Annotated in this window: 113 protein-coding genes, 2 tRNA genes and 2 pseudogenes (1 of these 117 only partly in view); 67 read left to right on the top strand and 50 right to left on the bottom strand. The window is 35.6% G+C overall.

What is annotated here, in order from left to right; genetic code table 11:
- A protein-coding gene (locus HMPREF9073_RS14200) for a DUF4199 domain-containing protein (RefSeq protein ID WP_009751181.1) crosses the window boundary here: on the bottom strand, positions 1-402 show its 5' portion. The gene continues 141 nt to the left of window position 1, outside the view; 402 of the gene's 543 nt are visible here — the first part of the coding sequence; it begins with the start codon at positions 400-402; its stop codon lies beyond the left edge, outside the window.
- 27 nt (positions 403-429) lie between these two features.
- Positions 430-1,699: pseudogene (locus tag HMPREF9073_RS14195) on the bottom strand (acetyl-CoA hydrolase/transferase family protein).
- Between the two features lie 115 nt (positions 1,700-1,814).
- Between HMPREF9073_RS14195 and HMPREF9073_RS14190 the strand changes: the two are divergent.
- The gene (locus HMPREF9073_RS14190) at positions 1,815-2,225 is read left to right on the top strand and encodes a BrxA/BrxB family bacilliredoxin (RefSeq protein ID WP_009751177.1); all 411 of its coding nucleotides are present in this window, start codon (positions 1,815-1,817) and stop codon (positions 2,223-2,225) included.
- A 76-nt stretch (positions 2,226-2,301) separates the two neighbouring features.
- On the opposite strand, the gene HMPREF9073_RS14185 is transcribed toward HMPREF9073_RS14190, so the two are convergent.
- Positions 2,302-5,478: an efflux RND transporter permease subunit gene (locus HMPREF9073_RS14185; protein WP_009751176.1), complete on the bottom strand. Its 3,177-nt coding sequence runs from the start codon at positions 5,476-5,478 to the stop codon at positions 2,302-2,304.
- Positions 5,479-5,762: 284 nt separating this feature from the next.
- Between HMPREF9073_RS14185 and lon the strand changes: the two genes are divergently transcribed.
- Together lon and folE are read left to right on the top strand one after the other, a co-directional pair.
- Positions 5,763-8,219 (top strand): endopeptidase La, encoded by a 2,457-nt coding sequence (gene lon / locus HMPREF9073_RS14180; RefSeq protein WP_051046615.1) that lies wholly within the window; start codon positions 5,763-5,765, stop codon positions 8,217-8,219.
- A gap of 36 nt (positions 8,220-8,255) precedes the next feature.
- Positions 8,256-8,927: a GTP cyclohydrolase I FolE gene (folE, locus tag HMPREF9073_RS14175; protein WP_009751174.1), complete on the top strand. Its 672-nt coding sequence runs from the start codon at positions 8,256-8,258 to the stop codon at positions 8,925-8,927.
- A 58-nt stretch (positions 8,928-8,985) separates the two neighbouring features.
- Here folE and HMPREF9073_RS14170 read toward each other — a convergent pair.
- Positions 8,986-9,059, bottom strand: a tRNA-Ala gene (locus tag HMPREF9073_RS14170).
- A gap of 91 nt (positions 9,060-9,150) precedes the next feature.
- On the opposite strand from HMPREF9073_RS14170, the gene HMPREF9073_RS14165 reads away from it, so the two are divergent.
- The 3 genes from HMPREF9073_RS14165 (at position 9,151) to HMPREF9073_RS14155 (ending at position 11,166) form a co-directional block, all read left to right on the top strand.
- Positions 9,151-9,918: an enoyl-CoA hydratase/isomerase family protein gene (locus tag HMPREF9073_RS14165; protein WP_009751173.1), complete on the top strand. Its 768-nt coding sequence runs from the start codon at positions 9,151-9,153 to the stop codon at positions 9,916-9,918.
- A complete protein-coding gene (gene alr, locus HMPREF9073_RS14160) occupies positions 9,915-11,024 on the top strand; it encodes an alanine racemase (protein WP_009751172.1) in 1,110 nt (369 codons plus the stop codon). Before HMPREF9073_RS14165 ends, alr begins: the two co-directional genes overlap by 4 nt.
- A 69-nt stretch (positions 11,025-11,093) precedes the next feature.
- Positions 11,094-11,166, top strand: a tRNA-Met gene (locus HMPREF9073_RS14155).
- A gap of 87 nt (positions 11,167-11,253) precedes the next feature.
- Here HMPREF9073_RS14155 and HMPREF9073_RS14150 read toward each other — a convergent pair.
- Complete coding sequence (locus HMPREF9073_RS14150; RefSeq protein ID WP_009751171.1) at positions 11,254-11,724, bottom strand: helix-turn-helix transcriptional regulator; 471 nt, start codon at positions 11,722-11,724, stop codon at positions 11,254-11,256.
- Positions 11,725-12,094: 370 nt separating this feature from the next.
- On the opposite strand from HMPREF9073_RS14150, the gene HMPREF9073_RS14145 reads away from it, so the two are divergent.
- The 20 genes from HMPREF9073_RS14145 to HMPREF9073_RS14045 all read left to right on the top strand — a co-directional run bounded on the left by HMPREF9073_RS14145 (position 12,095) and on the right by HMPREF9073_RS14045 (position 31,014).
- The gene (locus HMPREF9073_RS14145) at positions 12,095-13,141 is read left to right on the top strand and encodes a M14 metallopeptidase family protein (protein WP_009751170.1); all 1,047 of its coding nucleotides are present in this window, start codon (positions 12,095-12,097) and stop codon (positions 13,139-13,141) included.
- Positions 13,142-13,243: 102 nt separating this feature from the next.
- Complete coding sequence (locus HMPREF9073_RS14140) at positions 13,244-13,726, top strand: Lrp/AsnC family transcriptional regulator (protein WP_009751169.1); 483 nt, start codon at positions 13,244-13,246, stop codon at positions 13,724-13,726.
- Positions 13,727-13,809: 83 nt separating this feature from the next.
- Positions 13,810-14,505, top strand: coding sequence for a bifunctional 2-polyprenyl-6-hydroxyphenol methylase/3-demethylubiquinol 3-O-methyltransferase UbiG (locus HMPREF9073_RS14135; RefSeq protein ID WP_009751168.1), 696 nt, complete (start codon positions 13,810-13,812; stop codon positions 14,503-14,505).
- Positions 14,506-14,995: 490 nt separating this feature from the next.
- Entirely contained in the window at positions 14,996-15,487 is a 492-nt protein-coding gene (locus tag HMPREF9073_RS14125) for a YfbM family protein (RefSeq protein WP_009751166.1), read from the top strand.
- A 27-nt stretch (positions 15,488-15,514) separates the two neighbouring features.
- Positions 15,515-17,134, top strand: a complete 1,620-nt coding sequence (locus tag HMPREF9073_RS14120) for an ABC-F family ATP-binding cassette domain-containing protein (RefSeq protein ID WP_009751165.1) — start codon at positions 15,515-15,517, stop codon at positions 17,132-17,134.
- Positions 17,135-17,253: 119 nt separating this feature from the next.
- Positions 17,254-18,744, top strand: coding sequence for a hypothetical protein (locus tag HMPREF9073_RS14115; RefSeq protein WP_009751164.1), 1,491 nt, complete (start codon positions 17,254-17,256; stop codon positions 18,742-18,744).
- A gap of 79 nt (positions 18,745-18,823) precedes the next feature.
- Positions 18,824-19,264, top strand: a complete 441-nt coding sequence (locus tag HMPREF9073_RS14110) for a GyrI-like domain-containing protein (RefSeq protein WP_009751163.1) — start codon at positions 18,824-18,826, stop codon at positions 19,262-19,264.
- A 22-nt stretch (positions 19,265-19,286) separates the two neighbouring features.
- Positions 19,287-20,348 carry a Fic family protein gene (locus HMPREF9073_RS14105; RefSeq protein WP_009751162.1) on the top strand — a complete coding sequence of 354 codons (1,062 nt, stop codon included), beginning with the start codon at positions 19,287-19,289 and terminating at the stop codon, positions 20,346-20,348.
- Between the two features lie 19 nt (positions 20,349-20,367).
- Positions 20,368-21,069, top strand: a complete 702-nt coding sequence (locus HMPREF9073_RS14100) for an SMI1/KNR4 family protein (protein ID WP_009751161.1) — start codon at positions 20,368-20,370, stop codon at positions 21,067-21,069.
- Positions 21,070-21,106: 37 nt separating this feature from the next.
- Entirely contained in the window at positions 21,107-22,453 is a 1,347-nt protein-coding gene (locus HMPREF9073_RS14095; RefSeq protein WP_009751160.1) for a tetratricopeptide repeat protein, read from the top strand.
- A gap of 3 nt (positions 22,454-22,456) precedes the next feature.
- On the top strand, positions 22,457-23,899 hold the full coding sequence (locus tag HMPREF9073_RS14090) for a lipopolysaccharide biosynthesis protein (RefSeq protein ID WP_009751159.1): 1,443 nt from the start codon (positions 22,457-22,459) through the stop codon (positions 23,897-23,899).
- A 2-nt stretch (positions 23,900-23,901) separates the two neighbouring features.
- Positions 23,902-24,345, top strand: a complete 444-nt coding sequence (locus HMPREF9073_RS14085; protein ID WP_009751158.1) for a hypothetical protein — start codon at positions 23,902-23,904, stop codon at positions 24,343-24,345.
- Positions 24,342-24,863, top strand: a complete 522-nt coding sequence (locus HMPREF9073_RS14080) for a hypothetical protein (RefSeq protein ID WP_009751157.1) — start codon at positions 24,342-24,344, stop codon at positions 24,861-24,863. Before HMPREF9073_RS14085 ends, HMPREF9073_RS14080 begins: the two co-directional genes overlap by 4 nt.
- Positions 24,864-24,934: 71 nt before the next feature.
- The gene (locus HMPREF9073_RS14075; RefSeq protein ID WP_034555997.1) at positions 24,935-25,213 is read left to right on the top strand and encodes a SemiSWEET family transporter; all 279 of its coding nucleotides are present in this window, start codon (positions 24,935-24,937) and stop codon (positions 25,211-25,213) included.
- Positions 25,214-25,378: 165 nt separating this feature from the next.
- Positions 25,379-26,854, top strand: a complete 1,476-nt coding sequence (locus tag HMPREF9073_RS14070; protein ID WP_009751155.1) for a DASS family sodium-coupled anion symporter — start codon at positions 25,379-25,381, stop codon at positions 26,852-26,854.
- A 1-nt stretch (position 26,855) separates the two neighbouring features.
- Positions 26,856-27,533: an SDR family oxidoreductase gene (locus tag HMPREF9073_RS14065; RefSeq protein ID WP_009751154.1), complete on the top strand. Its 678-nt coding sequence runs from the start codon at positions 26,856-26,858 to the stop codon at positions 27,531-27,533.
- A 40-nt stretch (positions 27,534-27,573) separates the two neighbouring features.
- A complete protein-coding gene (locus HMPREF9073_RS14060; protein WP_009751153.1) occupies positions 27,574-27,861 on the top strand; it encodes a YciI family protein in 288 nt (95 codons plus the stop codon).
- Between the two features lie 15 nt (positions 27,862-27,876).
- A complete protein-coding gene (locus HMPREF9073_RS14055; RefSeq protein WP_009751152.1) occupies positions 27,877-28,506 on the top strand; it encodes a class I SAM-dependent methyltransferase in 630 nt (209 codons plus the stop codon).
- A gap of 236 nt (positions 28,507-28,742) precedes the next feature.
- A complete protein-coding gene (gene corA, locus HMPREF9073_RS14050; protein WP_009751151.1) occupies positions 28,743-29,831 on the top strand; it encodes a magnesium/cobalt transporter CorA in 1,089 nt (362 codons plus the stop codon).
- Between the two features lie 31 nt (positions 29,832-29,862).
- On the top strand, positions 29,863-31,014 hold the full coding sequence (locus HMPREF9073_RS14045) for a class I SAM-dependent methyltransferase (RefSeq protein WP_009751150.1): 1,152 nt from the start codon (positions 29,863-29,865) through the stop codon (positions 31,012-31,014).
- Here the strand turns inward: HMPREF9073_RS14045 and HMPREF9073_RS14040 are convergent.
- On the bottom strand, positions 30,962-31,927 hold the full coding sequence (locus HMPREF9073_RS14040; RefSeq protein ID WP_232212993.1) for a DUF4421 family protein: 966 nt from the start codon (positions 31,925-31,927) through the stop codon (positions 30,962-30,964). The genes HMPREF9073_RS14045 and HMPREF9073_RS14040 overlap by 53 nt on opposite strands.
- A gap of 46 nt (positions 31,928-31,973) precedes the next feature.
- On the opposite strand from HMPREF9073_RS14040, the gene rsmG reads away from it, so the two are divergent.
- The gene (rsmG, locus tag HMPREF9073_RS14035) at positions 31,974-32,591 is read left to right on the top strand and encodes a 16S rRNA (guanine(527)-N(7))-methyltransferase RsmG (protein ID WP_009751148.1); all 618 of its coding nucleotides are present in this window, start codon (positions 31,974-31,976) and stop codon (positions 32,589-32,591) included.
- Here rsmG and HMPREF9073_RS14030 read toward each other — a convergent pair.
- From HMPREF9073_RS14030 to HMPREF9073_RS13990, 9 genes are all read right to left on the bottom strand, one after another.
- Entirely contained in the window at positions 32,588-33,295 is a 708-nt protein-coding gene (locus HMPREF9073_RS14030) for an SAM-dependent methyltransferase (RefSeq protein WP_009751147.1), read from the bottom strand. The two genes, rsmG and HMPREF9073_RS14030, sit on opposite strands and share 4 nt — an antisense overlap.
- Positions 33,296-34,150 carry a glycosyltransferase family 2 protein gene (locus HMPREF9073_RS14025; RefSeq protein ID WP_034555995.1) on the bottom strand — a complete coding sequence of 285 codons (855 nt, stop codon included), beginning with the start codon at positions 34,148-34,150 and terminating at the stop codon, positions 33,296-33,298.
- A 1-nt stretch (position 34,151) separates the two neighbouring features.
- Entirely contained in the window at positions 34,152-34,832 is a 681-nt protein-coding gene (locus tag HMPREF9073_RS14020) for an ABC transporter ATP-binding protein (protein WP_009751145.1), read from the bottom strand.
- A gap of 7 nt (positions 34,833-34,839) precedes the next feature.
- The gene (locus HMPREF9073_RS14015; RefSeq protein ID WP_009751144.1) at positions 34,840-35,421 is read right to left on the bottom strand and encodes a non-canonical purine NTP diphosphatase; all 582 of its coding nucleotides are present in this window, start codon (positions 35,419-35,421) and stop codon (positions 34,840-34,842) included.
- A gap of 8 nt (positions 35,422-35,429) precedes the next feature.
- Positions 35,430-37,250 carry a DUF349 domain-containing protein gene (locus HMPREF9073_RS14010; RefSeq protein WP_009751143.1) on the bottom strand — a complete coding sequence of 607 codons (1,821 nt, stop codon included), beginning with the start codon at positions 37,248-37,250 and terminating at the stop codon, positions 35,430-35,432.
- A 126-nt stretch (positions 37,251-37,376) separates the two neighbouring features.
- Positions 37,377-38,531 (bottom strand): cysteine desulfurase family protein, encoded by a 1,155-nt coding sequence (locus HMPREF9073_RS14005; protein ID WP_009751142.1) that lies wholly within the window; start codon positions 38,529-38,531, stop codon positions 37,377-37,379.
- A gap of 20 nt (positions 38,532-38,551) precedes the next feature.
- Positions 38,552-38,818 carry a DUF6722 family protein gene (locus HMPREF9073_RS14000; RefSeq protein ID WP_009751141.1) on the bottom strand — a complete coding sequence of 89 codons (267 nt, stop codon included), beginning with the start codon at positions 38,816-38,818 and terminating at the stop codon, positions 38,552-38,554.
- Between the two features lie 40 nt (positions 38,819-38,858).
- A complete protein-coding gene (locus HMPREF9073_RS13995; RefSeq protein ID WP_034555992.1) occupies positions 38,859-40,715 on the bottom strand; it encodes an SLC13 family permease in 1,857 nt (618 codons plus the stop codon).
- Positions 40,716-40,729: 14 nt separating this feature from the next.
- Positions 40,730-41,224 carry a phosphoribosyltransferase family protein gene (locus HMPREF9073_RS13990; RefSeq protein ID WP_034555991.1) on the bottom strand — a complete coding sequence of 165 codons (495 nt, stop codon included), beginning with the start codon at positions 41,222-41,224 and terminating at the stop codon, positions 40,730-40,732.
- A 125-nt stretch (positions 41,225-41,349) separates the two neighbouring features.
- On the opposite strand from HMPREF9073_RS13990, the gene HMPREF9073_RS13985 reads away from it, so the two are divergent.
- Complete coding sequence (locus HMPREF9073_RS13985) at positions 41,350-42,036, top strand: DNA alkylation repair protein (protein ID WP_009751138.1); 687 nt, start codon at positions 41,350-41,352, stop codon at positions 42,034-42,036.
- Between the two features lie 2 nt (positions 42,037-42,038).
- Here HMPREF9073_RS13985 and HMPREF9073_RS13980 read toward each other — a convergent pair whose 3' ends face one another.
- The gene (locus tag HMPREF9073_RS13980; protein ID WP_009751137.1) at positions 42,039-42,572 is read right to left on the bottom strand and encodes an RsmD family RNA methyltransferase; all 534 of its coding nucleotides are present in this window, start codon (positions 42,570-42,572) and stop codon (positions 42,039-42,041) included.
- A 110-nt stretch (positions 42,573-42,682) separates the two neighbouring features.
- Between HMPREF9073_RS13980 and lgt the strand changes: the two genes are divergently transcribed.
- Genes lgt through idi form a run of 3 tightly spaced genes read left to right on the top strand, consistent with a single transcriptional unit; the run spans position 42,683 to position 44,689 of the window.
- Positions 42,683-43,633, top strand: a complete 951-nt coding sequence (gene lgt, locus HMPREF9073_RS13975; protein ID WP_009751136.1) for a prolipoprotein diacylglyceryl transferase — start codon at positions 42,683-42,685, stop codon at positions 43,631-43,633.
- A gap of 18 nt (positions 43,634-43,651) precedes the next feature.
- Positions 43,652-44,164: a DUF192 domain-containing protein gene (locus tag HMPREF9073_RS13970; RefSeq protein ID WP_009751135.1), complete on the top strand. Its 513-nt coding sequence runs from the start codon at positions 43,652-43,654 to the stop codon at positions 44,162-44,164.
- A 9-nt stretch (positions 44,165-44,173) separates the two neighbouring features.
- On the top strand, positions 44,174-44,689 hold the full coding sequence (gene idi / locus HMPREF9073_RS13965; RefSeq protein ID WP_009751134.1) for an isopentenyl-diphosphate Delta-isomerase: 516 nt from the start codon (positions 44,174-44,176) through the stop codon (positions 44,687-44,689).
- Positions 44,690-44,705: 16 nt separating this feature from the next.
- On the opposite strand, the gene recN is transcribed toward idi, so the two are convergent.
- From recN to HMPREF9073_RS13935, 6 genes are all read right to left on the bottom strand, one after another.
- The gene (gene recN / locus HMPREF9073_RS13960) at positions 44,706-46,364 is read right to left on the bottom strand and encodes a DNA repair protein RecN (RefSeq protein ID WP_009751133.1); all 1,659 of its coding nucleotides are present in this window, start codon (positions 46,362-46,364) and stop codon (positions 44,706-44,708) included.
- Positions 46,365-46,369: 5 nt separating this feature from the next.
- Positions 46,370-47,251 carry a DUF4835 family protein gene (locus HMPREF9073_RS13955; RefSeq protein WP_034556004.1) on the bottom strand — a complete coding sequence of 294 codons (882 nt, stop codon included), beginning with the start codon at positions 47,249-47,251 and terminating at the stop codon, positions 46,370-46,372.
- Between the two features lie 10 nt (positions 47,252-47,261).
- On the bottom strand, positions 47,262-48,386 hold the full coding sequence (ribB, locus tag HMPREF9073_RS13950) for a 3,4-dihydroxy-2-butanone-4-phosphate synthase (protein WP_009751131.1): 1,125 nt from the start codon (positions 48,384-48,386) through the stop codon (positions 47,262-47,264).
- Between the two features lie 25 nt (positions 48,387-48,411).
- Complete coding sequence (locus tag HMPREF9073_RS13945) at positions 48,412-48,957, bottom strand: hypothetical protein (protein WP_009751130.1); 546 nt, start codon at positions 48,955-48,957, stop codon at positions 48,412-48,414.
- Positions 48,957-50,507: a helicase HerA-like domain-containing protein gene (locus tag HMPREF9073_RS13940; protein ID WP_009751129.1), complete on the bottom strand. Its 1,551-nt coding sequence runs from the start codon at positions 50,505-50,507 to the stop codon at positions 48,957-48,959. The genes HMPREF9073_RS13945 and HMPREF9073_RS13940 overlap by 1 nt, the downstream gene beginning before the upstream one ends.
- A gap of 69 nt (positions 50,508-50,576) precedes the next feature.
- Positions 50,577-51,218, bottom strand: coding sequence for an O-methyltransferase (locus tag HMPREF9073_RS13935; RefSeq protein ID WP_034555989.1), 642 nt, complete (start codon positions 51,216-51,218; stop codon positions 50,577-50,579).
- 77 nt (positions 51,219-51,295) lie between these two features.
- Between HMPREF9073_RS13935 and pncA the strand changes: the two genes are divergently transcribed.
- From pncA to speB, 9 genes are all read left to right on the top strand, one after another.
- Positions 51,296-51,832 (top strand): bifunctional nicotinamidase/pyrazinamidase, encoded by a 537-nt coding sequence (gene pncA, locus HMPREF9073_RS13930; protein ID WP_009751127.1) that lies wholly within the window; start codon positions 51,296-51,298, stop codon positions 51,830-51,832.
- A gap of 3 nt (positions 51,833-51,835) precedes the next feature.
- Positions 51,836-52,210: a hypothetical protein gene (locus HMPREF9073_RS13925; RefSeq protein ID WP_009751126.1), complete on the top strand. Its 375-nt coding sequence runs from the start codon at positions 51,836-51,838 to the stop codon at positions 52,208-52,210.
- A 17-nt stretch (positions 52,211-52,227) separates the two neighbouring features.
- Positions 52,228-53,580, top strand: coding sequence for a M14 family zinc carboxypeptidase (locus HMPREF9073_RS13920; protein ID WP_009751125.1), 1,353 nt, complete (start codon positions 52,228-52,230; stop codon positions 53,578-53,580).
- Between the two features lie 7 nt (positions 53,581-53,587).
- Positions 53,588-54,370 (top strand): hypothetical protein, encoded by a 783-nt coding sequence (locus HMPREF9073_RS13915; protein WP_232212991.1) that lies wholly within the window; start codon positions 53,588-53,590, stop codon positions 54,368-54,370.
- Between the two features lie 30 nt (positions 54,371-54,400).
- Positions 54,401-55,225, top strand: a complete 825-nt coding sequence (locus HMPREF9073_RS13910) for an endonuclease/exonuclease/phosphatase family protein (RefSeq protein ID WP_009751123.1) — start codon at positions 54,401-54,403, stop codon at positions 55,223-55,225.
- A gap of 14 nt (positions 55,226-55,239) precedes the next feature.
- The gene (locus tag HMPREF9073_RS13905; RefSeq protein ID WP_009751122.1) at positions 55,240-56,430 is read left to right on the top strand and encodes a pyridoxal phosphate-dependent aminotransferase; all 1,191 of its coding nucleotides are present in this window, start codon (positions 55,240-55,242) and stop codon (positions 56,428-56,430) included.
- 85 nt (positions 56,431-56,515) lie between these two features.
- Positions 56,516-57,421 carry a YitT family protein gene (locus tag HMPREF9073_RS13900; protein ID WP_009751121.1) on the top strand — a complete coding sequence of 302 codons (906 nt, stop codon included), beginning with the start codon at positions 56,516-56,518 and terminating at the stop codon, positions 57,419-57,421.
- 57 nt (positions 57,422-57,478) lie between these two features.
- The gene (locus tag HMPREF9073_RS13895; protein WP_009751120.1) at positions 57,479-57,847 is read left to right on the top strand and encodes a DUF4293 domain-containing protein; all 369 of its coding nucleotides are present in this window, start codon (positions 57,479-57,481) and stop codon (positions 57,845-57,847) included.
- A gap of 100 nt (positions 57,848-57,947) precedes the next feature.
- Positions 57,948-58,817, top strand: coding sequence for an agmatinase (speB, locus tag HMPREF9073_RS13890; RefSeq protein WP_009751119.1), 870 nt, complete (start codon positions 57,948-57,950; stop codon positions 58,815-58,817).
- Between the two features lie 16 nt (positions 58,818-58,833).
- On the opposite strand, the gene HMPREF9073_RS13885 is transcribed toward speB, so the two are convergent.
- Entirely contained in the window at positions 58,834-61,185 is a 2,352-nt protein-coding gene (locus HMPREF9073_RS13885; protein ID WP_009751118.1) for an ATP-dependent helicase, read from the bottom strand.
- A 125-nt stretch (positions 61,186-61,310) separates the two neighbouring features.
- Between HMPREF9073_RS13885 and pepE the strand changes: the two genes are divergently transcribed.
- The 18 genes and pseudogenes from pepE to HMPREF9073_RS15600 all read left to right on the top strand — a co-directional run bounded on the left by pepE (position 61,311) and on the right by HMPREF9073_RS15600 (position 82,345).
- Entirely contained in the window at positions 61,311-62,009 is a 699-nt protein-coding gene (gene pepE, locus HMPREF9073_RS13880) for a dipeptidase PepE (protein ID WP_009751117.1), read from the top strand.
- Positions 62,006-64,129, top strand: coding sequence for a Tex family protein (locus HMPREF9073_RS13875; RefSeq protein WP_009751116.1), 2,124 nt, complete (start codon positions 62,006-62,008; stop codon positions 64,127-64,129). The genes pepE and HMPREF9073_RS13875 overlap by 4 nt, the downstream gene beginning before the upstream one ends.
- Positions 64,130-64,368: 239 nt before the next feature.
- A pseudogene (locus tag HMPREF9073_RS16605) lies at positions 64,369-65,377 on the top strand (galactose mutarotase).
- An 11-nt stretch (positions 65,378-65,388) separates the two neighbouring features.
- On the top strand, positions 65,389-66,240 hold the full coding sequence (locus HMPREF9073_RS13865; RefSeq protein ID WP_009751113.1) for a hypothetical protein: 852 nt from the start codon (positions 65,389-65,391) through the stop codon (positions 66,238-66,240).
- 416 nt (positions 66,241-66,656) lie between these two features.
- A complete protein-coding gene (locus HMPREF9073_RS13860) occupies positions 66,657-67,856 on the top strand; it encodes an SPFH domain-containing protein (protein WP_009751111.1) in 1,200 nt (399 codons plus the stop codon).
- Between the two features lie 29 nt (positions 67,857-67,885).
- Positions 67,886-68,596, top strand: coding sequence for a hypothetical protein (locus HMPREF9073_RS13855; protein WP_009751110.1), 711 nt, complete (start codon positions 67,886-67,888; stop codon positions 68,594-68,596).
- 12 nt (positions 68,597-68,608) lie between these two features.
- On the top strand, positions 68,609-70,456 hold the full coding sequence (locus HMPREF9073_RS13850; RefSeq protein ID WP_009751109.1) for a hypothetical protein: 1,848 nt from the start codon (positions 68,609-68,611) through the stop codon (positions 70,454-70,456).
- Positions 70,457-70,468: 12 nt separating this feature from the next.
- Positions 70,469-71,395, top strand: coding sequence for a hypothetical protein (locus HMPREF9073_RS13845; RefSeq protein WP_009751108.1), 927 nt, complete (start codon positions 70,469-70,471; stop codon positions 71,393-71,395).
- A complete protein-coding gene (locus HMPREF9073_RS13840; RefSeq protein ID WP_009751107.1) occupies positions 71,392-72,414 on the top strand; it encodes a hypothetical protein in 1,023 nt (340 codons plus the stop codon). Before HMPREF9073_RS13845 ends, HMPREF9073_RS13840 begins: the two co-directional genes overlap by 4 nt.
- A gap of 18 nt (positions 72,415-72,432) precedes the next feature.
- Positions 72,433-73,398, top strand: a complete 966-nt coding sequence (locus HMPREF9073_RS13835) for a hypothetical protein (RefSeq protein ID WP_009751106.1) — start codon at positions 72,433-72,435, stop codon at positions 73,396-73,398.
- Positions 73,399-73,524: 126 nt separating this feature from the next.
- Entirely contained in the window at positions 73,525-74,244 is a 720-nt protein-coding gene (gene gldF / locus HMPREF9073_RS13830; RefSeq protein ID WP_009751105.1) for a gliding motility-associated ABC transporter permease subunit GldF, read from the top strand.
- The gene (gene gldG / locus HMPREF9073_RS13825) at positions 74,241-75,929 is read left to right on the top strand and encodes a gliding motility-associated ABC transporter substrate-binding protein GldG (protein ID WP_009751104.1); all 1,689 of its coding nucleotides are present in this window, start codon (positions 74,241-74,243) and stop codon (positions 75,927-75,929) included. Before gldF ends, gldG begins: the two co-directional genes overlap by 4 nt.
- Positions 75,929-77,143 (top strand): PD-(D/E)XK nuclease family protein, encoded by a 1,215-nt coding sequence (locus tag HMPREF9073_RS13820; RefSeq protein WP_009751103.1) that lies wholly within the window; start codon positions 75,929-75,931, stop codon positions 77,141-77,143. Before gldG ends, HMPREF9073_RS13820 begins: the two co-directional genes overlap by 1 nt.
- Positions 77,144-78,337: a tRNA 2-thiouridine(34) synthase MnmA gene (gene mnmA / locus HMPREF9073_RS13815; protein ID WP_009751102.1), complete on the top strand. Its 1,194-nt coding sequence runs from the start codon at positions 77,144-77,146 to the stop codon at positions 78,335-78,337. It begins immediately after the preceding gene.
- A 67-nt stretch (positions 78,338-78,404) separates the two neighbouring features.
- Positions 78,405-79,697: a glycosyltransferase gene (locus tag HMPREF9073_RS13810; RefSeq protein WP_009751101.1), complete on the top strand. Its 1,293-nt coding sequence runs from the start codon at positions 78,405-78,407 to the stop codon at positions 79,695-79,697.
- 72 nt (positions 79,698-79,769) lie between these two features.
- Complete coding sequence (locus HMPREF9073_RS13805) at positions 79,770-81,311, top strand: YifB family Mg chelatase-like AAA ATPase (protein ID WP_009751100.1); 1,542 nt, start codon at positions 79,770-79,772, stop codon at positions 81,309-81,311.
- A gap of 32 nt (positions 81,312-81,343) precedes the next feature.
- Positions 81,344-81,904, top strand: coding sequence for a hypothetical protein (locus tag HMPREF9073_RS13800; RefSeq protein ID WP_009751099.1), 561 nt, complete (start codon positions 81,344-81,346; stop codon positions 81,902-81,904).
- Between the two features lie 3 nt (positions 81,905-81,907).
- A complete protein-coding gene (locus tag HMPREF9073_RS15600; RefSeq protein WP_009751098.1) occupies positions 81,908-82,345 on the top strand; it encodes a hypothetical protein in 438 nt (145 codons plus the stop codon).
- On the opposite strand, the gene HMPREF9073_RS13795 is transcribed toward HMPREF9073_RS15600, so the two are convergent.
- Both HMPREF9073_RS13795 and panD read right to left on the bottom strand, forming a co-directional pair.
- Complete coding sequence (locus tag HMPREF9073_RS13795; protein ID WP_009751097.1) at positions 82,275-83,231, bottom strand: lysylphosphatidylglycerol synthase transmembrane domain-containing protein; 957 nt, start codon at positions 83,229-83,231, stop codon at positions 82,275-82,277. The genes HMPREF9073_RS15600 and HMPREF9073_RS13795 overlap by 71 nt on opposite strands.
- Entirely contained in the window at positions 83,228-83,578 is a 351-nt protein-coding gene (gene panD, locus HMPREF9073_RS13790) for an aspartate 1-decarboxylase (RefSeq protein ID WP_009751096.1), read from the bottom strand. The genes HMPREF9073_RS13795 and panD overlap by 4 nt, the downstream gene beginning before the upstream one ends.
- Before the next feature lie 225 nt (positions 83,579-83,803).
- On the opposite strand from panD, the gene sucD reads away from it, so the two are divergent.
- Entirely contained in the window at positions 83,804-84,679 is an 876-nt protein-coding gene (sucD, locus tag HMPREF9073_RS13785) for a succinate--CoA ligase subunit alpha (protein WP_009751095.1), read from the top strand.
- 132 nt (positions 84,680-84,811) lie between these two features.
- Entirely contained in the window at positions 84,812-85,963 is a 1,152-nt protein-coding gene (locus HMPREF9073_RS13780; RefSeq protein ID WP_009751094.1) for a serine hydrolase, read from the top strand.
- Positions 85,964-86,060: 97 nt separating this feature from the next.
- Here HMPREF9073_RS13780 and HMPREF9073_RS13775 read toward each other — a convergent pair whose 3' ends face one another.
- The 3 genes from HMPREF9073_RS13775 to HMPREF9073_RS13765 form a co-directional block, all read right to left on the bottom strand.
- Positions 86,061-87,515 carry an aminoacyl-histidine dipeptidase gene (locus HMPREF9073_RS13775; protein WP_009751093.1) on the bottom strand — a complete coding sequence of 485 codons (1,455 nt, stop codon included), beginning with the start codon at positions 87,513-87,515 and terminating at the stop codon, positions 86,061-86,063.
- 80 nt (positions 87,516-87,595) lie between these two features.
- Complete coding sequence (locus HMPREF9073_RS13770) at positions 87,596-89,824, bottom strand: patatin-like phospholipase family protein (RefSeq protein ID WP_009751092.1); 2,229 nt, start codon at positions 89,822-89,824, stop codon at positions 87,596-87,598.
- Positions 89,825-89,889: 65 nt separating this feature from the next.
- Positions 89,890-90,549 (bottom strand): class I SAM-dependent methyltransferase, encoded by a 660-nt coding sequence (locus tag HMPREF9073_RS13765; protein ID WP_009751091.1) that lies wholly within the window; start codon positions 90,547-90,549, stop codon positions 89,890-89,892.
- A gap of 144 nt (positions 90,550-90,693) precedes the next feature.
- Between HMPREF9073_RS13765 and HMPREF9073_RS13760 the strand changes: the two genes are divergently transcribed.
- Positions 90,694-91,440 carry an electron transfer flavoprotein subunit beta/FixA family protein gene (locus HMPREF9073_RS13760; protein WP_009751090.1) on the top strand — a complete coding sequence of 249 codons (747 nt, stop codon included), beginning with the start codon at positions 90,694-90,696 and terminating at the stop codon, positions 91,438-91,440.
- Between the two features lie 6 nt (positions 91,441-91,446).
- Positions 91,447-92,397, top strand: a complete 951-nt coding sequence (locus HMPREF9073_RS13755) for an electron transfer flavoprotein subunit alpha/FixB family protein (RefSeq protein WP_009751089.1) — start codon at positions 91,447-91,449, stop codon at positions 92,395-92,397.
- A 66-nt stretch (positions 92,398-92,463) separates the two neighbouring features.
- Here the strand turns inward: HMPREF9073_RS13755 and mnmE are convergent, their stop codons facing one another.
- The gene (gene mnmE / locus HMPREF9073_RS13750) at positions 92,464-93,879 is read right to left on the bottom strand and encodes a tRNA uridine-5-carboxymethylaminomethyl(34) synthesis GTPase MnmE (protein ID WP_009751088.1); all 1,416 of its coding nucleotides are present in this window, start codon (positions 93,877-93,879) and stop codon (positions 92,464-92,466) included.
- Positions 93,880-94,106: 227 nt separating this feature from the next.
- On the opposite strand from mnmE, the gene rplS reads away from it, so the two are divergent.
- The 3 genes from rplS to HMPREF9073_RS13735 all read left to right on the top strand — a co-directional run bounded on the left by rplS (position 94,107) and on the right by HMPREF9073_RS13735 (position 96,345).
- Complete coding sequence (gene rplS, locus HMPREF9073_RS13745) at positions 94,107-94,454, top strand: 50S ribosomal protein L19 (protein ID WP_002678925.1); 348 nt, start codon at positions 94,107-94,109, stop codon at positions 94,452-94,454.
- Positions 94,455-94,559: 105 nt separating this feature from the next.
- A complete protein-coding gene (locus HMPREF9073_RS13740; RefSeq protein ID WP_009751087.1) occupies positions 94,560-95,888 on the top strand; it encodes an exonuclease domain-containing protein in 1,329 nt (442 codons plus the stop codon).
- The gene (locus tag HMPREF9073_RS13735) at positions 95,881-96,345 is read left to right on the top strand and encodes a hypothetical protein (RefSeq protein ID WP_009751086.1); all 465 of its coding nucleotides are present in this window, start codon (positions 95,881-95,883) and stop codon (positions 96,343-96,345) included. The genes HMPREF9073_RS13740 and HMPREF9073_RS13735 overlap by 8 nt, the downstream gene beginning before the upstream one ends.
- Here the strand turns inward: HMPREF9073_RS13735 and hemW are convergent.
- From hemW to HMPREF9073_RS13705, 6 genes are all read right to left on the bottom strand, one after another.
- A complete protein-coding gene (hemW, locus tag HMPREF9073_RS13730) occupies positions 96,319-97,470 on the bottom strand; it encodes a radical SAM family heme chaperone HemW (protein WP_083866098.1) in 1,152 nt (383 codons plus the stop codon). The two genes, HMPREF9073_RS13735 and hemW, sit on opposite strands and share 27 nt — an antisense overlap.
- Positions 97,471-97,483: 13 nt before the next feature.
- A complete protein-coding gene (gene ruvC / locus HMPREF9073_RS13725) occupies positions 97,484-98,029 on the bottom strand; it encodes a crossover junction endodeoxyribonuclease RuvC (protein ID WP_034555986.1) in 546 nt (181 codons plus the stop codon).
- A gap of 13 nt (positions 98,030-98,042) precedes the next feature.
- The gene (locus HMPREF9073_RS13720; protein WP_009751083.1) at positions 98,043-98,576 is read right to left on the bottom strand and encodes a hypothetical protein; all 534 of its coding nucleotides are present in this window, start codon (positions 98,574-98,576) and stop codon (positions 98,043-98,045) included.
- Positions 98,577-98,733: 157 nt separating this feature from the next.
- Positions 98,734-99,633 (bottom strand): Ppx/GppA phosphatase family protein, encoded by a 900-nt coding sequence (locus tag HMPREF9073_RS13715; RefSeq protein WP_009751082.1) that lies wholly within the window; start codon positions 99,631-99,633, stop codon positions 98,734-98,736.
- A 7-nt stretch (positions 99,634-99,640) separates the two neighbouring features.
- Complete coding sequence (gene pdxA, locus HMPREF9073_RS13710; RefSeq protein WP_009751081.1) at positions 99,641-100,699, bottom strand: 4-hydroxythreonine-4-phosphate dehydrogenase PdxA; 1,059 nt, start codon at positions 100,697-100,699, stop codon at positions 99,641-99,643.
- Positions 100,700-100,724: 25 nt separating this feature from the next.
- Entirely contained in the window at positions 100,725-101,636 is a 912-nt protein-coding gene (locus tag HMPREF9073_RS13705) for a leucine-rich repeat domain-containing protein (RefSeq protein WP_009751080.1), read from the bottom strand.
- A 66-nt stretch (positions 101,637-101,702) separates the two neighbouring features.
- On the opposite strand from HMPREF9073_RS13705, the gene HMPREF9073_RS13700 reads away from it, so the two are divergent.
- Complete coding sequence (locus tag HMPREF9073_RS13700) at positions 101,703-102,602, top strand: GYDIA family GHMP kinase (RefSeq protein WP_009751079.1); 900 nt, start codon at positions 101,703-101,705, stop codon at positions 102,600-102,602.
- 106 nt (positions 102,603-102,708) lie between these two features.
- On the opposite strand, the gene HMPREF9073_RS13695 is transcribed toward HMPREF9073_RS13700, so the two are convergent.
- The 15 genes from HMPREF9073_RS13695 to HMPREF9073_RS13630 all read right to left on the bottom strand — a co-directional run bounded on the left by HMPREF9073_RS13695 (position 102,709) and on the right by HMPREF9073_RS13630 (position 114,415).
- Positions 102,709-103,578 (bottom strand): mechanosensitive ion channel family protein, encoded by an 870-nt coding sequence (locus tag HMPREF9073_RS13695; RefSeq protein WP_009751078.1) that lies wholly within the window; start codon positions 103,576-103,578, stop codon positions 102,709-102,711.
- Positions 103,579-103,716: 138 nt separating this feature from the next.
- Positions 103,717-105,186 carry an IMP dehydrogenase gene (guaB, locus tag HMPREF9073_RS13690; protein WP_009751077.1) on the bottom strand — a complete coding sequence of 490 codons (1,470 nt, stop codon included), beginning with the start codon at positions 105,184-105,186 and terminating at the stop codon, positions 103,717-103,719.
- 173 nt (positions 105,187-105,359) lie between these two features.
- Positions 105,360-106,232: an outer membrane beta-barrel protein gene (locus HMPREF9073_RS13685; RefSeq protein ID WP_009751076.1), complete on the bottom strand. Its 873-nt coding sequence runs from the start codon at positions 106,230-106,232 to the stop codon at positions 105,360-105,362.
- A gap of 7 nt (positions 106,233-106,239) precedes the next feature.
- Entirely contained in the window at positions 106,240-106,581 is a 342-nt protein-coding gene (gene arsC / locus HMPREF9073_RS13680; RefSeq protein WP_009751075.1) for an arsenate reductase (glutaredoxin), read from the bottom strand.
- A gap of 30 nt (positions 106,582-106,611) precedes the next feature.
- A complete protein-coding gene (locus tag HMPREF9073_RS13675) occupies positions 106,612-107,376 on the bottom strand; it encodes a DeoR/GlpR family DNA-binding transcription regulator (protein WP_009751074.1) in 765 nt (254 codons plus the stop codon).
- Positions 107,377-107,548: 172 nt separating this feature from the next.
- Entirely contained in the window at positions 107,549-107,809 is a 261-nt protein-coding gene (locus HMPREF9073_RS15595) for a hypothetical protein (RefSeq protein ID WP_009751073.1), read from the bottom strand.
- A 338-nt stretch (positions 107,810-108,147) separates the two neighbouring features.
- Entirely contained in the window at positions 108,148-109,239 is a 1,092-nt protein-coding gene (gene dnaX / locus HMPREF9073_RS13670) for a DNA polymerase III subunit gamma/tau (protein ID WP_009751071.1), read from the bottom strand.
- Positions 109,240-109,241: 2 nt separating this feature from the next.
- Positions 109,242-109,760: a hypothetical protein gene (locus HMPREF9073_RS13665; protein WP_009751070.1), complete on the bottom strand. Its 519-nt coding sequence runs from the start codon at positions 109,758-109,760 to the stop codon at positions 109,242-109,244.
- 55 nt (positions 109,761-109,815) lie between these two features.
- Entirely contained in the window at positions 109,816-110,151 is a 336-nt protein-coding gene (locus HMPREF9073_RS13660; RefSeq protein WP_009751069.1) for a hypothetical protein, read from the bottom strand.
- Entirely contained in the window at positions 110,152-111,261 is a 1,110-nt protein-coding gene (locus tag HMPREF9073_RS13655) for a hypothetical protein (protein WP_009751068.1), read from the bottom strand. It lies immediately after the preceding gene.
- A 42-nt stretch (positions 111,262-111,303) separates the two neighbouring features.
- Positions 111,304-112,362, bottom strand: coding sequence for an NAD(P)/FAD-dependent oxidoreductase (locus HMPREF9073_RS13650; RefSeq protein ID WP_009751067.1), 1,059 nt, complete (start codon positions 112,360-112,362; stop codon positions 111,304-111,306).
- 63 nt (positions 112,363-112,425) lie between these two features.
- Positions 112,426-113,040, bottom strand: a complete 615-nt coding sequence (locus HMPREF9073_RS13645) for a DUF4230 domain-containing protein (protein ID WP_009751066.1) — start codon at positions 113,038-113,040, stop codon at positions 112,426-112,428.
- Positions 113,041-113,051: 11 nt separating this feature from the next.
- Entirely contained in the window at positions 113,052-113,426 is a 375-nt protein-coding gene (gene crcB, locus HMPREF9073_RS13640; RefSeq protein ID WP_009751065.1) for a fluoride efflux transporter CrcB, read from the bottom strand.
- A gap of 1 nt (position 113,427) precedes the next feature.
- Positions 113,428-113,826 carry a hypothetical protein gene (locus HMPREF9073_RS13635; protein ID WP_009751064.1) on the bottom strand — a complete coding sequence of 133 codons (399 nt, stop codon included), beginning with the start codon at positions 113,824-113,826 and terminating at the stop codon, positions 113,428-113,430.
- Positions 113,807-114,415, bottom strand: a complete 609-nt coding sequence (locus HMPREF9073_RS13630; RefSeq protein ID WP_009751063.1) for an NUDIX hydrolase — start codon at positions 114,413-114,415, stop codon at positions 113,807-113,809. The genes HMPREF9073_RS13635 and HMPREF9073_RS13630 overlap by 20 nt, the downstream gene beginning before the upstream one ends.
- Before the next feature lie 6 nt (positions 114,416-114,421).
- Here HMPREF9073_RS13630 and pyrE point away from each other — a divergent pair, with 6 nt between their 5' ends.
- Entirely contained in the window at positions 114,422-115,063 is a 642-nt protein-coding gene (pyrE, locus tag HMPREF9073_RS13625; protein WP_009751062.1) for an orotate phosphoribosyltransferase, read from the top strand.
- Positions 115,064-115,343: the final 280 nt, after the last annotated feature.

The following is a 115,343-nucleotide window of genomic DNA, read 5'->3' as shown; positions in this document are numbered from 1 at the left end:
TTCTTCTAACTGTTCTTCATTAAAATTTGCCATAGCACTCATTTTTTTCATTGCAACCTCCACTACCTTATCATAATAGTCAGGGTCAATAATAGTTGCGTATATCACTTGGTAAATAGCTCCAATCACTCCTGCTATAACAGCGACCAGTACCCCTACTTTAATAGCTTCTCCTATAGAGAGAAAGCCCTCATTAGCTTTTTTGTATTGTTCTACCGCCATTACAATAAAAACTACAGAAATGGCTATATTTATTAACCAAGTAATAACAGCTAATAAAGTGCTATCAGTATACAAAAAGTCAGTTATGTATAACAATACGGTAAAGGCTACAGATGCAAGCCCTAATAAAATTCCATTTCTAAGTGTAATACTTAAGAAGTTTACATTTTTTGTTTCCATAAGCGAAATAATATTTAAAGTTAATTTTTATTTATACATTTCAAAAGCTGCTCTTTCTAAAGCTTCTCTATGATTAGGATGCGCTATGGCTATCAGTGCTTTAGCGCGTTCTTTTAGGCTTTTGCCAAACAGTTCAGCAACTCCATATTCAGTTACTATATACTGTACGTGTGCTCGAGTAGTAACTACACCTGCTCCTTGTTTGAGAAAAGGTACAATTTTACTTTCCCCTTTATTAGTTACTGAAGGGAATGTAATAATAGATTTACCTCCTTCACTTAGCATAGCTCCACGCACAAAATCTATTTGTCCACCAAAGCCTGAATAGATAGTGCTACCTATAGAGTCTGCACATACTTGTCCTGTGATATCTACTTCTATAGCCGAATTAATAGAAATCATCTTGGGATTCTGACGAATAACAGATACTTCATTGGTATATGAAGCCTCTGCCATTTTTCTACTGAAGGGTTATGGTCTATAAAATCGTATAACTCTTGTGACCCCATCGCAAATGAAGCTATGATTTTACCTTTATCAATTTTCTTTTCGTAGCCATTAATAACTCCTTTTTTTACCAAATCAAGCATCCTTCAGTAAGAAGTTCTGTATGAATACCTAAATTTTTAAGGTGTCCCATTTCACCTAAAGTAGCATTTGGAATATTTCCAATACCCAATTGTAAAGTACTGCCATCTTTTATAAGGGGTACTATATGTTGGGCTATCTGCTTTTCTATAGCATTGGGTTCTGAAAGATGTAATGAAAAAATAGGAGCATCTTGTTCTACCAAATAGTCTATTTCATCTATATGCACAAGAGCATCGCCATAAGCGCGTGGCATTTTCTTATTTACTTTTGCTATAACGCATTTAGCATTGCGAATGGCCGATTTACAAGCCTCTACGCTCACTCCCATAGAGCAGAATCCAAATTTATCAGGGGGCGATACTTGTATAAGTACTACATCTACTTTCACCTGTTTGCGATCGAATAGTAATGGCATATCACTTAGGAAAATAGGTGTATATGATCCATTACCTGCTTTTATTATATGTCGGACATTCTTAGAAAGGAAGAAAGAATCTATATAGAAACTATCTTTATATTTAGGGTCGGCATAAGGGGCATCTCCTTCTATATGGATATGCCCGATGGTAACATTTTTTAACTCGGGTGCTCGTGCTACAAGGGCGTCTACTAATATTTCAGGTACGGCTGCTCCTCCGTGTATATAGACAAAATCACCGCTTTTCACTACTTTTAAAGCTTCTTCGGCAGTTGTAATTTTTTTCATTTAAAATTAATGTTTAGTCAGTGGCTCAAAAGTACAACATAATTTCTAATTGACAAAATAATTTGTGATATATTTTTTTTTATTACCTTTGCACCCGATTTAAAAATGAAATATTATGTATCCACCTGAATTGATAAAACCAATGATAGAAGAACTAACAAACGTTGGTTTTCAAGAATTAAAAACAGTTGAAGCTGTAAAAAATGCTATTGAACAAAAGGGAACTACGCTTGTAGTAGTGAACTCTGTTTGTGGTTGTGCGGCTCGTAATGCACGCCCTGCTGTGCTTTATAGTTTACAAAATGCTAAAAAACCTGACCATCTCACTACAGTTTTTGCAGGAGTTGATAGAGAAGCTACGGAAGAAGCACGCCAATATATGTTACCATTTCCTCCTTCTTCTCCAAGTATTGCTTTATTCAAAGATGGAGAATTGGTGCATATGTTAGAGCGTCATCATATTGAAGGTCGTATGGCAGAAGTAATTGCTGAAAATCTTCAACAAGCTTATGATGAATTTTGTTAACTAAATGTTTATTGTATGTCATTAAAAAAGAGCTGTCCTCAATTGGACAGCCCTTTCTTTTTATAAAGATGAATAGTTATACTTCGTGTTCGCCTTTGATGTCTCTGTGCTCGTAATCAGCAATCATCAGTTTTTCGTAATCAGTCTTAGTACCTTTACCGAAACGTCTGCCAATATTGTCAAAAATAAGGTATACCAAAGGTACTACAATAAGTGTTAAGAACAATGAGGAAATAAGTCCACCTATAATTACAATCGCCAAACCATTGTTCACTTCGGCACCTGCTCCATTGGCAATAGCAAGCGGAATCATACCTGCTACCATTGCGATAGTCGTCATTAAGATAGGGCGTAAACGGGCGTGGTTTGCTTGTATTAATGCAGTTACAGTATCTTCCCCTTCTTGCTTGCGGTGGTTAGCGAAGTCTACTAACATAATCGCGTTCTTAGCAACCAACCCAATAAGCATAATGATACCTAAAAGAGTAAAGATATTGAGTGACATATTAGCTAATGCCAAAGCTACTAAAGCTCCAATGAACGAAAGCGGTATAGAGAACAATACTACAAAAGGTCGTGAAAAACTGTCGTATAACACTACCATTACCATATAAACTAAGAGAATAGCCGCAAAGAGCGATATAAACAAGGTGCCAAATCCTTCGTCTTGCATCTCTTGGTCACCTGTAAAAACAAAGTGTACGTTAGCAGGTTTTTCTAATTGGTCTATCTTAGTCTTCCATTCTGAAACTATAGTACCTGTAGGACGACCTACCGATTGAGCTTGTACTGTTACCGAAGGAGATTTGTCATAACGTTCCAGCTGTGTAGGTCCTGAAGCGTAGGCTATAGTCGCAAATTGTGATAGTTTTACCTGTTGTCCCACCGAGTTGATAAACATCATATTTTCTATATCGTCTATAGACTGACGGCTACCTTCTTCAAACACTATATTAATATTGTATTCTGAATCTCCTGTACGGAACTTACTGTCGTCATTACCATTAAAAGCGGTTCGCATCGTTCCCCCTACAGTAGCAATATTAAGTCCTAACATTGCCATCTTATCGCGGTCTATCTGCACATTTATTTCGGGATTACCAGATTCTGAGGAAAGCTTAATTTCAGTAGCACCTTCAACAGTTTTAAGAAGCTCAGCTGTTTTCTCAGCGTACTGTTGGGCTACTTCCACATTGTCAGAAGTAACTACCAAAGCAATTGGGGATTGTTCAGCTCCCATCATTCCTACCGGTACAGTCTTCACTTTAGCTTCTACTAAATACTGACTCAGTTTGCGTTTCAGCTTTGCCGCAATTACGTTAGTCGATTCATTACGTTCTTTCTTATCAATAATAGTAAGCTGTATTTCCGATTTATAAGGGGTTGCTTGTGAAGCTCCCATACCACTGGTAGACTGTCCTACAGTAGTAATCATACTCTCTACCAAAGGTTTATTGGTACCCTCTACTTTTAAGCTACGAAGGTAGTTTTCAGCTTTTTGGGTCATAAAGTTAGTCTGCTCTAAGGAAGCATCTTTATTCAATTCAAACTGCACTAAAAACTTTCCTCTATCCATATTAGGCATAAACTCAGATCCGATAAATCCAGTAGGAATCAATGAACAAGAACCTACAAAAAGGAAAAATACCAAAATAATAGTTTTCCATTTATTGGCAAATACCCATACCAATAAGTCAGAGAAGAACTGTGTAAATCGTTTGAGGTATCCTTCAAAGCCTATGGTTAGTTTTCCTAAAAATGAATTGGGATTTGCGTGCTCTAATTTTCCAAACCTAGAGTACAACCAAGGGACTACTGTAAAAGACATCAATAATGAAAGCATTGTAGCAATAGCTACAGTCAAACAAAACTCACGCAATACTTTTACTACAATAGCATTACCTAATGAAATAGGAACGAACACTACCACAATTACTAAGGTAATAGCCATTACAGTAAGCACAATTTCCTTAGAGCCGTCAAAAGCAGCACGCACTTTATTCTTACCCATTTCCATATGGCGGTGAATGTTTTCCAATACTACAATAGCATCGTCCACCAAGATACCTACCACCATCGAAAGGGCAACAAGGCTCATCAAATTCAGTGTAAAACCAAAGAAATACATACCTATAAAAGTAGCGATGAGAGAAGTAGGTATAGATACCATTACAATAATAGCATTACGTAGGCTGTGAAGGAAGAAAAACATCACTACTGCTACCAATACAATAGCCAATATCAAATCGGACATTACAGAGTTGGCTGCTTCTAAGGTAAACTCACTGGTATCTTCTGCCAATAACATTTTTACACCTTCATTTTTATAAGTCTGCTCTACTTGTGCCATCTTCTTGCGTACCAACTCACTCACCGATACAGCATTAGCATCGGTTTGTTTCAATACTTGTAGCAAGAGAGTATTTTCTTGGTCTATACGCGCTATTTTAGTAGCTTCTTCTTCGGTGTCTTGCACATCAGCTACATCCGAAAGTCGTATCTCTACTCCATTCTGTGAAGTAAGTATAAGGTTGCGCAACTGTTCTACATCTTGTAATTTACCAAGCAAACGTATAGAAGTGCTATTCTCACGAGTTTTAATTTTACCCGCAGGAATTTCCATATTCGAAGCTGCAATCAATTGTTGTACTTGAGCTATAGAAAGACCATAACCTTCTAACTTCTTAGCATCAATGCTCACTCGTATTTCGCGTTTGCGACCACCTATTATATTTACTTGTGCTACTCCTGGAACACGTGATAACTCCGGCTGTATTTTTTTATCTACCAAGTCGTACAATTCTTGTGCCGATAGGTTAGAGGTAACCCCTATGGACACAATAGGCAAATCGGAAAGAGAGAATTTACTCAATGATGGCTCTTTAGCATCATCGGGCAAATCAGCTCTTATTGCATTAATTTTGCGCTGTGCCTCATTAAGGGTATTATCTACATTCGCATCGTTAGTAAGTTGTACTACTACCACCGAAAGGCTTTCATACGAATATGATTGTATCTTTTTGATATTTTCCAAAGCCGAAACGGCATCCTCGATTTTCTTTGTCACGGTGCTCTCAATCTCCGAAGGAGAGGCTCCCGCATACACAGTAGAGATCGTAACTACATTCACTTCAAACTTAGGAATGAGTTCGTAGTTCAATAACTTATACGAATAGAAGCCACCAAGTAGCAACAACAAGAGCATCACAATAAGTACACTGGGACGCTTAATAGAAAGTTTAATTAAATCCATTTGTTTATTTGTTCTAAATCGGCGGCAAAAGTACAACAAAAAAACTTAATAAACAAAAAAAGTTTCCAAAAAATATTTTCTTCAATTATACTACTATAATTTCTTTTTCTATTTAAAATCTATCCTTAAACTAATTACCTAATCTTGGCACATCTATTGCAATATATACGCAAAACATTAACTATTTTTTATTTAGTGTCTTGTTTGTCAGTAATTTATATATATTTTTTTACTTGTATAAAATAATCACTACTGACAAAATGGCACTTTCTAATAATACAAATATGAATATAGGAAATTTTGACAGCCTTGTTGCTGAACATATCGATGAAGATACTGAATTTATACCACTTCTCACTTTAGAAGATGAAGAAGAAATAGAACGTGAACGCATTCCTCACGTATTACCTATCCTCCCCTTAAAAAATACCGTACTTTTCCCAGGCGTAGTAGTGCCTATCACTGCAGGGCGTGATGCTTCTATTCATCTTATTAATGAAGCTTATGCCACTACTAAAACAATTGGTGTGGTAGCCCAATTAGATGAAAAAACGGAGATTCCAGAAGGTAAGGATCTCTTCCGCTTTGGTACAGTAGCTCGTATACTCAGAGTACTAAAAATGCCTGACGGCAATGTTACTATCATTATTCAAGGTAAAAAACGTTTTGAAATAGAAAGTTTTGTTGAAGAAAAACCCTATATCAAAGCGGTGATCAAAGAAATGTCGGATATAAAACCCGACCCTAATGATAAAGAGTTTGAAGCAACTATTGATGCAGTAAAAGACCTTTCTATTAAAATTATACAGGAAAATCCAAACATCCCTTCAGAGGCTGCTTTTGCTATCCGAAACATAGAAAGTTACTCGTTCCTCATTAACTTTATATCATCCAATATGAATGCTACCGTTTTGGAAAAACAAGGCGTATTGGAAATTGATGAGCTGAAAGAGCGCGCTACAGCTATCTTAAAATATTTAAACATCGACTTGCAACGTCTTACTCTGCGCAACGAAGTACAATCGAAAACTCGTATTGATATCGATCAGCAACAACGTGAGTACTTCTTGCATCAGCAGATGCGCACTATTCAAGAAGAATTAGGCGGTGTATCGTATGAGCAAGAGATGGAAGAACTCAAAAAGAAAGCTAAAACCAAAAAATGGGACGAAAAAATAAAAGAACTCTTTGAAAAAGAACTCAGCAAACTACAACGCACCAATCCTAATAGCCCCGACTATGGTATCCAGCGTAACTACTTAGAAGTACTCTTAGAATTACCTTGGAATGAATATTCTAAAGATAACTTCGACCTAAAACGTGCTCAGAAAATCCTCGATAAAGAACATTATGGATTAGAAGAAGTGAAACGTCGTATCATAGAGTATTTAGCAGTACTCAAACTGCGTAATGATATGAAATCACCAATTTTGTGTTTCTACGGACCTCCTGGGGTAGGAAAAACTTCTTTAGGTCGTTCTATTGCTAAAGCCTTAAATCGCGAATATGTACGAATGTCTTTAGGTGGTTTGCACGATGAGGCTGAAATACGTGGGCACCGTAAAACTTATATAGGTGCAATGCCTGGTCGTATATTACAGCAACTCAAAAAAGCTAAAACCTCTAACCCTGTTTTTGTGTTAGACGAAATTGATAAATTAGGTAGCAATAGTTACCAAGGAGATCCTTCTTCGGCAATGCTCGAAGTGCTTGACCCTGAACAAAACAAGGAATTTTACGACAATTTCCTCGAAATGGGCTATGATCTCTCTAAAGTAATGTTCATCGCTACTGCCAATGATCTTTCTACCATACAACCTGCTTTACTCGATCGTATGGAACTCATTAACGTAACAGGTTATACTATAGAGGAAAAAACTGAAATAGCCAAACGACATCTATTGCCAAAACAATTAGAAGAACACGGTATGAAAGATACTGATTTGCTGTTAGGTAAAAAAGAAATAGAACGCATTGTTGAAGGCTACACTCGTGAATCTGGTGTGCGTGCTTTGGAAAAAGAAATTGCCAAAGTAGTACGTTATGGAGCTAAAAACCTTGCAATGGAAGAAGCGTACGACCCTAAACTCACTATAGAAACTATAGAAAAAATATTAGGACCTGCCCGCTTAGAACGTGATAAATATGAAGACAATGAGGTAGCAGGTGTAGTTACTGGATTAGCTTGGACAAGTGTAGGAGGTGATATCCTCTTTATAGAATCTGCCCTTTCTAAAGGAAAAGGTGTACTGAATATTACAGGTAACTTAGGTCAGGTAATGAAAGAATCGGCTACCATCGCCTTAGAATATTTAAAAGCTAATGCTGAACGATATAATCTTAACCCTAAACTCTTTAGCAATTACGATGTACACATACACGTACCCGAAGGAGCTACTCCTAAAGATGGTCCAAGTGCTGGTATTGCAATGCTTACCTCACTAATGTCGCTCTTTACTCAAAAGAGAGTGAAAAAACACTTGGCAATGACCGGAGAGATTACTTTGCGTGGAAAGGTACTACCGGTAGGTGGACTTAAAGAGAAGATTTTGGCAGGGAAACGTGCAGGTATTAAAGAATATATTTTATGTAAAGACAACGAAAAAGACATCTTGGAAATCAAACAAGAATACCTTAAAGGACTTACTTTTCTCTATGTAACCGATATGGAAGAAGTAATACGTTTAGCAATTACCAACCAAGATGTAAAACACAAAAAAGTTTTAACTTTTGATGAATAATTTGTATCTTTGCATTCTCATAACATAAAAAACATAATGAATAAAAATCAAGAAGAAGATATATTAGGCGACAACCATATTGCCACCTCAGCTGTTACACCTCTTAGAGCAGATGCTTTTCAGTTAAGCGAAAGTGAAAAAATAGCTGAAATAGAAACACACGTACGTGCTATCCTCCACACTTTGGGAATGGACTTAACTGATGATAGTTTGAAAGGTACCCCTAAACGTGTAGCTAAAATGTTTGTAAAAGAAATTTTTGGGGGCTTATTACCTGAACGTAAACCTTCAATGTCTACTTTTAATAACTCTTACCACTATGGTGAGATGTTAGTTGAGAAGAATATAGTAGTATATTCTACTTGTGAACACCATTTATTACCTATAGTAGGGCGCGCCCATGTGGGGTATATTTCTAATGGCAAAGTGTTAGGTCTTTCCAAAATGAATCGTATAGTAGAGTATTATGCAAAACGTCCACAAGTGCAAGAACGACTTACAATGCAAATTGTCCAAGAAATGCAACGCGCTCTCGGTACTGAAGATGTAGCTTGCATTATAGATGCTAAACACTTGTGTGTAAACTCTCGTGGTATAGAAGATATTGATAGCAGTACAGTTACTGCTGAGTTCGGTGGTAAGTTTAAAAATCCTGAAGTAAGAAAGGAATTTTTAGAATATATCAAATTAGAAACAAGATTTCACTAATTTTAAATGTAATTAGAAACTAAAAAAGCTATCCCAAAAAGGATAGCTTTTTTAGTTGTGGAGAAGATGGGGCTCGAACCCACGACCTTTTGGCTGCCAGCCAAACGCTCTAGCCAACTGAGCTACATCCCCATTTGCGCGGCAAAGGTAAAATATTTTTTTGAATTACCAAACCTATTTGCAAAAAAAGTTTTATTTTTGCCGAAAATTTATATTAATAATAATGACTGATAGATTACAAGGTTCTTTATATACAAAAATAGATAAACAATTGGCTATCACTACCTTTGGACATCCAAACGCCAACTCTTTTCCTTTAGAGTTACTCAATAGACTTACCAAAGAAATTGAGATTCTTTCTGAAAACAAAGAAGTAAGTATCATCCTTCTTAAAAGTGAAGGAGATAAGGCTTTTTGCGCTGGAGCATCTTTTGATGAACTTTTAGCAGTTACAAATGAAGAAGAAGGTAAACGATTTTTCGAAGGCTTTGCACACCTTTTTTTAGCAATACGTCGTTGTGAAAAACTCATCATTGGTCGCGTACAAGGCAAAGCTGTTGGAGGTGGAGTAGGATTGATCGCTGCTTTAGACTATGCGTTTGCTACTGAAGCTTTGAGTATCAAACTCTCTGAACTATCTTTAGGTATAGGTCCTTTTGTAATAGCCCCTGCCATTCTTCGAAAAGCAGGACAATCAACTCTCAATGAACTATTTATGGCGCCCGATCAGTGGAAAAGTGCTTATTGGGCTCAACAAAAGGGATTAGTAGCACGTGTATTCGAAAATACAAAAGATATGGATGAGGCTATAGAGCATTTCATAGCTACCCTACTAAAATCTAATCCTATAGCTTTGTCAGAAATGAAACGTATTACTTGGCAACACACTGAACATTGGGAAAAAGAACTAATTGATAATGCTGCTATTTCAGGTAGATTAGTACTTTCAGAACAAACAAAATTAATGTTAGAAAAATTAAAGAATAAATGAAAACAGAAGAAACCATTTTAGAAATCAACCTTACTGCATTAGAAAAAAACATTCATTATTTAAAAAACCGAGTCAAACCTACTACTTTGTTCTTAGCTGTAGTGAAAGCTTCTTCCTATGGAAATAATTCTGTAACCATAGCGTCTCACTTACAAAAAAAAGGATTAGCTAATTATTTTGCAGTAGCTTACACTTCTGAAGGTATTGCACTTAGAAAAGCTGGAGTTACACTCCCTATTTTAGTATTACACCCACAACCTATAAACTTTGGTGATATTGTAAAATATAACTTGGAACCTACCTTATATTCACAACGTATTGCCAAACTATTCTTAGGCTATGCTGAAAAACAACAATTAGCAGACTATCCTGTACACCTTAAATGTAATACAGGGCTCAATCGTTTAGGATTTGATTTGAGTGAAATAGAAGAGGTACTTACTTTGTTGAAAAACAATACTACTGTAAAAGTAAAAACAGCTTATTCTCATTTAGCTGCTTCCGAAGATATGAATGAAAAAGAATTTACTGAAAATCAAATAAATACCTTTATAGCTTTTCAAGAAAAAATAAACACAATTTTCACTCATAAAGTACTCTATCACCAATGTAATACTTCAGGCATACTAAACTATCCTCACGCACAATTTGATATGGTACGTTGTGGCATAGGAATGTATGGATTTGCTAATGATACTAAACTACAACAATATCTTACACCTATTATGACATTAAAAAGTGTAATCTCTCAACTACACACTTTGCAAATAGGTGATAGCTTAGGTTATAATCGTGGTTATATTGCCAACCATATCACTAAAACTGCAACAATCCCTGTAGGTCACGCCGATGGTATCAATCGTATTTATGGCAAGGGAAAAGGTTTTGTATTCATCAATGGAAAAAAAGCCCCAATTATTGGTAATGTATGTATGGATATGATTTTAGTAGATGTTACTGAAGTTCCTTGTCAAGAAGGTGATGAAGTAATTGTATTCGATAAAAATCATACAGCTGAAACGCTAGCCGAAGCAGTAGGTACCATTTCTTACGAATTAATCACCTCTATGGCACACAGAATCAAGAGAATATATTTGGAAGATTAAAAAAATACAAAAAAAGTTTTTCAAAAGTTTGGTATTTATAAAAAAGGTTGTAACTTTGCACCCAGAAATCGCGGGATAGAGCAGTAGGCAGCTCGTCGGGCTCATAACCCGAAGGTCACTGGTTCGAGTCCAGTTCCCGCTACAAAATAGGCGTAATTAGTTTGATAATCAACTAATTACGCCTAACTTTTTAAAATGTATGGGGCTTGTTTGGGGCTTTTTCCTGCATCTAACTATCAAAAACTTCAAAATGATTATCTTCATAAAAAAAGATAATACGCTTAATTTTCTTTCCTACAGTATTATTCACTATAGAAGATGGTAAAGATACTTCTTTATCTAAACTAACTTTTTTTTCTTCTTTAATAGGAGAGGATAGAGTAGGAGAGGGACTTTCCATTTCTATTTCTGGAATATCACTAAATAAGTCAGGTTGTTGTACTTTTTTAGGTACGGAAACTTCTTTCTCTTCTTTACGAGGAAATGTTCCTTTTCCTTGAGTTATCCAATACATATCCACCTCTGGAAATTTTTCTATGAGCTTTAAGATAAAATCTAAACTCGGCTTATTGCGTTCTGATAGAAGATGTGATATTCCTGAACGCTGAATTTCTAAAGTATCGGCAAAAGCTGCTGCATTCAATCCATAATAATCCATCACTTGTTGTAAGCGAATAGAAAAGTCTGATGTGTTTAACATTATAACTTATATCATTTTTATTAAGAATGTACAAATGTAAATCAATATTTTGAGATATACAAATTTAAAATAATAATATTTTCTTAACCACTGAAGTATTAATTTATTTTATTTACATAATTAATTTATTTACAACAATTAATGAATAAACTATAAAAATTTTCTATAGTACCTTTATGAGAGATTTTCTACTGAAAAATGTTTGTTTTTGTTATGATTACACCTGTAAAAATTCCATTAGATTAATTCTATTTTATGTAAATGTAATTATAGATTACATTTGTAAAAATCTTCATGTTTAAGTTTTTACATATATATAATTGTCATCTATTAAAAATTTCTTATTTTTGTCCTTAAAAAATATATATAAATGGAAAAAAGACTTTCAGGACGTTATATTACCTATCAAATGATTATTCCTCTTTTAGATAAATATCCCTTTGATGAAATTATTCACTTAGGAAACTCTGTTAAAGGTATTCCTATTAACTTGTATAGAGTAGGTAAAGGTAATAAAAAAATATTACTTTGGTCACAAATGCACGGTAATGAATCTACTACTACTAAAGCTTTTTTTGATGTACTATTAAAACTTCAAACAGCTAATATTTTATCCGAATTGAGTATCTATTGTATTCCAATGCTAAATCCTGACGGAGCTAAATTGTTTACACGTGTAAATTGCAACAATATTGATCTCAATCGTGATGCTAACGAACTTACACAACCTGAAAGCAAGTGTTTGCGTAAAGCTTATGACCTTGTACAGCCTGATTATTGCTTTAATCTGCACGATCAACGAACTATTTTCAGTGTAGGACGAACTCCACTTCCAGCCACAGTTTCTTTCTTAGCTCCTGCTTATAATAAAGAACGTAATATCAACGAAGTACGCCAGAAAGCAATGGAGCTAATTGTTGTAATGAATAGCATTTTACAACATCATATACCTAATCAAATAGCGCGTTTTGACGATAGTTTTAATATCAACTGTACTGGAGATAAATATACTTCATTAGGTACACCTACAATCCTTTTTGAAGCAGGACATTACCCTAATGATTACAACCGTGAACATACAAGATCTTACATAGCGATAGCTATTTTAGCAGCATTAGAATACATTGCTACTTCTTGTGTTACAAATGTAAAATATACAGATTACTTCAATATACCGGAAAACGACAAATGTTTTTATGATATTATCTTGCGTGATGATACACATAGTGGTAATGATGTAGGTATTCTTTACAAAGAAGTTTTAGAAAATACTCAAATCTCGTTTGTCCCTTATATTGTTGAAATTGGTGATTTATCCACTAAATATGGGCATAAAGAAATACCCCTATCTAAATATCTTAATGCTCCTATCAATAAAAGTTCTATTGAAAATAGTTTAGATTTACAAAAGCTTTAACACAAAGTAATACAGAAAATGTAAAAAATAAGTCTTTTTATTTGGATAATTCAAAATAAAATACTTACTTTGCACGCTGAGTAAATTATAAAAATATAATAGATGGCGAGATACAAATTAGATGAAACTGATCATCAAATATTAGATCTGTTGATTGATGATTCTCGAACCCCTTTTACTGAGATAGCCAAGCAGTTGGAAATTTCAGCGGGGACTGTTCACGTAAGAGTACGAAAAATGGAGGAACTTGGTATCATTAAAGGTTCTACACTCACAGTAGATTATGAACGATTGGGCTATACTTTTATAGCGTATGTAGGAATTTTTTTAGAGCGTAATCATCAGGCTCAATTTGTATTAGAACGTTTGGAAGAAATTCCTTTTGTAACGGTAGCTCACATTACCTCAGGGCAGTACAATATCTTTTGCAAAATCCGTGCTCGTGACACCAAGCACGCCAAGGAAGTTATATATATGATAGATGATATCCAAGGAGTCGCTCGTTCCGAAACTATGATTTCTATGGAAGAATCTATCAACGACAAGCGTCGCCTATTGCATAAAGCTTTTCGTGAATTACAATAAAATAGTATTTAAACAACTTTGAAAGAGCTACCTAAAAATAGGCAGCTCTTTTATTATAAAAATATTTTATTCTATTATTTATTATGTCAAAATTCTATAACGAAATTGCAGAAAAATACGACTTTATCTTTCCACTATCTCCAGCTCACCAAACATTTTTTGCAGATGAGCTTCAAGGGCATACTATCCTTGATGTAGGTGCTGCTACGGGTAATCTTACCGCTTACTTAAGCTCACAAGGATATGAAGTTACCGCTATCGACCTCAGTGAGCGATTGATTGCCAAAGCTGCTGAAAAGGGCGTTAACGTACAACAACGTGATATGCTTACTATTGATGAACTTTCCACCTTTGACAACATTGTTTGTATCGGTAATACGCTCCCACATTTGGATAGTAAGGCTTCCATACAGCTCTTTTTGCAAAAAGCTTATGGACAACTCACTCAAGAGGGGAAACTTGTCTTGCAATTGGTCAATTTTGAAAAGTATTTTGGTCAGCAACAAGACGATTACCTCGGTAATCTCCCTTTGATAACCAATGATAAGGTGAAGTTTGAGCGATTTTACTATCTCAATAAGGAAGGAAAAATTCGTTTCAAGACTATTTTGGACGATACCATAGAAAATGAGGAACTGTTACAGCCTATTTTCGCTGACGAACTTACCCAATGGCTTACTCAGATAGGATTTCAAGCCATCAACTTATATGGTAATTTCAAAAAAGACCCTTTTGATAAGGAAAAATCAATGGCACTAATAATCATTGCAGAAAAATAAATTACAGATTATGAGAATTATCAAATTAATATCCCTTATTATAGTTGTTTTGTTGTCTTCTTGTAAGCCTACCTTGCCAGATTTGACAAAAAGAGATCGTATAAAACTACTCAAAAAATATGCGTTCTACTTATGTATGGAGCATAATTACAATCGAATAGATAGCATCTTTCGATTTCCTAGAGATCATATAGGAGGAGTCGTATTTTTCCATTATGGGTTAGAGGGGTTAGAAAAGACAAAGGATTTCGTGATCCAAAACACACAGTTTGAGTTTCCTAGCGGATCATTAAAGAATGAAATGGGAGATCCTAAGGCAAATCTTATTTGTTTGGATTGTTTTGATTTTTATAAGAGTAAAGAACTCCACCGCTTTGTAAGAAAAATGGAGAGAGAACTAAGAGAATAATTTTCTTTTAGAATCACAACTATTTCCATATCTTACAAATATTCTGTACTTTTGCATTTTTTAAACTTTAGAATAAACGATATGGCACGATTAGGAATGCTTTACGCTATTACTGATGAAGCGTTAGAACAATTAAAAGCACAAGATATAGACCAGATGTACGACTATATGCTTGAAGAAATAGAAGAAGAACTGTTTAATACTTCTGAAGCCTTTGAACTTGACAAAGCGTGGGAAGGAGTCCAGTTTTGTCTCGGGGAAGGCACGTGGAATGAAGAAAACAAAGTACCTTACAATGTTGTTTTCGGTGGGGAACTGATTTTAGACCACAATGACTATGTTATTTCGCTCAAAAAGCCCGAAGTTATCAAAGATATTGTGGCTTATTTGGAAGCCAATAACCTACAAGAAACTATTAAAAATAATTTTGATACAATCCCAGAAGAAGAATATACTCTTCCCAAAGATGAAGACAACCTCAACTATCTGTTAGGCTGGAGCCAAGGACTTTTAGAGTTCTATAAAAATGCTTTAGACAAGCAACTCAACGTTATATTTACCGTAGATCTTTAATTAATCATTAAACATTAATCATTAACAATGTTATCAGTATCCAATTTATCCGTACAATTCGGCAAGCGCATCCTCTTTGATGAGGTCAATGTAACCTTTACACAAGGCAACTGCTACGGCATCATCGGTGCCAATGGAGCAGGAAAATCTACCTTCCTAAAAATCCTTTCTGGCAAGCAAGAACCTACTTCGGGGCGTGTGATCCTTGAACCAGGCAAGCGTATGTCGGTACTCGAACAAGACCACTATGCCTATGACGACTACACTGTGCTCGACACCGTGATTATGGGCAACAAAGTCCTCTCCAAAGTCAAAAAAGAGATGGACGACCTCTATGCGGACTATTCCGATGAGCACGCCGAACGCATCGGTGAGCTACAAATCCAGTTCGATGAGATGAACGGCTGGAATGCCGAAAGCGATGCCGCTGCACTGCTCTCCAATTTGGGCATCTCTGAGGATATGCACTATACCCTAATGTCCGAAATGGACGGCAAGCTCAAGGTGCGGGTACTTTTGGCGCAAGCGCTCTTCGGTAACCCCGATGTACTCATTATGGACGAGCCTACGAACGACCTCGACTTCGAGACTATTAGCTGGCTGGAGAACTTTTTGGCAAATTACGACAATACGGTGATTGTCGTTTCTCACGACCGCCACTTCCTCGATGCCGTTTGTACTCATATTTCCGATATTGACTTCGGAAAAATCAACCATTATTCGGGTAACTATACTTTCTGGTACGAAAGTAGTCAGTTGGCAACTCGTCAGCGTGCGCAACAGAACAAAAAGGCGGAAGAGAAAGCCAAAGAGTTACAGGAATTTATTGCGCGCTTTAGTGCCAACGTGGCAAAATCGAAGCAGGCAACCTCTCGTAAGAAGATGTTGGAGAAACTCAATATCGAGGAAATCAAACCGTCCTCTCGTCGTTACCCTGCCATCATTTTCGAGCGTGACCGCGAGGCTGGCGACCAAATCCTACACGTGGAAAACCTCGCTGCCTCTATCGACGGACAGGTATTATTCCAAAATGTAGACATCAACCTTGCCAAAGACGACAAAGTAGCCGTGATTTCTAAGGATTCACGTGCCACCACTGCCTTTTATGAGATTCTCAACAGCAACCTCAAGCCCGATGCGGGTACCTTTGCGTGGGGTATTACCACCTCACAGTCTTACCTGCCCGTGGATAACTCTGATTTCTTCACCCAAGACCTTTCTTTAGTGGATTGGTTGCGCCAATGGGCAAAAACAGAGGAAGAGCGTGAGGAAGTATATGTACGAGGGTTCTTGGGTAAGATGCTTTTCAGTGGCGAGGAAGCCCTTAAAAACTGCAAAGTGCTCTCAGGAGGTGAGAAAGTACGCTGTATGCTCAGCCGTATGATGATGTTGCGTGCCAATGTGCTTATGCTCAACGAACCTACCAACCATTTGGATTTGGAGAGCATCACCGCCTTCAACAACTCGCTGAAAAACTTCAAAGGTACCGTGCTTTTTACCACTCACGACCACGAATTTTCACAAACTGTCGCCAATCGTATCATTGAGCTTACCCCCAATGGTATCATAGACCGCTATATGACCTTTGATGAGTATATGGATGACAAGAATATTCAGGAACTCCGCGAAAAAATGTACAAACAATGATTAATTATTAATGATTAATGGTTAATCACAGCACTTTGGCAAAGTTTATGGCACAAAAAGGTGATTAAAATGAGCTTTGCCAGAGTTTTTTTCAGCTAAAAACCAAAAAATAAAACCATATGGAACTAAATCAATTCATTTGGAACAACTATAAAGAGAGTAAAGAAGGGCAAGAAGTGATTAAGCTTTTTGAGGAAGGATATCTAGATGATATTCTTTCTAAATTTGCTGTTGATAAAAATAAGAATTTAGATTATTATCTAAATATCTTAATAGATATTATAGATTATGCAGAGATTCCTAATGAAATAGAGCTAAAAGACCTTTACTTATATATTTTAGAAGAAGGATTAAAAGGTTTTGATGATGAAAAAGAAGAAAAGTTTGATATTTTTTATCCTAAAGAATATGAATTTATCATTTCAGTTATTGAACCTTTATCATTAGCTTTATTTAATTTAAAAGAAGAAGAAATAGAAGCCCCCCTATATATTCCTTACTTCTTTTTTATGAATTTTTCTAAATTACAGAAAATAGCAGATACTTTTAATGTTGAACTACCAAAAGTTCCTCTAAGAAAAGACAAAAGAGAAAGGGCTTTGTACTACTTAGAATTTTGTAAACTTTGGAATGAATTTAGAAAACAAAATAACCTTACCATATTTGAACTATGTGCTTTCCTTTATGATTTTGCCCCTAAATTTATTGGGAAAGAAAAAGAAGAAATCTTGCCTAAACCTACTAATATTTGGTTATGTGGTGGAGCAAAAGATGATTATCCTTATTTAATAGAAGCCAAAGAAGAAACAACTTATTTTTGGCAAGGCAATCAAGATACTTTGAAAGGAGATATTATCCTTATGTATTGTCTTTCTCCCAAAAGCAGTATTGAATTTGTTTGTAGAGCTGTAAATGATGGTGTCCGAGACCCTTTTTTCCATTATTATGGAAGTATAACATTAGGGCATATCCAACATATTAAACCTATTACTCTTGCTGAAATAAAAACAGATGAGCATTTAAAGGGACTTCCAATTGTTCGAAAGAACTTTCAAGGAGTGAATGGTACAAGACTTCATAATGAGGACTATACTCGTATTTTAGAAATACTAGAACAAAAGGGAGAGGATATTTCTCGGTTACCTAAACTCTCGTCTGCCAACTTTACTCCTAATAAAGATTGCAAAAACGAACGAGAAGTAGAGGTTAAAATAGTAGAACCTTTTCTGAAAGACCTTAATTATTCAGAAAATGATTGGGTTCGACAGCTTCCTGTAAGAATGGGACGAGGAGAGCGCAATTTTCCTGATTATGTGTTCTTTGCTGAAACCCAAAAAGGTTATGAGAAAGGAAAAATGATATTAGAAACAAAGTTTTATATCAAATCTAATGCAGAACTAGAAGAAACTTTTCAGCAAGCACAATCGTATGCTCTTAGATTAAATGCCAATAGGATAGTTATATGCGATAAAGATTTCATTTGGATTTATACGAGGAAAAACAATAACTTTGACCGAACTAAGTATTTAAAATACAATTGGCAAGAAATGAATAATCCTGAAATTTTTAATACCGTTAAAAAGGAAATAGGTAAAGATTTTATAAGATAAATTCTAAAAATCCAAAATGTCTATAATTATAGAAAAAACTAAACGAGGAAAAACGACAAAGAATTAATCATATAAGAAAATGAAAATCATCGGAATTAGTGTACGCACTACCAATCAGAATGGACAAGCGATGCAAGACATCGGGAACCTTTGGCAACGCTTTTTTAGCGAGCAAATTTTGGCAAAAATACCCAATAAAGTAAGCGATTCCATTTACAGCATCTACACCGATTACCAAAAGGACTATACCGAGCCTTATACTTGTATCATAGGAGTGGAAGTTACCACGCTCAGCACGATTCCCGACGGCTTAGAGGGTAGGGAATTCCCTGAACAAACCTTTCAAAAGTTTGTAGCCAAGGGTGCAATGCCTCAAGCAGTAGGGGCAATGTGGCAACATATCTGGGATAACGACGCCACGCTCAATCGCACTTATATATATGACTATGAGCGCTACACTGAGAAGTCTCAGCAAGGAGATGCCTCCGAAGTAGATATTTTTATAGGTGTAAAGGATTAATAAGAAGTAGAAATGTCGCAAAATGAATGACTTCGAGCAATATATAAGGGAAACTGAACCCCATCGTCGTGAAAAAGGTGAGGCGTGGCAGACAGCTATTGGCTTGCAGGCGGTAGACGGATTGAAACCTTCGGATTATCTCGTGCAAACAGCTAAGCAACACATCGAGGGGGATATTACTATGGAGGAGGCTAAGCACCTCATTGATAGTTATTATCAGTCCAAGACAGTATGCCACGAGCAGGGAGAAGAACGCACTGAGGAAGCCGACAAAGTTTCGGCACGCATCACTGAATTGCTTACCGAGTCGGCTTTTAGCTTTTCCCCAGTGGCATATATAGGCATTCATCGCAAGTTGTTCACTGGTATTTACAAGTTTGCAGGCAAATTGCGCGACTACAATATTACTAAAAAGGAGTGGGTACTCGGTGGAGATACGGTTCTCTACGCCAGTGCACACAATTTGCGCGAGACTTTGGACTATGATTTCGAGCAAGAAAAGCGTTTTTCTTATCAAGGCTTGCCTGTGGAGGAAGCTATCAAGCACATAGTCAAATTTGTTTCAGGACTCTGGCAAATACACCCTTTTGGTGAGGGAAATACGCGTACAACGGCGGTTTTCACGATTCAATATCTGCGTACCTTTGGCTTTGCGATGAGCAATGAAGCCTTTGCCTATCATTCTTGGTATTTTCGTAATGCCTTAGTCCGTGCCAATTACAACAACCTTGCTAAAGGGATAACAGCAACTACTGAATACATAGAACGTTTCTTTAGAAACCTAATTTTAGGTGAGGAAAACGAGCTTAAAAATAGGTATTTATTAGTAGGGGATGAACTTCAAAGTGCAAAAGAGCAAATTCCAAAGGGCAAATTTTGCACTTTGAATTGCACTTTGGAGGAAATGGCAGTATTACAATACTTACAACAAAATCCTACCGCTACTCAAAAGATTATTGCTGAGCATATAGGAAAATCGGAACGCACCGTAAAGACTATTACAGCAAATCTGGTAGAAAAGGGACTTATCGAACGTAAAAATGGTAAGCGAAATGGCTTTTGGGAAGTAAAAACAAACAATTAATCTTAAAATAAGTATCATTATGAAAACAACTTTCAATTTTGAGCTTTTTAAAAAGCGTTTAAACCTATTTTTAGAAAAGATAAAAGACCTTGGTGGCGAGGTAGAACCTCTTACGATAGAAAAGCCCGCTACAGAGGAAGAAATCAAAGCCGTAGAGGAGCAATTAGGCTATATATTACCTCCTCATTTCCGCGAAGTACTCTTGGAGAACACCGCCCATTTGGATTTTTATTGGGATATTAATGATATTACGGATGAGGGTGACATTTCTCTACCTGATAAATTAGTTGAAATCTTTCGCGGACAGTTGCTTTTTGGATTGGATTTGCTTTTGGACTATGAGGACGATCGCAAAGGTTGGGTAAAAGAGGTATATCCCGATTACAATAACGAATATGATCGCGTTTGGCATAATAAAATGTCCTTTCACCAAGTAGGCAACGGCGATTATATCGCTATTGAGTTAGAGCCAGAGAACTATGGTAAGGTTGTGTATCTCAGTCACGATGGTAGTGAGAACCACGGGCTTTATATAGCCGATAACTTTAAGGAATTCCTGATGAACTACGCTGCTATCGGTTGTACAGGGGGTGAGGATTGGCAATGGGAGCCTTTTTATGCCAAAGGCAAAGGCTTAGACCCCACTTGTGAGAACGCCCAAGCGTGGTATAAGGTATTGGAGATAATACCTGAGGAATTAAGAAACAACAACAACTCGTAACTCTTAACTCATAACTCATAGATCTTAACTAAAATAAATGTTACCAGAAGAAGAAAACTACGCCGTTAGCAAATTTGAATCAATGCTCAAAGAGAATAATATCCTCTTTTTTGATGTGGATGAATTTGAAGAGATTGTAGAATATTACGTAGAATATGGGCGTATTAGTAAAGCCAAACGTGCCTTAGAGATTGGATTATCGCAACACCCCGATGCGTCTTCACTGAAATTGCTAAACGCTGAGCAATTGGTGTTTGAAGATCGTTTGGAGGAAGCTTCAGAAATTCTCAATGAATTGCTTGTGCTTGAACCTATGAATGCCGAAGTACACGCACAGCAGGCTAATCTGTATTCTAAAATGAACAAACATCACCGTGCTATTGAGTTGTTGCAATACGCCCTCACTCTTACTGATGATGTTTCTAATATTTATGCCTTAATAGCAATGGAATACCTCTATATAGAGGATTATACCAATGCTAAAAACTATTTTATCAAATGTTTGGAACAAGACCCTCAGGACTATACAGCACTACAACAGTTAGTATTCTGTTATGAAGTTTTAGGTGATGTACAAGAAGCTACTTCTTTCTTAAATCATTACTTAGACCAAAATCCTTATTGTGAAGTCGCTTGGTATTATCTTGGCAGACTCTACTTGGCTATTGGTGATTACAAAAATGCTTTGCGTTGCCTCGATTTCGCTATTATCAGCGACGATACTTTCACGGGGGCTTATTTCGAGAAAGCTCGCGTGCTCGAAATGATGGAAGATTACGAAAAAGCTATCGAAAACTATAAGATTACTCTTACCTTAGACGATCCTTCAGCTTTAGCTTATTTACATATAGGTCGTTGCTATGAAAAAATGCATAATGATACTAAGGCAGAGGAGTATTATTTTAGAGCTACTCATGAAGATCCTCAATTAGACAAAGCGTGGATTACCTTAGCCGACTTTTATTACTTGCGCCATAACCACAGCAAAGCCCTGAAATATATTCAGAAAGTACTCACTTTTGAACCTAATGAGCCTTATTATTGGCGTCGCTATGCCGAATTGAATTATTTTGAATTCCAAAATCTTGAAGAAGCTGAATATGGCTATCGCAAGGCTGTACAAAATGGCGATTATTCTTATAATACGCTTATTGAATGGGTAGATTTGATGTTCCTCACTCAAAAATATGGAGATGCATTACCTATTGTAGCGGATATAGTACATATTTATCCACACGAACTCAACAATTATTTTCGTCTTTCCTTAGCTTATTATGGTGTAGGTGATGAGCATACAGCATTACAATATTACCAAATGGGCGTTACTAAAGCTCCCGAATGGCAGTCGTTTTTTGAACACAAATTCAACTTTAAAATACAATAGTTTATGGGGATAGTGCTCCGTCAATCGTTTAAGAATGTGGTGGCTACCTATTTAGGGTTTGCCATAGGGGCACTGAACACCCTTTTCTTGTTTACTTACTTCCTCTCCAAAGCTCAGTACGGATTAGTGAGTTATGTTACTTCCACTGCCACCATTCTGTCCCCTCTTATCGCCTTTGGGGTGAACAATACCTTGGTGCGTTACTATACCGCTTATCGAGATAAGAAAGAACAAGCGCAATTCAACCTGATGCTTTGCTTTTTGCCTTTGCTCATCATTGTGCCTGCCACCTTTGTCGGGATAATTGGGTATGAACAGATTGCACAATGGCTTTCGGCTAAAAACGAAGAAGTGCGCGATTACGTTTTTCTCATCTTCCTCACTTCCATAGCGATGGCTTACTTTGAAATTGCTTATGCGTGGACGCGTGTACAGCTAAAAACCGTCTTTGGCAATTTTCTTAAAGAGGTATTCCATAGGGTAGGGGTGATGCTCCTGTTATTAGCCATTTATTTGCAGCTCATCGACTTTTACCAACTGATATGGGGCGTATTTTGGGTCTATACCTTGCGTATGCTCCTAATGTTTGTTTTCGCTTTCTATGTACGCCGACCGCAATTTGCTTGGGGGTTACCTAAAAACAAGAAAGAAGTCCTTTTGTACAGCCTTTTTGTAATTTTATCGGGCTCGGTAGCTTCCGTATTGATGGATATTGATAAGTTTATGCTGAACCAATACTTGCCTATCGGTGAGATTGCCGTTTACAATGTAGCCATTTTTACAGCTACAGTGATTGCCATTCCGTATAGGAGTATGTACCAGATTGTAAGTCCGCTAACGGCACAATTTATGAATCAAAGCAAGCCAAAAGAGCTATCCGACCTGTATAAGCGCAGTACTGTGAACACTTATTTTGTGAGTATGGTGATTTGTGTGCTTATCATCGTCAACGCCCAGCAGTGTTACGCTCTTCTGCCCGATAAGGATTACAGCACAGGACTCACGGTGCTTGTCATCATATCGGTAGTAAAGCTATCGGACGCCTTAGTAGGCTTCAACAATGCGGTATTGCTCAATTCACCTTACTATCGCACCGTACTGTTTTTGGGTGTTTTTTTGGTCATAGGCACTGTTTTAATGAATATGTGGCTCATACCGCTTTACGGCATCAATGGGGCGGGATTAGCGACCCTAATTGCTTTTAGTTCGTATAACCTACTCAAGTCGGTTTTTGTGTATCGCAAATACAACTTACAGCCTTTTTATAAAGAAACGTTACAGACCACCCTCTTTGGTATCGTAGCCATAGGAGGTTTCTTCTTTTGGGACTTTCCGTTTCACCCTCTTGTAAATATCAGCTTAAAATCATTGTTTGTAGGAGTCTTTTGGTTATGGGCACTTATCAAATTTCATTTGTCAGAAGAACTATTAAAAATACTTAAATAAATATGCATCCACGTATCAAAAACATTCTTGAAAATTACACTTATCCTATTATCAAATCTATTACTTACCCTAATGGTGATATGCTTGTTTTAGAAGGACAATGGATTAAAGAGAAGTATCACCTAAGAATTTTGTGTAAATCGTCCTTAGATAGTTATTTTTCTTATAACGAAGAGGATTATGTCTCTAATCTCTATCCGAAAATTATGGTAGAGAATGCCCAATATAAAATTTATGGAGGTGAATGTAGTTGGGAAGGAGATGGTTTTATTTACATTATCAATAAAGAAAAAGGGAAACTTTTATGGTTTTTGTTTTTGGATAATAGCGAGTATTTTAAGGAAGCCTATTTTGAGGACACAAACTATATAATCGTTCGTTCTGAACTTGGCTTACAACTAAGAATTCCTATTAATAAACCTGAAGAACTAAGTGTAATAAAATGACTTTAGAAGAGATAAAAGCAATTGTCTATTACATTCAAGGCTTACAAGCCCTTTGGAAAGAAGGCTATAATGCTAAAAAAGTAGGGGATTATACTTCCAATTTTATATGCAAAGACTTCAGAGACTATAATACCACAAATGAGCTGTGGGAGGTTATCAATGAGTTACGGCTTATGGGAGAAGGAGAAGAATGGGAAAAAACTAAAGAAGAAGTAGAGGCTCTCATTCAAGAGAAATTAGGAATTAGTATTTGCGAACCTATCAGTATACTTTCTTACACAACTAACTTGTTTATAAAGCAACTTACCAATGATTTCTCAACCGATTCACTAGTTTTATCATTTATTGAACAGACAAAAGAGCTTATTACTTATCAAGAATATACTTTAGCATTGGAAAACTTACTGAAAAGTCTTTTGGAAAAATGTATTTCTATTCCAAGAGATACTTTGGCTATTATTGATGTAGTAGATGATTCTTATATTAAGAGATTACAGGCTTCATTATGGGGAGTGTAAAACGAAAATTTTTCTAATTATTTTTGATACTTCTTTGTGAAATTATTATCTTTGCAGAAAAATATTTTTTTATGAAAGAAAAAAGGAATGTCAAACAAAAAATTAATTTATTTATAGGTTCTATTGGAGCCTTTATAGGAGTAATGGTATTTATAGCCTATATTCCTCAAATTATAGCAAACTTAGAGGGGCATAAAGCGCAACCTTGGCAACCATTGTTTGCAGCAGGGTCTTGTCTTATCTGGGTGGTGTATGGCTGGACAAAAGAACCTAAGCCAGATTATATTCTCATTATTCCCAATTTTGTAGGAGTGGTTTTAGGATTTTTAACTTTTATTACTTCTCTTTAAATACATTGAGTTATAGGATATATTTCAATTAAAACAAAGAAAGTAAAATATAAATAAATCCATCAATAAAAAACTATCGTTTTTCTTTGGTGGATTATTCTTTTTTTATACCTTTGTCATTCGTTTGTTAAATAGCAAATAACTTTTTAAACTTACCAAAATATTATGTCTAAAGAATTAGAAAATGTAATGACCAATCACTTTGAAAAAAAACACCTTATCGCTTTGATATGTATAGTGATTGTAACTACTGTAGTGTGGAATTTGCCTACTGAGGTGTTTCATATTAGCGGACTAACGGTGATACATCAGCGAATTATCGCTATTTTTGTGTTTGCCACTCTTATGTGGATTAGTGAGGCTATCCCTTCGTGGGCTACTTCGCTGGGTATCATTACCCTAATGTGTTTAACGGTTTCTAACCACAGTCTGTTCTTCTTTAAAGGAGAAGAGAACGAGATTTTCGGAAAACTGCTCAGCAGTAAAGAGATTATGGCTACCTTTGCCAACCCTGTAATTATACTCTTTTTAGGTGGTTTTTTCTTGGCTATTGCCGCCACCAAATCGGGGTTAGACGTCTTGCTTGCCAAAAATTTGATACGTCCGTTCGGAAATAAAAGCGAGAATGTGCTATTGGGTTTCTTGCTCATTACGGGTATTTTCTCAATGTTTGTGAGTAATACCGCTACGGCAGCTATGATGCTCACTTTCCTTACTCCTGTTTTTGCAGCATTGCCTGCAAGTGGTAAAGGACGTACCGCGCTCACAATGAGTATCCCGATTGCCGCTAACTTAGGCGGTATGGCTACCCCTATCGGCACACCTCCTAACGCTATTGCTCTGCAAGCTCTTAACGACCCTAAAGGACTGAATATGGGCGTTGATTTCGGCGAATGGATGTCGTTTATGTTCCCATTGGTACTTTTGTTACTCTTCATCTCGTGGCGACTTATATTAAAATTCTTTCCTTTTACTCAAAAGACAATTAACTTACACATTCTAGGAAAAGTACATCGTGGTTGGCGTATGTGGGTAGTTAGTGGCACTTTTATCATTACCATTCTTTTATGGCTACTCCCCAGTGAACTAACAGGCATTGATGCCAATACCGTTGCCTTAGTACCAATGGGTATTTTTGCAGCAACAGGCGTGATTACTGCTAAAGACCTACAGTCCATCAATTGGAGCGTTATCTGGATGGTAGCGGGAGGTTTCGCTTTAGGTTTAGGTATCAATGAATCGGGCTTAGCCGAACTTGCTATTGATACCATACCCTTTGGGTCGTGGTCGCCTATAATAGTATTGATTGCATCGGGACTTATTTGTTATCTTCTCAGCAACTTTATTTCCAATACTGCTGCGGCAGCCTTATTAATTCCTATTTTGGTAACTATTTGTCAAGGAATGGGAGAAAACCTAAGCGCAATAGGGGGTACCTCTACAGTGCTTATTGGGATAGCTTTGGCAGCATCATCAGCGATGTGCTTACCTATTTCTACTCCTCCAAATGCCATTGCGTACTCTACAGGCTTAGTAAAACAAAACGATATGCTAAAAATGGGGCTTATCGTAGGGCTTATCAGTATGGTGATAGGATACCTTGTTTTGTATGTTGTAGGAGAAACACATCTCTTAGGATAATATGAAAAACATCATCATAACAGGTACCAGCAGAGGTATAGGCTTTGCGCTAGTACAACAGTTGGCTGCGGAAGGGCATAACATTTTAGCCCTTTCGCGGCATACTGCTACTATAGAGGCACTCAATTTGCCTAATGTACATTGTTTCTCTTTTGATATTACAAAAACAGAAGACCTACAAACGGTAGTCACCTATTTGCAACAATGGCAGTGCGTGGATATACTCATTCATAACGCAGGAAAACTCATCAACAAACCCTTTGAACAACTTACTGAAACTGACTTTTTAGAAGTGTATAAGGTGAATGTGTTCGGAGTGGCACAACTCACTCAGAAAGTATTGCCTTTTATGAGGAATGGCTCGCACGTGGTAAGTATCAGCAGTATGGGAGGCATACAAGGGAGTTTGAAGTTTGGCGGTTTGGCAGCGTATAGTTCCTCTAAAGGTGCTCTTATTACCTTATCGGAGCTCTTAGCCGAAGAATATAAAGAACGTGGAATTATTTTCAATACCTTAGCCTTAGGAGCCGTACAGACCGAGATGCTCGCTGAAGCTTTCCCTAACTACCAAGCCAATATCACTCCTAAACAAATGGCGCGCTACATCGCCGATTTTGCTTTGAATGGAGGAGAGGTATTTAATGGAAAGGTATTACAAGTAGCCAATACAACACCTTAAAACACTAACGAGTAAAGAATAAAAACTAATATTTAATAATATGTATATCATTATTTTAACGTATCAAAAAGACCTTTCAGAGGTTGAAAAACATTTAGAAGCACATCGCGCTTATTTAGATAAGCATTATGCTTCAGGACATTTTATCGCTTCAGGAGCACAAGTACCCCGTGTAGGTGGTATAATTTTGTGCAAGGCAGGTAGTAGGGGAGAGGTAGAAGCTATCATTGCCCAAGACCCTTTTTATCAGCACCAAATAGCAACCTACCAGGTCATTGACTTTACTCCTACCAAATTCTCTGAGGAGTTCGGTAAGGTACTCTCTTAAAACCATAATTAACAAGTGAAAATTATTTTTCTAACAGCCCTTACTTTCTCAATCTTAATACTCCTGCTTTATTACCTAATTCAGCAGTCTAAAAAGCCTTCGGGTTTTGTAGGTGTAATAATGATGAAACTTTTTAATCGTGTTTATATACCAATGGTACAATGGGCATTAGGATTTTATAAACCGTCAGAAGCTCCACGAAAAATATTAGATATAGGAGTAGGAAATGGCAAATCAACTGTCCTGCTCACTGAATATTTCCCTCATAGTGAAGTTTGGGGAATTGAAATATCCGAAATCGCTATTAAGGAAGCAAAGAAGCTTGATACAAGGGCTATCTTTCAGTTAGAGGACATTCGGCATACCTCATTTGGTGATAAAACTTTTGATTTGATAACTGCTTTTCAAACACACTTTCATTGGCAAGACCTCAAAGAGGCTTTTTTGGAAGTCAAACGTATACTTTCAGACAAAGGCATTTTTCTCATTGCTTGTGAATATGCAAAGATTAGTTATTACCTTCCTAAGCTAAAAAGAACAGAAGATTTTAGTCAATTTTTAAACTCAGTAGGACTATCCTTAATACAAGAAGAAAGAATGCAAGGTTGGGTGTTTTACAAGTTAATAACAACTGAATATAAGTAACTTATAATAAAAATATAAACCTTTTATTTAATATATATTTTATAAAGTATCTATTTACTATGTATATAAATGTGAAAATAATCTAATAATCAGTATATTAACCATCAATTTAAACAAAAGTAACAAGCATTTATTACGCTTACTAATGCTTTCGTTTTTGTTATAATACTTATACTTTAACTTTAAAATGTTTTAATAAAATATTAATAACCAATATTTTAATATAATAATTATATATGAGTAAAAATATAGTCTCTACTACCAAGAGGAAACGCAAGGCAAATCGCTCCAAAAAGGTAGGTTTGCCTGCCGGTAGTCTGGTGTATTTCGGTAATAAAGAGAAGCCTCTCAATATAGAAGTCTTTGCCTATAACGAGCATTCTTGTGAGGTAAAGAAAGTTTCTTCGGCTGAGGAAGCCCTTAAATTTATAATCGATAGCCGTATCACGTGGGTGAATGTAAACGGCTTAAACAATATCGAGGAAGTAAAAAAGTTAGGTGCTTATACTCATTTAGATAACCTATTTTTGGAAGACGTACTCGATACCGAACACCGACCTAAAGTAGAAATCCTCGATGAACATATTCTTGTGATCATTAAAATGCTGTACTACGGCAAAGATAAGCAACTCATTTCAGAGCACTTAGCATTATTATGGGGCACAAACTACCTCATCACTTTTCAAGAAAGTGAAGACGAAGACGTGTTTGACCCTGTACGCAAACGTTTGCAAAACGCCGATAGTAGTCTACGCAAACGCCCCGCTGACTATTTGCTATTCGGACTCTTAGATGCTATTGTAGACAACTATTTTGTGATTTTGGATAAAGTAAGCGATAAGATTGAAACCATTGAAGATGATATTATTATTCACCCTCGTGAAGATATGATTTCCGAAATCCAGTTGCTGAGAAAGAGTGCTATCTTTTTGCAAAAATCAATTACGCCCTCGCGTGAGGTAGTAAACAAGATAGAGAAAACCCCTCATCATCTTATCGACATCGATACTAAGCATTATTTCCGTGACCTCCACGACCACACGGTGCAAATTGTAGAGACTCTAAGCACTTACCGCGATATTCTATGGGGACTTACTGACACCTATATGGGGGCAATGAGTAACAAGATGAACAACATTATGCGCTTGCTCACCCTTATTTCTACTATCTTTATTCCGCTCACTTTTATTGTGGGGGAATACGGTATGAATTTCAAGTATATGCCTGAATTAGAAGTATGGTGGGCATATCCGTTAGTATGGTTGGTGATGATAGGTATTTCAGTAACAATGATTTTCTACTTCAAACGCAAAAAATGGCTTTGACTTTCATAAAAATGCACTATCTTTGCGCGCTATGAATTTGTTAGACGAGAATGTACAACGCTTTATCAGGGAATACGAGGGGACAACTACAACATTGCTCCTCAAGAAACCTGTGTTCAATGGTATTTCTAACAAAGAATTAGCACAACAGATTGAAGGCAGACGTACAGCAGCTAAAAAACTTCCTTTTTTGCTTACTGCGGAAGGTATATTGTTCCCTCCAACACTTAATTTAGAGCAAACCTCCTCCGATATGACCGCTCAGTACAAGGCACAAGACTTGCACGGAGAACGGTTTTTAGACCTTACTTGTGGATTCGGTATTGATGCATTTTTTCTTTCAGAGAAGTTTAAAGAAGTTACGTTGGTAGAACAAAATAAGGAACTTCTCAGTAAAGTAGAACATAATTGGCAGGTTCTAGGACGCAAGGCCACATTTATAAATGGAAGCGCAGAAGTTTTTTTGAAAGCAACAACAGCACATTACAACCTTATTTATCTCGATCCTGCCCGTAGAGACGCACTCAAACAAAAGAAGTTTCTCTTAGAAGACCTCTCACCTAATATCTTAGAGTTACAGTCCGTACTATTGCAGAAAGCAGATAAAGTACTTACCAAACTTTCACCTATGATAGACATTAGTTATCTGTTGCATACGCTACCCAAGATAACACATATTCATTTGGTAGCCTTGCACAATGAAGTAAAGGAGGTATTGGTAGTACAAGAACCTAAAAAAGAAACGCAAGTACAAATACATTGTGTGAATTTGGAGACTGAAGAGCCTATTTTGCAATTTGCAGAAGAAGTGTTGCATAGTTCTCAAGTGGTGTATAGTGCGCCTAAAAAGTACTTGTATATTCCTAATAATGCTTTGTTGAAATCAGGAGCATTTAACTATATAGCGCAGTATTTTGAGGTAGAGAAGTTGGACGTAAATACTCATCTATACACTTCCGAGCAACTAAAAAAGCCCTTTGCCGGACGTGTTTTGCAGGTAACTCCTATCAATCTTAAAGAGTTAAAAAAAGGTAGTAAATATTGTATTCTCTCTAAAAACTATCCGTTATCGGTAGCAGAAATTAAAAAGAAATACCGTATCGTGGAAGGTGGTAATGAATATCTTATCTTTACCCGTTCCGTTGAGGGGTTGGTCGTACTTTTAGGGAAGGTAATCGAGTGAGAAAGTTTTTTCTTTTGAGGTAAAAATGCTTAGTAAACAATAGTTGTACACTGGGAGTAATCAAGCGAATAGGTTTGCTATCTGTAGGATAAACTGACTTGTTATTAAAAATTCCCGATAAGGCTACAGTCCAATCATCTTTCAGATATACAAACGAAAAGCGTGTCACAGAAGTAGGATAAACCTTAATATTCAGCTGTTGCAGTATGTCCATTTGGTTACCGAAATTCAATCCACCGATAAACGCCCCTGTAAGTAACCAGTGTTTGCCAGCTACCCACGAATAGTCATAGCCCACGTGAAAACCTATTTGGAAATTCTCAAAATCCTCGCTACTCACATTCTCTGTTTTAGCATCAGGCTCTATGCGATGCCAATAGAAACCACTGCCAAAAAGCAAACTCCCCGCCGATTTCACTTGGCATTCACTTTGCTCAAAGGCAGCTCGTGCCGAAAACTTGTCTGCACGCCATACGTAAGTGCTTTCTACACCTATTTGCTGGGTAGAAAGGGTAGGGAAGAGGGTGTAATTCCCTTTACCTCTATCGATATAAAATCCTGTATAGTCTTGATAATAAGCATCTATAAGTATGCGTTTACCGTATTTATGTGCTTGTATATCAATACTGCGAGTTTTTAGGTTTGTTTCATTTTTTAGTCGGAATAAGTTCTGTGCATAAAGTACGTTAAGCCCTAATATCTTGCGCAAACCTATTCCAACTCCTAAACTAAATGGGTAGTTGGGTGAATAAGCCTCTTTCCCTTGCGTAAGTATGAGCATTTTAGTAGGCGTATATGCTCTGAGCCATATTTCTTGCGGATAAGGTTGAATGTAGGTAGTATCGCGCTCTTGTGCAAAGAACGAAAGGCAACCTCCCCACAAAAAAATCAATAATAAGGCTCGTAAATTCATTATAATATATAAAAACGGGTGCAAAAGTAATACATTTTTAGTAACTATGAAAATCATACTCAAATACTTTTCCTCACTTAGTGAGTTGCAACAACAACAATTTGCAGAGCTCAAACCGCTATACGAAAAGTGGAATGCTCAAATAAACGTCATCTCTCGCAAAGATATAGACGATTTCTACGAGCGACACGTGTTGCATAGTTTGGCAATAGCTAAGCGCATTCAGTTCGTTGATGGCACAGTACTATTAGATGTCGGTACTGGTGGAGGCTTTCCTGGCATACCTTTGGCTATAATGTTCCCTAACTGTCAGTTTACATTGGTCGATTCTATCGGAAAGAAAATAAAAGTAGTACAAGAAGTAGTAAAAGTTTTAAGGCTCACCAATGTAAGGGCTATGCAGATAAGAGCCGAAGAACTAAAAGATACTTACGACTTTGTAGTAAGTCGCGCCGTTACTCAAATGAAGGACTTTGTACCTTGGGTAAAAGGAAAGTTCAAGAAGACTTCTAAAAACGACCTCCCCAATGGTATTCTTTACTTAAAAGGTGGTGACCTTACTGAGGAGTTAGCTCCTTTCCCTAAGGCAGAACTGACTGATATCAGTAGTTATTACGAAGAACCTTTCTTCGAGACTAAGAAAATAGTGTATTTACCTTTTTAAGCCCCTATTATAAAGATTGTAGGTCGTTTTTGTATATCAATATTTACTTTTCTCCAAAGATGTATTGGGAGTGTTTTTATTTCTTCAGTAGGAAGTGTAATATCACAAGCTATACATAAAAGAGTATCAGCTTGTAAGTTATCCATAAGGTCATTAAACATTTGTTGGTTACGATAAGGAGTTTCTATAAATAGTTGAGACTGTCCTTCACTTGCTTTGCGTTCTAGGGCTTTCAGTATTTTCTTGCGTTCTTGCTTATCAATAGGTAAATAGCCATTGAAAGCAAAATTTTGTCCATTGAGTCCGCTTGCCATCATTGCTAATAAAAGTGAAGAAGGACCTACTAAGGGGATAACCTTTAATCCTCTTTGATGAGCTATACGCACTATATCAGCACCAGGATCGGCAATACCAGGACAACCAGCTTCCGAGATAATACCTATAGAATTTCCTTCCATACAAGGAGTGAGAAAGTTACTAAAATCACTATTACGCTGGTGCTTATCAATTACAGCAATTTGTAAATCAGCTTGTTTTTTATCTGGTACCATCAATTTGATAAACTTTCTTGCTGATTTTTCATTTTCTACTACAAAATAAGTAAGTGAACGTAGTATATTGCTCACTTGTGCTGGTAATATATCAAGAGCGCTATCTCCTAACAAATTAGGGATTAAGTATATATTTCCTTTTGTTTGTTCCATTTATCTGTTATAAAATTTGCTAAAAATTCCTTTCCAACGATATTGCCTCACCCATTTACCTTCTTCTGCAGAGAGTAAGTAGAGTTGTTTTTCTTGTTTTGCTTTGTAAAAACCTTTGCAATAATCTAAGAAGAGTTTGCCACTACGTTTCTTTACAGCTAATTTTATTGCAGCAAGTAATGTAAGAAGTACACCATATCGCATACGATAAAATACACTTCCTTGTAAATAACGGGCATTGCTTTTATAACCTGCCCCTGTAGGACGAAGATGTTTTACGTGAAGAGTTTCATCAGTTTGTACTATCCATCCGTGATAACGTGCTAACAACTCATCAGCTGTATCCCACCCCATTGCCATTTTTAATCCTCCTATGGCTTTAAAACACGCTTTCCGATATGATTTTACAGCACCTCTCAAATGGTCTTTATTTGTCAGATTTTCAAGTACCCATAAGCCATTTTTCTCAATATAACAAAAGCCTCCAAACATTCCTAACTGAGGATTTTTGCTATATTCTTGCTTCATTACTTCAAGATAATTATTGGGAAAAATAAGGTCAGCATCAAATTTACAAATCACTTCTATGTCTTCTTTTAGATAAGGAAGTCCATAGTTAAAAGTTTGTACAACTTTAGCTCCAGGTAAGTGTTCTCCTTTTTCACCACGTTGTACTAATTGCACTATAGGATACTTAGAAGCAATGTAATTTACTACCTCAGCAGTGTTATCAGTAGAACCATCATCTACTACTATAATTTGAAAAGGAGGATAAGTTTGATTGAGCAGAGAATGCAGTGTAGTACCAATGCTTTCTGCCTCGTTATAAGCAGGGATAACAATTCCGATATTCATTTTACTTAGCACTATCGGTTTCTATAAGTCCGTCTTTTAATCGGATAATACGCTTAGCATACCGTGCAATATCTTCCTCGTGAGTAACCAAGATAACGGTATTTCCTTTTTGGTAGATTTCGTCAAAAAGGTTCATTATTTCATAAGAAGTTTTAGAGTCGAGATTTCCTGTAGGTTCATCTGCTAAAATAATAGAAGGGTGATTTACCAAAGCACGTGCGACAGCCACTCTTTGCCGTTGCCCTCCTGATAACTCATTAGGTTTGTGAAGCATACGATTGTCTAAGCCTACTAATTTCAATACTTCTTTAGCACGCTCGTGTCGTTTTTCTTTCTTAACACCAGCGTATACCATTGGGAGAGCCACATTATCTAAAGCTGTAGTACGTGGCATCAAATTAAAAGTTTGAAATACGAAACCTATTTCTTTATTACGTATATCAGCTAACTCTGAATCACTCATCTTGCTCACATCCTTTCCGTTTAAGATATATTCACCAGAAGTGGGAGTATCTAAGCAGCCTAAGATATTCATTAAGGTAGATTTGCCTGATCCTGATGGTCCCATTAGAGCAACATACTCTCCTTTTTCTATGGAAAGATTGATACCTTTTAGTACGTGTAGTATTTCAGAACCTAATCTAAAATCGCGTTTGATATTTTTAATTTCTAATAAACTCATCTTTTCCTTACTGAATTTTTTGATTTAAAAAATCTAACAACTTTCCAAAAGCTTTTCCACGGTGACTGATACGATTTTTTTCGTCTTGAGTGAGTTCAGCAAAAGTTTTATCAGAGTTTTCAGGAATAAATATAGGGTCATATCCAAAACCATTAGTTCCTATAGGAGTTGTGCTTATATTTCCTTTTGCAATACCCTCAAAAGTATATACAACACCTTCTAAGCACAAGGCTATAACAGTTTTAAATTGAGCTTCTCGACAAGAGATTCCCTCCATATTTTTCAAAAGCAATTGTACATTATCCACATCGCTTTTGTGTTCACCTGCATAACGTGCTGAATATACCCCTGGAGCATTATTTAATGCTTGGACTTCTAACCCTGTATCATCAGCAAAAACATTACAGTGATACTGTTTTTGAACGTATTGTGCTATTAGTAAGGCATTGTCCTCAATGGTAGTAGCTGTTTCAGGAATATCCTCATTACAGCTAATGTCATCCAAACTCAACAATTGAATGTTTGGAGGTAAAAGGGCTTGTATTTCCCTTAATTTATGCTGGTTATGGGTAGCAAATACTAATTTCACAACTAAAACTATTCCTTTTCTTCTGTATTTTCTTGAGCTGTTTCAGCTAATTGTGTTTTTTGTAAATGTTTCAGTTCTCGAAGTTTATTTTCCCACGTTTTAAGAGCCTCTTTTTGATTATTGATGTTCTTAATCACATCACGTACCAATGGATTCTTTTCATCAATATTACCAAAGAAAGCTAAATTATTTTCCAATTGTAATACTTCCGATTTGAGTTCCTCAATACGACGTTTTACAAAAATCACCTCATTGTTGAGAGAATTCTCATTATCATCATTGATAAGTCGTTCCAATTTATTGTTGTACTTAATAATCTCAATTTCTTGTTTATCAAAATTGAGTTTTTTGTACAATGCATCGATTATTTTGTGGAATTTGATATCGATAGTTCTCTTAGAATGATGAGTAGTTCCTAAAGCATTCCATTCATTCACAAAATTTTGTAAGGTTTCTATTTCCCTATCTCTATCAGTGCTTAATTGGTATTCTTTCAGTTTGTCCAAGAAAGCTTTCTTTTGCTCAAGAGCATTATTTTCTTTATTCTTAGAATGTTGGATTGCTTCTGCCAAACGAGTAAAATAGGTGTCACAAGCCTTTTTGAACTCTTTCCAAATTTTTTCGGTATTTCTAAGAGGTACACTTCCTATTTCTTTCCACTCTTTCTGAATATTTTTCATCAATTCAGTAGTAGTTTCCCAGTCAGTGCTATTTTGGTTTGCTTTAGCTATTTCTACTAAAGCTAATTTTTTGGTTAAATTTTCTTGTTGTTCTTTTTTAAGAATTTTGTAGAACTGGTTTTTCTTTTTGTTGAAGCTTCGCAAAGCTACATTAAAAGCTTTCCATACTTCATCAGCTTGTTGCAAAGGTACTTTTCCTACATTTAGGAAGTTTTGGCGCAATTCTTCTACTTGTTTAGAGAGTTGCTTCCAAGCATTATGTGTAGTAGGTTCTTTTTCTCCCAATTTTTTAATACGTTCAATAATGCTTTGTTTTTTCACAGCATTTTCCTCATATATTTTATCTAAATTTTTGAGGTAATATTGGCGTTTGTCGTGTATTTTTTTTGTCAGTTCGCTGAAACGTTGCCATATACTCTCGCGGTGTTCTTTATCCACGGGGCCTATTTCTTCCTTCCAAATACGATGTAGCACTTGTAGCTCACGTGAGGCAAGTAGCGCATCTACATCATCTTGAGCGAGAGCTTCAGCTCGTTGAATGATTTTTAATTTTTCTTCCAAATTGCGTTTGAAGTCAATATCACGTAAATCTTTACTTAGGTGGATATAGTCATAGAAATTTTCTACGTGGTGGTGGTAGGTATTCCACAAGTCTTCATAATCGGCATTAGAAACAGCTCCTGCTTTGCGCCAGCGTTCTTGCAATTGCTGGAATTGTTTAAAAGTTGTGCCTATGTGTTCCTCTGTATTGATAAGGTTCTTTAGCTCTTCTATAATTTCTCGGCGCTTAACAAGGTTTTCCTTATGAGTTTTTTCCATTTCCTTGTAGTACTGATTGCGCTTTTCACGATAGTTATTGAAAGCTGTATAGAACTCCTTATAGATAGGAATTTCATAAGAAAAGTTATGAGGTTCACCTCCATCGGCAATAAACTCTTCTCTTTTCTCTTCTACCAGCGCATCGTACTTTTTATCAAATTCATAGCGGATAGCATCCACTTGTTTTTTAATAGCTTGAGTTTTCTCGGTAAGGAGCAGTTCTTTCAACTCTTTAGTCAATTCACTAAGAGACATTGCTTCATAATTTACAAATGAAGCTTCTTCTAAACGATTGTCCTCTATGGCTAATGTGTTTTTTTCCTCTGACATATCTAAGATTTAAATACAACTATTGTTTAAAAACGCTACTAAATTACAACAATATTTTGAAATACCTACTTTTTTTTGGAAATATTTTTACTTTTAATCTCTACAATAAACATAAGTAGCTTATTATCAGTATTTATTAAGGGAGATTTCTTTAAGATTCTCTATAAAAAAATCTACTTCTTCTATTGTATTAAATGCTGAAAATGAGAAGCGCAACGAAGGATATTGTAGTGCTTCTTTTGGCATAAAAGCCGATAATACGTGTGAAACTTGTACGCTACCACTTTGACAAGCACTTCCTTTTGAGCAGGCAATACCTTTTAGATCTAACTGAAAAAGCAAAGTGTTATCTTGCTGTTGTAATGTAGGAAAGCCTACATTCACTATAGCATAACTACTTTCCTCTAAACTCTCTGATGTCCCGTTGAATACTATCTCAGGAAAATGATGTTTGAGTTGATGTATAAAATATTGTTTCAAGTTTTTGAGTTTTTCAGTATTCTCTTCTAAATTCTTATAACACAAGCTAAAAGCTACTTCCATACCTGCTATATTATGTACAGCTTCTGTACCTGCGCGCAAACCTTTTTCTTGTTCTCCTCCAATAATACTGCCGTGTAAAGCTATACCTTTTCTGATAAAAGCAAAACCCACTCCTTTAGGTCCGTGAAACTTATGAGCTGAAGCTGTGATAAAATCTATAGGAATCTCTTGTAAGTTAATAGGATAATGTCCTACAGATTGTACTGTGTCGGAATGAAAATACGCTCCTTTTTCTTTGCAAAGTGTACCTACTTCTTTCAAAGGTAAAATGTTTCCTATCTCATTATTTAGATGCATCAAACTTACTAATACCTTTTTTTCAGTATATTGATCAAGTAAGTTCTTTAAATGTTGAAGATCTATATCTCCTCTTTCCGTAAGATTCACATAAACTATTTGTATAGGATATTCCTTAGCTAATACTTCCAATGTATGTAGTACAGCGTGATGTTCTATAAGTGAAGAAATAACTACTTGTACGCCTAAATCACGTACGCAACTGTGGAGAATAAAATTATCAGCTTCAGTACCCCCTGAAGTAAAAATAATTTCAGAGGGTAAAGCATTTAGTTCTTTTGCTATTTGCTTGCGACTGTATTCAATAAGTGATTTTGCAGCACGCCCCAAGGCGTGAGTAGATGATGGATTACCATAAGTATTATTCAATACTTCTGTTATTTTTTCTACAACCTCAGGATAAAGGGAAGTAGTAGCCGCATTATCAAAATAGACTTTCATAGTTTTTGAAGGAGAAATTGTTATGCTTTGTTGGAAGTAGTATTATTCCTGTTGTTATTATTATTTTTGCGATAATTTTTATTGCGGTTGTTGTTATTTTTATTTCCTAATCCTTTTTTCTGTTTAGAAAGGAAAAGTCCTACTATAAAAGCTAATATAGCGACTGTAAAAGCACACCAGCAAGCTTCATTACACATAAAAGAAGCGTTAAATAATGGAGCTATTAACAAGCCCGCAAATACGTATTTAGAAACATCTAACAAAAAATCTGAAATTCTTTTTTTCATTCTTTATTTTTAAAATTTTCGGCAAAGATACAACTTTTTATCAAAATGGAAATAATAGTGGTAAAACAAATACCATTACAATCCCCATAATAATTTGTAACGGTAAGCCTACTTTTACATAATCGGAAAATGTATAACGTCCTGCTGACATTACTAAAGCATTGGGTGGAGTAGAAAATGGTGAAGCAAAACACATACTCGCTCCTACAGCTACTGCAAACATAAATGCTTGAGGTTGTAAACCTAATGATAAAGCTGTTTTCATAGCAATAGGTGCTAAAAGAACTGCTGTGGCTGTATTACTAATAAACATCGTCATTAATGAAGTGGTGAAATATACCCCTGCTAATAGTATATATGGACTTTTATCGCCTAAACTTCCTACTAATGCATTAGACACTAAAGCAGATACTCCTGTTTTTTCTAAGGCTAATGCCATTGGCAACATACCTGCTATAAGCACAATACTCTCCCAGTTAATTGTTTTGTAAGCTGCTTCTATATTGCGTAAAGCTCCTGAAATAACCATTAAAAGAGAGGCTATAAGCACAGCTGTTACAGGAGCTATAGGAATAAAATCGAACATCATCGCTACTACCATTGCTACCATTATCAAGGCTGCTATAGGAGCTTTATGAGTGAGGGTTACTTTCGATGCCTCGGCAAGAGGTTGACCTAATACTACTAACTGACTTCTTTCGGCATCTAACTTGGCTATATGATCCCAAGTCCCTTGTACTAATAATATATCACCTGCGTGCATCTTTTCATCTTTCAAGTTCTGTAAAATATAGGTATCCTTACGTTGAATACCTAAGATATTAAGCCCATAGTGCTCACGCAGTTTGCTATCACTAATACGAGTATTTACTAATTTAGAAGCAGGCATTATCAACACTTCAGCTATCCCTATATCGTGAAAGTGTAATTCATTAGGTAAGCGTTGTTCAGGATGGTGTGTATCAAGGAAGTTCAAATGATTTTCGGTATTCATTTGTTCAATTGACTCAAAATCACCTCGTAAATAAAGAATATCTCCTTCATAAATTACAGTATCAGCATTTACAACCTCCTGATTACCTGTTTTAAAGAAAGGGTTATTAGAAGTAGGCTTACGCCTAATTTCTAGTACTGAAATATGATAACGTTGTGAAAGGTTTATTTCTTTAAGTGTCTTTCCTTTGAATAAAGTGTTTTCGCTTACCAATACGCGATATAAGTTCTTAGATAATTGATATTCACCTACTAAGTCACTCAGTGATTTTCCTCCCTTGCCTTTGTCACTTCCTCCTTCTCCTTTTTTAGTTAAAAAGATTTTAGTAATAGGTATCAATATTAACATCCCTACTAATAAACATATCAATCCTACAGGGGTGAATGAGAAAAAAGTGAGTTTGTCATAGCCATTTTTCACTAACTCTCCATCGATTACTAAGTTAGGAGGTGTACCGATAAGCGTCATCATACCGCCCATACTACTTGCAAAAGCCATAGGCATCAGCAACCTACTACTATTGATATTACCACTCATTGCCATACTCACAATAATAGGCATCATCAAGGCTACTGTGCCTGTATTGCTTACAAAAGCTCCAATAAAAGCTGTAACAAGCATCACCAGAACAAGGAGCTTCACCTCACTATCACCAGCTAAACGCAAGATTTTACTACTCATCATCTTTGCTAATCCCGTTTGAAAGATAGCACCTCCTACTACAAAAAGTCCTATCATCATCACCACTACCTTATCCGAAAAACCTGACAAGGCTTGTTCGGGTGTAAGGATACCAAAAAGTACTAAAAGCACTAAGGCGCACATAGCTACCAAATCAGAACGGACTTTACCGCTCATAAAAAACAAGGCTGATATAAAGAGAATGATGAGTGTTGTGTACATAACAAATTAAATGATTAATTCGACAAATCTACACTATAATTACTTGGCTCAAAAGTTACTGAAACGTGTTCTTGTAAGGAAGTCGATAATGAAATACCTTTAAAATCAGCTTTTATAGGATAATCTTTATGATTGCGATTCACTAACACTGCTGTTGTGAGTCGTTTTAAAGGTACTTCTAAGAAGTGTTTCACTCCATAGATAAGTGTACGCCCTGAATTGAGCACATCGTCTACCACTATCACTGCTTTATCAGTATATTGTTCAGCAGGGATAGAAATCGTAGTACCTATCAATGGATTTTTTTTATCCATTATAATTTGGCATAAAACTACTTTTAAAGGTGAAATACCTGCCAATGCTACTGCAAGTTTCTCTGCAAATACATATCCATTGCCATTGATACCTGCTAACACGATTTCCTCTTCATTAAGATGTGTTTCATAAATTTGATAAGCAATGCGCCTTATCTTGTGTTCAATATCGGCGTGATTTAATATTTGTGTCATATACATATAATTTATTAAACGCGACAAAGTTACAAACTATTTCCATAAAAAGCAAGATTTTTTTTATCTGAACTTCTATTATTTATCATTTATTTTGTACATTTGCCTCACCAATTATTATCATTATGTTTATAACAGAACGCCTTTTAGCTTTAGCTGATATTCCTTACCGTGATTTTACAGCTAAACTTATCCCTACCATTGATAAAGAACGTATCATTGGAGTACGAACCCCAGCAATGCGCTCTTTAGCTAAAGAATTATTAAAACAACAACCTAAGGAGGCTATGGCTTTCTTGGAAAAATTACCTCATTATTACTACGAAGAAAATAATCTGCACGCCTTTATCATAGCTCAATTGAAAGATTTTGAGAAGGTAATGCAATACACAACACAATTTTTACCATATATCGACAATTGGGCTACTTGCGATACTTTTGCCCCTAAAATTTTCTTGAAATACCCTGAAGAAGTGTTGAGTTATGTTCTAAAATGGCTCAAAAGTAACGAAACTTATACGATGCGTTATGCTATTGGGGTATTACTCTCTAATTACTTAGATGAGCATTTTAAAACAACTCATTTAGATTGGGTAGCTGCCATACGTTCAGAAGAATATTACATCAATATGATGATAGCGTGGTATTTCGCTACAGCTTTAGCTAAACAATACAAAGCTACTATCCCTTATATAGAAGCTAAAAAACTTACACCTTTTGTACAAAACAAAACCATACAAAAGGCGAGAGAGAGTTTGCGTATTTCAGCTGAAACAAAAGAATATTTACTTCAATTTAAATTGCCAAATTAAAATTATTCAAACATACTAAACACACAACCTCCATATTTTTTAGAGGTTACAAAATGGGGTAAGTTTGAAAGGTCAGTACGAGAAGAATGTTCAATAATGAGAGTGCCATTTTCATTGAGAAAATCTCTTTCAAAAACGAGCTCAGCAATCTCAGTAAATTTTTCTATAGGAAGTTCATAAGGAGGGTCAGCAAAGATTACATCAAAACGCTGTACAGTACGTTTGAGGTATTCATACACATCAGCTTTGAGCACCGTGATAGGATAGTCAAGCTCACGTGCTGTTTTGTTAATGAACTGCACACAACCACTATGACTATCCACTGCAATAAGTGAAGGACACCCCCTGCTAGCAAATTCATAACTGATATTTCCTGTACCCGCAAAAAGGTCAAGTACCGAAAGTTCATCAAAATAGTAATAGTTGTTAAGAATATTGAACAAAGCCTCCTTGGCAAAGTCGGTCGTAGGTCGAACAGGGAGTTTGGCTGGAGCTATCAGTTGTTTACCTTTATTTTTTCCTGAAATGATGCGCATTTTTTATTAATTATATCAGGCGACAAAAGTACTAAAAAATACGAATACATACAAATTGCTTGTGCATTCAATAAAAAGTTGTACTTTTACGCCCTCAAAACTATCACTATATGATTGCTTTAAATTTTATATGGAATTCTAATGAGATTCTCGCTACTATAAACTTACCTATTGTAGGCTCATTTTCTCTTCGTTATTACAGCTTAATGTTTATCGTCGCTTTTAGCTTGGGATGGTATCTGACTAAAAAAATATACCTCAACGAAGGTAAAACTATACAACAGCTTGATACTTTATTTGTCTATACAGCAGTTGCTACCTTAGTAGGTGCACGCTTAGGTGATTGCTTATTTTACAATTGGGATTATTTCAAAGACCACTTGCTCGAAATCTTTTTACCTATTAAAGAGAAACCCGGTGGCGGTTGGGAGCCTACAGGCTTTTCAGGCTTAGCGAGCCACGGAGCTGCCGTAGGGATTATTATTGCAATGATACTATATGTGCGTAAGTATAAAGATATTAGCCTGTCATGGATATTAGACCGTGTAGTAATTCCTATTACTATTGGAGGAATGTTTGTGCGCTTTGGAAACTTTTTCAATTCTGAAATCAATGGTAAAGAAGTAAGTGACACTTTTCCTTTAGGGGTGAAATTTGTACAAGGAGGAGCTATCTCACCACGCCAAGCAATGGAAATTACTCAACAGTCTGACCCACAATCGGCTTACCAACTCATTGCTCACGACCCACGTTTCTCCGAAATATTAGCCTCTATTCCTTACCAACACCCTGCACAACTATATGAAGCCTTTGGTTATTTCTGTCTGTTTTGGGTATTGTGGTACGTGTATTGGAAAACTGACAAGAAGAACAAACCTTACTTTATTTTCGGACTTTTCTTAATAGCTTTGTGGAGTATTCGTTTTGCGGTAGAATTTGTAAAAGAAAGTCAAGGAGGGTTTGAAAATTCTTTAGGTTTACTTTCTACAGGTCAATGGCTGAGCATTCCATTTATCATAGCAGGCTTCTATTTACTATTTAGAAAAACAAAAAAAGTATAATTATATTTAAAAACAAAAATGCAATTTTTTAGAAAACACTTTGTAACAGTAGCTTTGGCATTAGTTGCCTTAGCTGCAATCGCTCTCATTTTGCCCCGTTTTTTTGGCAGTAATAAAACTGAACAAATCGTAGAGATTACCCCTGATGACATTCAGTTTACTAAAGACGGAGAACTTTCTATTTTCAAAAACGATTCTCTTATCCAAACCATTGATGTAGAGTTTGCAAAAAATGAAATGGAACGTTCTTTAGGATTGATGTATCGTTCTTCAATGGATGAACATCAAGGAATGTGGTTTATATTCTCTGAAGAAGCACCACGCTCTTTTTATATGAGAAATACTGAAATTTCTTTGGATATTATTTATTTAGACAAAGATAAAAAGATAGTAAGTATTGCTAAAAACGCCCGTCCATACGATGAAACTTCTTTACCTTCAGAAAAACCTGCGATGTATGTACTCGAAATTAATGGAGGTTTAGCTGATAAATGGGGAATTGATAAAGGTGATAGGGTAGAAGTAAAATAAACCTTTACGATGGAAGAAAAAGTAATATTAGTAGACGAACAAGATAACCCTATAGGCTTGATGGAGAAGCTTGAAGCACATCAAAAAGCGCTATTGCATAGGGCTTTCTCTGTATTTATACTTAACGATAAAGGGGAGATTATGCTGCAACAAAGAGCTGCTAATAAGTACCATTCACCTAATTTGTGGACAAACACTTGTTGCAGTCATCCACGTGAAGGAGAGACTACTATTGAAGCTGGTAAACGCCGATTACAAGAGGAAATGGGATTTGTTACAGAGCTTAGTGAAGTGTTAAGTTTTATTTACAAAGCTCCTTTTGACAATGGGCTTACTGAACACGAACTCGACCATATTCTTATAGGTTATTACAACGATTCACCTATTATTAACCCTGATGAAGTATCCAATTGGCGTTGGACATCTCCTAAAAACATCAAAGCTGATATTACAAAATTTCCTCATCAATATACTGAATGGTTTAAAATTATTTTTGATAAATTCTACGATCAGATTAGTCAATAAAAAAGGGATGAATTAATCATCCCTTTTTTAATAACTCTATTGCGTGGTTTCGTGCTGAAACTCCACTATTTTTACCTTCTAACATTTCTGATAGTTCAGTAATACGTTCTTCTTCAGTGAGCAATTTCAAATGTGTTGTAGTCTTGCCATTCTTATCTTCTTTAAATACCTTAAAGTGATAATTCCCTTTAGCAGCTATTTGCGGTAAGTGAGTAATTGCAAATACTTGTCGGTTTTTACTCATCGCTTTCATTATATCACCCATTTTCTGAGAAATTTCTCCAGACACTCCTGTATCTATTTCGTCAAACATTATAGTAGGCAATGCAGTATGCTCTGCCATAATAGCTTTTACTGCTAACATTATACGTGAAAGTTCCCCTCCTGAAGCTACTTTTTTCAAAGTACCAAAGTCTCCACCTTTATTAGCTGAAAATAGAAATGATAACTCATCATTACCATTAGTAAAGAAACTATCAGTAGCTTTGAGTTCTATGGCAAATTTACCATTTGGCATACCAAGTTCGTGCATAAAGTATGTGAGTTTCTCATCTAAAGCAGGAATTACCTTTTCACGTGCATTGTGAATCTCGGTGGCTTTCTCAAAGGTGGCAAGCTTTTGAGCTTCTACTACTTTTTGCTGTTGATTGAGATCTATATCCACACTTTCAGTTTTAGACACAGCTTGTTCTAATTCCTTCTGAATTTTAATAAGTTCAGCAACTGTAGTTGCTTTGTGTTTCTTTTGGAGTGCATATATTTTGTTGAGTTGAGCCGATATTTCCTCCAAACTCTCAGGATCAGTTTCTATATTTTCGTCTATATAGGCTATTTCACTGTTCAAATCTTCGAGTTCTAAAAATGCTGATTCTATACGTTCATAGAGTTCTCTGTATTGCTGTTTGTATTCTGCAAGATTAGAAAATGCGCGCTTGAGTTCACGTAATTTATTGAGTATCCCTACCTCTTCATCGTTAAGCAACTGTATACTTTCTGCTACACTTTCTTTTATATCTTCTATATTTGAAGCTTCTTGATAATTCTCTTCTAATTCCTCCAAAATGCCTTCTTCTAATGTAACTGATTTAAATTCTTTTAATTGGTGTAGATTATAATCATATTCCTTAGTCGCATTTTTTTGAAATTCGATAAGTTCTTGTAATTTTTTCTGTTCCTTTTTTAATAATTGATGAAGCTGTGAATATGCTGTAAGAAGTGCTTGATCATCAGCCATAGTATCAATAATTTCAAACTGAAAAGAAATATCGCTCAAGGCCAAAGTTTGATGCTGAGAGTGAATATCTACCAAAAGTTCTCCTAAACGAGAAAGTACTTCTAAAGTAGCAGGAACATCGTTTACAAAAGCCCTTGATTTACCTGAAGGGAGTATCTCTCGACGAATAATTGTTTGTAAATCATAGTCAAGATCTAATTCGTTAAATAACGATTGAAAGCTGTATTTTTGTAGTGAAAATTCTGCTTCTATTACACATTTTTCATCTTTATTACGAAGGGAAGCCATATCGGCACGTTTCCCTAAAATAAGAGAGAGAGCATCAAGCATAATTGATTTACCTGAACCTGTTTCACCTGTGATAATAATAAAACCTTCAGGAAAATCTACTTTCAAGTCATCTATAAGAGCATAGTTTTTTATAGAAAGAGATGTGAGCATAGTCGTTATTTAATTTCTCCCCATTTGGCACCTTGGGTAGGGGCTAATTTTTGTAAGGTTTCTTTTAGTTTTTTAGTATCTACCATTACTCCACCCGCAAAAATAGCTGTAATTTCGTCAGTTTTTGCATTAAAAAAGAGTGTCATTGCATAGGAATTAAGGCGAAGACTTGGTATTTTATCTAGTAATAAGATAGCAGTTTGAATTGTTTCTTTAGCTTGTTTTTCATTAGAACTCATTTGGTCTAAGCCTAAACGGTGGTATTGGTATAGAGTTTTGTGGTAATCGTCATAATTCTCAGAAATAAGTTCATTTATAAGTGAAAACCGATTATTTCTGCCATTATCTGTCCATCCTTCATAGCCACTATTTTGTCCTAAATTAGCAATCTGTTTGGCTTTGATAAAATAAGGATACCCTCCTTTTTCTGAAAAAGTATCAGCATCAAATCCTAATAACAAATAAGCATAGTAAGCAACTACTGAAGTAAGATTAGACTCAAAAGTACTTTCATTAAATGAAAGTGGTGCAAATTCTTGATATTCAAAAGATACTTCTTTATCTTGCAAGTTAAAAATAGGTGATTGATAAGCACTATTATACACAGGTCGCGACGATTGTACCAAAAGAGTAGCCTCATAACGTGTATTTTCAAACTTAGTAATCACCAATGTAAAACTACAACGCAATCGCTCGTTTTCACGCACCTTTATATCTGTCCATCGCGTTTGATTGATAAACTCTTGCAATGACTTTTCTAAAGTTTTGAATACTGAACGATTGCTCAAATTCACCTGCTGTGTATTTACTGTTACTATAGCATTGAGCTCTTGTGAATGAGTAAAAACACAACTGAATAATACAAAAAAGAATAGTATTTTTTTCATCAAATTGTTTTTAATAAGGAATTTCTTCTGTGATTTCAAGTCCGTAGCCTGACATACCTACATAATTTGACGCATTTTTAGAATTGCTAAGCAATCGCAATTTACGAATACCTAAATCATTGAGTATTTGAGCTCCCATACCTATATCTTTAGTGTCTTTATCTATTTGAGGTAGAGGATTTCCTTTTTGGTTTTCCTTCATTTGAGTAATATGTTGTAATAGGTTCTGAGAATACCTTTCTTTATTGATTACAATTACAGCACCTTTGCCTTCCTCGTTTATTTTCTTAAAGATGCGTTCTAATGGATTATCTTTATCACCTGCTAACACTTCTAAAATGTCATTACTAATAAACGAAGCATGTACACGAGTGAGAACAGCTTCATCATTTTTCCAAGTGCCTTTTGTAAAAGCCAAATGGATTTGTTTGTTAGTAGTTTGCTCATAAGCACGCAAGCGAAATTCTCCATAAGGAGTTTGCAATAAGAAGTCTTCTTTTTTTACCACTAAAGTATCTTTGCGCATACGATAGGCAATGAGGTCCTCTATAGATATGATTTTAAGATCAAACTTTTTAGCTACTTCTACCAATTGAGGTAAGCGAGCCATCGTACCATCTTCATTAAGTATTTCTACTAAAATACCTGCAGGATAAAGCCCTGCTATACGTGTGAGGTCTATAGCAGCTTCAGTATGTCCTGAACGGCGTAACACACCTCCTTGTTTAGCACGGAGTGGAAATATATGTCCTGGGCGTCCTAAATCAAATGGTTTAGTTTCAGGATTTACCAATGCTTGGATAGTTTTAGCCCTATCGAAAGCTGAAATACCTGTAGTACAACCATTACCTTTCAAATCCACTGATACAGTGAATTGAGTTTCGTGTAGTACGGTATTGTTCTGCACCATCATTGGTAGGTCTAACTCTGCACATCGTTTTTCAGTAAGTGGCGCACATACTAATCCGCGACCGTGAGTAATCATAAAGTTAATCATTTCTGGAGTTACTTTCTCAGCTGCTGCTATGAAGTCTCCTTCATTTTCACGGTTTTCATCATCTACTACAATGATTACTTTTCCTTTTTTTATATCCTCTACAGCTTCTTCTATGCTGTTTAGTTTAAAATTATTCATTTTTTATATAATATATAACTTAACTTTAAAAGTTGATAGTGATATGTTTGATTTTTGCGCTCTCTTCTATATCGTCCTTAGAGATATTATCAGTAAGACCGAAAGCAGTTTTGATTGCAGTTTTATCGAATGTAAAATAGAAATTTTGACCTTTAGGAGTAACGAGCACACTACTAATAGAGGGGTGTATTTCTAAATCAGGGTATTTATCTTTCACATCTTTGAAAGTACTCTCTAATGATATACCTTTTTCAGTAGTGTACAAAGGAGAGAGTACTAGTACGCTCTCTATCACTTCTACGCCTTTTTCATTGGTAGTAGGTGTGATTTCAAGAAGTTCTTTACCATCCTTGCTAAGGATTGTAATGCGCTCAGAACTTGCATAACGCAACTCTCCTTCCACATTAGAATTTACAATTGAATCCTTAGCAAAAATAGAATCTAATTTTTGTATAGGTGTATTTTTTTGAAGTACCCCTATACTGTTATTAGTAATGAGAAAATTATTTTTGCTGTTGTTACAAGCTGTAAGCCCGATCAAGGCTATAGCGGTGATGATAAGCTTTTTCATTATTTCTTGATAATTTTGTTCAATATTCCTAATACACCTCGTATAAAGGTAGCACTGGTTACCATTTTTACTAATGGGTTTTGTCCTGAGCGTTTTGCTGGAGTTTTAGAATTGTTGTTAGATGATGTTTTTTCTACTTTTTCTGTCCTATCTGCCTCTTCTTTAGCTACTTTTTGCTTTTGTTCTTCCTCGTGAACTTCTTCAATTTTTTTATTGAGTAACTCATAAGCACTTTCACGATCGATAACTTCGTTGTACTTACGTACCAATTCAGAGTTATTTACAAGTTTTTCTATTTCGGTGTCGGTAAGTATATCCATTCTACTCATAGGAGCGCGCATCATCGTCGCTACCAAAGGTGTAGGGATTCCTTTTTCATTTAACGCAGTCACTAAAGCTTCTCCTGTACCAAGTGTCGTAAGGGTTTCTGTAGTGTCGTAAAATTCTGATGAAGGATAATTTTCAGCGATTAGCTTAATAGCTTTACGATCTTTAGCTGTAAATGCACGAAGTGAGTGCTGTACTTTCATCCCTAATTGTGAGAGCACTGCATCAGGTATATCTGTTGGATTTTGAGTACAAAATATCAATCCTACACCCTTAGAACGTATGAGTTTTACAATATTTTCTAATTGGTTGAGAAGGGTTTTTGAGGCTTCATTGAAAATAAGATGTGCCTCATCTATAAAGATAACTAATTTTGGTTTCTCCATATCACCTACTTCTGGGAAAGTAGTGTATATCTCAGCTAACAGACTCAACATAAAGGTAGAAAACATCTTAGGACGATCTTGTATATCAGTAAGTCTAATGATATTCACATAGCCTTCACCTTGGTTGTTTGTACGCAATAAGTCTTGAGGGTCAAAACTGCGCTCTCCAAAGAAAAGATCAGCACCTTGATGTTCTAACTCTACTAATTTACGCAAGATTGCACTGGTAGAGGTTTTAGAGATAGAACCATATTCTTTTTCAAAACTTGTTTTGCCCTCTTCAGTAGCATATTGAAGAATTTTTTTGAGATCTTTGAGGTCTAAAAGAGGTAATGCGTGGTCATCACAGTATTTGAATACAACTGCGAGAACGCCCTCTTGTATATCGCTTAGGTCTAAGATACGTGAGAGCAATACAGCACCAAATTCTGAAATAGTAGCGCGCATACGCACTCCTTTCTGAGCTGAAATAGTAAGTAATTCGGTAGGAAAAGCTTGTGGTTGAAAATCTAATCCTATTTTTCCTAATCGTTCTAAAATAAAAGGTTTTACTTCACCCGATACTGCAATCCCACTGAGGTCACCTTTCAAGTCCATTAAAAGTACTGGAACACCTTTTTTAGAAAGGTTTTCAGCAATTACTTGTAGTGTTTTAGTTTTCCCTGTACCTGTAGCTCCTGCAATAAGCCCGTGGCGGTTTAAAGTTTTTAAAGGTAGTTTTACTAAAGCATTTTCAATAGGTTGCCCTTCGTATACTGCACCACCTAAGATGATGGCATCACCTTTAAAGGTATAGCCGTTGGTAATAGTTTCTCTGAAAGATTCTATATTAGTCATTTCATTTAATTATCTAAAGTGTTTCAAGCGACAAAGATACATACTTTTATCGAAATATACAAATTTTCCTTATTTTACTCTTGATACCGTAATGCCGTCACGAATAGGCAATAACACTGTCTCCACCCGTGAATCATCTTTTAACTTCTGATTATATATCATTAGTGCTTGAGTATGCTTATCGTTGTGTTTTACTTCTTCTACTACCTTACCACTCCACAATACATTGTCCGAAAGAATGATGCCACCTCGGTTCATTTTTTCGATAACCAAATCAAAATAAAGACTGTAGTTTTGTTTATCAGCATCAATAAAAACAAGGTCAAAAGTAGTGTTGAGAGTAGGAATAATATCGGCAGCTTTACCGAGATGTTGTACTATTTGATTTCCATAGCCACTACGGTCAAAAAATTCACGTTGCAAGTCGATGAGTTCTTCTTTGATATCAATAGTATGTAGTACTCCATTCGTTGATAATCCTTCTGCCAAGCAAAGGGTAGCATAGCCCGTATAAGTACCTATTTCCAAAATAACTTTAGGCTGTACTAACTTAGATAATAAACTGAGAAAACGCCCTTGTAAATGCCCACTAATCATTCGTGGTTGGAGTACACTAAGGTGTGTACGCTTACTGAGTTCTTGCAACAAAAGAGGCTCATTATCAGTATGTTCGTTGGCATAATTTTCTAAATCTTCTGATAAAAAGTGCATTAGCAAAATATTTTTTAGGGCAAAGATAGTAATAATATTAGAAAATATTGTAATTTTGGGCGCAAATTCACGACTATATGAAAGCACTCGTTATCATTGATGTACAAAATGACTTTATGCCTACAGGATCTTTACCTGTGAAAGAAGGAGATCAAATTATACCTTTTATCAATGCAGAAATGCAGAAAGGTTATGACCTTGTAGTTGCTACTCAGGATTGGCACCCTGCTACCCATAAAAGTTTTGCAAGTCAGCATAAGGGTAAAAAGCCTTTTGATGTAGTTCAGTTAAATGGTATAGAGCAAATACTGTGGCCAGACCACTGTGTGCAAGGGACTTTTGGTGCTCAACTACATAAAGACCTCGACATAAGACCTATATCAGCCATTTTTAGAAAAGGAATGAACCCCGAAATAGATAGTTACAGTGCTTTTTTTGATAATAACAAACTTAATAATACGGGCTTGCACGGCTTTTTGCAGGACAAAAGTATTACAGAACTCGTATTTTGTGGTTTAGCAGGTGATTTTTGTGTAGCTTATAGTGCCAATGATGCCAAAGCCTTGGGCTACAAAGTAAATTTGTTTGACAAAGGAATAAGATCTATTAATTAAGAAGTGGCTCAAATAATTTCATATCAGAGAGAAGGTGCAACTGTATATGTACAAAAAGGTGCTGAATGTGATCCTTCTTTACTGGATAAACCAAGAATATGGATAGACTTTAATACCCCTTGGGAGGATTTATATTTCCTATCACAAGCTGATATAAAAACAGATTCTAATGGCAATGAAATAAGCTTGAAAGAAGGAATGCAAGTTTCTGTTTTTGATTTTGACTCTGATGAAAATAATAATCCAGATAATCTATTAGCTGATGGTATTGTAGTTTTGAATGAAACAGGAACATATACCAATACGAAATGGCTTATAAAAGTACTTCCTAATGAAAAATATGGGAAATACTATTGGGTATCAGATACTAAAAAGTAAAAAATGAATTGTATAAAATGAAATATATCACCTACATACTATCAGCCTTACTCCTTGCAAGTTGCGAAACTCATTTTTTTTCGTCTCCTGAGAAATATGAAACTCCCTTTGAAAATAAAGATGGTTTAAAAAGCTCTTCGTATGAGGAAGTGATTGATTATTACAAACAACTTTCGCAAGACTTTGCTTCTATATCTTTCAAAACAATGGGACAAACTGATAATGGTGTACCCTTGCATTTGGTGATATACAGCCCTGATGCTGAATTTAACTTCAATAAATACCGCAAAGAACGAACTATTATCTTCATCAACAATGCAATTCACGGCGATGAACCTGACGGAGTGGACGCTACGATGTTACTTTTCCGTAATTTAGCCCAAAATGAAATCAAACTTTCTGGGAATGTGATGGTAGTAACCATTCCTGTCTATAATATAGGAGGAATGCAAGAAAACAGGAAAGAGAGTGCTGCTCACTATAATTTAGACAACGATTTTGTAAAAGCTGATGTAGAAAATACTTTATCTTTCGCTAAAATCTTTCAAGAAATACAACCCGATATTTTTATAGACAACCAAGTAAGCCAAAAAGAAGAGTATCAATACACTCTTAGCTACTCATTTTCTAACAAACAAAAGTTAGGAGCTTTTTTAGGAGGGTATATTGAAAATGTATTGACACCACGCCTTGCTGATACCCTCCTGAATAGAAGTGATATTTTTAAAAAAGATACACTTCACAAACCTTTTCGACGTTTAATTGTTGATGATACTATCGGCAGAGCAAACAATGCTATTGGCTATGCTTCACTTTGGAATTGTATAGGTATTCGCTTAAATACTCATATATTTCAATCGTATAAACAACGGGTAGAAGCTAACTATGAAACTATGAAAACTATTATAGAAGTTGCCGATGCTGATAATCAGTATATTAAACAACTAAAAATAAAACAAGCTCAGACATATGCTAAAGAAGTATCATCTGAATACTACATAATTCCCAAAGCGTGGCAACAAGTAATTGCACGACTCAACGCTCACAATATAGAAATGAAAGAGCTCACAAAAGATACTTTGATGAATGTAAATTATTATCAAATAGAAGACTTTAAGACTATAACACATCCATTTGAAGGGCATTATTTGCATTATGACACCCAAGTAAGTAATCATAAAGAAAAAATGCAGTTTTACAAAGGTGATTATGTGGTACCTACTTCACAGTTTGCCAAACGATATTTGTTAGAAACCTTGGAACCTACTGCTGCTGATTCTTTCTTCAACTGGAACTTTTTTGATAGTATTTTTGGAGAAGGAGTACAAGAAGAAAATAAAATTATTTATCCAATTTACCGAAAAGAGTAATAGTATTATGAAGAACATAACTAATTATTTTATCTTCTTATGTTGTATCTTACTGATTTCTTCTTGCAAACAAAAATCTAAAGAAGAAACCTCAGAAAAGGAACTGTCTACCTCTATTTCTGATACCATTTCTCAAAAAGAACAACTTTCTTGTGAAGAATGGCTTACAAAAGTGATGCGCTCTTCAAATTTTATTCCTTTAGCTGAAGTATCTATTGCCGATTGTTATCTCTATATAGATGAAGCAGAGTTAGATAACATTACTATGTGCGTATACCTTCCTACTGATGGAGATAGCAAGACAATGCCTATAGGTTGGTTGCAATTGAATGTTACTGAGAAGAAACTTTATGATATTTTTTCAGATCCCGATAACCCTAAAGAGCTAAAGTTTAACACTTCTTTGTTAGACCAATACGATTTTGAAACATTTTGTGGAGTATCATCTCAAATAGAAGAGAAAGTTAATGAAAAACGCAAAAATTGTAAAGATATAGCTAACCATCATAATTTCACTTTTACTACTATATGTGAATACCCTAATGTTACAAACTTTACTGCCTTATATGATTCTCTTAGAGCAGTTGAAAAAGATCAGAATTTATTAAAGAAATTACCAAAAAAAGATACATTATTCACTAAAAATAAATCTATAGAAATTAAATATCGATTGTATAAAGATAGTATAACAGTGAATATGCTCTGGATTGAATCAGCAGGAAGTATTGATTACAAGATTTATAAAGAAGGAAATAAAGGAGTTACTCTAACAATTAATGCTCCAGATTAATAAAATACGACCTTTAAAATATCTACTTATATGAAACAATTATTATTTATTTTATGTATTTTACCAGCTCTTACTGTAGCACAAAATTTAAGCGTAATGACTTACAATATTCGCTATGACAACAACTACGATGGTATAAACTCTTGGACAGAAGGCAATAGAAAAGAAAAGGTATTTACCATTATCAACGATGCAAATCCTGATATCTTTGGGGTACAAGAAGCCTTAGCTCATCAGCTTAAATTCTTGGAAGAGCGTTTTCCTACCTATCAGCGTGAAGGTGTGGGACGTGATGATGGTAAAGAAGCTGGTGAACACTCAGCTATCTTCTTCAAAAAAAATCGTTTTGTCTTACTTGATAAAGGTAACTTTTGGCTCTCTCAAACGCCTGATGTACCCTCCTTAGGTTGGGATGCTACTTGCTGTAATCGCATCTGTTCTTGGGTGAAACTCAAAGACAAGAAAACAACCTTTTGGGTATTCAATCTTCATTTTGACCACGAAGGCAAAGTAGCTCAAATACAAAGTGCTGACTTGGTTTTACGAAAAATCAAAGAAATTGCCAAAAATGGGAAAGTTATTTTAATGGGTGACTTCAATCTCCCTACTGAACATCCTGCTGTACAAAAGATAGCAACACAGCTGTATGATACTCAGTTATCTCCCACTAACAAAACACCTAATATGGGTACTTTTAATGCCTTTAAAACCGATGAGCCACTGAAAGGACATATAGATTTCATTTTTACAGAAAAATCTATTAAAATCAAACAATACAAAATTATAGAAACCCGCATCGATGGTCTCTATCCCTCTGACCACTTACCTGTATGGGTACAATTACAACTAAAATAAAATAACAAAACGATATGAAACAGTATTTATCCGACCGTATCAACGCTATGGAAGTTTCGGCTACCTTAGGAATGGCAGCTAAAACACGAGAACTCAAAGCTGAAGGCAAGGATATCATCGGTCTTAGCTTAGGTGAACCCGATTTTGATATTCCTGATTTTATAAAAGATGCCGCTATTGAGGCTATACAGCAAAATTACAGCAAATACACACCTATTGACGGGTATTTGGAGCTGAGAGAGGCAATTTGTGAAAAGTTCAAAAGAGACAACAATCTCAATTACAAACCTTCACAAATTGTAGTTTCTACGGGAGCTAAACAATGCTTGGCAAATGTAGCTTTGGCTATGCTCAATACTGGTGACGAGGTGATATTTCCTGCACCTTATTGGGTGAGTTATAAGGAAATAGCTAAAATGGCAGGAGGCATTCCAATAGAGGTTCACACAACCATTGAGAATAACTTCAAAATAACTCCTGCTCAGTTAGAAGCTGCTATTACTTCTAAAACAAAAATGGTATGGTTCAATACCCCTTGTAACCCTAGTGGTTCTATCTACAGCAAATCCGAATTAGAAGCCCTTGCTGTAGTACTTAGGAAACATCCTCATATTTTCATTCTTTCTGACGAAATTTATGAATACATCAACTTCACCAATGAGAGAGTAACTAGTGTTGCTGAAATCAATGGCCTTTATGAACGTACTATTACTGTAAATGGAATGTCTAAAGCATTTGCAATGACAGGTTGGCGTATAGGTTATATGGGAGCCCCCGAATGGATTGCTAAAGCTTGTGCTAAAGTACAAGGACAAGTAACGAGTGGTGCTAACGCCATAGCACAACGAGCTTCTATTGTAGCTTTAAAAGCTCCTAAGAGCAAAATACAATATATGGTAGATGAATTCAAACGTCGGAGAGACTTAGTATTACAACTTTTAAATGAGATTGAAGGCTTTAAACTCAACATTCCTGAAGGAGCTTTTTATGTGTTCCCAGATATATCGTCTTTCTTTGGTAAAACCTTAAGAGGTCGCGTTATAAACAATGCTACTGATTTTTCTTTATATCTATTAGAAGAAGCAATGGTAGCTACTGTTACAGGAGAAGCTTTTGGAGATGCTAATTGCATTCGTTTCTCGTATGCAGCTTCTGAGAAAGATTTACGAGAAGCTATCCGTCGTATCAAAGAAAGTTTGCAATAATTTTATTTGGCAATTCAATGAAAAGTATTACTTTTGCGCCGTTTCTTAAAAATAAGAACATTTATTCTTTTAAATTCTTACATCAATGGCTATATCAGAGAGTAGAACTATTAAATACTTAAAATCTTTTTATCTAAGAGATTACCTTACTATATTTGTAGGGTTAGTATCTTACGCTGTGGGTATTACAGGCTTTATAATGCCTAATGGGATAGTAACAGGAGGATTAGCAGGTATTTGCCTTATTTTAAATTACAAATTGGGGTTAGATTTTGCTATTACCTATTGGACAATTAATATCACCCTTTTATTAATAGGTTTTAAGGCAGTGAGCAAACAGTTCACTTACCGAACTTTTATCTCCATATCTATTTTATCAGGATTGATTTGGGCAGGGAAAGAGTATTTGATGCCTTACTTTTTGGAACACCCTCCTTTGAGTGGTGATTTTCTTTCTGTAATTATGGGTGGTTTACTCTGTGGCACAGGTTTAGGTTTAGTATATTCGGCTAATGGAAGTACTGGTGGTACCGATATTATAGGATTTATACTCACTAAATATTGGAATATGAGTATTGCACGTATTCTCTTGGTAGTGGATGTGTGTATTGTATTATCCTCTTTCTTCATTTTAGAACATCAAGACAATTCAATTGAAAAAACTGTTTATGGGCTCATCCTTCTTCCATTGATGTGGCAAATGGTTGAAATTGTTATCAATGGGGCAAGACAATCAGTGCAGTTATTTATATTTTCAAAACACTACGATGAAATTGCAAACCATATCAATAGTGAACTAAAACGTGGTTGTACTATTATTGATGGTATTGGTTGGTACTCTAAATCTTCACAGAAAATAGTGATTGTAATTGCTCGTAGAACAGAAGCTACTTCTATTTTCCGCTTAGTACGTACTATAGACCCTTCAGCGTTTGTAACCAAAACAAATGTTATGGGAGTTTATGGTAATGGCTTTGATAAATTGAAATAATTTTTCCTATTTTCAAGAAAAGTAGTATATTTGCCCACTGAAAAAAAACAATAACAGATGATTCAGAGAATACAAACAGTTTATATGCTGATAGTTGCAATAGTAGCAGGTCTTCCCGTTCTTTTTGGGTTGGATTGGATCAGAACAATAGTCTTTGCCCTTTCGGCTGTATTGGCTATCTACAGCATATTTAAATATAAGAAAAGAAGTGTTCAGCAGTGGATCAACTGGCTGAATATACTTATAAATTTTACTTTACTAGGAATATTTGTATATCGAATGCTAAACTCACCTGGAGAAAGCTTTATTTCTGAGAAAGGTGTTGGGGTTTTCGCACCCGTGCTTTCTATCGTTTTTTTGTTTATGGCCAACAAGGCTATCAGACGGGACGAGAAGCTCGTAAAATCTGCAGACCGATTGCGATAGACCTATAATCTTAGTAGTGTTGTGCGTTAAAAAAATCCTAAGTATATATACTTAGGATTTTTTTATTACCTTTGCACTTTATTCGCTAAATATATAAACAATGAAAAGAACGTATGCTGGAATTCCGGAGGAAAATGCAACACTGGAAAATGCCAAAGTAATGTTAGTAACAGTACCTTATGATGGTACATCTACTTGGGGCAAAGGAGCTGACAAAGGTCCTGAATTATTTTTAGATGCCTCAGAAAATATGGAGTTATACGATATTGAAACTGATACTGAACCTTACCTCAATGGAGTGTATTTAGCAGGTGAAGTAACTGAAAGTAGTTCACCTGAAACAATGACACAAGCTGTTTATGAAAAGACCCAAGAACTATTGAAGCACGAAGATAAGCTCTTTACTCTTTTTGGTGGGGAACACTCAGTGTCTATTGGTTCAATACGTGCTGTAGGTGAGAAATATGAAAAACTCACTGTATTACAACTTGATGCTCATACTGATTTACGTCCTGAGTATCATGGTTCTACCTCTAATCACGCTTGTGCTGTGTTTGAAGCGAACCAAAAGCACAAATTGGTACAAGTAGGTATCCGCTCAATGGATGCAGAAGAAAAACAATATTTGCCTAAAGGTCGTGTGTTCTTTGCTCACGAAATTGCTAAAAATAACAATTGGATAGAGGATGTATTAGACAAAGTATCTGGTAATATATATATCACTATTGACTTAGATGCTTTTGATCCAGCAATAGCACCTTCAACAGGAACTCCTGAGCCAGGTGGTTTACAATGGTATCCTACGCTCAAACTCTTGCGTAAAGTGTTTAAAAAATGTAATGTAGTGGCATTTGATATTGTAGAACTAATGGATAGTCCGCAAGCAAAACCAACTGCTTTCTTAGCTGCAAAACTCTACTACAAAATGTTAGCTTATTATTTTAAATATAACAAGAAAAAAGGTGTCTAATAACGACACCTTTTTTCTATTCATTTATTATAGTGAGTTTTGCAAAACGCAATAGTATATTCTTCAGTCCTCCTGACTCAAAATTAACTTGTGCTTTTCTATCATTGCCTACACCTTCAAGAGCTTTGATGATTCCTTTACCGAAACGTTCGTGATAAACAGTTGTTCCTACTTCTAATTCGTTGTAGATAATTCTGTTAGGTGAAGCATTTTGTATACTATTCACGGGTTTAAGCTTGCGTAATCGCTGTTGTTCATCACCCGTAGGGGCATTTTTAGAGGGGGGGGTACCACTGATAGGCTTTTGTAAACGCAATTTACTCTTATCTACTTCACCAAAAATATCTCTATCTATCAAAGGTTTATAACGATAGTTAGGATTAGACAAAGTGGGGGTAAGATAATGTAAATAACGTTCATCTATTTCCTCTATAAACCTACTTGGTTCGGTATCTGATAGATTTCCAAAACGATAGCGTCTTTCAGCATAGGTGAGATAAGCCTGCTTTTCAGCACGTGTTAGCGCCACATAAAACAAGCGACGTTCTTCTTCTAATTCATCACGTGATTGTATACTTTTTGCCAAAGGAAAAAGATCTTCTTCCATCCCCACTATATATACATACGGAAACTCCAAGCCTTTAGCTAAGTGAATCGTCATTAAGGCTACCCGATCGTCATCTCCTATCTCTTTATCGCTATCGGTAGCTAAAGATACATCTTCTAAATATTCAGCTAAACTACCTGTACTATCCGCTACATCTTCTTGCCCAATCACAAAGTCCTTCATACCATTAAGCATCTCCTCTATATTTTCCATTTTAGCGATCCCCTCAGGAGTACCATCTTTTTTAAACTCTTGTAATAATCCTGTTTTTTTAGCTACTTGTTCTGCTACTTCAAATACATTCGCTCGCTGATTGAGTGCTTGCAAATTGAGTATCATCACCACAAAATCTGTGAGTTTTTGCTTGGTTGTACTATTAATATGTAATTCAGGTAACTTATTTACATTGTACATTATCTCAAAGATAGACTTCTTATAGTGATTGGCTGCCAATGTAAGTTTTTCCATTGTAGTTTCTCCAATACCACGAGCTGGAAAATTAATAATGCGTACCAACGCTTCTTCATCATTAGGATTGATAATCAAACGCAAATAAGCAAGCATATCTTTAATCTCTTTGCGTTGGTAGAATGAAAGTCCTCCATAAATGCGATAAGGTATATCACGTTTTCTAAGAGCATCTTCTATAGCACGCGATTGTGAATTAGTTCGATAAAGTACAGCAAATTTCCCATTAGCTAACTGGTGCTGCATCTTATTTTCAAAGATAGAACTCGCTACAAAACGTCCTTCATCGGCATCAGTAGGACTACGATGTACTTTGATAAGCTCTCCCATCTCATTTTCAGTGAATACTACCTTATCCAACCGTACTTTGTTGTGTTCAATTACACTGTTAGCTGCTTCCACTATATTTTTAGTAGAGCGGTAGTTCTGTTCCAATTTATATTCTTTAGCTTCAGGATAATCACTTTTAAAATTCAATATATTATTGATATTTGCCCCACGGAAAGCATAAATACTTTGAGCATCATCACCTACCACACAAATATTATGAAAACGGTCAGCGAGAGCTTTTACAATAAGATACTGAGAGTGGTTTGTATCTTGATACTCATCTACAAGTATGTACTGAAAGCGATTTTGGTATTTAGCTAATACTTCAGGGTATACATTCAGCAATTCATTTGTCTTCAGCAGTAAATCATCAAAATCCATAGCTCCTGCTTTAAAACATCTTTCTACATACTCCTGATAGATTTCTCCAAAACGCGGTTGCTTCCTAATAGCATCATTTTCTACAAGCTCAGGATTATTGAAATAAGCTCGTACTGTAATAAGATTATTTTTTAAAGAAGAAATGCGTTGTTGTATTTGTTTGTATTTATATACATCTTTATCCAACTCCTTTTCTTTAATAATTCCATTAATAAGTCGTTGAGAGTCTTGTGTATCATAGATAGTAAAGTTCTGAGGATAACCTAATTTATCAGCTTCAAAACGCAATATTTTAGCAAATACAGAGTGAAAAGTACCCATCCATAGATTTTTAGCCTCGCTATTGCCTACAATATCCGCAATACGTTTTTTCATTTCATTAGCTGCCTTATTAGTAAAGGTAAGTGCAAGTATATGAAAAGCATCTACTCCTTGTCGCATTAGGTTAGCAATACGATAAGTAAGCACACGAGTCTTGCCCGAACCTGCTCCAGCAATTACAATAATAGGACCTTCTTTCTGAAGTACTGCCGCACGTTGTGGTGCATTAAGTCTATTGAGTTCCTTTTCAAATGTATCCATAAATAGTGTGTTTTTAAGGGCGCAAAGGTAGCGATAATTTAGCAATTAGGCAATTTAGGAACTGATAGTAATTTTGCTTCTCTCATAATTATTTAGTACTTTTGCAGCCTAACATTCAACAATCGATGAAAAAACTTTTATTAGCTAGTACCTCAACTGTATATGGTGGTACTTACCTCTCTTATTTGCGTGATGAACTCACCAATTTTTTCCAAGAAACTAACGAAATTCTTTTTGTACCTTATGCGCGCCCTAGTGGAATTTCTCACGATGAGTATACTCAAATAGCCGCTAATTTTTTTCAACAATTAGACAAAAAGGTAGTAGGTTTACACACTTTTGTCAATCCTAAACAAGCTATAGAACAGGCAGAAGCTATTTTTACAGGAGGTGGTAATACCTTTGTATTAGTAAATGCTCTATATCAATTAGATATTATAAACTCTTTACGCAAAGTAGTATTAGGAGGTACACCCTATATGGGCACGAGTGCAGGAAGTAATATAGCAGGACAAACAATGCAAACTACTAATGATATGCCTATTGTCTATCCTCCTTCTTTCCGTACTTTAGAGCTTATTTCTTTCAATATCAACCCTCATTATCTTGATCCCGACCCTCATAGCAAACACAAAGGCGAAACTCGCGAAACACGTATTAAAGAATTTCACGTGTTCAACAATATACCAGTAATAGGGTTGCGTGAAGGCTCTTGGCTACGTGTAATGGGAGATGAAATAAATTTAAAAGGAGAATTTACTGCCCGTTGGTTTGAAAAAGATAAAGAACCAATAGAAATTAGCAATTTTGATAAATCACTATGACAAACATTCAATATATAAAAACCCAAACACAACTACCTGAAAAAGCTATTGAAAACACACTTTCACTATTAACCGAAGGCTGTACTATCCCCTTTATTGCACGCTATCGAAAAGATAGCACTCAGAATTTAGATGAAGTAGCCATTGAGCATATTGCCAAATCCCAAGCTGATTACGACAATATCTGTAAGCGCAAAGAAACAATTCTCTCTTCTATTGAAGAACAAGGAAAGCTTACAGACGAATTGCGCAAACGTATTGAGAACTCTTTTGAGCTCAATGAATTAGAAGACCTATACCTACCTTACAAAAAACGGCGTAAAACCAAAGCCGATGTAGCCAAAGAAAACGGCTTAGAACCTCTTGCAAAACAGATAATGAGTCAGCGTGTAACCGATTTGGAACTATTAGCAGGGCGTTACCTTTCCGACAAAGTACCTACTGAAGAAGATGCTTTACAAGGGGCTTCGGATATTATAGCTGAATGGATTAACGAGAATACGTTTATACGTCGCACTCTTCGCCGAATATTCCAGCGCAAAGCAATCATCAGTAGCGAAGTAGCCAAAGGTAAAAACGAAGAGGAAGAAGCTCAGAAATACGCTCAGTATTTCGATTGGGAAGAAGCCCTTAACAAAGCACCCTCTCACCGTGTATTAGCAATGTTGCGTGCCGAAAAAGAAGGATTTGTAAAACTAAAAGTACAAGTAGATAGTGAAGAAACCTTACCTTTTATGGAAGAAAACATCATAAAGAGTAGGGGAGAAGTAGCCGATTTCTTGAAGAAAACGGTAAAAGACAGCTACAAACGCTTATTAGAGCCTTCTATTTCCAATGAAACACTACAAGAGGCAAAAGATAAAGCCGATGCGAAAGCTATCAGTGTGTTTGCCGAGAACCTCTCACAGTTGTTATTAGCGTCTCCTTTGGGTGAAAAGCGCATTTTGGCTATTGACCCAGGATATCGTACAGGTTGTAAGGTAGTGTGTTTAGATGAAAAAGGCGACCTTTTGCAGCACGATGTTATCTACCCTCACGCTCCCCAGAATGATATGACTATGGCTACCAAAAAGCTCAGCACAATGGTTTCTCAATACAATATCCAAGCCATTAGTATAGGCAATGGTACTGCTTCTCGTGAAACAGAGTCGTTTGTAAGAAGTATTGCTTTCCCTAAAAAGGTGGAAGTATTTGTGGTGAGTGAAGCAGGAGCATCGGTCTATTCAGCTTCTAAAATAGCTCGCGATGAGTTCCCCGATTACGATGTAACTGTACGTGGGGCAGTATCCATAGGCAGGCGTCTTGCCGACCCATTAGCTGAATTAGTGAAGATAGACCCTAAGAGCATAGGAGTAGGTCAATACCAACACGATGTAAACCAGTCATTATTGAAAGAGGAGCTCGATGCAACCGTAGTGCGTTGCGTGAACAAAGTAGGGGTAAACCTCAACACAGCAAGCAAATCACTACTCAGTTATGTATCAGGAATAGGGGAGAAGATGGCTGAAAACATAGTAGCTTACCGCTCGGCTAATGGTGCTTTTAGTAAGCGAGAAGACTTAAAAAAGGTACCTCGTTTGGGTGATAAAGTATACCAGCAGGCAGTAGCTTTCTTACGTGTACATAATAGTGAGAACCCGCTCGACAATTCAGCAGTACACCCTGAAGCCTATCCTATTATCAAACAAATGGCGAAGGACATAGGTATCTCAGTTGCACAACTTATAGGTAACAAGCAAGCTATTGCCACTATTGATATTCAAAAGTACAAAACAGATAAGGTGGGTGAACTTTATTTGAAGGACGTATTAAAGGAATTAGAAAAACCAGGGCTCGACCCTCGTACTACTGCTAAAGCCTTTGCCTTCGACCCTAATGTAAAAACCTTTGATGATGTACGTATAGGAATGATATTACCTGGTATAGTAAACAATATTACTGCCTTTGGTTGCTTTGTGGATATAGGTGTTAAAGAAAGTGGATTGGTACACATCTCTCAACTGAAAGAAGGTTATGTCTCTGATGTAAATGAAGTAGTTAAACTCCACCAACAAGTGCAAGTAAAAGTTATAGAGAAAGACGAAGTGCGCAAACGTATTTCACTAAGTATGGTGTGGTAATGAAAATTATTTCAATTCTTCTATAAGAGAAAAATATAGATTTCTAGTATTTAGTTAGAAAAATAAAAATCTTTATTAAGTATCTATTAGACAATCAGAATTTAAGAGTTAGAGACAGCTCTAACTTCTTTTTATGAGTATATATGTTATCAAAAAAATTCATAGCTTCTCTAAATTTTAATTTTTTTGACTATAATTCTTAATTATTTCATACATTTGTGGCCAAAATAAGCTTAATAATGAAAAAAGTATATCATAAAGAACAATTACAAACCATTAACTTGCGCAATGCTAACGGAATGGAGGTAAGTATAATGAACTTTGGTGGAATCATTAACTCCATAAAAGTACCAGTAAATGGGAAAATAGTAGAATGTGTATTAGGATTTGATACCTTTGAAGAATATGTAAGTGATACTTATCGAGCTGAATACCCTTATTTAGGAGCAATCATCGGTCGTAATGCAGGACGTATTAAGTATGGAAAGGTAATTATCGAAGGAAAAGAAATACAACTACATTGCAATTTGGGTGAAAACCAAATACACGGAGGCTTTATAGGCTTTGATAGTGTATTTTGGGAAGTGATTGATCAAGTAAAAGGTGAAAATTCTTCTGTAACTTTACGATATGTTAGTAAAGAAGGTGAAGAAGGCTACCCTGGTGAGGAACTGTATTAGTTACTTATATGCTTACTACTGACAATCGTTTACGAATAGATTACCACGGAATTACTACTGCCCCTACTTACTCAACTTAACTCAACACACTTATTTCAACCTCAATGAGAATGATAATAATGTTCTCAACAACACACTACAAATAAAAGCTGAAAAATACGTTCCTTTAGAGGAAGGTTTTTTCACGCCTACTGGCGAGCGCCCTTCTGTAGTAGGTACACCTTTAGATTACCGCAACGGACAGAATGTATATCCTCACACCGATAATTCCTTTATACGTGAAATATCTGCTGACGAGGTAATGGCAACTCTCATTAATGGAGAGGGAACTTTAAAAATGCAAGTACGTACCAATCATCCTGTGTTACACATCTATGCAGGTTATTATTTGCCAGAGTTACATCCTGCACACCGCAAAACTTTAGGGCAAAACAAAGGTATCTGCTTTGAGGCTCAAGGCTATGCCGATGCTACTAAACATCCTCAGTTCAACAATGTAGTGCTACTACCCAATGAGGTATATGAGTTTTTCACAGAGTTTAAATTCCAAGTAATAGATAAAAAATAGCAAGTGAAAAAATGAAATATTTAGCAACTAAAAATCCGTATTTTAATGTCTCTGGGCTTACATCCTCAGAGGCTAATTATGTATGTGAGCGTATTAAAGAACGACTAAAACCCATTCAAGATCTTGTTAGCTCTATTGAAACTCATACCTCCAGCATTGATGGAGAACCTTTAGATACTTTCACAAAGGTAGATGATATAGGTGGTAAACTCAATGAAATCGGCTCATTATATGCCATTTCAGCTTATTTACGATCGGCTATCAAAGAAAAAGATAATCGTTTAGAAATAGTCAACAAAAAACTAAACGAAATACTTGTCAAAGCTGAAGAGGAGGTTAAACCTATTGATTATGAACCTCTCAACCTGCTTAAAAACGTGACTATCGACGATTATCTCAAAACTCTTTCCTTAGAAGATATGGTTTGTTATAAAGAGGCAGAAGCTAAAGCTGCTCATATAGGAAAATACATTCATAATTTTGATGAGGTACGTAACCAACTCAATAAAAAAGAACTTATTACCTTTAAAGAAGTAGGCGAGCAAGTCTTCAAGGTTAAAAACACTCCTTTGTACGAACTCTCTGAACTACAACAGTTACAAGAACAGCTTCTGGCTGAACATCGTGAGTACGAAAGTGAAGTAAACTTCTATAAAACACAATTCCGTACTTACCAGAACAATTGTAAATTGCAATATGAACAAGAGTTACAATGCTTGTTACAAGAACGTCAAGCAAAAGTAAATGCTTTGGTTGTAGAAAAGACTGCAGAGCTTACTAAACTCAAAGAAACTATTGCTAATTACAGAATAGTAGTACCAAATGTTTACAAAGAAACTATTGGAAGGCTGCTAAAAAAATAAGGTTAGGAACAAAACAAAATAGTTAACTTATAACAGATTTGCTTTGTACTTATTTAGAAAACTACAAATCGGATTTCATTTGATAGCAAACACACCTCATAGGATATTCTCGCTTTATACCCAAAATAGTTTTAAAAGGGAATGGTGTTGCTCCCAAAAAAGAGAGTTTATCACCCTCTCATCAAAAACTTCACTTTAGACTTTGCCTTTGTGGGTATAGAGGTCTTAAACTTTATTTTTGTCATCGGCTGTGTTCCGTTTTGTAGTTCTCACTTATATAATTCATCAATTCGTTAATGTAGAAAAAAATAGACAATTATATTTTTTATTAAAGAAATATTAAATATTTGTATTTTTTATTACCTTTGCAAAGTAATAATAATGTAGTAGTGTATAACAAAAAAACATTAAAGATTATGGCTATAATTGATGTCGTGAGCTGGTCTCCTCAAAGTAGTAGAGTAGTTTATGCTTGGAAATTCCCCGAAACTAATTTAGCTACTTATACCCAACTAATTGTACAAGAATCTCAAGAAGCTGTATTGTTTTCTAAAGGGCAAATCATAGGAAAATTTGGACCTGGAAAGTACACCCTCAACACTGAAAATATACCCATTTTGCGTAATTTATTCGGAATTCCTTTCGGAGGAAAAAATCCCTTTACTGCAGAAGTATGGTTCGTAAACAAAGTTCAATCGTTTAGTATTGATTGGAATGTGAGTGGAATGCCCATACACGACCCTGATTATAACACCCAATTACCCCTTGTAGCCGTTGGTAGATATGGTTTGAAAGTAAACGACTCCGAAATATTCCTCCTTAAAGTTGTAGGCACAAAATCTGAATTTACACAAGATGACCTTACAAATCAATTTTTTGGAGAATTCTCTACTAAAACAAAATCACAAATAGCCCAATATGTTATCAAACATCGGGTAGGGTATAAATATATTTCAGCTTTTTTAGATGAATTATCAGGCTATCTCAAAAATGTACTCAATCCTTTTTGGACGAACTTAGGTTTAGAACTCCTTCAATTCAATATCACTAATATCGATATTGATAAATCTACTGAAGAAGGTAGAAAGGTAGCTGAGGCGATTGCTACCCAAGCCTCAATGTCAATTACAGGACACACTTGGCAACAAGAGCAAATGTTCAATACTGCCAACAATGCGATTGAAGGATTCGGAAATGGCAATGGAGGTTTATTAGGAGGATTAATGGCAATGAGTATGATGGGAGGTATGAATAATTCTGGAATGGCAGGAGGAATGATGCAACCTCAATATAACCAACCTACTTTTGGAGGTAATCAACAAGTAGGACAACAAGGAGAACAAGCTCCTATAAAAATGGTTTTCTGTTCTAATTGTGCGAAAAAATATCCAAGTAATAGTAGTTTTTGCCCTCATTGTGGCAATCCTTACAATCCTTGTCCTAATTGTGGTGCCGACAACGATACTAATGCCAAACGTTGTGTGAGTTGTGGCACCCAATTACAACAAACAAACAATACTACTCCTGAGCAAACTATAGCCGATGTTTGTAATCGTTGTGGAACTGTATTCCCTCCTTCAGCAAAGTTTTGTCCAAAATGTGGGAATAAACGATAATATTCATCAAACAAATAATAGGTAACAAAATGAATACACGTCGAAAATTATCATTAATAGCCTTAGTTTTAGGTGAAATATTGTTGATAACAGCCTTTCTGTTATTGGGTACAAATTTAGCTACGAATATACTTATTCTAAATATTGTAGTAGCCTCATTAGTCTATGCCTTATTTTTTGTTGACGTACTCTTCCCTTGTATACGTTTAGGAAAACAACAGTCTATTGAAGTAGGATCATTGGGTGTAAGATGGTTTTTCACTTGGATTTATGCCTTTGCTGCAATAGGAGTAATGTTATGTGCTAATATATTCTTCAGTTGGTTCTTTGTCCTGCAATTCGTTATACAAGCAACCCTTATTTTCTTACTAATTTTAGGTATGATTGCTGTATTATCAGCAGCCGATAGAGTAGGGGAGGTGCCTATCTCTGAAAATAGTATTAGGTCTGGTGTTTCTGAAATGAAACAAGTGATGAACAATTTAAAAATACAAATCAGTACACTCCCCGATTTACCAGAAAATCTTGTACACCGAATTAATTCTTTAAATGAAAACTTGCGATACATTTCACCTGCAAATACAATAGAAGCTCGTGAAATAGAAAATCTTTTTTGCCAAGAAGCTAACAATATGTTAATCGTTATCAGTAATTATAAGTACAATACAACAACCATTGAAAATCATCTAAAAAAAATGGAAATGTTATATCAAAACAGAAAATCAGTCTATTCAATTTAAAAAACCAAAAATATGTTAGGAAAAATCTTTTCAGAATCCGATAGTATCTATCACGATCAAGCTAAAGTACTATTAGATTATTATAGCGCAGCAGCTGAAAAAATAGTAGCCGAAGAGGAACGTATCGAAAAACAAATTGCAATTTTGGAAGAAGAAAAAACAATGTTGCGAAAACAAATGGATGGACTTTGGGTATGGTTTCTCACCTTAATATTTTTCTTTGTGTATTATATTAAAAAAAATACCCTTGAAAAAGAAATTGCCGACAAAGAAATACGTATTGTTGAGTTCAAGAAACAACATAGCGAAATCTTTAGAGATTACAAAGTAACCAAACTTGGTTTAGCTTATGTACCTATTGCTGAACAAATAAAATACACTGATAAAAGTTTTATAGTAGATTATACAGGACAAGTAGACGAATCTGAAGTTGTACTTCAAATCCCTCGTCAAAACGATTTACTAGTTGAAACCATTGAAAAACTTGAAAAACTATCAGAACAAGCCCCTATAGTAGAAACTTCTTATGATACTGAAACTATTGAAACCGACCAATACTCTACTTCATTCCAAAAAATCAATCAACACGATTATTTTGGAAGTTTAGAACGTTCATTGCGTACCATTTCCTATTGTATGGATGATTTGAACACTACTTCAGTATCTTTGCCTTTAGTAGCCGATAAGAGCGAGTATTTAGCTTACCTAAATGAATATGCCACCGATAATGTTCCACAGGGTGCTGTTATAATTCCTGTTTTCAACAAAGAACGATATGCCGATAGTATCAACAAATTTCAGGAAATCAATCAACTAAGAGATTCTTTATCTAATAAAACTGAGCAATTCGAAAATATATTAAAGAGTTTGATGCTTACTATAGCTACTTCTGTACAAGCTATTTCAGCACTGAAAGTAGCTTCAGCTAACAAATTGATTACTACTTCTAACAAAGTGTTATATCAACTCTTGAAATCTCCTTATAATCATTATTCACCTATTTTAGAACACGAAGAAATAGAACGTATTCGCAATGAGAAGTTTGATTATAGCGAATCTGTACAAGAGTACATTCCTTTCCATCTAAAACAGAGTTCTCGTGTGTATTACAACCTAACTTCAGGAATGTGGACTGCAGAAGATGGTAGCACTACCAATCTTCCTTTTGGAGTACATCAAATCTATGAAGAAATTGTAGCTCCTATGGTACAAAACTTAATGCAAGAAAACCGATTGGAACGCCTCAAAATCTACAATCATATTCACGACCAAAAAACACATTATCTAAATGAGTGGCATAAAGATACCGAAGCTTTCTATCGCTCAAACCGATTGGAAAGTGCCGATATCATCAACTTAATGCAAGAAAATTTGCGAAAATACGTAGCTGAATACAACACTTTGATTTCTTACCAACGCACTGAAGATAGTATGATACAAACAGAAGATAACTTAAATAGTGCAATAGTGAATGTAACCGACAATTCAGCTGAAACTCTTGCTGCTTTTGAGATGCAATCTCAAGAATTTAAAACAATACAAGATAACTTCGAGGAATATATGGAACGCCTAAAAGAGGATATAGAACTCAAAGCTATGAAGTTTGGACATATAGAGTATTACGATGCTAAATTGCGCGACGGGTACTCTAATGAAATAGCGGTAGCTACTAATGAAGTGCGTGACTTAGACAATCGCCGAAGACCTCTTGCTCTTGTAAATCCACTTTTTGCTAAAACATCTGAATTACCACCTGTGCCTAATGTAGAGGAAGTTACTTTTGAACACATTTCATTAAACTTACCTGCTATAGCTAAAAATGCACTCAACAATTTGAATAATTTCAGTAATAACAAATAAAACTATAGAATTATGGCTCGAATTGATTGTGTAGTAGACACCCAACCAATGGCAGAAGAAATAAAATCTGTCTCCCATCAGATAAATGACACTACCACAGCCGTGGTAGCAATGAAAGCTGCTATAGTTTTAGCTGAACAACAAGCAGCTGATATGGTATGCAGAAATGTAAACAAAGGATTTTATACCCTTATGCGTTCCCAAATATCTCAAAAAATAGCTAAACTGCAAAGCGAAGTCGATTCACAACTGATGCAACTCAACACACAGCGCAAACAACTTTTAGCAATTAAAAATCGTATGGAACGCAATTACAATATGCTTTCTAACAGATATTTAAAACTATTCAACGGAATAAACCAAAATCTCAAACAACGCATTTTAGAACTTGACCGTCCTGTGTTTAATTTTGCAGTTCAAGAAGTAGAAAAAGTATCAAATAGAACTAAATACTTAGCTGCCACAGTACCTATTTCTCAGTTAGAATCGCTCATTACAAGTCAGCAGATTGTAATATCTAATGTAAAATATCGTGCAGAAAAAGTGATTGAGTCAATGACTAACTTTTTAGCGAATACTTCTGAGCAAAAAAAATTATCAGAACGTGTATTACTAAAAAATGAAAAAGTTCAAAATACAACATTACTTATACCTATCTTAGTATGTGAATCCAATTTCGACAGCTTTGATAATAAAAAACTCGAAGTAATTGTCTGTAAAGAACAACTTAACGCCTCTGTACAATCAGCAATGAAAAATATACTAAATCAACACTTAGAACAACTAGTATGGAATGATGCCTGCGAGCCTCACCAAGAAGTAAAAAGTGAATTTAGTAAGATGCTTGCAACTAGCAATACCTCACAACGAGTGAAAGATATGGCTAACAAACTTTTTACAGCAACTCATTTCCAAACCATTAAAAACGAACAGCTATGAGTTATACTAAAACCATTAGAAAAACCGTGAGAATTCCCTATTCGGGGAGTGTGTCGTATGGCCCTTCACAAAATGGAGGTAGTGTGAGATATAGTGGCACTGTAACTGAGAAAATAGAGGTAAATGTAGAAGTAGATACAGATCCTTTTGAAAAAAGTATCAATGATTGTAACCAATCGGTAGGTGGACTTACAGAAGCTGTTGTAGCTACCGAAGTTGCTCAAATAGCTTCAATAAATACCAATGCTAAAAAAGTAAGCGGTGCCATCATTAAAGGTTTTTTCAGTACAATCCGTTCAGAAATTACTCAGCAAATAGCAGAACTACAATCACAAGTTGATGCAACGCTCATACATTTGCGCGGACTTGCCCAACGCTGTGTAGAGAAACAAAAGCAGATGGAAAGAGATTACAATAGCATTGCTAAACGCTATTTAAAAACTTTTGAAGACCTGAATAATGAACTCTCTAATCGCATATATGAACTGAATAAACCTGCCTTTACTTTCAGCAAACAAAGCAATCAACAAAACAATCGTGCTTGTGAGAACGATTTAGTGAGTACTGTAACTATTTTTGCTAAAGAGGAAGCTGAATTAGTAGCGCAAGTCAGTGCTTCAGTAGCCAAAAAAAGAGCACTTGATACTATTGAAAAGGTTAATACTTTTTTGCAAAAACAAAAACAGTTAGAAGAGCTTATCAACCTAAATATGCTAAAAGAAAGCAAAAATGCTACAGCATACACTCCTATTTGTTTTATAGAAACGGAAAACGAACAAAAACAAATAGATAAAAAGCTGTATCAACAAGAGTTTATTCCTCAGATGCCAACAAATGAGCTTATAGATAACTTTTTGAAGCAGAATTGGTATAAATTACCTGAAGAAAACACCGTACAGATTGAAAGGTATTTCAACATTGAAGTAGATAATCGTTATTCCAATATCGATAAGCATAGTTCACGAGTGAAAGCTCATATTTTAAAAATGCTACAACTCAATGAAATAGAATGTATATAACCATAAAATCACCTTATAATGAAAGAATTAAAAGAAATTCGTTTTAACGAAAACAATATACAACTAAAGGACAATTTAGTAAAAGGAAGCATATTACCTGAAAAAGTAGCAGAGCTCACTCGTACCATTACAGTACAAGGAGATACAGTGATAGAAGGCCCTGTATACGCTCATAAACTCGAAATACAAAATGGAGACTTAGAAATCCAAGGTGCCGTCTTTACTCAATTAGAACTCTATGTGAATAGTGAAGCTCAAGGCAATGTAGCTTTCCTAAAAAGTGTAGGTTCTGCTAACTCTATTGTTTCAAGAGCTGATAAATTAAAACTTACATTTCATTCCGATATCAATGCTAAAAGTGTAACTCTCTATAATGCTTTTATAGCAGGTAGTATCTATGCCGATGAAATTGTATTAGATAATTGTGTTGTGTGTGGAGGAGTATTTGCTACTCAACAAATAGACTTGAAAAATAGTGCGGTTGGTACATTCAACACTCCTTCTATACGTATAGAAGGCTCTGTGTATCTATTACTTCCAAGCGCTTTTTCTATAGAGAAAATGCTTGCTACTGCCAATGCGCAACTATACAACCTCAGTTTAGCTGATTTAGGAGCTCTCTACAAAGGATTACCTCAAACACCTAATTCAGGAAAAATAACAATGGATATTGAAACTGATGAGGTAAAAAGCACTCTTGTAAATAACGAAATACAGAAAACTCTTCGCAGTTATACTGTTGTGGGCAAAGTATTAGCTGTAGATTTGATAGATACCGATAAGTTTGAAAACCATTTCTTACTTACTGCAGCAAGTTTAGGAGATCAGCTTCTCAAAACTTATGATTTAGGAGTAGATAAAAATGGTAATACGGCAACTCTTACTCTTAATAAAATCCGTGACTTCTTTTTTGATATTCTCAATGGCAAAATAAGTGTTCAAGATATTGATGGCAAGTTTGATATTTCACAGTTAAATAAGTAGTCTTACTCTTTTTTGTTGTAGTGTTATTTTATTTTTGTATTTTTGCCCTCTGAAAAATCGCTAAGAATAAAGGTAAGTTGCATTCACAACTCTTTACCTTTTATCTCTTACCTCTTAACTATAAAAATGTACGCACTATTCAAAAAAGAAATCCGTTATTTCTTCACTTCGCCCATTGGTCTTACTATCATTGGGCTCTTTATCGTGCTCAACGGCTTGTTCCTATGGGTCTTTAAAACAGATTACAACATTTTCAATGCTGGTTTCGCCGATATGTTGCCTTTTTTTAGGCTTTCATCTTGGGTTTTCGTCTTTTTAGTACCCGCCATTACGATGAGAAGCATCTCCGAAGAGAAAAAAAGCGGTATGTTAGCCCTCTTGTTCACCAAACCGGTCAGCACCCTGCAAATGGTGCTCGGCAAGTACTTAGGCATCCTCTTCTTGCTCTTTGTAACCCTTTTGCCATCAGCCCTGTATGTCTATATGGTATGGGTGTTAGGCAACCCCGTAGGCAACTTAGATATAGCTGGCACTGTGGGGTCTTACATTGCCTTGTTTTTACTGGTAGCCACCTTTGCCTCAGTAGGCTTATGGGCATCGTCTATAAGTAGTAACCAAATCATTTCCTTTGTGTTAGCGGCCTTTCTGTGCTTCTTTTTCTTCTTTGGCATCGACCAGCTTATTGCCTTTGTAGCCCCCGAAGATTTTGGTGGGGTAGGCTTCCAAACGCATTTCGACGCTATCAGTAGGGGAGTGCTCGATACCCGAAATATCGTGTATTTCCTCTCTGTTATCTCATTTTTCATATATCTCACTACCTTATCACTCAAAGCCTACAAACGATGAAAAAACTCTTTCAAAACTCTATTAGCAAGGTAGTTATAGCCTTAGTATGCCTCCTTGCAGTCAATTATATCGCCAAACAATGGCACACGCGGATAGACCTCACCCAAGACAAACGTTATACGCTCTCTGAGGTGAGCAAGAAAACACTTGCTAAAATACAGAATCCTATCGAGATTGATGTATTGCTCAAAGGCAATATCCCTACCGAATTTAAGAAATTACAGACTGAAACAATTCAGTTATTAGACGAGTATGCAGCTACCAATAACAACATTATCGTCAATTTTGTAAACCCATTAGAAGGGGAGGAGCACCCCGAAAGTGTGATTCAAGAACTGATAAATAATGGCTATCAACCCTTGCAAATCACTCAAAATGAAGCGGGGAAATCTTCTATTGAGTATATTTTCCCTTGGGCAGTCATTAGCGATGGTAAGAAGAGTGAGCGCGTTCGTCTCTTTGTGAACAAACTCGGCTCTACCGACCAAGAGCAGGTACAGAACTCAGTACAGAAGTTAGAATACAATTTTACTGATGCACTCTATAAGTTTACCTTAGATAAAAAGAAGAAAATTGCAGTGCTCAGAAGTAACGGTGCGCTGGAAGATATCTATATGGCCGACTTCCTCAAAACAGCACGCGAATACTACTTTATAGCACCTTTCACGCTCGATTCAGTGGCTACCAACCCCGAGAAGACTCTACACGACCTCGAAAAATTCGATTTACTACTCGTGCCTAAGCCTACCGAGCCTTTTACTGATGCCCAAAAGCAGGTAGTAGACCAGTATATAATGAATGGTGGTCGTGCTCTATGGCTGATTGACAATGTTGCGGTTTCCTTAGAAGATATGTACAAAACAGGTGGAATGACAATGGCAATGCCCGTCAATCTAAACCTTACCGATATGTTTTTCCAATATGGGTTCCGCATTAATTACACCTTAGTAAACGATTTGTATTTTTCTGAAATCATAGTAGCTACTGGCGATGGCTCTCAAACCCGTTATATGCCTATCCCTTGGGTATATAATCCGCTGGTGCTTTCAGGTAATAATCACCTTATCAACAACCATTTAGACGCAGTAAGGCTTCAGTTTTCCAATAGCATCGATACGCTGAAAAATGGTGTGAAGAAAACAGTTCTTCTCGCTAGTTCGCCTTTTTCAAAAGCAGATGGCACCCCACGCGAAATCAACTTGCGCTTCGACCCCAATAACCAGAATAAAGAAGCCTATAAACACGGAAATATTCCCTTAGCAGTGCTTTTGGAAGGAGAGTTTAACTCAGTTTATAAAGATCGTATTCGCCCCATAAACCTCAAAGAAAAATCCGATAGAAGCAAACCTACTAAAATGCTTGTAGTAGCCGATGGCGATATTATCAAAAACGATATCGATAGCAAAAATAATATTCCCTTAGAACTTGGATTTGATAAATGGACAAACAAATATTATGACAATAAAGCTTTCTTGCAGAATGCTTTAAATTACCTCTTAGACGATACTGAGTTTTTGAGTTTGCGCAATAAGAAAGTTCAATTAGCTTTCTTAGACAAACAAAAAGTAGCTGAAAGTGTCAGTAGTTGGCAAATGAAAGTATTTGTGTATCCATTATTGCTTTTGATATTGGTAATGCTTTCAGTATTATATTTTTATAGGAAGAAGAACATAAGAAAAGTATAATGCAAAACTACATTGATATTTTAACACTGAATCAGGATTTCCAAGAATTTATTTTTGATAAGAAACTGTCAAGAATAACAGAAAATTGTTCTTTACTGACTGATTTCTCAAAGATTTACAAAGAAGAGTTATCGAAAATACCTTTTAGAACTAATCTTTTGGATAGTTTTAATGTAAACGAAAATGCACACAGTCGTTTGCTGATTTCATTGTTAAAATATAAACCTGCATTGCATCACTTTTTGAATTTTCTTACAAAGAAAAAATTAAATTTTGATATATCTTTAATTGATAAACCTATTCTTACAGTAGAAAAATGGCGGATTGATGGACTTGTCCAAGAAGAAGGAAAATATGCTTTCATCATAGAAAACAAGATTCATAATGCTGTTGAACAGAAAGAGCAAATTGGTCGTTATATTGATGTATGCAAACAATTAGGGTATAAATTAAACCAGATTTACATTCTATACCTAACACGTTATGCTGAAAATAAACCTACAATACAAACGTGGGGAAATTATAAAGAAAGTGATTTTGCAGGGCGTTATGTAAAAATAGCCTATAAAGAAGATATAATTGTTTGGCTTGAGGAATATTTACAAGTAATATCTGAAAGAGAAACTATTGTAAAAAGTGCAGTAATACAATATATAGATTATTTGAAGCTCGTTTTTAATAATAGAGAAATATTTAAAGGGATGGACAACAAATTACAAGACTTTTTAGCTCAAAAGTTACAGCTGACAGACAATAATGTTAAAAATATAGATATTATTACCACAAAAGTTAGTGAGATTGATGAGCTTCAAAAACATTTGAAAGCATTAGTTAAAATAACAAGAGAGAAATGTCTTTTTGAATGGAAAGACCATTTGCAAAAAGAGTTTAAAAGGCATAATTTTATAGTGAATGCAGAGGGTAATTATCCTAATGTTTATGTTATACTTGAATATGAAGGAAAATCTTTTGCTGCTGCAATTGAATATTGTCGTTTAAATAATGATATTTACTTCGGTTTGGGAAGACATTTTTCTTCTCAAACTTTAAATGAAGAAGTAAAATATTTCTTTTGTGATTTTCTAAAAGATAGAGAATTTCAATCTAATGATTGGTGGTATGGCTGGAAAGATACTACTTTCCAAGAAGCTTATACAGATTTTTCTTTTTTTCTCAAAGAAGTATTAGATAAATTAGAAACTCAAAATAATTAAATGAAAAGAGTAGTAGTAGGACTTAGTGGGGGAGTAGATAGTAGCGTAGCTGCCTATTTGTTAAAAGAACAAGGCTATGAGGTAATAGGACTTTTTATGAAGAATTGGCACGATGATTCAGTTACTATTTCCGACGAATGTCCTTGGTTAGAAGATAGTAACGATGCGCTTTTAGTAGCCGAAAAGCTCGGCATTCCATTCCAGACAGTGGATATGAGTGAGCCCTACAAAGCCCGTATTGTCGATTATATGTTCAATGAATACGAACATGGTAGAACACCCAATCCCGATGTGTTATGTAATCGCGAAATCAAGTTTGATGTTTTTATGAAACTTGCCCTTAGTTTAGGTGCCGATTATGTAGCAACAGGACATTATTGTCGCAAAGAAGAAATAGAAATAAACGGTAAAAAAATCTACCGATTGCTATCGGGAAAAGATGAAAATAAAGATCAATCGTATTTCCTATGTCAGCTTTCACAAGAGCAACTTAGTAAAGCACTTTTTCCTATCGGGGAATTGCAGAAATCAGAAGTAAGAGCCATTGCCAAAGCTCAAGATTTGATAACCGCTGATAAAAAAGATTCTCAGGGACTTTGCTTTGTAGGAAAAGTACGTTTGCCCGAGTTCCTACAACAAAAACTACAACCCAAACAAGGCGATATTATTGAAATCCCCAATGATTGGAAAGGATATACTGACTTTGATATGCTACGCCTTTTTGAAACTTATGAAGATGAATTAAAATATTTATCACAACGTTTTGTTTATCGCCCCGAAGACGGTAAAAAAGTAGGTATCCATCAAGGGGCTCATTATTTTACTAAAGGGCAACGCAAAGGTTTAAATGTGGGAGGAACCAAAGAACCTTTGTTCATCATAGAAACTGATATTGAGAAGAATATCATCTATACAGGACAAGGACACACTCATCGCGGATTGTTCCGCAGTGCTTTGTTTATCGCAACCCCTGATGAACATTGGATTCGTGAAGATTTAGCATTAAAAGTATATGAATCAAAAGAGTTTATGGTACGTATACGCTATCGTCAGCCATTACAGAAAGCAGTTTTATACAAAGTGAAAAATGGTTTATATATTCATTTTTCAGAACCTCAAAGTGCTATTACTGAGGGACAATTTGCGACTTGGTACAGCGGAGATGAATTGGTGGGTAGCGGTGTGATTTCATAGCAAAAAAACACCTTTACCAAATAAACTATAATGTATATTATGTAAAATAGAGGATTGGGAAAAAGATATGAGAAAGTTACTTATCATCACTTATTATTGGGCGCCTGCTGGCGGACCTGGTGTACAACGTTGGTTAAAATTCGTAAAATATTTACGAGATTTTAATATAGAACCTATTGTATATATTCCCGAAAACCCAACTTATCCTATCATCGACAATGAAATAGGAAACGATTTGCCTACAGACATACAAATTATCAAACATCCTATATGGGAACCTTATGCTTGGGCTTCGTTATTCTCTAAAAAGAAAACCCAAAAAATTAGTTCGGGTATCATTCCGCGTAAAAAAGTTTCTATTTTAGATAAAGTATTACTTTGGATACGTGGTAATTTCTTCATTCCCGATGCTCGTAAATTCTGGGTAAAACCTTCTATAAAGTATCTGAATAAGTTTATAAAAGAAAACCAGATAGAAACTATTATCACTACTTCGCCTCCCCACAGCGTACACCTTATAGGTTATGAGTTAAAGAAACAAATTCCTCACCTCAAATGGATTAGCGATTTCCGCGACCCGTGGACAACTATTGGTTATTACAAAGATTTACGCCTTACTAAATGGGCAGATAAACGTCAGCATTATTGGGAAAAAGAAGTGTTACAACAATCAGACTTGGTGATTACAACCAGTTTCAAGACGCAAAAAGACTTTCAGCAGCTTACCAATACTCCTATTGAGGTGATTACCAATGGTTACGATGAGGAAAAAACAATCACCCCTCCCCTATCCAATAAATTTCTTATTTCGCACATAGGTTCCTTATTATCAGATAGAAACCCCAAAATGCTGTGGAAAATATTAGCCGAATTAATACGCGAAGAACCTCATTTTGCCGAAGATTTCACACTTTGTTTTGCAGGCAAAGTAAGTGAAGAAATCGAAGAAGATATTCGCCATAACGGACTTACTCCTTATTATATTAATAAAGGTTATATTAGTCATCAAGAAGCTATTGGTTTGCAAAAGCAATCGCAAGTATTGTTGCTCATCGAAATAGATTCCGAAGAAACACAAGGTATTATTCCGGGTAAACTGTTTGAATATATGATTTCAGGGCGACCTATTCTCGCCATAGGACCTCATAACTGGGATGTTACACCTATTCTCACTGAAACACAAACAGGTACTTTTGTGGGATATACCGATGCCTCTCAGATGAAAGCCAAAATAGTAGAGTTTTATCATCAATTCCTACATAAAACACTTAAAACTAACCCCAAAAAAGTAGAACAATACAGCCGTAAAGCTCTTACTCAGCGGTTGGCTAAGTGCATTGAAAATAATCTTTCAAGTTAAATTCTCTGCTAAAAACTTGTCTTTTCAAAAAAATATACTACTTTTGTCAAAAAAATAAATCAACCGAAGAATATGTTAGTAAAAGTATACGGAAGTGCAGTGTTTGGAGTAGAAGCTACTACCATTACTATAGAGGTAAATATTGTTAAAGGAATTGGCTATCACCTTGTTGGACTACCCGATATTGCTATTAAAGAAAGTAACTTTCGCATTGCTGCTGCCTTACAGAACACAGGATATAAAATCCCAGGAAAGAAAATCACTATCAATATGGCTCCTGCCGATATGCGTAAAGAAGGTTCAGCCTATGATCTTAGTCTTGCAATAGGCATATTGGCTGCCAACGAACAAATACAAAGTGACGAAATAGAAAAATATATCATTATGGGAGAACTTTCTTTAGACGGAGGGCTACAACCTATTAAAGGAGCACTCCCTATTGCTATTCAAGCACGTAAAGAAGGTTTTAAAGGTTTTATTTTGCCTGCTCAAAACGCCAAAGAAGCGGCAATTGTAGATAATTTAGAGATTTATGGCGTTGAAAATATCAAAGAAGTAATTGATTTCTTCAATGGCGAAAGAGAACTTGTTCGTACAGTAGTGGATACTCGTAAAGAATTTTATAAAAATTTAGAATTTCCTGAGTTTGATTTTGCTGATGTAAAAGGACAAGAAACTGTAAAACGCTGTATGGAAATAGCTGCTGCAGGAGGTCACAACATCATTCTCATAGGTCCTCCTGGTTCTGGTAAAACAATGTTAGCCAAAAGATTACCTAGTATCCTCCCTCCTATGACACTTCACGAAGCTCTCGAAACTACTAAAATACATAGTGTTGTAGGTCGTATCAAAGATACAGGTTTGATGAGTCATCGCCCTTTCCGTAGTCCACATCACACAATTTCTGATGTAGCCCTTGTTGGAGGCGGTACATACCCTCAACCTGGTGAAATATCCTTAGCGCATAATGGTGTACTTTTCCTTGATGAATTGCCTGAATTTAAACGTGCTGTATTAGAAGTGATGCGTCAGCCTTTAGAGGATAGAGAGGTTACTATTTCGCGTGCTAAATTCTCTATCACATACCCTTCTTCATTTATGTTAGTAGCGAGTATGAACCCCAGCCCTAGTGGCTATTTCAATGATCCTGAAGCCCCTGTAAACTCTACTCCTGCCGAAATGCAACGTTATATGAGTAAGATTTCAGGTCCCCTATTAGATAGAATAGATATTCATATAGAAGTCAATCCTGTCCCTTTTGAAAAACTTTCTGATGATCGAAAAGGGGAAAGTAGCAGCGAAATACGCAAGCGAGTAATTGCCGCACGTAACATTCAAACAGAGCGTTTTAAAGAATATGAACACATTCATTACAATGCTCAAATGAATACTAAACAAATACAAAAATTCTGTAAAGTAAGTGAGGAATCTTTAAAACTTTTAAAAAATGCAATGATGAAACTCAACCTCTCCGCACGTGCTTATGATCGTATTTTGAAGGTAGCTCGTACTATTGCCGACTTAGAAGGTACTGACAATGTACAACCTCATCACATAGGTGAAGCCATTCAGTATCGAAGTTTAGATCGTGAAGGATGGTTTGGTAACAGTTAACAATGGATAATTAACATTAATACACTATAACAATGAGAAAAAATCTTATAGCGATAGCTACCATTTTCATTACTTTGGTAGCTTGTAACACAAGCAACAAAATCAATACTGATGAGGCTGCTACACTCATCACTGAATATTTAGAGGAAAATCCCCTCTATGAAACCGGCAAATTCAATACTAATAAACAAAAATTAGTAACCAATAAGGATAAAGAACTCATTGAGAGCATTCAGCGATTATCTGATGAGGGATTGATAGCTATCAACAATGAAAAAACACGTAAAAAGTGGTTTTCTAAGGATAGTGTATATGTGATCTCCCCTACCCTAACTGAAGAGGCTCTCCCCTATTTAGTAAAACAAAACAAAAATAATGCTCAAGTAAAAACCATTATCTACAAACTAAATAATAAAAAAATAACTCTCGAAAAAAGTACTGAAAAAATGGCTACTTGTGTAGTAGTTTTAGATAAGGAAAAAACTCCTTTCTATAGTTTTGGAAAAGACCCCTATCCCAATAGCAACTTTATTACTCAAAAGTTTAAATTAAAATATAACGAGAAATCAGGATGGAAAATCATAAAAAAATAAACTATGAAAAATTTTAGTATCCTTACTCTCATACAAGCTGTAATGAGCCTCATTTCAGCTATCCTTATCTCTAAAATGTCATTTATAGGCAAGATAGGGGTAAGTACTTTTTACAGCCAGTATGCAGTGTTTAAAACGTGGTGGAAAACAGCTATCTTGCTATTTATAATACAATTCATCTTACTGTTATTTCTGCAAACTTTCCGCTCAAAAGTAAGCGCAGGATTTGCTCGTGCTTTAGCGCTTTTACTTGCTGTTGTAGGTGTAGTGGGGTTCTATCTCTCGTATGTAGATTTCACCACTACTTCTCATAAGATGATGAAATTAAGTTTTCATTTTGGATTTTACCTCTTTTGGATAGCGTGGCTCATTACTTGTGGTTATTTTCTTTTAGCCAAGGAAGCAAAGCAAACGCCCCCCCCCCAAGAAGAAGTGTTATAGCAAATTGTGAAGTCCAAACAAGCCATCCAAAAGCAGTACCTATAGGAATTGGAACTCCAAAGAGATATAATACTTCTGCTATAAAAAATGGGTAAGCACCAAATCCTGCATTGGTGAAAGTCATAGCAAAACTACCTATGACAAAAGCTGTAAGTACGTTTGGTAAACTTATATTAGTAGTCTCTGGTAAGGCGAAGAAAGGAATATAAAACATCAAAAAGTACATTGCCCATATAAATAATGTATGCACCAAAAAAATCCAACGATGGCGTATTTTTAACACTGAAAATACGCCCTCTTTTATACCGTTTAAAAACGTCTTCACTTTTATAAAAAACTTGCGTTCTGAAGTATATATAAGGTATAAGAAAATCACAAATGATAGCCCTCCTATTAGCAAGATCCATAAGAGTTTTTCAAACGGAATTTTAGAGAGTATAAAGTTGCTTATCACCTCAAATTGTAATACAAAAGCTGTAGCGGTAAACAAAAATAACAAGAGTAAATCAATCACACGTTCAGAGATAATTGTCCCAAATGATTTTTCAAAAGGTACTCCATCATAATTGCTTACTAATAAAGCTCGTGACACTTCACCTGAACGCGGTATGGTTACATTTACTAAATACCCCATAAACACTGCCATTATTCGATGTAATAAAGAGGTTTTATACCCCATTGGTCTAAACATCAATTCCCAACGAACTGCTCGTGATACATCGGCTAAGAATCCTAAAAACACAGCTAAAATTATATAAAAATAATCAGCTACGAGAAACGTCTTTTTTATCTCAGTAAATTGTTCTTCAGTAAATTGCTGATAAGCATACCAACATAAAAACCCTCCCACAAATAGAGGAAGGGTAATCTTTAACCATTTTTTCATTCCAAAAGATTTGTTTGTTCATTAGGGAAGATTATAGAAGGTTTAAAGGTTTTTGCTTCTTCAAAATTCATTAAAGCATACGAGATGATAATTACTATATCTCCTCTTTGTACCCTACGTGCTGCAGGTCCATTTAGTACAATAGCTCCTGAATTTCGTTTCCCTTTGATGATATAAGTATCAAAACGTTCCCCATTATTCACATTTACTATTGATACTTTCTCACCTTCTATCATTCCTGCAGCCTCTACCAAAGCTTCATCTATGGTAATGCTACCTATGTAATCTAAATCTGCCCCTGTAACTTTCACACGGTGAATTTTAGATTTCAATACTTCTATTTGCATTTTTATTGTATTAAAAAACGCGGCAAAAGTAGGAATAATTTGTCAATTAGCCAATTTGTCAAATTATCATTTTGTTAATTTATTAATTTTAAAATTCAAAATCACCTGATTATGAACAATATATAAAACTTCTTTATATTATTCTTTTTATTTTATTACATAACAATTGTATATATCAAAAAAAACATTTACCTTTGCTTCAACTAAAACTAAAAGTTAATCGCAATGAGTGTATTAGTGAATAAAAATTCAAAGGTGATTGTACAAGGCTTCACCGGAAGTGAAGGTACTTTTCACGCTGAGCAAATGATTGCTTACGGCACGAATGTAGTAGGCGGTATTACCCCTAACAAAGGTGGACAAACACACTTAGGAAAACCCGTATTTAACACCGTAGCCGACGCTGTAAAAGCTACAGGTGCTGATGTTTCTATCATTTTTGTACCTCCTGCTTTTGCTGCCGATGCTATTATGGAAGCTGCCGATCCTGGTATCAAAGTGATTATTACTATTACTGAAGGCATTCCAGTTGCTGATATGGTAAAAGTAGCTGCCTATATCAAAAACCGTAATTGCCGTTTGGTAGGACCTAATTGTCCTGGAGTTATTACTCCTGAGGAAGCTAAAGTAGGTATTATGCCTGGTTTTATCTTCAAAAAAGGCAACGTAGGAATTGTCTCCAAATCGGGAACACTCACTTATGAGGCTGCCGATCAAATCGTTCGTCAAGGTTTAGGTATTACTACAGCTATCGGTATAGGAGGCGATCCTATCATCGGAACTACTACTAAAGAAGCTGTAGAACTACTGATGAACGACCCTGAAACTCATTGTATCGTAATGATTGGCGAAATAGGAGGTCAGTTAGAACCCGAAGCTGCCCGTTGGATCAAAGCTAATGGTAACAAAAAACCTGTAGTGAGCTTCATTGCAGGCGAAACAGCTCCTAAAGGGCGTACTATGGGCCACGCTGGGGCTATTGTAGGTGGTGACGATGATACCGCCGAAGCTAAAAAACGCATTTTAAAAGAATGCGGTATCCACGTAGTCGATTCACCTGCCAAAATAGGTGAAAAAGTAGCCGAAATACTCAAAAAATAGAAATACTCAAACTGTTTGATTACTGTCTAAAAAGTTCCATATACTTTTTTAGACAGTTTTTTTATGCATTTTTTGATTAACTCATTCAATATTTGTACTTTTGCACCCCGAAAAGTAAAACATTACATTACAATGAAAAAACTAATATCTATTGTTTTGATTTCTACAATTATATCTTTCTTCAACAACCTTTTTGGTCAAAAAAAACTACTTGACACCGATGTATTCCGTAAAAATCCTTCTGAAGTAACTTCTTTTGAAGAAGCTCAAAAAGAAGCTGAAAAAATATTGCAATATCTCATTCAAGAAGAATTGATTCCTGGCGCTTCTATCACAGTTACCAAACAAGGAAAAACAATATGGCAAGGTGGATACGGCTATGCCGATATTTCTAAAAAAAAGCCTATTGACCCTAAAACTACAATTTTTAGGGTGGCAAGTATGTCTAAAGCCATTACTGGAGTAATTTTAGCGCGCCTGCAAGAGCAGAAAAAATTTGATTGGAATATGTCTCTATACGAATACATTCCTGATTTTCCCCAAAAACCTTTTGATTTTACTATAAAACAGTTAGCAGGACACTTAGCCGGTATACGCTCCTACAAAGCTAATGAATATACACTCAACAAGCCTTATACTATAGCGCAAGGAGTTGATTTATTTAAAGATGATATTTTGCAATCAGCCCCTGGTACAAAGTTTCTTTATAGCAGTTATGGTATCAACCTTATTTCGTTAGCTATTGAAAAATGTCTCAATAAAAAATTTGAAGATATAGCAAAAGAAGAAGTTTTTAAACCTTTAAATATGTGGCGCACTTTCCCCGATAGAGGTAAAATTATTCAAGATGAAGCTATTCCTTACACACGCAGTAAAAAGGGATTGGATAAAGCTACTGATGTGAATAACTACTTCAAGCTTGCTGGTGGTGGATTCCTTTCTACATCCAATGATATAGCTAAAATGGGTACAGCTATAGAACGCCACAGCTTTCTTTCTCAACCTATCCAAAACGAAATGCTTAAAAAACAATGTACTATAGACGATACTGAAATAAGTTATGGTATTGGCTGGCAAGTACAACGCGATTGGAACGGACGTGATTATTTTGGTCATACGGGTATGGGCGTAGGAGGATTTGGTTGGTTATCAGTATATCCTAATGAAGAAGTAGTGATAGTAATGCTTTTCAACGTAACCGACCCACAAATTAGTATCTATTTGCAACGCCTCACCGACTTTATTTTAGAAGGAGCTGAACATATTCCGTCTATTTATCAATAAATATTCAGTTTTATATATTCTTTCCATACTTCAAAAAATTGCAGAGGCATTTACGAAACGCCTCTGCAAATAAGATTTATTTTTTGTAACTATATTTCTATTTTGTAGGAATATTCTGAAGTATTGCTAACAAGAACTTCCAAAACTTCTGTACAGAAGCTATATTTACCTTTTCAGCAGGCGAGTGTGCCCCTTTGATAGTAGGACCAAAGCTCACCATTTCCATTTCGGGGTAATGGGTCCCTAAAATGCCACATTCTAAGCCTGCGTGGCAAGCTACTACATTAGGTGTTTCACCGAAGAGCGTTTTGTATTGTGCTTTTACAATCTTCAAGATTTCAGCATCTACTTTGGGCTCCCAACCTGGGTAGCTACCGGTGTATTCTACTTCAAATCCAGCTAACTCAAAACTACTGCGAATCGTATCAGCCAAATCATATTTAGAAGTTTCTGAAGCTGAACGAGTGAGGCAATACACGTTTATTTCGCCGTCTTTAATTTGTACCCTTGCTACATTATTACTGGTTTCTACAAGGTCAGCAATCGTCTGACTCATTTTGTACACCCCATTGAAAGCTGCGTAAAGAGCGCGTAATACATCTTCTTGTTCTTCTTCTTCCATTACTTTCTCAGGTACCGCAGTAGGTTCAAGTAATACTGTAAGAGTCGGTTCAGTTACTGAATACTCGTGTTGGAGTGCTTGGGTAAGTGTAGCTACTTCTTTTTTTAAAGCGACTTCGTCGTTTTTATTAATAGTTACCACCGCTACGCTTTCTCTCGGAATAGCATTGCGCAAACCGCCTCCATCTACACTTGCAATGTGCAAACCAAATTTCTCAGTACAAGTGAATAATATACGGTTCATCAGTTTGTTGGCATTAGCATAACCCTTATGGATATCTGTACCACTATGTCCACCGTGCAATCCTTTTATGGTAAGTATATAGCCTACTGAATTATCAGGCGTATCTACCACGTCGTACTCTCTAAACGCCGATACATCTACACCACCAGCACACCCTATATCTATTTCGTCGTCCTCTTCGGTGTCTAAGTTAAGCAAATAGGCACCAGAGAGTATTCCTCTTTTGAGCCCTTTAGCACCCGTCATTCCTGTTTCTTCGTCAATAGTAAAGAGTGTTTCGAGAGCAGGGTGAGGGATATCCTTACTTTGGAGTATTGTCATAATGCTTGCTACCCCAATACCATTATCGGCTCCCAAAGTTGTACCATCAGCACGTACCCAGTCGCCATCTACTAGCATTTTGATACCTTCCGTACTAAAATCAAACACTGTATCGTTGTTCTTTTGGTGTACCATATCGAGGTGTGATTGTAGCACCACTGTTTTGCGGTTTTCCATTCCTGCCGTAGCGGGCTTTTTAATGATTACATTGCCCGTTTCGTCTTGATAGGTATCAAGCCCTAAACTTTTGCCAAAAGCCACCATAAAAGCAATGACTTTCTCTTCTTTTTTTGATGGACGAGGCACGGCATTCAAGCTCGCAAAGTTCGCCCATAACTGTTTTGGTTCTAACTCTGTTATTTTCATTATATTTATTAATTATTAGTTATCGTAATATTGTTTTTAGTATTTTGTCGCTAATATCTTTCACTTTTCATTTTTTCACTTTAGAACCAATACCCTATATTAAACAGCCATATTGCTTGCCGTATTTCGGGTGAGTAAGTGCATTTTAGCTCTATAGGTCCAAAAAAACTTTCAATACTATACCCTATACCATAGCCCGAATAATCAGGGTATTTTTCCCATTGAAAACTTTCAAAAAGATTATTATCTGCTTTAGCTACATTAGCCAATAGTAACAAGTGATGTTTTTTAAAAGGTTGAAAATCTATCACCCATTCTGTTTTTAAGTAGTTTTTAGCACCAATACTCAAAAAATCATAGCCATAGAAAGGTGAGTAGTTAGAGAATACATTTTTATTATATCCTCCTAAAAAGAAGTCTAATGAATAAGTTTTAGAATTTCCTATCGTAACACCTCCTTCAAACCCTATTCGTGCATTCAATCTTGGTAGTATGGGAATAGCGAATGATATTTCTGTTTTGCCTGTGGTGAACTTATTAAAATTTGCATCATTAGGAGCTGCAAGTGCGTAAAGGTTAAATTGTGTATTAAAAAACACACCTTTACTCGGAAAAAAACTATTGTCAAAACTATCGTATTTTAAATAAGAATATAAACTGCCAAAGTGTTTTTTTTCAGAATATGAAGCAATAGCGCTTACTGAATATATTTGTTCAGCATCAAACTGTACTTTGCGGTGTTCTGCACCTAATCCAAACACAAAACCATTGCCTAAGAGCGTTTGTAAATACAATTGATTTACCCAATCGTAAGCCTCTACGTCCATTCGATTGAGTTCAGATTGTTCTATTCTATAATTAGATAAACGTCTTGTATTCAGATTACGGTCGAACTGCACAAATTTAGAACGCAATCCATAACTGATATAGAATCCTTTATCTACAAAATAATCAAACTGATAGCGTATATTATCGCCTACGATAAGGTCAAGTGAAAGGAAGTCACTATCCTGTAAAAAATAGTTTTGAGTATAGTTCATCAAGAAGCCTGTTTTCAACAGATTATCATAATGAATGCCAAACTTCAAAAAAGTACGTTGCGGATTTTCTTTCAAGAAAAAATCAATATGTTCCCCTTCAAAAGTATGCCTAATTTGATAATTAATAGAATGGAAATTATTTGTTGCCATTAGGTTAGACAATCCGTCGTTCAGTTCTTCAAACGAAATTTTGCGATCCAAGTGTTTTAAGTGGAGTTTTCCTCGCAAGTAGCTACGAGTAAAGTGCTCGTTGTTATGAAAATGTATTTCTTTTAGATAAAAAGAATCTATTTTCTCTATAGGTTCTCTCCGTTGGGTAGTATGTTTTTGTTGAGCAGCTATTTCACGCAAACGAGGCAAAAAATGTTCAGCAGCTATTTTCCCATTGTTGATAATTGTCTCACCTTTATCAAACGAAATCACATTGAATCCTTCTATATTAGGTTTGATGTATACATCTGTTTCTTTTATTTTCTGTGGCATATTATCTACCATCGGGAAAGTTGTAATTTGTGAAAAGATACTTAAAAAAGAGTTGATTTCCTCACGTTTTGCTAACGGACTCTGTACATCTACCCCTATAATAATATCCATTCCTTTTTTTTTCACTTCGTCTACGGGGTAATTATCAGCTATACCTCCATCAGTAAGCCATTTACCATCTATTTCTACCAAATCAAATAGCGAAGGGAATGAGCCACTAGCTTGTATAGCTTGAGGTAAGAAGCCGTCTTCAAGTACTACTCCTTTCCCTGTTTCTATATCAGTAGCCACGCATAGAAAAGGAATAGGTAACTTAGAAAAATCAAAAATTTCATTCACAGGATAGAGTAATTTCACAAATTCATTGTAGATATTTTGACCTTTCGATACTGCACGAGGTAACCCTACTTTGAAGTTATCAAAAGGTAATGCTACAGTATAACGATCGTATATATAACGTTCGTGCAATGATTTTGCACGACGTGAAGTTTTGTCTTGCAAAAGTTTATCAAAGTCTAATTGTCGGAAGATAGAGTCCAATTCATTAGCCGAGTAACCTGCAGCATACATAGCACCTACCATTGCCCCCATACTTGTCCCCCCAATATAATCAATACGTACTCCTGCTTCCTCCAATACTTTTAACACTCCTATATGTGCTAATCCTTTCGCTCCACCTCCACTGAGCACTAAGCCTACTTTTAAGTCTTTATTAGAAGTATTTGACTGACTATAAACTATATAAGGAGTGATTATAAGGAGTATGATAAGTAATAAAATTCTCATACATTTTCTTCTTTTATAAACTTGGCACAAAGGTACAAATAATTGGTGAATTAACAAATTTTAAATTAGCAAGTTCCTATCACAACCCAATACTTTCGTTGGATACTTTTGCCTTTTGCTGAAACAAGAGTTTCTTCAAAAGGCAATTTTGTTATATCTTCAAAACCAGCTACTTTAAGTATTTCAGCTACTTCTTCAGCCGTATAAAACTGAAAACCTTCACGCGCAAAAGGCGCCTTCTCTCCTGTACTTTTATCTATAAAACCAATAGCTACTTTACCTTGTGAGCTGAGTAAAGCGTGAATCTTTTTATAATAATATAATGGGTTTTCTAAAAAATAAAGGGTATTTACCGAAAAACATACATCAAAAGAATGATCGAAATTAGGGAGTTTATCAGCAGCTACTTCTAAAAAATGTACTTTTTGCTGACTAACCAAATTTCTGTTATACTCAGTGGCTTCAGTTATCATTGCTACTGAGGTTTCTACCCCTATATATTGTAGGGAACTTTCCTTGTTAAATAAATATGGGAGATGTTTGCCATTACCAAAACCTATCTCTAAAACTTTTTGATGAGGTTGCAGTGCCAAACAATCAATAGTACAGTTTATCATAGCACTATTGGAAGCAAAAATAAAATCGCCTACTTCTTTGGCGTAGTCTCCTTCAGGGTGACGAAACAACTGTCCTAACAGACGCATATCAGTAATGGGAGGGGTCATTATTTCTTATAGTATTTCAATTAATTAGAACGGCAAAGTTACGATTTTTTGTATAATAATTTGTGTAGTTAGTAAAAACATAGTACTTTTACGCCTTTAAAATTAAAACATTAAGTTCAATTTAATCCTATTATCTATAAGATTATGAAGATATTAGTATGTATCAGTAGTGTTCCCGACACTACTTCTAAAATAAACTTTACGGAAGATAACAAACAGTTCAATCCTTCAGGGGTACAGTTTATTATCAATCCTAATGATGAGTTTTGCCTCACTAAAGCTATTATGCTTAAAGAACAATTAGGGGCAAGTGTTACCCTTGTGAATGTGGGAACACAAGAAACAGAACCAGTACTAAGAAAAGCTTCAGCTATAGGAGCTGACGATATCATTCGTATAGATGCCGCCCCTACTGATGCTTTTTTTGTAGCTACTCAGCTTGCAAGAGTTGCCAAAGAAGGTAATTATGACCTTATCATCACAGGTAAGGAATCTATTGACTACAATGGAGGAATGGTAGGAGGTTATTTAGCTTCGCTTTTAAATCTTCCTTTTATAAACAAATGTATAGGTTTAGAAATTGAAGGCATCAAAGTAACTGCCCAACGAGAAATAGATGGCGGCAGAGAAAAACTAACTGCTACACTTCCTTTGGTAATTGCAGGGCAAAAAGGTCTTACTCAAGAGAAAGACCTCCGTATCCCCAATATGCGTAACTTAATGGCAGCACGCACTAAAGCAATCACGGTATTACCTGCTGAGACTACCGATGTGAGGGTAACAACTGTAGGATTTGAGAAACTCCCTGCAAAACAACCTGTGAAAATAGTATCTGCCGATGATTTAGATACCCTTATTGATTTATTACACAACGAAGCAAAAGTAATTTAATTAAAAATGTCAGTACTCATATATATAGATTCCGAAAACGGAAAAGTGAAAAAAAGCGCTTTTGAAGTAGCTACCTATGCTCGTGCAATTGCCGATAAACAACAAACAAAAGTAGTAGCTGTAACTATAAATGTACCTCAACCTGAAGTATTAGCTGCTTATGGTGTAAATAAAGTGCTTAGCATTACCAATGACCAACTACAACATATTTCTGCCAATGCACTCAATCATCTATTGCAACAAGCAGTAGCAAAAGAAAATAGTACAATAGTCGTATTTAGCGCTTCTTCACAAGCCAAAGAAGTAGCTCCTTTATTAGCTAATAGCTTGCAAGCGGGGTATGTATCTAATATCATTTCTTTACCTACTGAAGATTTTATTGTAAAAAGTAATGTGTTCTCAAACAAAGCGATTAGCCTTAGTCAAATCAATACCCCTATAAAAGTATTAGGATTAGCTCCTAATGCTTTTAAAACAGAAGAAAAAAATGTTGAACTTACAGTAGAACCTTTTGCTCCTACACTTCCTGATAGTGATTGGGGGATACAAGTAATCACTACAGAGAAAACCTCGGGTAAAGTGTCGTTAGACGATGCTACTATAGTGGTTTCAGGAGGAAGAGGGTTGAAAGCTGCCGAGAATTGGCAGATAGTGGAAGTACTTGCTGAAGTATTAGGTGCAGCAACCGCTTGTTCTAAACCTGTCGCTGATATGGGATGGCGACCTCATTCTGAACACGTAGGACAAACGGGTAAACCTGTAGCACCTAATCTTTATATAGCTATAGGTATTTCAGGAGCTATACAGCACTTGGCAGGAGTAAATGCCTCTAAAGTGAAATTAGTTATCAATTCTAATCCTGAAGCACCTTTTTTCAAAGCTGCTGATTATGGTGTTGTAGGTGATGCTTTTGAGGTAGTTCCTAAACTCATTGAAAAACTTAAAGCAAGACAATAACAAATAATTCAAATATTATAAACTTTGCCAAGGATTCTGTCCTTTGGCAAAGTTTTTATTTTTTATTTATTTCCCGATACAGAAGCGGGAAAATATGTTTCCTAAGACCTCCTCATTACTTACTTCTCCAGTGATACTTCCTAAATGATAAAGTGTTTCGCGTATATCAATAGCTAATAAATCACCCGATAAATGCATTTGCATTCCTTCTTCTACTTTTTCAATAGCTTGTAAGGCATTGGAAAGAGCTTCGTAATGGCGGATATTTGTTACTACAGTTGCTTTGCCAGTTTGACTAAGCGTTTGGGCATAATCAGCGAGAAAGTTCTTTAACTCAGTGATATTTTGCCCTTCTTTAGCTGATATTCTTAATAAAGTATCAGTATAGCCTTTGAGAGATTGTAGAATTTCATCATCAAAAGCAGTTGTTTCTTCTAGTGATAAGTCTGTTTTGTTGTGTAGTAAAACATATTTAGCACCCTCTCGGTAGTTTTCCTTTACAAAAGTAGTAATTTCACTCACTGTATTATCTTTGTCATCAAATAGAAATAATATCACTGAAGCTTTTTCTATTTTTTCTTTGGCTTTTTGTACTCCTATGGCTTCTATTTGGTCTTGTGTGTCACGAATGCCTGCAGTATCAATAAAACGAAAAGCAATACCTCCTATATGCAAGGTTTCTTCAATCGTATCACGAGTTGTACCTGCAATATCCGATACAATAGCACGCTCTTCATTTAATAATGCATTGAGCAAGGTTGATTTGCCAGCATTGGGTTTTCCTACAATTGCTACTGGAATACCATTTTTCAAAACATTTCCTACTGAAAACGATTGGATAAGTGATGATAACGTAGTTTTAATAGTTTTTAAAAGGTTTTTAAACTGACTTCTATCAGCAAATTCTACATCTTCTTCCGAAAAATCTAACTCAAGCTCTATTAGTGAGGCAAAATTGAGTAATTCTTGTCGTAATGCTTCTATTTCAGAAGTAAAGCCTCCACGCATTTGTTGCAAAGCTACTTGATGAGAGGCTTTACTGTCAGAGGCAATTAGGTCGGCTACCGCTTCTGCTTGGTTGAGGGCTAACTTCCCATTTAAGAAAGCTCGTTTGGTAAATTCTCCAGCTTCAGCTAAACGAGCGCCATTGGCTAAACACAATTTAATAACTTCTTCTACAATGTAATTACTTCCGTGACAAGAAAACTCTACTACGGGTTCTCCGGTATATGATTTTGTACCTTTGAAAATAGTAGCCAGACACTCATCAATTACTTGGTTTTTAGCTTCTAAAGTTCCTAAATGTACTGTGTGGGAGGGAGCATTGATTAAAGGTTTTTTGCTATAGCTCTTGAATATTCGGTCAGCTATCTCTATAGCATCGGCACCTGATAATCGAATAACAGCAATAGCTCCTATTCCTGAAGCAGTTGCTAAAGCAACAATAGTATCGCTGGTATATATTGTATTTTTCTTATTCATAGTAAGTGACATTCGTTTTTAGATGTATAACTCTTTAAACAAATTTTATATCCTAAAAGCAATAAAAAAGTTTATTAAAAGTCATAATTGTGTATTAGTGAGGCGACAAAAGTACGAAAAAACTTGCTAATTCAAAAAAAAATAGTACCTTTGCCCCCGATTTGGAGTAACCTCTGGCGAGAGTCGTGAATGTTGCCCAATGATAACATAATTATTTTATATTTTTTATGGAACCATTATTAAAGTACGTACAAGACAACTTTATTGAGAAAAAAGAATTCCCAGAATTTTCAGCAGGTGATACTATCACTGTGTATTATGAAATCAAAGAGGGAGACAAAAAACGTACTCAGTTTTTTAAAGGTGTTGTAATACAACGCAAAGGTCACGGCGTAACCGCTACATTTACCATTCGCAAAATGTCTGGTACAGTAGGGGTAGAACGTATCTTCCCTATCAATATGCCTGCCCTTCAAAAAATTGAAGTAAACAAAAAAGGTAAAGTTAGACGTGCTCGCATCTATTACTTTAGAGGACTTACAGGTAAAAAAGCCCGTATTAAAGAAGTTCGCTAAAAGAAAATTGATGAACAACATAAAAGCAAAGAGTAAAGTATGCCTTTCTCTTTGCTTTTTTTCATTTACTAATGAATAAATGTCTAATCCCTAACACTTAAACATTTGTACGCAATACTCGACATAGAAACTACGGGAGGTAAATACGATGAAGAAGGTATTACCGAAATTGCTATTTATCAGTTTGATGGACATACTATTACCGATCAGTTTATCTCTCTTATCAATCCTGAACGCCCTATACAAGGCTATGTTACTAAACTTACAGGCATCAACAACAAGATGTTGCGTAATGCACCAAAGTTTTATGAGATAGCCAAACGCATAGTGGAAATTACAGAGGGGTGTATCATCGTTGGGCACAATGCAGCCTTTGATTATCGCATTTTGCAAACCGAATTTCGCCGTTTAGGATATGAGTATATCAAAACAACACTCTGTACAGTAGAACTCTCACAACAACTCATTCCTGATAAAGAATCGTATAGCTTAGGAAAATTGGTGCGTTCTTTAGGTATCCCGATGAGTGAACGCCATCGTGCTTCAGGCGATGCTATGGCTACCCTCAATCTTTTTAAATATTTACTTGAAAAAGACACTAAAAAGAGTATTATCACCACTTCAGTAAAAAATGATGTACGCTTAGAAATGGCTTCACGACACCTAAAAATACTCGATGCTCTCCCTGAAACCTTAGGTGTATTCTATATCCATAACGAAGAAGGTAAAATTATCTATGTAGGAAAACATAAAAATATCAAAGGACGGGTGAACCAATTGCTCACCTCTCCCTATAAACGCGATAGATATTTGCAACGCCATACTTATAAGGTAACTTATGAAGAAATGGGAAATGAACTCATTGCAACCCTTAAAGAATTAGAACTTATACAACTTAACAATCCTAAATGTAACAACCGGAGTATTGATAAATTAAAGAATATTAATTATATACTTACTTCTCATTACAACAAAAGAGGATACCTCTGTTTTTCTATAGAATTATTGCAATCGCAAAACAATTTTATCACTACTTTTGAAACACTAAAAGAAGGATTGTTTTTTTTGAAGCGCATAGAAAAAGAATTTCAACTCAACGAAGTAGATTTCAATAACGAATCTCCTGAAATATACAATAAACGAGTTAAAGAAATTTTTGCTAAATACGGACTACAAAATGAAGATGTAGCAATTGTAGATAAAGGCAGAGTAGTAGGTGAAAAAAGTATGATTTTAGTAATAGATGGCAATATCAAAGGGTATGGATTTTTAAATCTGAACTACCAACTCACGCAACGTTCTATTTTAGAAACCATTATCACTCCTTTAGCCAATTCTTTACTCAACAGACACCTTTTACACTCTTATCTCCGTAAGAACTCCAAGGTAAAGGTACTCAAACTAAGCGAACAAAAACCTTATCATAATGAATAAACATTTTTTTATTACACTCTTAGGAACTGCTGTTTTGGCAAGTTGTAACTCAACGAACAATGAAAGTGCCACAGCATTAAAGGAATCGGCTGAAAAGATTTCAAAACTTACTGATTCTATCAAAAAGATTGACGAACAACGCCTTGAAGCATTGAATTTCAGTCTTGAAACTAATGAATTAGCACAACAATATTTTGAAGATTTAAAAATTGACAATCCTTCACAAATTGTTATGAATGCGCTAATGGAAATGAATGTAAAGGATCATAATCCTTACATCAAATCAGAGTCTAACGGCAAATTCTTATTTAATAAAATAAGAATACTCAATGAAAAATGGGTGATTTGTGAATTTACCGACGGTGAATTGTGGGGCGATCTGCTTTTGGAATACCACATTGATGGCAACCAAAATGTTACCTTTAAAGCCTTAGATGAGGTCATCCACCCTAAATAAATGCGAAGCTATACCATCTGAGAGGAATCTGCCTTTGCGCGTTACTTTCAGATGGTTTTCTTCTATAACTAAAAGCTCATCGGCAAGGTACTTCTGTGCTTGTTGTAACAAATATTGGCGGTAACCTTCCCCAAATACTGTTCTCACTTCTTCTAAATCAATCCCTACCATCGTACGTATACGCGTAATAATAAGTTCGTTATATCGGTTATTGAGGGTAAGTTCTTCTTTTTCCTGAGGTAATATTTCCTGCTGTATTTGTTGTATATACTTAATGTTATGAGCAATATTCCAACTGCGTTCTTTTCCATTAAAACTATGAGCTGAAGGACCTATCCCCATATAAGGTTTGCTAAACCAATACGCTGTGTTATTCTTACTAAAATACCCCTCTTTACCAAAATTTGAAAACTCATATTGTATAAACCCTTCCTTTTCAAGAGTGTCTATCAGTATTTGAAAGTGTGTATAGGCTTGCTCATCGTTTATAGGTGGTATTTTTCCCGTAGCTATAAACTTGTGCAAAGCTGTTTTTTCTTCTACTGTAAGAGCATAGGCTGAGATATGTGGAATATCAAAAGACAGCGCCTTATTGATATTCTCCTGCCAACGTTCCTTACTCATTCGAGGAATGCCATAAATTAAATCAATAGTGATGTTATCAAAATATTGTGGAGTTATCTGCAATAAAGTTTCTATTTGAGCTACACTATGTACTCTGTTCATCAATTGTAAGTCCTCTTCAAAAAACGATTGTACACCCAAACTTAACCTATTGATACCTAAAGAGCGCAATTGTTCTAACATTTGTTGGGGAGAGGAGTCTCTAAAAAAGTCATCAGGATTAGCCTCTAAAGTAATTTCGGCTGAGGGACTTACCTTGTAATGGGTGAAGATTGTATGAAAAAGCTGTTGTAGTTCCTGATAAGAAAGAATACTAGGGGTGCCCCCCCCTAAGTAAACTGTTTGTAATTCACTATTTATAGCTTCATCCTTGCGCAAAATGAGTTCCTTACAAAGGGTATTCACCATTTCTCCTTTTCTTTTCAGAGTAGTTGAAAAATGGAAATCACAGTAATGACAAGCACGCCTACAAAAGGGAATATGAATGTACAAGCTATACAAAATGAAGTATTTTTTAACCTATACGGTCTTGATTTTGTTTTACAAAAGCGTCCCAACCACTATAACTTTGTTGTTTTTGCGACTTGCCATCGTTAAAAAAGTGACAAACAGCTACTGCTAAGCCATCAGTTGCATCGAAGTGTTTGGGGAGTTCTTTTATATTCAGAAGTTGTTGAAGCATTTTGGCTACTTGTTCCTTGGAGGCACTACCATTACCCGTAATAGCCATTTTCACCTTTTTAGGTTCGTATTCAGTAATAGGAATTTCGCGCGATAAGCCTGCAGCCATTGCTACCCCTTGTGCTCGTCCTAATTTCAACATTGATTGTACATTTTTACCAAAGAAAGGTGCTTCAATAGCTAATTCATCGGGTTTATAGGTGTCTATCAGTTCTAAAGTACGATTGAAAATCACACTTAGTTTTAAGTAGTGATTGCTGTATTTACTGAGTTGAAGTTCATTCAGTTGTAAGAGTTTCATAGTATCTCTTTCCACCTGAATAAGTCCAAAGCCCATAATAGTAGTACCAGGGTCGATACCTAAAATAATACGTTCCAAAAGCTACTACAGATTATTTAACGTTAATTTTAATAGGGAGTTCAAATTGAGTGCTCACATTTTGTCCGTTTTTAGTAGCGGGGGCAATAGCATCGTTGTCAGACAACATTGATAGATTAGCACGCAAAGAATCTTCAAAACTTTCGTTTTCGGTGCTGAGTAATTCTTTAGTTTTCTCATCAGCTTTAATATCTATGAGCACTATTTTTCCGATATTATCTACTTTTATGTTGAGAATAACACTATCTTTAATAGGTTCAGACACTTCGTAAGGGTCTTTTCGCAAGCGTTCTTCAAAGAGAGCTGCAAAAGTTTTCTCAAAGCATTCTTTTTGAGTAGGTTTAGTAGTAGCGGTATCGCATACCCCTTTAAAAATAGGGTAAGTATCTACATCTTCTTTTATTACTTCATCAAATTTAATCTTAGCAAGAGAGTCTAATTTTTTTTGTAACTCAGCTTCTTTCTGTTCAGGAGTGAGTTGAGATCCATTCTTTTTGCAAGAAGCAAAGGCTAAGAATAAAGCTAAAAAACAAAAGTAAAATTTCATAATTGAATGTGTATTAAATGTTTTTAGGGCTCAAAAGTATTACAAAAAAATGATTTATAAAAATAAATCGTTTATTTTTTGAGGTTTTAAAGTGTAATTTACAGAGCAGTTTAATATATAAAACACTGATAATAAGATAAATATAATTATTTTAAACTTATTTTATAACGTTGTTTTCTTTGTTGTAAATAGTCCTTACGATACCATCGGCGAGACCAATACGAGGTACGTGAACAATCTCAGCTCCCGACCATTTCATTGCATTAGTGAATACAGTGAGAGCATAGAGGATTACGTCGGCGCGATCGGGATTGAATCCTAAGAGCCTAATTCGTTCCTCATAAGAAAAACCAGAAACATAGTTGTGATAATCGGTGAGATACTGATAGCTAAGAGGTTCACCTTCTTTACTATTAGAGTTCTTATGGATTTTATTGATATTTCCGCCAGAGCCTATGGCTTCTATATGCTCGCAATCTTTAGTGTGTTTTTTTATCCATTTTTCAACATCTTCCCACGTTTTGTCACTCACCTTGTTATCTAATAAACGCACTGTACCAATAGGGAATGAACGCGATTTTTTTACTTTTCCTTTAGAAAAGACAGTGAACTCGGTACTACCTCCTCCCACATCTATATACAGATAATCTTTATCTTTTTGTATCAAACTTGAAATATCGGTAGAAGCAATGATGCTCGCCTCTTCAGCGCCATCTATAATTTCAATGCGTACGCCAGTGCGTTTATAAACCTCATCGGCTACTTGTTGTCCATTAGTAGATTCACGCATAGCTGAAGTAGCACAAGCACGATAGTTTTCTACTTGATTTATTTTCATCAACAAGCTAAATGCTTGCATAGCATCAGCTAATCTATCAGTATTTTCAGGAGAGATAAGTCCATCTAAAAACACATCAGCTCCCAAACGAATAGGCACACGAACTAAGCTCGCTTTAGTAAATTTTGGAGCTTCATTAGGTTCTTCTAAAACGTTAGAAATGAGCAATCTCACCCCGTTAGACCCTATGTCTATAGCTCCTAACTTTTTGATATTCATATTGTAATTATTTATCTTTATCAGCTTCTAAAGTACGTACTTTCAGTGGGTTTTTAGTTAGCTCGGCATATTCTTCCCGATTTCTGAATACATCTAAGGCAGTGTAAATAGCGTGGCGGAATGACTCAGGTTCGGCAATACCCTTGCCTGCTATCTCATAAGCAGTACCGTGATCGGGGGAAGTGCGTACTTTGCTAAGTCCAGCTGTGTAGTTCACCCCACTACCAAAAGCAATGGTTTTGAAAGCTATAAGCCCTTGGTCATGATAAGGAGCAAGCACAGCATCGTAGTTGCGATAAGTTTGAGAACCAAAGAAACTATCGGCAGCAAAAGGACCAAATACTAATATATTCTCATCGAAATACAGTTTTTTTAAGGCAGGGCGTAGCACTTCATCATCTTCATTGCCAATAACCCCTTTGTCTCCACAATGAGGATTGATACCTAATACAGCTATTTTAGGGCGTTGCAAGCGGAAATCTTTGATGAGAGATTCATTCATCAAACGAGCTTTCTCCATAATGAGTGATTCGGTAATGAGAGAGGATACCTCTTTTAGAGGCACGTGATCTGTAAGTAATCCTACCTTTAAGTCTTCACTTACCATAAACATTAGGCTGGTACCATTGAGTTCTTTAGCTAAGTAATCAGTGTGACCAGGGAAGTGAAAATTATCAGATTGGATGTTGTTTTTATTGATAGGAGCAGTTACTAATACATCAATTTCGTTATTTTTAAGAGCTTCTACAGCAGCTTGTAACGATAGGAAAGCATATTTTCCACCTTCTTCAGTTTCTTGACCAAAGGTAACTGTAGGAGTTTCTTTCCAGCAGTTGAGTACATTTAGTTTACCTTCAATGGCAGCATCTACACTATCGATACCTTGAAAATTAGCCATTGTATTGAAATGTTTCTTTTGGAAAGAAACTAATTTATTAGAAGCAAAAATAATAGGGGTACACAATTCCAATATTTGGTGGTCTTCAAAGGTTTTGAGGATAATCTCAAGCCCTATTCCATTCATATCACCAATGGAAATGCCTACTTTTATCAGTTTATCTTTCATAAAAATTGAGATGTTTTTTAGGGTATTATTCTTCTTTTTGATTGTAGAATACGGTTATTTTAGGTAGGCGTTTTTCTACTTCTTCATATTGTTGAGTAGTAAAATTACGGTTGTTTATATACAAAACCCCTTTCCATAGTACTTTTTCCACAGATTTTATAAACTGTTTGAAATCAAGAGGGTTGTTGTTAATATTTACGTAAGTTAAATGAGGATTTTCAGCTAATGCTTGAGGTAATTTGGTAAGATTGTTTGCATTGAAATATACGTTTTCCAAGTGTTGCAAACGCCCTATAGAGGCAGGAACTTCAGTAAGTGCAGCATTGCGCAAAGATAGTTCTTCGAGCAAAGGCAATTTGTCGAAATTATCAGGAAGAGTCTTGATTTTATTTTTAGTGTCAAACTGACTAATGATGAGTGATTTTAGTTTAGACAAGGCAAATACTTGTTCAGGGAAAACAATTAATTCAGCTCCTTCAAACTTTAAATTTTCTAATTGTTGTAAGTTGATGAGAGAATTAGGAACTTCGGTTATAGGATTATAGACGTCTAAGGTTTGTAGAGCAGAAAGATGACCAATATTTTCGGGGAGTTTAGTGAGGTTGTTGAGACGCAACACTAATGTTTTTAGTGATTTATTTTCAGCGCTCAATTCAGGAAAAGTAGGGATGCCTACTTCTTTTATTTCTAAATACTCTAATTGATTTGCCTCGGTGAGTAGTTTTTTTAACAAAGTTTCATTTAATTGTACTTGGTCGTTGCTATATATCTTTACTTCTTTAAATTTAATAAAGTTAGTTTTTATCAATTCATCAACCGAGTTGAAATTTAGGTCGTTACCATCAGAAGTAGCAATGTTTACTCGTATAGATTGCGCTTGAGTAAACATAGGAATTGCTATGATAAAGGAGCATAAAAGTTGTTTTATTTTTTTCATTGTTCTACTTTTTATCTGTAAATAATTATTACTTTTGTACTTTCAGAGTGCAAAGATATAAAAAATATGAGAGTAACACAAACTTATTCTTTTCATAGCAATGGTAAATTGCTTATCACAGGTGAATACGCAGTGCTTGATGGGGCACTTGCTTTTGCTCTTCCTACCCGAAAAGGACAAACATTAGAAGTGACTGAAAATAATGAGCAAGGACGCTGGCAAGCCTTTGATAGCAATGGTAATTTGTGGTTTGATAGCGCTGTGCTCACAACAGATGCTGACCAGAAAGTGGCTCAAACTCTACAAAAGATACTCACTACAGCAGCAGAACTCAATCCTGATTTTAAAAACAAATGGATGTATTCACAAGTGCAAACACATTTAGAATTTCCTCGTTTGTGGGGGTTAGGAACATCTTCTACACTTATCAATAACATAGCCCAGTGGGCAACAGTAAACCCGTATGAACTTCTATTTAAGAGTTTTGGTGGTAGTGGTTATGATATTGCTTGTGCTAAGAGTCAAACTCCTTTATTATATCGTCTTCAAGAAGGTAAACCTCATAGTTACCCTTTGCACTTTCTTTTTCCTTATACACACTATATTTACTTTGTTTATCTCAACCAAAAACAAAATAGTAAAGACGGCATTGCTCGCTATCGTTCAGTAAGTAAGAGCAAACGCAAACTCGCTGAGAGTATCACACACCTTACAGAACACCTTGTATTAGCTTATACCATAGCCGATTTTTGCGCTATACTTAATGAACACGAAATGCTCATCAGTGAGTATCTCGGTATTCCCACAGTGAAAGAATATATTTTCTCTGATTATAAAGGTACAGTAAAGAGTTTAGGAGCTTGGGGAGGAGATTTTGTATTAGCTATTTCAGAAACTGAAGATACACCGAATTATTTTTCATCTAAAGGTTTTGATATTTGTATTCCTTATGATGAAATGGTGTGAGAAAGTAAATACACTTTGTAGGAATAGAAAGTTTATAGAGTACAACACAAGAGAAATTTAAAAACTTTATAGAAGTTCAAAAATTTTTTAACATTGGGGTCTATTTTTATTGTTTATCCATCTGAACAGTGCGAATAGGAAATGGTATATTTATATTATGTGCATCAAAACACTTCTTGATAGCCATTATAGCTTCTGATTTATACAGAAAAGACTCAGAAAGTTTCTTGGAAGGAATGGTAAAATATACGCTAAAATTGATAGCACTATCGGCGAACTCAGTATAATAAAAAGAAATAGCCGTATCAAGCTCTTTTTGTTGCATCATCTTCCGAATAGTAGTCTCAGTGAGTATTTTCACCTGTTCTAAATCCGATTCATAACCTACACCACAAGTTACTAATACATTGGCTGTATCACTTTCAGAATAATTTTTCATAGGATTATCTACTATAAGCTTATTGGGTATAGAAACATAGTTCCCGTCAGCCATTTTAAGCTTGATAGTACGCAAATTTATATCTTCAATAGTTCCTGTATAGCCCATAGTTTCAATTTGATGCCCTATACGAATGCTCTTGCTAAAAGATAAAGTAATGCCTGAAAAAGTATTGCTAAGCGTTCCTTGTAAAGCCAAACCGATAGCTAATCCAGCTACTCCAGCCCCTGCCAAAATGGTTTTGAACATATTTTCGAGATCTAAAATATTTAGCGAAAACATAAAGAAGGTAATAACTACTAAAACAGAAATAATATTACCAAGCATTATGCGCGAAGAAGGTTTTACACCGCGCCTTTCTAAGATACGAATGGCTATTTTTTTGATAAGTCTAGAAAGATAAAAGCCCAAAATAAAAACTAATAAAGCTATTACAATATTAGGTGTTTTATCGATGAAGAGTTGAATCCATAGATGTATTTTTTTAGTGAATACTTCTATAATATTAATATAATCATTTACTATTCCGTTTTTCATTGAGTCTAATGAGTTTATTTTATCAGCTGGCAAAAGTACAAAATATATTGTTGATAGTCACTTTTTTGTTATTTATTACATAAATGAGGCTGTCTGAAAAGATTAGACAGCCTCATTTATGGAAGTTATATTCGTTTATTAACGTGAATAATTAGGCGCTTCTTTGGTGATGGTAATATTATGGGGGTGGCTTTCGGTAATTCCGCTTGCAGTGATGCGCACAAAGCGACTCACGGCTTGCAACGTTTCGATATCCTTGGCACCACAGTATCCCATACCTGCGCGCAAGCCTCCGATGAACTGATGCATACTTTCTTGTAGTTCGCCTTTGTATGCCACGCGCCCTACAATGCCTTCGGGGACAAGTTTTTTGATGTCGTCTTCTACATCTTGGAAATAGCGGTCTTTACTACCTTGGTTCATCGCTTCTACCGAGCCCATACCGCGATAAGATTTGTGTTTTCCGCCTTCAAAAATGATAGTTTCCCCCGGTGATTCCTTAGTGCCAGCAAGCAGAGAGCCAAGCATCACACTATTGGCACCTGCGGCGATAGCTTTTACGATATCGCCGGTGTAGCGAATGCCTCCGTCGGCAATCACAGGGATTCCTTCGCCTTTAAGAGCGTTTGCAACGTTCATCACCGCTGATAATTGAGGATAACCCACGCCTGCCACCACTCTGGTAGTACATATAGAGCCTGGACCTATGCCTACTTTCACTGCATCGGCGCCATTTTCGGCTAAATAAAGGGCGGCCTCGGCTGTGGCAATGTTTCCTACCACTACTTCTAAGTCGGCAAACTTGCTTTTTACGGCATTAAGAGCATTCACTACGCCTTTCGTATGTCCGTGAGCTGTATCGATAACTACGGCATCAACTCCTGCTTGTACAAGGGCTTCGGCGCGGTCTACCACATCGGCAGTAACACCTAAGGCTGCTGCTACGCGCAAGCGCCCTAAGTTATCTTTGTTAGAAATAGATTTTTTTTGCAAGTTGGCAATGTCTCGGAAAGTAATAAGACCTACTAATTTGTAGTTTTTATCTACTACGGGGAGTTTTTCTACCTTACTGCGTTGTAAAATACCCTCAGCCTCCTTCATAGAAGTGCCTTCGTTGGCAATCACGAGGTTTTTAGAGGTCATTACTTCGGTTATCGGGCGATTATTATCGTGTTCAAAGCGTAAATCGCGGTTAGTTACAATGCCTTTTAAGATTCCGTTAGCATCAACAATGGGGATACCGCCAATATTGTTTTCTTTCATACAGCGTTTTGCATCACTCACCTTGCTGTTTAAGGGAAGCGTAACAGGGTCGATAATCATACCGCTTTCGGCACGTTTTACTTTGCGTATTTGTTTGGCTTGCTCCTCAATGGTCATAATTTTGTGAAGCACCCCTATGCCTCCTTCGCGTGCCATAGCTATAGCCATAGTAGCTTCGGTTACAGTGTCCATAGCCGCTGAGATAATGGGTACATTCAGGGTGATGTTACGGGTAAAACGTGAGGTTATCGATACTTCACGAGGTAATATCTCAGAATAATTGGGGATAAGAAGGACATCATCATAGGTAAATCCTTCATTAATAATTTTATCTTGGAAATTCATTTTAAAAAAGAGAATTTAGTTGCGTGCAAATGTACTTCTTTTTTTATATACGAAGCAAATTTTTTCTGAGTATTTTTCTTTTATTGACTGTTTTTTGGTAAGAAAAACACCTATCAGTTTCGGTAAACTTTCAACTGATAAGTGTTTTGTTATATGATAATGAAGAAAATTTTTTAAAAAGTATAGGTTACTCCAAAATGAACTCCTATAGATGAGTAAGGCGCATCAGGAGCTCCCTTGCCTTCCCAACTATAAGTATCTTCCAATAGAGGTGATATTTGAGTTGCCAATTGTTTCAACGCTACTGTTTGAGGAGATGCTGGAGCATTTTGTAGAGTTACCATATAACCTTTGAACTCTTGAAGACTAATTGTAGAAGTAGTGCCTGCTATAGTGCGAGTAGCTGAGAAATCTTTTAGTTTAGATTCCTTGCGAGGTACATTGATGTTAAGATATTCTCCTTCTACAAAAAAAGCTACTTTATCAGCTACTTTAAAACGATAGCCTATTCCTCCTATAAAACCAAAAGGTATTTTTCCGTGGAAATTATTATTAAAATCAGCTTTCATATCTACCATAGTTGTTGAAGGAGCCATTGGGTTAAACATTCTCAAAGGTAATTTAGCATTAAGTTCTGTTTGTATTTCGGTTTTACCACCTATTTTGGTAACACCTCCAGCACGTACATACAAATTATCAGTAATATTGAATACTAATGAAAGGGAAGCTCCATAAGCACGACCGTGTCCCTTCATATTCAATATTTGGTTTTTATTGGTAGGCATATCCTCACCGTAGAGATAACCTAAAGCTAATTCAGCTCCCCAACGTTTATGGAAGAAATAACCTCCGCGCAATTGCGCTTGATAACCTTCTCCATAACTTCCTTTTAAATCGGTGATAGCAGTAGCATTAGTAGCGTCTCTACCTAATGTCTTTTCATGAGCTTTAAATCCATACCCACCACTCACTGAAATGTATGCTTGTGAGTAGATAGCTGTTGCTCCCCAAACGAAAGCAATGACACATAATAATGTTTTTCTCATTTGTTAATTATATAATTTCATTTATTTTTTCAGTAGGGCGCCCTATTACAGCTTTATCCCCTACCACAACAATAGGGCGTTCAATAAGCTGAGGGTATTCTACCATCGCTTCTATAATTTGTTCATCAGTAAGTGTTTTTTCTTTAAAATGTTCTTTCCAAACATTTTCTTTAGTACGAACTAATTCAATAGGAGATAGTTGTAATTTAGTAAGTAGTTCTTTAATTTGTTCTCTAGAAACACCTTCTTTGAGGTAATCTACTACTTTATATGCCTTATTAGCTTCTTTTAAAAGCTCCAAAGCACAACGTGATTTGGAGCATTTAGGATTGTGATATATTTGTATCATAAACAATTTATTGATTTGTGAATTTGCTAATTAGCAAATTACTACTTCTACCCCTCTTTTTTCGAGTTCTTCTACAAACTCGGGGTCTACATTATTATCAGTGATGAGCATATCTATTTTTTCGACGTAACAGATGAAGCCAAAACCGCGTTTATGTATTTTTGAGGAATCGGCGAGGACGATAGTTTTATCTACACGTTCCATCATTTTTTTGTTAAGATGAGCTTCTCCTACATTGGTAGAACTCAATCCATAATCGAGATCTATACCTTCTATTCCTAAGAATAAAGTAGTACAAGAGAAGTTGCTAAGAGTTTCTTCGGCGAGTACACCTATAGTAGAGGTAGAGTTTTTGCGTACCTCACCTCCTAAGTGGATGGTGTTTACATTAGGATTTTTACATACTTCTAAGGCAACCCTTAATGAAGGGGTTAACACAGTAAGATTACGGAAAACATAAAGTTTTTGAGCTAATAAATTAACTGTAGTTCCTGATGAAAGTATGATAAACTCATTTTCTTTGATAAAGTCTAACGCTTTAGTAATAATACGCGTTTTTTCCTCTACATTTTGAGTTTCTTTCTCAGTTATTGTTTGATCAAACACATAGCGCATTTGCTTGCTAGCACCTCCGTGAGTACGATGGAGGTAACCTTCTTGTTCTAAGAGCGTTAAGTCTTTACGTATAGTAACTACCGAAACTTTAAGCTTTTCACTCAGTTCATTTACGCTGATGTACTTTTTGGTTTCTAAGCTCTCCAAAATCTTAGACTGTCGTTCATTAAGTACTTTCATATTTTATAATTTTATTAATATTCGTGTTGGAAAAAGTTCATTTAAAAAAGTCTTATATTAACATTTTTGGGGCAAAATTAAACATTATACTGAAAAAAACAAAAGTTTTAGAAATAAAAAAATGCTATTGCACTTAAACACAACAGCAATAATATTTTTATAATACAGATAATTAAGGTTTTAACATTAAGCTAAAAGCATTTCTAAAATCTTGTAACAGAGGGTTTTCTTCTAATAATCGTTCATATTTATCCTCAGGACTTACTGCTATTTTTTTAGCAATTTCTTCATTCACTTTTATTTGAATATTCATATCATAGTTGCGTAATGATCTATGTAGATAATCCAACAAATGATGTTCTATATTCAATATTCCTGTTTTTGCAGTATTACTTGATACTTCTAAATCAATAGTAGTTCCTTCTAATTTCAAATTAGCTATTTTTAGAATGGAGGCTTGTATACGCTCTCCTTTTGCAAGTAATTCTTCTATATAATTATCCCAATAGTGTTGAAAAGTTTCTTGAGTAAATGATTCTTTAGGTAAAGAATTAGGGTCTATTATAATCTCTTTATTGTTCTTTTGGTGTTCCGTTTTTACGTGTACACTTTTGATAGAAAATCCAGAAACTACATTATGGCGTTGTTCTTTACTAATAGAAGGAATATTAGGAATAGGAGAAGCGGTAGTTATAGTAGGCTGTGATGGTTGGACTACTTTTGTAACCTCATTAGAGGGTTGTTCTTGTCTATTAAAAACGTAAGCCGGAATTACGAAGCGTCCATCATTTTTTTTTTATCTCCTTGGTAGGTTATAGAGGCGAGTTGCATTAAAGCTATTTCTACCAATAGTCGCTGGTTCTTGCTGGTACGATATTTCAGGTCGCAATCGTTTGCAATAGCAATGGCGTCCATTAAGAAAGGAACAGTTGCACGAGCACTTTGCTCGGTATATTTTTTCTGACTCTCCTCTCCTACTTCCATTAGAGTTATGGTAGTAGGATTTTTACATACCATTAAATCACGGAAATGGCTTGCTAAACCAGCTATAAAGTGATTGCCATCAAACCCTTGTGCTATCGTATCGTTGAATGCTACTAACAACTCTGGAAGTTTATTGTCTAAAATAAGGTCGGTTACTTTAAAATAGACTTCATAGTCGAGTACATTTAGTATTTCGGAAGTAGCTTGTCGAGTAATTTTCTCTCCTGAAAAACTCACTACGCGGTCAAAGATAGAAAGGGCATCACGCATAGCTCCGTCAGCTTTTTGTGCGATGATTTGTAATGCTTCATCTTCGGCTTCTATTCCTTGTTGTTGGGCTATATACTTTAGATATTCTCGAATATCATTAATTGTAATGCGTTTGAAATCAAATATTTGACAACGTGATAAAATGGTAGGGATAATTTTGTGTTTTTCCGTAGTAGCAAGGATGAAGATAGCGTGTTTAGGTGGCTCTTCTAAAGTCTTTAGAAAAGCGTTGAAAGCAGAAGGAGATAACATGTGTACCTCATCAATAATATATACTTTGTATTTGCCTACTTGCGGAGGAATGCGTACTTGTTCAATGAGTTTGCGTATATCGTCTACACTATTATTAGAAGCAGCATCGAGTTCAAAAATATTGAAAGCAAAGTCATTTTCATCTTCCATTCCAGAAGTTTGCTCATTTATTTTTTTAGCTAAAATACGTGCACAAGTAGTTTTTCCTACACCACGTGGTCCTGTGAAAAGGAGTGCCTGTGCCAAGTGATTGTTTTCAATGGCGTTGAGGAGGGTATTGGTAATCGCTTGTTGTCCTACCACATCACGAAATGATTGAGGACGATATTTGCGTGCTGATACTACAAAGTGGTTCATTGTTATTGTTTGTTAGTTTGATAAGTACCAAAGATGAGGTTAGATTCCACTAACTTATTACCATCTTCTTTTAGGAGTACTAAGTTACTAATTGTTATTTGATGATCATAACGCAATAAAGTCCCTGTATTTTCGTTGTAAATAGGACGAGTTGCGATAGTAACTCTTCCTCCTGTAGCTTCGCTATTAAAAGTAATCTGAGGAGAAGCTGGGTATATGGTATTACAAAAATAACTACTGTTTACTGCATCACTAAAGGTGCGGTAATAGAGCTTATAGTTATTGGGTATTGTACCTGTAACTGTTTTTTCTTTATTTTCTAAGACACCTGCAGGAATTGTGAGATAAAGAGCTTGTTTTTGATTATACTTATACAGAAAATCAACAGCGGTATCATTTGCTCTACAAGAAAGAACATCAGAATTTTCAAAAGAGATAGATTCGACCTCCATATCACCATCGTTGCAAGCCATCGCGAAAAGCCCTATTATAAAAGCAAATAAAAGTATTTTTCTATTCATTCAAGTTTAATATTTTGGCAAAGATATAAAAAAATAATATATAAAAGCCTATTATTTAAGAAAAAGGAGCTAACACAACTTCTAACCCGTTGATTTCAGGGGTAATAGGTATTTGACATCCTAACCTACTATTAGGTTTTACGTAAAAAGCTTCAAAAAGCATTGCTCGTTCTTCTTCACCCATTTCAGGTAGTGTAACTTCGTTTTCATTTTGTACATAACACTGACAAGAAGCACACATTGCCATACCTCCACAAATACCTATTTCGCCATCTTGAGCGATTTCATAAGCACGCATTACTTCCATTAGGTTCATATTCATATCGGTAGGGGCTTCTATTTCGTATAGAAGCCCCTCGCGATCGGTTATTTTTAGATGTATTTCGTTCATTTATTTAGCAAAGTATTCTATTTTGCGAACACGGGCACAAATTGGTTTATCATTTTCAAACATTAATATTTGAGTCCAATTTCCCATTTTGTCAAAAGTATAACGATACTTATAGTTAAGTTCTTTTGTAATATATGAGGTGAGTAGATTATGTTCATCATATACTTTAGTAGAGGCTACTTCTGTACGGGTTTTTATTACTTGAGTTTCTCCAGATTTATTGAACATATAGTTGGTTTCTATATAAAAATTGGGGTCATCGGTAGCAGTACAAATTGATTGGATAAGACGTCCTGCTTTATTATATTTATAAGTACAGATAGTTTCTTGACTTGAGGCGTTCAGGAATTTAGCTTTAGAAAGTAACCCTTCTTTGTTGTATTCGTTTTCGGTTTTCAAATACACATTTTTGTTTAGTACTTTATCCTCTGTTTCAGAGACTTTATTAAGTTGGTTGTACTTGTAAGATTTTTCACGTGTATACTCTGGACGTATTTTCTTTTCTAACACGAGATTTTTTTCTTCATACAATTGTATATCTTTTTCTAAAGCTGAATTACTCGCTACTTTGTTTCTCTCAATACAATTGCCTAAATCATCATATTTGTAGGTAATAGTAATGAGCCATTCATTGGTATTGCCGTCAGTTTCATCTATTTTTACTAATCGGTTTTTCTCGTTGTAAAAGTATTGTCGGTTTACTAAAAGTTCACCATCTCCTAAGGAAAAAGAGGATTGACTTTTGTTTACTCTACCTTTCTTATCATAGTAAAATCGCATTCCACCAAAAGGTTGATTCTCGGCATTGTAAGTGATTACTTCGAGATTGCGACCTGTATTGTCGAAAATATAGGCAATATTGGTTTTAGAGAATTTATTTTCATCTTTTTCTATATTCCAATCTTCGGCATAAGGAAAAACGCTATAAGTTTTTCCATCGAAAGTTTTAGTACCTTTAGGGTCAGGGTCGAGAAAAAAAGAATAATCTTCTACTTTTTTAATTTTGCCTTTCAATAGTAATGTTTTGCTGCTAATTGTATCAATTTGGGCATTTAGCGAAGCAGAAAATGCTAAAAAAGTGCTTGCTAATAGTACATTTATACTCTTCATTTTATTTAGTTATTAGTATTTACTATAAGATATATTCACTGTTTAAATTGCTTTTACCACAGCTTTTTCGGCTTCTTTTCTACTGCCATCAAAGCCGTCAATTCCGACTACAGTAGTGTACTTTAATACATATTTTTTATTAGGATAAATTCGGTTGTATATACTTTGGCACATTAGGGTTGCTTCGTGAAAACCACAGAGGATGAGTTTAAGTTTTCCTGGGTACGTATTCACATCACCTATGGCATATACCCCCTCTATACAAGTTTGGTAGTCTAAAGCATTATTTACCTTCACAGCGTTTTTTTCGATCTCTACCCCCCAAGTAGCAATAGGTCCTAATTTAGGAGTAAGACCAAAGAGTGGAATAAAAGCATCGGCTATAAGAGTTTCTTTATTACCTCCTTCTTGCTCTAACACTAATGATTCCAAATGCCCATTTCCTTCTAATCCTACTACTTCATAAGGAGTTTTTAAATTGATTTTACCAGCCTCTTTTAACGCTCTTACTTTCTCAACTGAATCTAAAGCTCCTCGAAATTCATTGCGACGGTGTACTAAAGTAACTGAAGCAGTAGCTACTTTTTCAGCTAAATAAATACTCCAATCTAAAGCAGAGTCCCCTCCTCCTGCAATTACGACGTGCTTACCTGTATAGTTTCCTGGATTTTTGACAAAATAAGTCACCCCTTTATTTTCATATTGTTCAATATTAGGTAATTCAGGCTTACGAGGTTCAAAAGTACCTAATCCACCAGCTATAGCTACGGCTTTTCCTTTTATTTGGGCACCTTTTTCTGTAGTTACTATGAATGTATCATCATTATTTTTGGTGAGTGTCATTGCAGTTTCTCCAAGAGTAAATTCAGGTTGAAACTGCTTAATTTGCTCCATTAGGTTATCTACTAATTCAGAAGCTCCTACAGTAGGATATCCTGGTATATCAAAAATAGGTTTTTTAGGGTATAATTCAGTAAGTTGTCCGCCTACTTGTGGGAGTGTATCTATCAAGTGGCATTTTAAACGAAGGAGCCCTGCCTCAAATACTGCAAAAAGCCCCGTAGGTCCTGCCCCTATAATAATGATATCTGTTTCTTTCATTTATTGCTATTTTGGGGGCAAAGGTACAAAATAATTAACAATTAGCAAGTAACAATAAACAAATTATGGTTTCAGAAGTTTAAAATCATCTTTGTTTTCAATAGGTGTGTTTTGGTATTCTAAAGTCCAACCTACGGCACGGGTTGCAAAGATAAGGTTAGAAAGCTCAGTAAGCAATCTGTTTTGAGCATTGTTCTTCAAAGTAGAAGCATCTACCTTGCGTTGTAATTCTGCTTTTACTTTTTTCTGTATTTTTTCTACATCATCAGGGGTAAATGGGTTTACTTGACTCTGACTCACATCGTAATACTTCATTGTAGGGTAAATCTTCACCTCAGCTTCTGGTAACGATTTAATGATAACTTTTTTTTGTTCTTCGTTTACTTCATAGTCGATTTTGTGCAAGTCATAAGCTACTGTTACATCGGCATTTACTACTGTAAGGATTTTCTTATCAAACGATAGCAAATCCATAAAGTACTTTTGAGTATCGGTATACGAGAGCACTTCGGCAAAATGTCCTTCGGTAACTACCAATTTGCTCACATTTGCGATTTGTGTTTGTATTAGGGCTGTATCAGCCTCTAATCGTTCTTGACTTTCTTTTTTATCGCTAAAATATTTTATAAGTAGCAATACAGCGACCGCTACGACTACTCCTAATAAAAATTTCTTCATTTTTTTATACTTTATTTATTACCTACAATACACCCCAAAAAGCACGCCAAAATACCAATTCCTACACTAACTATTACATAAAAAATAGCTTTTAGTAGTTCATTTTGTTGATATAACTGCAGTACCTCCAATGAAAAAGTAGAGAATGTTGTAAAACCTCCCAAAACACCTGTCATCAGCAATAAGGGTAAAAAGCTCTCCCCTACTCTATTCTTAAAATAGCTATACAATACACCTATAAAAAAGCATCCTAATACATTTACTACCAAAATGCCTATCGGGAATGTACAAGTGCGCACTATCTTGTTGAAGGCTATTGAAAGCATATAGCGCAATGTACCTCCTATAAAGCTACCAAGGCCAACTATTAGTATATCTTTTATCATATCAACGCAAAATTAGCACAATCTTCATACGATATATTAGAAAGTAATGATGTTCAGGTATATTATCTAATATATCTACAATGACTTTGTCTAAATATTTAAATGAGAATATATAGGTTAAGTTCAATACATTATCTCCTAAATAAACTACTTTTTCATCTGGCTCTATCCCCACCTCCATTGCAATACTCTTTACAAAAGCTACAACGGCTTCGTTCTCATCAAAAAATATTCTTTGATGCTTATCCAATAGCTCAAAATAAACTCTACTTCCAGCAAAAGGTAAATTAGCATTCACCTTATCAACATAAATATCAGAGTTTATTATTTGAAAATCTTCATTTTCTATATGCTCTTCTAATATTTTGATAAGCTCTAAATCATAAAAATTCTTTTCCATTTCTAACACCTAACACCAACTGAATATTCTTATACGAGTTCTTCACCAATTCCTTTGCCTCTGCCTCATCTTTCCAACATACTTTCTCTATATCCTCCTCTGTTTGAGGTACTAACTTTTTCTTGTAAGCCGTGGTCATATCATACCAATAGGTTTCTTTCAAAAAATAGTGTCCATCGCGTTTGAATAAGTGGTAAGTAATCGTCCTAAAACGCTGTATTAGGAGCTTTTTTACCCCCGTTTCTTCCTCCACTTCACGCAAGGCACAAGTAGCAATATTTTCACCCTTTTCTTTCTTTCCTTTGGGCAAATCCCACTTGCCGTGTCGCTTGATAAGCAGTACTTTTCCTTCCTCATTATACACCACACCTCCTCCTGCTTTTATAGTGGGTACAAGCTTCTTAAATTTCTTCATAAGTTTCTCTTCCTTAGGATGATAGAGATATATTCTACTTACCTCTTTACAACCTAATTCCTCGATGATTTCATCAAAGGTTACATCTTTTAATGGAAAATATTTGACGTTCTCAATATTTTCTCGTACATTTGTCAAAATAATCGACTTATCGTCTAAAAAAATTTCATACATAAGCTTATGATTTTAGATAACATTACGGCACAACATACTGCCGAATTTTTACTGCAAATTAACGCAATAAAATTGAATTCTGAAAATTATTTTACGTGGGCAAGCGGTTGGAAATCGCCTATTTATTGCGATAATCGTATAATCCTCTCATTTCCAGAGGTTCGCAATTACGTAGCCAACACTATGGCTACCTACATAAAAAGCTATTATCCCACTGCTGAGGTGGTAGCTGGGGTTGCTACAGGGGCTATCGGAATGGGGATGTTGGTAGCCAATGCTCTCGATTTGCCCTTTGTCTATGTACGTCCTGAACCTAAAAAACACGGTCGCCAAAACCAAATAGAGGGATTACTCTCTACAGGACAGCAAGTAATCGTTATAGAAGACCTCATCAGCACTGGTATGAGTAGTCTCAATGCTGTAAAAGCTCTTCGCGACTTCGGCGCTGAAGTTTTAGGTATGGTAGCTATCTTCTCATATAATTTTGAAGTAGCCAATGCCAATTTTGCTACCGAAAAGCTCTCACTCCATACCCTCAGCGACTACGACCATTTGCTCATCAAAGCCTTAGCTATAGGCTACATCAGTGAGTATGAACTGGATACTCTCAAAGAATGGCGTAAAAGCCCCGACACATGGCGTAATTAATAAATCTGTAAATTATTAGTCAAAACATTGCGAATCTTTCAATAAATTCTCTAATCGATAAATGGGTAAATCAATAAATTAAATAGCTTGATAATCAGTGTTCCATTTTACTACCTATCTTTTTTTTCACTGAAGGAACAATATAGAAAGAACGAAGGAAGAGCGAACACATACCGAACACAAAGCGAAGATAACACGATACAACACTAACAATCAATAGCTTAAATACTTTATCTTATAATTGAAAAATTCGCAATAAAAACTAAAAAATATTAACAAT

Origin of the sequence: Capnocytophaga sp. oral taxon 326 str. F0382, assembly GCF_000318295.1 — a bacterium.
GTDB classification, from domain to species: domain Bacteria; phylum Bacteroidota; class Bacteroidia; order Flavobacteriales; family Flavobacteriaceae; genus Capnocytophaga; species Capnocytophaga periodontitidis.
Note: the sequence above shows the minus strand (reverse complement) of the source record. Positions and strands in the feature narration are given on the sequence as shown.

Coding starts and splice junctions, on each gene's coding strand:
- HMPREF9073_RS14190 (WP_009751177.1), top strand. CDS start 1,815: ATGTATCCACCTGAATTGATAAAACCAATGATAGAAGAACTAACAAAC.
- HMPREF9073_RS14185 (WP_009751176.1), bottom strand. CDS start 5,478: ATGGATTTAATTAAACTTTCTATTAAGCGTCCCAGTGTACTTATTGTG.
- lon (WP_051046615.1), top strand. CDS start 5,763: ATGAATATAGGAAATTTTGACAGCCTTGTTGCTGAACATATCGATGAA.
- folE (WP_009751174.1), top strand. CDS start 8,256: ATGAATAAAAATCAAGAAGAAGATATATTAGGCGACAACCATATTGCC.
- HMPREF9073_RS14165 (WP_009751173.1), top strand. CDS start 9,151: ATGACTGATAGATTACAAGGTTCTTTATATACAAAAATAGATAAACAA.
- alr (WP_009751172.1), top strand. CDS start 9,915: ATGAAAACAGAAGAAACCATTTTAGAAATCAACCTTACTGCATTAGAA.
- HMPREF9073_RS14150 (WP_009751171.1), bottom strand. CDS start 11,724: ATGTTAAACACATCAGACTTTTCTATTCGCTTACAACAAGTGATGGAT.
- HMPREF9073_RS14145 (WP_009751170.1), top strand. CDS start 12,095: ATGGAAAAAAGACTTTCAGGACGTTATATTACCTATCAAATGATTATT.
- HMPREF9073_RS14140 (WP_009751169.1), top strand. CDS start 13,244: ATGGCGAGATACAAATTAGATGAAACTGATCATCAAATATTAGATCTG.
- HMPREF9073_RS14135 (WP_009751168.1), top strand. CDS start 13,810: ATGTCAAAATTCTATAACGAAATTGCAGAAAAATACGACTTTATCTTT.
- HMPREF9073_RS14125 (WP_009751166.1), top strand. CDS start 14,996: ATGGCACGATTAGGAATGCTTTACGCTATTACTGATGAAGCGTTAGAA.
- HMPREF9073_RS14120 (WP_009751165.1), top strand. CDS start 15,515: ATGTTATCAGTATCCAATTTATCCGTACAATTCGGCAAGCGCATCCTC.
- HMPREF9073_RS14115 (WP_009751164.1), top strand. CDS start 17,254: ATGGAACTAAATCAATTCATTTGGAACAACTATAAAGAGAGTAAAGAA.
- HMPREF9073_RS14110 (WP_009751163.1), top strand. CDS start 18,824: ATGAAAATCATCGGAATTAGTGTACGCACTACCAATCAGAATGGACAA.
- HMPREF9073_RS14105 (WP_009751162.1), top strand. CDS start 19,287: ATGAATGACTTCGAGCAATATATAAGGGAAACTGAACCCCATCGTCGT.
- HMPREF9073_RS14100 (WP_009751161.1), top strand. CDS start 20,368: ATGAAAACAACTTTCAATTTTGAGCTTTTTAAAAAGCGTTTAAACCTA.
- HMPREF9073_RS14095 (WP_009751160.1), top strand. CDS start 21,107: ATGTTACCAGAAGAAGAAAACTACGCCGTTAGCAAATTTGAATCAATG.
- HMPREF9073_RS14090 (WP_009751159.1), top strand. CDS start 22,457: ATGGGGATAGTGCTCCGTCAATCGTTTAAGAATGTGGTGGCTACCTAT.
- HMPREF9073_RS14085 (WP_009751158.1), top strand. CDS start 23,902: ATGCATCCACGTATCAAAAACATTCTTGAAAATTACACTTATCCTATT.
- HMPREF9073_RS14080 (WP_009751157.1), top strand. CDS start 24,342: ATGACTTTAGAAGAGATAAAAGCAATTGTCTATTACATTCAAGGCTTA.
- HMPREF9073_RS14075 (WP_034555997.1), top strand. CDS start 24,935: ATGAAAGAAAAAAGGAATGTCAAACAAAAAATTAATTTATTTATAGGT.
- HMPREF9073_RS14070 (WP_009751155.1), top strand. CDS start 25,379: ATGTCTAAAGAATTAGAAAATGTAATGACCAATCACTTTGAAAAAAAA.
- HMPREF9073_RS14065 (WP_009751154.1), top strand. CDS start 26,856: ATGAAAAACATCATCATAACAGGTACCAGCAGAGGTATAGGCTTTGCG.
- HMPREF9073_RS14060 (WP_009751153.1), top strand. CDS start 27,574: ATGTATATCATTATTTTAACGTATCAAAAAGACCTTTCAGAGGTTGAA.
- corA (WP_009751151.1), top strand. CDS start 28,743: ATGAGTAAAAATATAGTCTCTACTACCAAGAGGAAACGCAAGGCAAAT.
- HMPREF9073_RS14045 (WP_009751150.1), top strand. CDS start 29,863: ATGAATTTGTTAGACGAGAATGTACAACGCTTTATCAGGGAATACGAG.
- HMPREF9073_RS14040 (WP_232212993.1), bottom strand. CDS start 31,927: ATGAATTTACGAGCCTTATTATTGATTTTTTTGTGGGGAGGTTGCCTT.
- rsmG (WP_009751148.1), top strand. CDS start 31,974: ATGAAAATCATACTCAAATACTTTTCCTCACTTAGTGAGTTGCAACAA.
- HMPREF9073_RS14030 (WP_009751147.1), bottom strand. CDS start 33,295: ATGGAACAAACAAAAGGAAATATATACTTAATCCCTAATTTGTTAGGA.
- HMPREF9073_RS14025 (WP_034555995.1), bottom strand. CDS start 34,150: ATGAATATCGGAATTGTTATCCCTGCTTATAACGAGGCAGAAAGCATT.
- HMPREF9073_RS14020 (WP_009751145.1), bottom strand. CDS start 34,832: ATGAGTTTATTAGAAATTAAAAATATCAAACGCGATTTTAGATTAGGT.
- HMPREF9073_RS14010 (WP_009751143.1), bottom strand. CDS start 37,250: ATGTCAGAGGAAAAAAACACATTAGCCATAGAGGACAATCGTTTAGAA.
- HMPREF9073_RS14005 (WP_009751142.1), bottom strand. CDS start 38,531: ATGAAAGTCTATTTTGATAATGCGGCTACTACTTCCCTTTATCCTGAG.
- HMPREF9073_RS14000 (WP_009751141.1), bottom strand. CDS start 38,818: ATGAAAAAAAGAATTTCAGATTTTTTGTTAGATGTTTCTAAATACGTA.
- HMPREF9073_RS13995 (WP_034555992.1), bottom strand. CDS start 40,715: ATGTACACAACACTCATCATTCTCTTTATATCAGCCTTGTTTTTTATG.
- HMPREF9073_RS13990 (WP_034555991.1), bottom strand. CDS start 41,224: ATGACACAAATATTAAATCACGCCGATATTGAACACAAGATAAGGCGC.
- HMPREF9073_RS13985 (WP_009751138.1), top strand. CDS start 41,350: ATGTTTATAACAGAACGCCTTTTAGCTTTAGCTGATATTCCTTACCGT.
- HMPREF9073_RS13980 (WP_009751137.1), bottom strand. CDS start 42,572: ATGCGCATCATTTCAGGAAAAAATAAAGGTAAACAACTGATAGCTCCA.
- lgt (WP_009751136.1), top strand. CDS start 42,683: ATGATTGCTTTAAATTTTATATGGAATTCTAATGAGATTCTCGCTACT.
- HMPREF9073_RS13970 (WP_009751135.1), top strand. CDS start 43,652: ATGCAATTTTTTAGAAAACACTTTGTAACAGTAGCTTTGGCATTAGTT.
- idi (WP_009751134.1), top strand. CDS start 44,174: ATGGAAGAAAAAGTAATATTAGTAGACGAACAAGATAACCCTATAGGC.
- recN (WP_009751133.1), bottom strand. CDS start 46,364: ATGCTCACATCTCTTTCTATAAAAAACTATGCTCTTATAGATGACTTG.
- HMPREF9073_RS13955 (WP_034556004.1), bottom strand. CDS start 47,251: ATGAAAAAAATACTATTCTTTTTTGTATTATTCAGTTGTGTTTTTACT.
- ribB (WP_009751131.1), bottom strand. CDS start 48,386: ATGAATAATTTTAAACTAAACAGCATAGAAGAAGCTGTAGAGGATATA.
- HMPREF9073_RS13945 (WP_009751130.1), bottom strand. CDS start 48,957: ATGAAAAAGCTTATCATCACCGCTATAGCCTTGATCGGGCTTACAGCT.
- HMPREF9073_RS13940 (WP_009751129.1), bottom strand. CDS start 50,507: ATGACTAATATAGAATCTTTCAGAGAAACTATTACCAACGGCTATACC.
- HMPREF9073_RS13935 (WP_034555989.1), bottom strand. CDS start 51,218: ATGCACTTTTTATCAGAAGATTTAGAAAATTATGCCAACGAACATACT.
- pncA (WP_009751127.1), top strand. CDS start 51,296: ATGAAAGCACTCGTTATCATTGATGTACAAAATGACTTTATGCCTACA.
- HMPREF9073_RS13920 (WP_009751125.1), top strand. CDS start 52,228: ATGAAATATATCACCTACATACTATCAGCCTTACTCCTTGCAAGTTGC.
- HMPREF9073_RS13915 (WP_232212991.1), top strand. CDS start 53,588: ATGAAGAACATAACTAATTATTTTATCTTCTTATGTTGTATCTTACTG.
- HMPREF9073_RS13910 (WP_009751123.1), top strand. CDS start 54,401: ATGAAACAATTATTATTTATTTTATGTATTTTACCAGCTCTTACTGTA.
- HMPREF9073_RS13905 (WP_009751122.1), top strand. CDS start 55,240: ATGAAACAGTATTTATCCGACCGTATCAACGCTATGGAAGTTTCGGCT.
- HMPREF9073_RS13900 (WP_009751121.1), top strand. CDS start 56,516: ATGGCTATATCAGAGAGTAGAACTATTAAATACTTAAAATCTTTTTAT.
- HMPREF9073_RS13895 (WP_009751120.1), top strand. CDS start 57,479: ATGATTCAGAGAATACAAACAGTTTATATGCTGATAGTTGCAATAGTA.
- speB (WP_009751119.1), top strand. CDS start 57,948: ATGAAAAGAACGTATGCTGGAATTCCGGAGGAAAATGCAACACTGGAA.
- HMPREF9073_RS13885 (WP_009751118.1), bottom strand. CDS start 61,185: ATGGATACATTTGAAAAGGAACTCAATAGACTTAATGCACCACAACGT.
- pepE (WP_009751117.1), top strand. CDS start 61,311: ATGAAAAAACTTTTATTAGCTAGTACCTCAACTGTATATGGTGGTACT.
- HMPREF9073_RS13875 (WP_009751116.1), top strand. CDS start 62,006: ATGACAAACATTCAATATATAAAAACCCAAACACAACTACCTGAAAAA.
- HMPREF9073_RS13865 (WP_009751113.1), top strand. CDS start 65,389: ATGAAATATTTAGCAACTAAAAATCCGTATTTTAATGTCTCTGGGCTT.
- HMPREF9073_RS13860 (WP_009751111.1), top strand. CDS start 66,657: ATGGCTATAATTGATGTCGTGAGCTGGTCTCCTCAAAGTAGTAGAGTA.
- HMPREF9073_RS13855 (WP_009751110.1), top strand. CDS start 67,886: ATGAATACACGTCGAAAATTATCATTAATAGCCTTAGTTTTAGGTGAA.
- HMPREF9073_RS13850 (WP_009751109.1), top strand. CDS start 68,609: ATGTTAGGAAAAATCTTTTCAGAATCCGATAGTATCTATCACGATCAA.
- HMPREF9073_RS13845 (WP_009751108.1), top strand. CDS start 70,469: ATGGCTCGAATTGATTGTGTAGTAGACACCCAACCAATGGCAGAAGAA.
- HMPREF9073_RS13840 (WP_009751107.1), top strand. CDS start 71,392: ATGAGTTATACTAAAACCATTAGAAAAACCGTGAGAATTCCCTATTCG.
- HMPREF9073_RS13835 (WP_009751106.1), top strand. CDS start 72,433: ATGAAAGAATTAAAAGAAATTCGTTTTAACGAAAACAATATACAACTA.
- gldF (WP_009751105.1), top strand. CDS start 73,525: ATGTACGCACTATTCAAAAAAGAAATCCGTTATTTCTTCACTTCGCCC.
- gldG (WP_009751104.1), top strand. CDS start 74,241: ATGAAAAAACTCTTTCAAAACTCTATTAGCAAGGTAGTTATAGCCTTA.
- HMPREF9073_RS13820 (WP_009751103.1), top strand. CDS start 75,929: ATGCAAAACTACATTGATATTTTAACACTGAATCAGGATTTCCAAGAA.
- mnmA (WP_009751102.1), top strand. CDS start 77,144: ATGAAAAGAGTAGTAGTAGGACTTAGTGGGGGAGTAGATAGTAGCGTA.
- HMPREF9073_RS13810 (WP_009751101.1), top strand. CDS start 78,405: ATGAGAAAGTTACTTATCATCACTTATTATTGGGCGCCTGCTGGCGGA.
- HMPREF9073_RS13805 (WP_009751100.1), top strand. CDS start 79,770: ATGTTAGTAAAAGTATACGGAAGTGCAGTGTTTGGAGTAGAAGCTACT.
- HMPREF9073_RS13800 (WP_009751099.1), top strand. CDS start 81,344: ATGAGAAAAAATCTTATAGCGATAGCTACCATTTTCATTACTTTGGTA.
- HMPREF9073_RS15600 (WP_009751098.1), top strand. CDS start 81,908: ATGAAAAATTTTAGTATCCTTACTCTCATACAAGCTGTAATGAGCCTC.
- HMPREF9073_RS13795 (WP_009751097.1), bottom strand. CDS start 83,231: ATGAAAAAATGGTTAAAGATTACCCTTCCTCTATTTGTGGGAGGGTTT.
- panD (WP_009751096.1), bottom strand. CDS start 83,578: ATGCAAATAGAAGTATTGAAATCTAAAATTCACCGTGTGAAAGTTACA.
- sucD (WP_009751095.1), top strand. CDS start 83,804: ATGAGTGTATTAGTGAATAAAAATTCAAAGGTGATTGTACAAGGCTTC.
- HMPREF9073_RS13780 (WP_009751094.1), top strand. CDS start 84,812: ATGAAAAAACTAATATCTATTGTTTTGATTTCTACAATTATATCTTTC.
- HMPREF9073_RS13775 (WP_009751093.1), bottom strand. CDS start 87,515: ATGAAAATAACAGAGTTAGAACCAAAACAGTTATGGGCGAACTTTGCG.
- HMPREF9073_RS13770 (WP_009751092.1), bottom strand. CDS start 89,824: ATGAGAATTTTATTACTTATCATACTCCTTATAATCACTCCTTATATA.
- HMPREF9073_RS13765 (WP_009751091.1), bottom strand. CDS start 90,549: ATGACCCCTCCCATTACTGATATGCGTCTGTTAGGACAGTTGTTTCGT.
- HMPREF9073_RS13760 (WP_009751090.1), top strand. CDS start 90,694: ATGAAGATATTAGTATGTATCAGTAGTGTTCCCGACACTACTTCTAAA.
- HMPREF9073_RS13755 (WP_009751089.1), top strand. CDS start 91,447: ATGTCAGTACTCATATATATAGATTCCGAAAACGGAAAAGTGAAAAAA.
- mnmE (WP_009751088.1), bottom strand. CDS start 93,879: ATGAATAAGAAAAATACAATATATACCAGCGATACTATTGTTGCTTTA.
- rplS (WP_002678925.1), top strand. CDS start 94,107: ATGGAACCATTATTAAAGTACGTACAAGACAACTTTATTGAGAAAAAA.
- HMPREF9073_RS13735 (WP_009751086.1), top strand. CDS start 95,881: ATGAATAAACATTTTTTTATTACACTCTTAGGAACTGCTGTTTTGGCA.
- HMPREF9073_RS13720 (WP_009751083.1), bottom strand. CDS start 98,576: ATGAAATTTTACTTTTGTTTTTTAGCTTTATTCTTAGCCTTTGCTTCT.
- HMPREF9073_RS13715 (WP_009751082.1), bottom strand. CDS start 99,633: ATGAATATCAAAAAGTTAGGAGCTATAGACATAGGGTCTAACGGGGTG.
- pdxA (WP_009751081.1), bottom strand. CDS start 100,699: ATGAAAGATAAACTGATAAAAGTAGGCATTTCCATTGGTGATATGAAT.
- HMPREF9073_RS13705 (WP_009751080.1), bottom strand. CDS start 101,636: ATGAAAAAAATAAAACAACTTTTATGCTCCTTTATCATAGCAATTCCT.
- HMPREF9073_RS13700 (WP_009751079.1), top strand. CDS start 101,703: ATGAGAGTAACACAAACTTATTCTTTTCATAGCAATGGTAAATTGCTT.
- HMPREF9073_RS13695 (WP_009751078.1), bottom strand. CDS start 103,578: ATGAAAAACGGAATAGTAAATGATTATATTAATATTATAGAAGTATTC.
- guaB (WP_009751077.1), bottom strand. CDS start 105,186: ATGAATTTCCAAGATAAAATTATTAATGAAGGATTTACCTATGATGAT.
- HMPREF9073_RS13685 (WP_009751076.1), bottom strand. CDS start 106,232: ATGAGAAAAACATTATTATGTGTCATTGCTTTCGTTTGGGGAGCAACA.
- arsC (WP_009751075.1), bottom strand. CDS start 106,581: ATGATACAAATATATCACAATCCTAAATGCTCCAAATCACGTTGTGCT.
- HMPREF9073_RS13675 (WP_009751074.1), bottom strand. CDS start 107,376: ATGAAAGTACTTAATGAACGACAGTCTAAGATTTTGGAGAGCTTAGAA.
- dnaX (WP_009751071.1), bottom strand. CDS start 109,239: ATGAACCACTTTGTAGTATCAGCACGCAAATATCGTCCTCAATCATTT.
- HMPREF9073_RS13665 (WP_009751070.1), bottom strand. CDS start 109,760: ATGAATAGAAAAATACTTTTATTTGCTTTTATAATAGGGCTTTTCGCG.
- HMPREF9073_RS13660 (WP_009751069.1), bottom strand. CDS start 110,151: ATGAACGAAATACATCTAAAAATAACCGATCGCGAGGGGCTTCTATAC.
- HMPREF9073_RS13655 (WP_009751068.1), bottom strand. CDS start 111,261: ATGAAGAGTATAAATGTACTATTAGCAAGCACTTTTTTAGCATTTTCT.
- HMPREF9073_RS13650 (WP_009751067.1), bottom strand. CDS start 112,362: ATGAAAGAAACAGATATCATTATTATAGGGGCAGGACCTACGGGGCTT.
- HMPREF9073_RS13645 (WP_009751066.1), bottom strand. CDS start 113,040: ATGAAGAAATTTTTATTAGGAGTAGTCGTAGCGGTCGCTGTATTGCTA.
- crcB (WP_009751065.1), bottom strand. CDS start 113,426: ATGATAAAAGATATACTAATAGTTGGCCTTGGTAGCTTTATAGGAGGT.
- HMPREF9073_RS13635 (WP_009751064.1), bottom strand. CDS start 113,826: ATGGAAAAGAATTTTTATGATTTAGAGCTTATCAAAATATTAGAAGAG.
- HMPREF9073_RS13630 (WP_009751063.1), bottom strand. CDS start 114,415: ATGTATGAAATTTTTTTAGACGATAAGTCGATTATTTTGACAAATGTA.
- pyrE (WP_009751062.1), top strand. CDS start 114,422: ATGATTTTAGATAACATTACGGCACAACATACTGCCGAATTTTTACTG.